The sequence below is a fragment of the Paenibacillus sp. 2TAB19 genome (genome assembly GCF_052115185.1).
In the GTDB taxonomy this organism is placed as follows: Bacteria; Bacillota; Bacilli; order Paenibacillales; family Paenibacillaceae; genus Pristimantibacillus.
Genome location: NZ_JBFRGE010000007.1, coordinates 57672 through 149004, shown reverse-complemented (window position 1 = coordinate 149004; position 91333 = coordinate 57672). Strand labels below are relative to the sequence as shown.

General features: G+C 50.9%; 71 protein-coding genes (1 of these 71 running past the window's edge). 17 read left to right on the top strand and 54 right to left on the bottom strand.

The annotated features are described in order from the left end of the window. Nucleotides 1-434: DoxX family protein (locus tag AB4Z33_RS05140; RefSeq protein WP_442048895.1), on the top strand; the 434-nt coding region annotated here is incomplete at its 5' end. Nucleotides 435-597: 163 nt separating this feature from the next. On the opposite strand, the gene AB4Z33_RS05135 is transcribed toward AB4Z33_RS05140, so the two are convergent. The 5 genes from AB4Z33_RS05135 to AB4Z33_RS05115 all read right to left on the bottom strand — a co-directional run bounded on the left by AB4Z33_RS05135 (nucleotide 598) and on the right by AB4Z33_RS05115 (nucleotide 4614). Then, nucleotides 598-1710 (bottom strand): PAS domain-containing sensor histidine kinase, encoded by a 1113-nt coding sequence (locus AB4Z33_RS05135; protein ID WP_442048894.1) that lies wholly within the window; start codon nucleotides 1708-1710, stop codon nucleotides 598-600. After that, on the bottom strand, nucleotides 1703-2356 hold the full coding sequence (locus tag AB4Z33_RS05130; protein WP_442048893.1) for a response regulator transcription factor: 654 nt from the start codon (nucleotides 2354-2356) through the stop codon (nucleotides 1703-1705). The genes AB4Z33_RS05135 and AB4Z33_RS05130 overlap by 8 nt, the downstream gene beginning before the upstream one ends. Nucleotides 2357-2369: 13 nt before the next feature. Further along, nucleotides 2370-2822, bottom strand: coding sequence for a GAF domain-containing protein (locus tag AB4Z33_RS05125; protein ID WP_442048892.1), 453 nt, complete (start codon nucleotides 2820-2822; stop codon nucleotides 2370-2372). A 95-nt stretch (nucleotides 2823-2917) separates the two neighbouring features. Continuing rightward, the gene (locus AB4Z33_RS05120) at nucleotides 2918-3829 is read right to left on the bottom strand and encodes an L-lactate dehydrogenase (RefSeq protein WP_442048891.1); all 912 of its coding nucleotides are present in this window, start codon (nucleotides 3827-3829) and stop codon (nucleotides 2918-2920) included. Beyond that, entirely contained in the window at nucleotides 3826-4614 is a 789-nt protein-coding gene (locus AB4Z33_RS05115; protein WP_442048890.1) for a formate/nitrite transporter family protein, read from the bottom strand. The genes AB4Z33_RS05120 and AB4Z33_RS05115 overlap by 4 nt, the downstream gene beginning before the upstream one ends. 201 nt (nucleotides 4615-4815) lie before the next feature. Here AB4Z33_RS05115 and AB4Z33_RS05110 point away from each other — a divergent pair, with 201 nt between their 5' ends. Continuing rightward, on the top strand, nucleotides 4816-5565 hold the full coding sequence (locus AB4Z33_RS05110; protein WP_442048889.1) for a Crp/Fnr family transcriptional regulator: 750 nt from the start codon (nucleotides 4816-4818) through the stop codon (nucleotides 5563-5565). A 554-nt stretch (nucleotides 5566-6119) separates the two neighbouring features. Here the strand turns inward: AB4Z33_RS05110 and AB4Z33_RS05105 are convergent. The 3 genes from AB4Z33_RS05105 to AB4Z33_RS05095 all read right to left on the bottom strand — a co-directional run bounded on the left by AB4Z33_RS05105 (nucleotide 6120) and on the right by AB4Z33_RS05095 (nucleotide 8913). Further along, the gene (locus tag AB4Z33_RS05105; protein ID WP_442048888.1) at nucleotides 6120-6962 is read right to left on the bottom strand and encodes an NAD-dependent epimerase/dehydratase family protein; all 843 of its coding nucleotides are present in this window, start codon (nucleotides 6960-6962) and stop codon (nucleotides 6120-6122) included. Between the two features lie 15 nt (nucleotides 6963-6977). Then, nucleotides 6978-7919, bottom strand: a complete 942-nt coding sequence (locus AB4Z33_RS05100) for an aldo/keto reductase family protein (RefSeq protein WP_442048887.1) — start codon at nucleotides 7917-7919, stop codon at nucleotides 6978-6980. Between the two features lie 226 nt (nucleotides 7920-8145). Beyond that, nucleotides 8146-8913: a sugar phosphate isomerase/epimerase family protein gene (locus tag AB4Z33_RS05095; protein ID WP_442048886.1), complete on the bottom strand. Its 768-nt coding sequence runs from the start codon at nucleotides 8911-8913 to the stop codon at nucleotides 8146-8148. Between the two features lie 94 nt (nucleotides 8914-9007). Here AB4Z33_RS05095 and AB4Z33_RS05090 point away from each other — a divergent pair, with 94 nt between their 5' ends. Continuing rightward, nucleotides 9008-9871 carry a helix-turn-helix domain-containing protein gene (locus tag AB4Z33_RS05090; protein WP_442048885.1) on the top strand — a complete coding sequence of 288 codons (864 nt, stop codon included), beginning with the start codon at nucleotides 9008-9010 and terminating at the stop codon, nucleotides 9869-9871. Here AB4Z33_RS05090 and cntE read toward each other — a convergent pair. From cntE to AB4Z33_RS04995, 19 genes are all read right to left on the bottom strand, one after another. Next, nucleotides 9838-11040, bottom strand: coding sequence for a staphylopine family metallophore export MFS transporter CntE (gene cntE / locus AB4Z33_RS05085; protein ID WP_442048884.1), 1203 nt, complete (start codon nucleotides 11038-11040; stop codon nucleotides 9838-9840). The two genes, AB4Z33_RS05090 and cntE, sit on opposite strands and share 34 nt — an antisense overlap. Nucleotides 11041-11053: 13 nt before the next feature. Further along, nucleotides 11054-11800: an ABC transporter ATP-binding protein gene (locus AB4Z33_RS05080; RefSeq protein WP_442048883.1), complete on the bottom strand. Its 747-nt coding sequence runs from the start codon at nucleotides 11798-11800 to the stop codon at nucleotides 11054-11056. Continuing rightward, nucleotides 11794-12606, bottom strand: a complete 813-nt coding sequence (gene cntD, locus AB4Z33_RS05075; RefSeq protein ID WP_442048882.1) for a staphylopine uptake ABC transporter ATP-binding protein CntD — start codon at nucleotides 12604-12606, stop codon at nucleotides 11794-11796. Before cntD ends, AB4Z33_RS05080 begins: the two co-directional genes overlap by 7 nt. Further along, nucleotides 12587-13474: a staphylopine uptake ABC transporter permease subunit CntC gene (gene cntC, locus AB4Z33_RS05070; RefSeq protein ID WP_442048881.1), complete on the bottom strand. Its 888-nt coding sequence runs from the start codon at nucleotides 13472-13474 to the stop codon at nucleotides 12587-12589. Before cntC ends, cntD begins: the two co-directional genes overlap by 20 nt. Further along, nucleotides 13474-14406, bottom strand: coding sequence for a nickel/cobalt ABC transporter permease (opp1B, locus tag AB4Z33_RS05065; protein ID WP_442048880.1), 933 nt, complete (start codon nucleotides 14404-14406; stop codon nucleotides 13474-13476). The genes cntC and opp1B overlap by 1 nt, the downstream gene beginning before the upstream one ends. Nucleotides 14407-14415: 9 nt before the next feature. Continuing rightward, nucleotides 14416-16035: a staphylopine-dependent metal ABC transporter substrate-binding lipoprotein gene (cntA, locus tag AB4Z33_RS05060; protein ID WP_442048879.1), complete on the bottom strand. Its 1620-nt coding sequence runs from the start codon at nucleotides 16033-16035 to the stop codon at nucleotides 14416-14418. A gap of 294 nt (nucleotides 16036-16329) precedes the next feature. Next, complete coding sequence (gene rpmG, locus AB4Z33_RS05055; protein ID WP_442048899.1) at nucleotides 16330-16479, bottom strand: 50S ribosomal protein L33; 150 nt, start codon at nucleotides 16477-16479, stop codon at nucleotides 16330-16332. 153 nt (nucleotides 16480-16632) lie between these two features. After that, a complete protein-coding gene (locus AB4Z33_RS05050) occupies nucleotides 16633-18642 on the bottom strand; it encodes a glutaminase domain-containing protein (RefSeq protein WP_442048878.1) in 2010 nt (669 codons plus the stop codon). A gap of 24 nt (nucleotides 18643-18666) precedes the next feature. Further along, entirely contained in the window at nucleotides 18667-20334 is a 1668-nt protein-coding gene (locus AB4Z33_RS05045; protein WP_442048877.1) for an extracellular solute-binding protein, read from the bottom strand. 54 nt (nucleotides 20335-20388) lie between these two features. Beyond that, complete coding sequence (locus AB4Z33_RS05040) at nucleotides 20389-21282, bottom strand: carbohydrate ABC transporter permease (protein WP_442048876.1); 894 nt, start codon at nucleotides 21280-21282, stop codon at nucleotides 20389-20391. A gap of 16 nt (nucleotides 21283-21298) precedes the next feature. After that, nucleotides 21299-22210: an ABC transporter permease gene (locus AB4Z33_RS05035; protein ID WP_442048875.1), complete on the bottom strand. Its 912-nt coding sequence runs from the start codon at nucleotides 22208-22210 to the stop codon at nucleotides 21299-21301. Further along, entirely contained in the window at nucleotides 22207-25296 is a 3090-nt protein-coding gene (locus AB4Z33_RS05030; protein WP_442048874.1) for an alpha-mannosidase, read from the bottom strand. The genes AB4Z33_RS05035 and AB4Z33_RS05030 overlap by 4 nt, the downstream gene beginning before the upstream one ends. 25 nt (nucleotides 25297-25321) lie before the next feature. Next, entirely contained in the window at nucleotides 25322-27514 is a 2193-nt protein-coding gene (locus AB4Z33_RS05025) for a hypothetical protein (protein WP_442048873.1), read from the bottom strand. A 452-nt stretch (nucleotides 27515-27966) separates the two neighbouring features. Next, entirely contained in the window at nucleotides 27967-29115 is a 1149-nt protein-coding gene (locus AB4Z33_RS05020; protein WP_442048872.1) for a GntR family transcriptional regulator, read from the bottom strand. Nucleotides 29116-29240: 125 nt separating this feature from the next. Then, nucleotides 29241-31304 (bottom strand): GxGYxYP domain-containing protein, encoded by a 2064-nt coding sequence (locus tag AB4Z33_RS05015; RefSeq protein ID WP_442048871.1) that lies wholly within the window; start codon nucleotides 31302-31304, stop codon nucleotides 29241-29243. 279 nt (nucleotides 31305-31583) lie between these two features. Beyond that, nucleotides 31584-33065, bottom strand: a complete 1482-nt coding sequence (locus AB4Z33_RS05010) for a sulfatase (RefSeq protein ID WP_442048870.1) — start codon at nucleotides 33063-33065, stop codon at nucleotides 31584-31586. A 7-nt stretch (nucleotides 33066-33072) separates the two neighbouring features. Continuing rightward, nucleotides 33073-33942 (bottom strand): carbohydrate ABC transporter permease, encoded by an 870-nt coding sequence (locus AB4Z33_RS05005; RefSeq protein WP_442048869.1) that lies wholly within the window; start codon nucleotides 33940-33942, stop codon nucleotides 33073-33075. A 6-nt stretch (nucleotides 33943-33948) separates the two neighbouring features. Beyond that, nucleotides 33949-34821, bottom strand: coding sequence for a carbohydrate ABC transporter permease (locus AB4Z33_RS05000; RefSeq protein WP_442048868.1), 873 nt, complete (start codon nucleotides 34819-34821; stop codon nucleotides 33949-33951). After that, a complete protein-coding gene (locus AB4Z33_RS04995; RefSeq protein WP_442048867.1) occupies nucleotides 34818-36119 on the bottom strand; it encodes an ABC transporter substrate-binding protein in 1302 nt (433 codons plus the stop codon). The genes AB4Z33_RS05000 and AB4Z33_RS04995 overlap by 4 nt, the downstream gene beginning before the upstream one ends. A gap of 210 nt (nucleotides 36120-36329) precedes the next feature. Here AB4Z33_RS04995 and AB4Z33_RS04990 point away from each other — a divergent pair, with 210 nt between their 5' ends. Further along, the gene (locus AB4Z33_RS04990; protein WP_442048866.1) at nucleotides 36330-37283 is read left to right on the top strand and encodes a helix-turn-helix domain-containing protein; all 954 of its coding nucleotides are present in this window, start codon (nucleotides 36330-36332) and stop codon (nucleotides 37281-37283) included. Between the two features lie 291 nt (nucleotides 37284-37574). Here the strand turns inward: AB4Z33_RS04990 and AB4Z33_RS04985 are convergent, their stop codons facing one another. The 6 genes from AB4Z33_RS04985 to AB4Z33_RS04960 all read right to left on the bottom strand — a co-directional run bounded on the left by AB4Z33_RS04985 (nucleotide 37575) and on the right by AB4Z33_RS04960 (nucleotide 43932). After that, nucleotides 37575-39080 carry a DHA2 family efflux MFS transporter permease subunit gene (locus AB4Z33_RS04985; RefSeq protein ID WP_442048865.1) on the bottom strand — a complete coding sequence of 502 codons (1506 nt, stop codon included), beginning with the start codon at nucleotides 39078-39080 and terminating at the stop codon, nucleotides 37575-37577. A gap of 100 nt (nucleotides 39081-39180) precedes the next feature. After that, complete coding sequence (locus AB4Z33_RS04980; RefSeq protein ID WP_442048864.1) at nucleotides 39181-40431, bottom strand: M20 metallopeptidase family protein; 1251 nt, start codon at nucleotides 40429-40431, stop codon at nucleotides 39181-39183. An 8-nt stretch (nucleotides 40432-40439) separates the two neighbouring features. After that, entirely contained in the window at nucleotides 40440-41768 is a 1329-nt protein-coding gene (locus AB4Z33_RS04975; protein WP_442048863.1) for an LLM class flavin-dependent oxidoreductase, read from the bottom strand. Continuing rightward, on the bottom strand, nucleotides 41768-42301 hold the full coding sequence (locus tag AB4Z33_RS04970; RefSeq protein WP_442048862.1) for a GNAT family N-acetyltransferase: 534 nt from the start codon (nucleotides 42299-42301) through the stop codon (nucleotides 41768-41770). Before AB4Z33_RS04970 ends, AB4Z33_RS04975 begins: the two co-directional genes overlap by 1 nt. Before the next feature lie 225 nt (nucleotides 42302-42526). Then, nucleotides 42527-42820 carry a hypothetical protein gene (locus AB4Z33_RS04965; protein ID WP_442048861.1) on the bottom strand — a complete coding sequence of 98 codons (294 nt, stop codon included), beginning with the start codon at nucleotides 42818-42820 and terminating at the stop codon, nucleotides 42527-42529. Between the two features lie 107 nt (nucleotides 42821-42927). After that, nucleotides 42928-43932: a glycosyltransferase gene (locus tag AB4Z33_RS04960; protein WP_442048860.1), complete on the bottom strand. Its 1005-nt coding sequence runs from the start codon at nucleotides 43930-43932 to the stop codon at nucleotides 42928-42930. 107 nt (nucleotides 43933-44039) lie between these two features. Between AB4Z33_RS04960 and AB4Z33_RS04955 the strand changes: the two genes are divergently transcribed. Then, a complete protein-coding gene (locus AB4Z33_RS04955) occupies nucleotides 44040-45302 on the top strand; it encodes a glycosyltransferase family 2 protein (RefSeq protein WP_442048859.1) in 1263 nt (420 codons plus the stop codon). Nucleotides 45303-45515: 213 nt separating this feature from the next. On the opposite strand, the gene AB4Z33_RS04950 is transcribed toward AB4Z33_RS04955, so the two are convergent. Next, nucleotides 45516-45698, bottom strand: coding sequence for a hypothetical protein (locus AB4Z33_RS04950; protein WP_442048858.1), 183 nt, complete (start codon nucleotides 45696-45698; stop codon nucleotides 45516-45518). 769 nt (nucleotides 45699-46467) lie between these two features. Between AB4Z33_RS04950 and AB4Z33_RS04945 the strand changes: the two genes are divergently transcribed. Next, complete coding sequence (locus tag AB4Z33_RS04945) at nucleotides 46468-48792, top strand: glycosyltransferase (protein WP_442048857.1); 2325 nt, start codon at nucleotides 46468-46470, stop codon at nucleotides 48790-48792. Beyond that, nucleotides 48783-49532, top strand: coding sequence for a sulfotransferase (locus AB4Z33_RS04940; protein WP_442048856.1), 750 nt, complete (start codon nucleotides 48783-48785; stop codon nucleotides 49530-49532). Before AB4Z33_RS04945 ends, AB4Z33_RS04940 begins: the two co-directional genes overlap by 10 nt. Nucleotides 49533-49587: 55 nt before the next feature. On the opposite strand, the gene AB4Z33_RS04935 is transcribed toward AB4Z33_RS04940, so the two are convergent. The 7 genes from AB4Z33_RS04935 to AB4Z33_RS04905 all read right to left on the bottom strand — a co-directional run bounded on the left by AB4Z33_RS04935 (nucleotide 49588) and on the right by AB4Z33_RS04905 (nucleotide 59160). Further along, complete coding sequence (locus AB4Z33_RS04935) at nucleotides 49588-50637, bottom strand: glycoside hydrolase family 88/105 protein (RefSeq protein ID WP_442048855.1); 1050 nt, start codon at nucleotides 50635-50637, stop codon at nucleotides 49588-49590. A 13-nt stretch (nucleotides 50638-50650) separates the two neighbouring features. Then, complete coding sequence (locus AB4Z33_RS04930) at nucleotides 50651-51943, bottom strand: ABC transporter substrate-binding protein (RefSeq protein WP_442048854.1); 1293 nt, start codon at nucleotides 51941-51943, stop codon at nucleotides 50651-50653. Beyond that, nucleotides 51940-53694, bottom strand: coding sequence for a histidine kinase (locus AB4Z33_RS04925; RefSeq protein ID WP_442048853.1), 1755 nt, complete (start codon nucleotides 53692-53694; stop codon nucleotides 51940-51942). The genes AB4Z33_RS04930 and AB4Z33_RS04925 overlap by 4 nt, the downstream gene beginning before the upstream one ends. Before the next feature lie 153 nt (nucleotides 53695-53847). Further along, complete coding sequence (locus AB4Z33_RS04920) at nucleotides 53848-55512, bottom strand: ABC transporter substrate-binding protein (RefSeq protein ID WP_442048852.1); 1665 nt, start codon at nucleotides 55510-55512, stop codon at nucleotides 53848-53850. 33 nt (nucleotides 55513-55545) lie between these two features. Continuing rightward, nucleotides 55546-56415 (bottom strand): carbohydrate ABC transporter permease, encoded by an 870-nt coding sequence (locus AB4Z33_RS04915; protein ID WP_442048851.1) that lies wholly within the window; start codon nucleotides 56413-56415, stop codon nucleotides 55546-55548. 13 nt (nucleotides 56416-56428) lie between these two features. Continuing rightward, nucleotides 56429-57391 carry an ABC transporter permease gene (locus AB4Z33_RS04910; protein ID WP_442048850.1) on the bottom strand — a complete coding sequence of 321 codons (963 nt, stop codon included), beginning with the start codon at nucleotides 57389-57391 and terminating at the stop codon, nucleotides 56429-56431. Between the two features lie 218 nt (nucleotides 57392-57609). Continuing rightward, entirely contained in the window at nucleotides 57610-59160 is a 1551-nt protein-coding gene (locus tag AB4Z33_RS04905) for a response regulator transcription factor (protein WP_442048849.1), read from the bottom strand. 114 nt (nucleotides 59161-59274) lie between these two features. On the opposite strand from AB4Z33_RS04905, the gene AB4Z33_RS04900 reads away from it, so the two are divergent. The 3 genes from AB4Z33_RS04900 to AB4Z33_RS04890 all read left to right on the top strand — a co-directional run bounded on the left by AB4Z33_RS04900 (nucleotide 59275) and on the right by AB4Z33_RS04890 (nucleotide 62646). After that, nucleotides 59275-59982, top strand: a complete 708-nt coding sequence (locus AB4Z33_RS04900) for a response regulator transcription factor (protein ID WP_442048848.1) — start codon at nucleotides 59275-59277, stop codon at nucleotides 59980-59982. Further along, the gene (locus AB4Z33_RS04895; protein ID WP_442048847.1) at nucleotides 59960-61432 is read left to right on the top strand and encodes an ATP-binding protein; all 1473 of its coding nucleotides are present in this window, start codon (nucleotides 59960-59962) and stop codon (nucleotides 61430-61432) included. The genes AB4Z33_RS04900 and AB4Z33_RS04895 overlap by 23 nt, the downstream gene beginning before the upstream one ends. Nucleotides 61433-61530: 98 nt before the next feature. Further along, on the top strand, nucleotides 61531-62646 hold the full coding sequence (locus AB4Z33_RS04890) for a TolB family protein (protein ID WP_442048846.1): 1116 nt from the start codon (nucleotides 61531-61533) through the stop codon (nucleotides 62644-62646). Nucleotides 62647-62717: 71 nt separating this feature from the next. Here AB4Z33_RS04890 and AB4Z33_RS04885 read toward each other — a convergent pair whose 3' ends face one another. Further along, nucleotides 62718-64733, bottom strand: a complete 2016-nt coding sequence (locus AB4Z33_RS04885; RefSeq protein WP_442048845.1) for a beta-galactosidase — start codon at nucleotides 64731-64733, stop codon at nucleotides 62718-62720. 189 nt (nucleotides 64734-64922) lie between these two features. Between AB4Z33_RS04885 and AB4Z33_RS04880 the strand changes: the two genes are divergently transcribed. Further along, the gene (locus AB4Z33_RS04880) at nucleotides 64923-65777 is read left to right on the top strand and encodes an AraC family transcriptional regulator (protein ID WP_442048844.1); all 855 of its coding nucleotides are present in this window, start codon (nucleotides 64923-64925) and stop codon (nucleotides 65775-65777) included. A 16-nt stretch (nucleotides 65778-65793) separates the two neighbouring features. Here AB4Z33_RS04880 and AB4Z33_RS04875 read toward each other — a convergent pair whose 3' ends face one another. Continuing rightward, on the bottom strand, nucleotides 65794-66789 hold the full coding sequence (locus tag AB4Z33_RS04875) for a formylglycine-generating enzyme family protein (RefSeq protein WP_442048843.1): 996 nt from the start codon (nucleotides 66787-66789) through the stop codon (nucleotides 65794-65796). A gap of 126 nt (nucleotides 66790-66915) precedes the next feature. On the opposite strand from AB4Z33_RS04875, the gene AB4Z33_RS04870 reads away from it, so the two are divergent. From AB4Z33_RS04870 to AB4Z33_RS04860, 3 genes are all read left to right on the top strand, one after another. Then, entirely contained in the window at nucleotides 66916-68112 is a 1197-nt protein-coding gene (locus tag AB4Z33_RS04870; RefSeq protein ID WP_442048842.1) for an ROK family protein, read from the top strand. A gap of 216 nt (nucleotides 68113-68328) precedes the next feature. After that, complete coding sequence (locus AB4Z33_RS04865) at nucleotides 68329-68955, top strand: chromate transporter (protein ID WP_442048841.1); 627 nt, start codon at nucleotides 68329-68331, stop codon at nucleotides 68953-68955. 10 nt (nucleotides 68956-68965) lie between these two features. After that, a complete protein-coding gene (locus AB4Z33_RS04860; RefSeq protein ID WP_442048840.1) occupies nucleotides 68966-69502 on the top strand; it encodes a chromate transporter in 537 nt (178 codons plus the stop codon). 101 nt (nucleotides 69503-69603) lie between these two features. Here AB4Z33_RS04860 and AB4Z33_RS04855 read toward each other — a convergent pair whose 3' ends face one another. The 5 genes from AB4Z33_RS04855 to AB4Z33_RS04835 all read right to left on the bottom strand — a co-directional run bounded on the left by AB4Z33_RS04855 (nucleotide 69604) and on the right by AB4Z33_RS04835 (nucleotide 76733). Next, the gene (locus AB4Z33_RS04855) at nucleotides 69604-71232 is read right to left on the bottom strand and encodes an extracellular solute-binding protein (protein ID WP_442048839.1); all 1629 of its coding nucleotides are present in this window, start codon (nucleotides 71230-71232) and stop codon (nucleotides 69604-69606) included. Nucleotides 71233-71301: 69 nt separating this feature from the next. Further along, the gene (locus AB4Z33_RS04850; protein ID WP_442048838.1) at nucleotides 71302-72198 is read right to left on the bottom strand and encodes a carbohydrate ABC transporter permease; all 897 of its coding nucleotides are present in this window, start codon (nucleotides 72196-72198) and stop codon (nucleotides 71302-71304) included. Nucleotides 72199-72223: 25 nt separating this feature from the next. Next, entirely contained in the window at nucleotides 72224-73162 is a 939-nt protein-coding gene (locus AB4Z33_RS04845) for an ABC transporter permease (RefSeq protein WP_442048837.1), read from the bottom strand. A 235-nt stretch (nucleotides 73163-73397) separates the two neighbouring features. Beyond that, nucleotides 73398-74789, bottom strand: coding sequence for a sulfatase family protein (locus tag AB4Z33_RS04840; protein ID WP_442048836.1), 1392 nt, complete (start codon nucleotides 74787-74789; stop codon nucleotides 73398-73400). Between the two features lie 48 nt (nucleotides 74790-74837). Beyond that, complete coding sequence (locus AB4Z33_RS04835) at nucleotides 74838-76733, bottom strand: beta-N-acetylhexosaminidase (RefSeq protein WP_442048835.1); 1896 nt, start codon at nucleotides 76731-76733, stop codon at nucleotides 74838-74840. Nucleotides 76734-77117: 384 nt separating this feature from the next. Here AB4Z33_RS04835 and AB4Z33_RS04830 point away from each other — a divergent pair, with 384 nt between their 5' ends. Then, nucleotides 77118-78545: a response regulator transcription factor gene (locus AB4Z33_RS04830; protein WP_442048834.1), complete on the top strand. Its 1428-nt coding sequence runs from the start codon at nucleotides 77118-77120 to the stop codon at nucleotides 78543-78545. Beyond that, the gene (locus AB4Z33_RS04825) at nucleotides 78542-80308 is read left to right on the top strand and encodes a sensor histidine kinase (protein WP_442048833.1); all 1767 of its coding nucleotides are present in this window, start codon (nucleotides 78542-78544) and stop codon (nucleotides 80306-80308) included. Before AB4Z33_RS04830 ends, AB4Z33_RS04825 begins: the two co-directional genes overlap by 4 nt. Before the next feature lie 14 nt (nucleotides 80309-80322). Here AB4Z33_RS04825 and AB4Z33_RS04820 read toward each other — a convergent pair whose 3' ends face one another. The 5 genes from AB4Z33_RS04820 to AB4Z33_RS04800 all read right to left on the bottom strand — a co-directional run bounded on the left by AB4Z33_RS04820 (nucleotide 80323) and on the right by AB4Z33_RS04800 (nucleotide 89217). Next, the gene (locus AB4Z33_RS04820; protein WP_442048898.1) at nucleotides 80323-81801 is read right to left on the bottom strand and encodes an arylsulfatase; all 1479 of its coding nucleotides are present in this window, start codon (nucleotides 81799-81801) and stop codon (nucleotides 80323-80325) included. A gap of 183 nt (nucleotides 81802-81984) precedes the next feature. Next, nucleotides 81985-83970: an alpha-L-rhamnosidase-related protein gene (locus AB4Z33_RS04815; protein WP_442048832.1), complete on the bottom strand. Its 1986-nt coding sequence runs from the start codon at nucleotides 83968-83970 to the stop codon at nucleotides 81985-81987. Between the two features lie 448 nt (nucleotides 83971-84418). Continuing rightward, nucleotides 84419-85573 (bottom strand): family 43 glycosylhydrolase, encoded by a 1155-nt coding sequence (locus AB4Z33_RS04810; protein ID WP_442048831.1) that lies wholly within the window; start codon nucleotides 85571-85573, stop codon nucleotides 84419-84421. 581 nt (nucleotides 85574-86154) lie between these two features. Beyond that, entirely contained in the window at nucleotides 86155-86811 is a 657-nt protein-coding gene (locus AB4Z33_RS04805) for an SDR family NAD(P)-dependent oxidoreductase (RefSeq protein WP_442048830.1), read from the bottom strand. A 147-nt stretch (nucleotides 86812-86958) separates the two neighbouring features. Beyond that, the gene (locus tag AB4Z33_RS04800) at nucleotides 86959-89217 is read right to left on the bottom strand and encodes a glycoside hydrolase family 2 TIM barrel-domain containing protein (protein ID WP_442048829.1); all 2259 of its coding nucleotides are present in this window, start codon (nucleotides 89215-89217) and stop codon (nucleotides 86959-86961) included. Between the two features lie 189 nt (nucleotides 89218-89406). Here AB4Z33_RS04800 and AB4Z33_RS04795 point away from each other — a divergent pair, with 189 nt between their 5' ends. Further along, entirely contained in the window at nucleotides 89407-90231 is an 825-nt protein-coding gene (locus tag AB4Z33_RS04795) for an AraC family transcriptional regulator (protein WP_442048828.1), read from the top strand. A 19-nt stretch (nucleotides 90232-90250) separates the two neighbouring features. Here the strand turns inward: AB4Z33_RS04795 and AB4Z33_RS04790 are convergent, their stop codons facing one another. Next, a protein-coding gene (locus tag AB4Z33_RS04790) for a glycosylhydrolase-like jelly roll fold domain-containing protein (protein WP_442048827.1) crosses the window boundary here: on the bottom strand, nucleotides 90251-91333 show its 3' end. The gene runs 1401 nt beyond the window's last position; 1083 of the gene's 2484 nt are visible here — the last part of the coding sequence; its start codon lies off the right edge, out of view; the stop codon is at nucleotides 90251-90253.

The following is a 91333-nucleotide window of genomic DNA, read 5'->3' as shown; positions in this document are numbered from 1 at the left end:
GGCACAAACTAACGGACGGATTCGATGCAACGGGGTTCCTGAATAAGGCGATCGAAACTCCGGTAATGGATAAGGCAACCGGCGAAGCGGTATATCCGACCTTTAACGCCTTTCTAGAAAACTTCGCGCTGCCGAACGTCAAGCTCATCAACGTAATGATCCCACTCGGCGAGTTTCTAGTAGGCCTCGGTCTTATACTCGGAGCACTGACCGCCGCCGCCGCTTTCTTCGGATTGCTGATGAACTTCATGTTCGTGTTCGCCGGCACCGTTAGCACGAACCCATGGCTGATGCTGCTAGGCATGCTGGTCGTCGTGGCAGGCATCAACGGCGGCCGTTACGGATTAGACCGCTACGTCCTTCCGTTGCTTAACAAAGCGTTCAACAACCTGTTCAAACGCAATCCGCAAAACCGCCCAACGGACATGAATTAATCATCTAGCTCCAAGCGTAAACGGCTATCGCCGTCCTCTGACGGCGTAAGCTAACGTTTCGCGGATGAAATATAAGCCTAGTATAAACGTACAATTTTATACTTTCTTATATTTTAAAAAAGGCCMAGATCATCCTATGCGGGATGATCCGGGCCTTCTCTATTCAAGATTTTTTGGGTATGATCAATAGGATTTTCGTCCCTTGGCCGGGTTGTGATTGAACGACTAATTGGCCGTCTATCGCGCGAGCACGCTCCTCCATACTGAACAGCCCCACTCCTTTGGTGCTGCTATCGCGTTGAAAGCCTTTGCCCTCATCCACGACGTTCACTTCGATCCGGTCAGGCAAATCCGATAACGTAATGCAGCATTCATCAACATCGGCGTACTTGCCGATATTCGTCAGCGCTTCTTGTATAATCCGATAAATCGTTGTTTCTTCCTGAGGTCCTAACCGCCTGCGCAAATGGATATCTAGCTTGACCCCAATGCCGTAATGATTCGTGAAATTGTCCGTATACGTACGAATAGCAGGCACTACGCCTAGATCATCTAGCACAGAAGGACGCAATTCCCAAGCAAGGCTGCGGACGTCTTCCATCAGATGGGATACGCTTGTACGAAGACGCTCCGCGTCGTCTAGCGAACCGTCTTGAATCAGCTTATCCATGCCGATCAGAAGCGAGAACAAGCTCTGTCCAATACCGTCATGCAGCTCGCGGGATAATCTTCTGCGTTCCTCTTCCTGAACGATCATAACCTGCTTCATCATCTGCTGAAGCTCCTCCTGCACGCGCTTCAGTTCGGTCACCTCGTTGCGAATGGCTAAATATTGATACGGCTTCCCTTTCGCGTTAAGGAAAGGAACGATCGTCGTATTCACCCAATAATAGCTGCCGTCTTTGGCCCGGTTCTTAATATCGCCGCGCCAGACGCTTCCGGAGGCAATCGATCTCCAAAGCTCGTTCATGAAAGTTTTGCCATGATAACCCGAATTGATGATCCGATGATCCTTGCCCATCAGTTCCTCGCGTTCATACTTTGATATTTCGCAAAACTTATCGTTTACGTATTGGATGATGCCTTTATGGTCGGTGACGGCTACGATGGACGATTCATTTAACGCAAGCTTGATATCTGCGAGGTGAAGCAGCGCATGCTTCAGCTCTATTCTAACGGCGGGATCCTCTATATGCTCATCCAGCTTGGCGATTAAAGCGGTGATGCGCTGTCCGATGACCTCTGGACGTTTCTCCTCCCAACCCGGATTATTCAAAGTGCAACAGCCCCTTTTTCATCGCATACCTGACCAAATCAGGCCTTGTCTTTAATCCAAGCTTATCCATCACATTCGCTTTGTGGGATTCGACAGTCTTTATGCTAATGACGAGCTGCTCGGCGACTTCTTTGTTGCTGTAGCCTTTGGCGACCAAAGATACAACTTCCTTCTCTCGGTCTGACAGCATATCCAATGCTCTTCCGTTGTCGCCAACTGCGGAACGCTCCAAATATTCACTCATTAATCGCTTGGTTGCTGTCGGATACAAATAGGCGTTGCCTTCGGCTACCGTTCGAATGGCGGTCAGCAGCTCTTCATGGGGAGCGCTCTTCAATATGTAGCCTGAGGCGCCGGCATGAATGCCTTGGAACAAGTACTCGTCATCGTCGTGCATCGTAAGGATGAGAACCGCTACAGCAGGAAGCAGCTGCTTAAGTTCCTTGGTCGCGGTTAAGCCGTCCTTGCCATGGGGCATGCTGAGATCCATTAACACAACATCAGGCTTCAACAGCAAGGCAAGCTTAATCGCTTCGTCACCTTCCGATGCCTCGCCGATAACCGTTATACGTTCTTTTTCGTTCAACAGCATTTTAAGCCCGGATCGTACCATCGCATGGTCGTCGACAATGCAAAGCTTAATCATAGTTCCCCTCCGATTATGTTTTGTATCTGGAGATCTCTACTAGATTCGAAAGCTCGATAGCACACTGCTCCAGATAGATAAGATTAGTATCCGTATAGCTGTGAGGATGACGTACGCCAACCATTAGAACGCCGGCAGCCCCGAATCCATCAGGAATCGGAATAGCTGCCGCCGTGTGAAGGCCCTCGGCCAGCATTAATGAACATTCGAAGCGAGGTTTGTTTGCTTCTTTCGATGCAATATCCTTGATCAAGCTTCGCCCTAATAGAAGGGCCATGCCTGGCAGCCCCTTGCCTCGCTTAACGATCATGTGCCGATAACGATGATTCATATTGCCGCTCGCATATTGCCAGCGGTACTTGCTGCCATCGTCGATCGGGAGAGCCAATGCCGTAAAGTCGCTTAATGAAGTAACTCGTATATAATGAACGGCACGGCTTATTGTGTCAGCTTCAAAATTTCTCATCGTTATTCACCCTTCATACGAATTGTAACATGATTTGATTAAGAAATAGCCCCTTATCCGAAACGCGAGATAAGGGGCTATTCGATTATTCTCGTTTATTTGACAGTTTCAATGAGCTCTTTCAAGTGATTGGCGGACCGGTGGAGAAGCGCCTTCTCTTCCTCGCTAATTCGGATATCCAACACTTCCCTAACCCCTTGCCGGTCTACGATGCATGGCACGCCCATGAACACATCGGACACGCCGTGGTAGTTGTCGAGCAGCGTAGATACATTAAGCACGGCGGATTCATCGCGAAGAATGGCGGTTACGATACGGTCCAGCGCAAGCGCGATCGCGTAATAGGTAGCCCCTTTGGCCTCGATGATCTGATAAGCCGCATCCCTCGTATTCGCGAAAATCTCGGACTTCGCAGTGTCACTAAGCGAGAAATTCGTTCCTGCCACATTAGCGAGGCTCCATACCGGCAGCTCGGTATCGCCGTGCTCGCCGATAATGTGCGCGTGTACGCTTCGCGGGTCGATGTGCAGCTGCTGCCCGATCAAATATCGGAAACGCGCGCTGTCGAGTAGCGTTCCCGAGCCGATAACCCGGTTGATCGGCCATCCCGACTTTTGCCACGTAAAGTAGCTCATAATATCGACCGGATTCGTTGCGATCAGCAAAATGCCGTCCGAGTTATATTTTAAAACCTCCGTTATAATGCTTTCGTAGATCGCCGCGTTGCGTTTCAACAGATCCGTCCGCGTCTCTCCGGGCCTTTGCGCCGCTCCAGCGGTAATAATGACGATATCCGCGTCCTTACAGTCTTCATAGCTTCCCGCCCATACTTTCGCTTGGCCGAGAAACGGCATCCCGTGGTTCATATCCAGCGCGTCTCCGACTGCTTTGTTCACGTTCGCATCGATAAGCACGAGTTCGTCCATTCGGCTTCTCAGCAGCAGCGTGTACGCGGTTGTGGAACCGACAGCACCTACGCCAATGACAACAACTTTGGATTTTTTCATTTTGATTGCTCCTCTTCGGTTGGTTTATTTACAAAATAGTACATCGCGCCCATCAACACCGAGCCGCCGAACAAATTGCCAAGCGTGACCGGAACGAGATTATGGATCATGCCGCCAAACGTGATGGTGTCCGGATAGTTGAGGACAAGCGCGATAGCAAACGTGCATAAATTGGCAATGCTGTGCTCGTATCCGGAAATGAAGAAACAGAAGACGAACAGCATCATCGCGAACAACTTGGGACCGTCTCCTCTTAACGACATCGGGATGAAGAACGCCAGACAGACGAGCCAGTTACACAATAAGCCGCGGAAAAAAAGCTCCATCGTCGGCGCATGCAGTTTCTTTTCCACCACGCTTAGCAGGAAGCCGTTAACCTCAGCGGATTGAAACAGTCCCGTTCCCCATATAAGCAGCGCAAACGCGCAAGCCCCGAGGACGTTCCCGATATAGCTTGCCGTCAGCAGTTTCCCCACATGGGCCCAGCTCATCTGACGGCGAAGCGCCGCGTAGGTATAGTAAAACGTGTTGCCGGTAAACAGATCGCCTCCGCCATAGGAAATCAGAATGATGGCGGCTCCGAAGGTCATCGCGGCCATCGGATACGTAAGCGGAGAATGTTCCGTATAAAAGAAGCTGCCTGTCTTGAAGGCCACAATTACGCCAAACCCGATAAACATGCTGGCAAGCATGGATCGCAGAAGATAGCGCAGTTTGCTTGAATGGAACAGTTTGTATTTCTTGAGCGCCAGCTGTTCGATGCGCCGTAATGGAATTTGCTCCATACACACCCACATCCTTTCCGCCGATTTCTTATGCCGAGCTTCTGCATCTATTAAAACACTCCCTGTACTCTGCACGCTGTGACGTTGATCACAAATAAATCAGGGATTTTCCCCCTCAAAGATAGGGAGATCCCCTGATGCTCACCTCACATCGCAATAGGTAAAATTAGGGTAGAAACAATCGGAGAGGGGATGGCTGGAATGGCCATTAACGCATATACGCAAAAAGAGACATCGAAAGGGAATGAATCGGAGAATCGGAGCAACGGGATTGACGCTTTCTTCTCGCCTGACAGCTTCAGCAAACTGAGCAGCATTATGAACAACAAAACTGTAATGTCGGGATCGTACTTGTTTTGGGAGGGGGAAGCGGCGGACCATCTTTATTATGTAAAAAAAGGACGCGTAAAGCTTACCAAAACGACGGACAGCGGCAACAAAATGACCTTGTATCTCCACCACGCGGGCGACCTGTTTGGGCAGATGGATCCTTTTCAAACGAATACTCAAACCTTTAATGCGGAAGTCATCGAAGATGCCGAGTTTGGCATTATTGAGCAGAAGGACCTCGAGCTGCTGCTATGGCAGCATAGGGATCTCGCTATCGCCTTCATGAAATGGATGGGCGTGATGCATCGCATGACGCAATCCAAGTTTCGCGATCTGATGCTCTACGGGAAGACCGGTGCCTTATGTTCGCTGTTAATCAGGCTCTGCAATTCTTATGGTGTCCAGCAAGGGAACATGATCCGCATCGATAAAAAAATGAACAATTCGGAAATGGCCGAAATGATTGGAGCCACGCGCGAAAGCGTGAATAGGCTTCTGAACGATATGCGCAAGGAGGATGTGATCAGCATCGAGCATGGAACGATATTCGTCAAAGATGTTGCTTATTTAAGACAAATATGCAAATGCGAGAACTGTCCGTTGGAGGTATGCAGGGTTTAACGCGAATTATGCTTTGGGTTTGCAGACTGTCGATTCATTCGGTTCTCGTCGAGGTGCAGCAGCCTTTTGCATGGATTTCATACAGTCAAAGAGCTAGGAACGAGGAGATATCGGAGTTTGATTGGATTTTGTGTAGTCAAATGGATTATCGTACTAGCCGACGGTCACAGAGCTTATTAGGTGCATTTCATCGAACTAATCTTAGTTGCCACACGGTTGCGAGCTCGATAGTTGCTTTTCATCGAACTAATTCGGCCGATTCACCACCCACTCACCAAACTAGCCCGTTTAGTTGCCTGATATCGAACTATACAGGCAGCTCGCTTGGTACAAGACTAATTAGTTGCCTAGAATGACACTATAGCGGATTAGCTGTCTTTGGAGCGTACCTCCTTATGCCGTGTAGGAGCTCACCCCCCTTTCCATTTATTTAAGCACCAAATCGCACCACAAGTTATCCACAAATCTTAGAGGTCCATAATTTCCTAAACAACAAGAAAGGAGCAGTCTGCCTTAGGCGACTGCTCCTTTCTTGTTAAACGATAAGCTCAGCTCTAAACATAATTGCGCCAAGCATGCTTCGGTTGCCAGTTCAACAGCCGCTTGGCTTTCTCGTTGCTCAGCAGCGACTCATGACCGTCCAGCGGTTTGCGGAAGTCCTTGACCTCCGGGAAACGCGCAGCCATCAGGTCGCGGCTCGAAACCGCCATGCTGGAGTCATCCGCCGCCACATTAAGCGCCACACTTCCGAGTCCTTCGGCTTCCACGGCCAGCCTGCAGGCTTCCGCCGCATCCCGTGTATCGATATAGCTCCACAAGATACGCTCGCGCTGCTCGGGATCATGGATAAAGGACGGAAACCGCTCATATGCCTCTGGCGCTATTACGTTGCCCAGTCGGAAAGACACCACCTGCATGCCCGTTCTGCGATGGATCATGTCGGCCGTTTGCTCATTAACGATTTTGGATAACCCGTAACTGTCCTGCGGAAGCTGAGGATGCTCCTCATCGACGGGGACATATAGCGGCCCAAGCCGCTCAAGGGCAAAGACGATTCCATAGGACGATTCGCTAGATGCAATGACGGCCTTGCGTATACCCAATCCCGCCGCAGCCTCAAGCACGTTATATGTGGACATCACATTATTGTGGAACGTTACCTCGTTAGGATGCGAGTAAGCGACGGGTATAGCCGCCAAATGCACGACGGCATCCGCCMCGGCCAATACTCCGTAAACTTCTCCAAGTTGGTTCAGATCGACGATGACGGTTCGGCAGAGCGACTCCGCCGGATGTTTGACATCCGCATTGACGACCTCATACCCCTGTTCTACAAAATGCTTGACCACCCATTTGCCCAGCATCCCGCTTCCGCCTGTTACTACTACTTTAGGCACTGCGCTTACTCCCTCCTACACGGCTATAATTTGTTCGATTCGCTCGAGCACGTCGGCGCTTAGCACGATACCGGCCGCTTTCGCGTTCTCTTCAACCTGCTCGGGACGGCTGGCGCCAACCAGCGCGCTCGACACATTCGGCTGCCGCAAAATCCATGCAAGCGCCAATTGACCGACTGTCAGCTCAAGCTCGGAAGCTACTTTGCCCAGCTCGATTACTTTGTTGATCTTCTCTTCGGTTACATTTTTGCGCATGCCATCGAGCTTCGCGGCACGGCTGTCTGCGGGCAGCTCGTTCACCGAGCTGTACTTGCCGGTCAACAACCCTTGAGCGAGCGGCGAGAATACGACTTGTCCGATGCCGCCTCGTTCGCCGTAAGGAATAACTTCCTTCTCGATATACCGATTGAACATATTATAGATCGGTTGGTTGACGACGATACGGTCCAACAAATAACGGTCCGCTATCGCATGCGCCTCCACCATTTGGGCGGTCGTCCATTCGCTGACGCCTACATATAGCACCTTGCCTTGACGAACTAGATCGTCGAGCGCACGGAGCGTCTCATAGAGCGGCGTGCTCGGATCATGGCGGTGGCAGTAATACAGATCCACATAGTCCGCACCAAGCCGCTTCAGGCTGGCATCGCATTGCTCCCTAACATGTTTGCGGGACAAGCCGCGGTCATTGGGTCCGTCGCCCATCTGGCCGAACACCTTTGTCGCAAGAACATAGGATTCGCGTGGAAAGGCACGCAGCGCCTCGCCCATCAGCTTCTCCGCCGCCCCTCTTTCGTATACGTTTGCCGTATCGAAAAAGTTAATGCCCAGACCATAGGCCGTTTGTATCGCTTTCATCGCATTTTCGCGTTCTACGTATCCTCCGTATGTCAACCAGCTTCCAAGACTAATTTCACTAACCTTCAATCCGCTGTTTCCCAACTGACGAAATTGCATCTCTAATCAGCTCCTAAAGAATAGTGTACAAACATTAAGAAGGCTTCTTAAGCCTGCCTCTCTATTCTAGAGAAGTTTGTATCGCGACGAAAGTAGTGAAATAAAGATCACTATATTATATCGGATATACCTACTATACCTAAGGTAACTACCCTTCGGATGCGTTAGAGAGCTCCAGCCTCCCCAATTCCCCGCCTTGCAACATCCGCCAGCTAGAAGCAAAAGGCTATTCCGTAAAGCAAGCTTTCATAAAAGCCAAAGCCGCCGGAAGCTCTTCCTCCGGATGATTCGTGTTGCATTCTGCGGAAATAAGGCCGGAGTAACCTGCCTTCTTCAGCGACTCTAGGAATGGTCCATACGGGTATTGCCCCGTACCCGGACTTAACCGCCCTGTATCCGCCAAATGAATATGGGCCAGCCAATCCTTATGCTCGACCAGCGTATCCAGCGGTTCGTTCTCCTCGTCCATATGGTAAAAATCGGCCAATACTTGTATCGATCTACGGTTGGCCTGCCGCGCGAAAACGACGGCCTCCGCAACGCTATTGACGAGATTCGTTTCTTTTCTGTTAAGCGGTTCAATCGCTACCGTAACGCCGGTCCCGTCGAATTCGTCGCCCATCCAGCCAAGCAACTGCGAGAACTGCTCTTCCGCGCGTCCCCTGTCCCAGCCGTCCGGCACATGCCTTGCGCGACCGCTCCCGAGTACGACGGTGCGTGCGCCGATTCGGTTCAATGCGGAAGCTGCCCTCGACACATAGCGGCGAATGCGTTCCGAATCGGTATCGGGACCAACAACGTGTAAGCCGTTCGGAAAAAAGACGTTAAAAGCAAGCGGCGGCAGCGGACTATCGATAAACTTCGGCAATACCTTTTCGAATTCCGATTGATTCTCGAGCATTAACGAGGTGAGCGTGCATTCGATGTAGTCAAATCCCAGCGAGCGAAGCGTCTCCGCCTCATCAATCCCTTTACACCATCCGAACGAATACATATTACCGCCCCTTTATTTGTTTCTTACTTCCATTATAAGATGGTGATAAGGAACCGGAATGCTTCATAGTAACCTGAACATGTCATTTCGTACGATGTCAAAACGTAAGGGAGCGTCGACCGTGAGCAGCTTGAACTTATTCGATGAGCTTTCAGAGCATGTCATGCTTCGCATCTATGCTAGCGGAGAAGCCATTCATCCTGATGGTTGGATAGAAAACAAACAGCATCCCGATTACGACCTATGGTTTATTCGCAAAGGGAACATTGAAATCCGGATTGACGAACAAGTCCACCTGGCATCGGAAGGAGATTTGATTCTTTTTAGTCCGAAGGTTGCCTATACGGCTACGAACCTAGGTGCCGAATGCAGCTTTATTTTCACGCACTTTCATTTTGGTCTGGGAAATCACCTTAGAATTCTAGACAATTATTCACTGGAAGGCATTATGGCAAGCTCGCTAGTACAGGAGGAAATGGGCTTGTACTTAGACACTTTCGACCAACATATGCACGGCATTCCGATGTCGGCGATCAGATTGAAAGGAGCGCTCACGATTCTAATTGCAAAGATCTTAGAATGTTATGGGCGCGGGGATTACCAAGGGGGATTCGCGAAACATGTCCCTGCTCGGAATCGAAATACGAATCTGCTGGCGCTGCAGCCTGTATTTGCGTTTATCCAAGATCGTCTGCATCAGCCGGTCCGCATTGGAGAGCTTGCCGAACTAGCGGGCATGTCCGAGAAGTATTTCATCCTTTATTTCAAACAGGCTTTGGGCATTACGCCGGGTTCGTATATTTACCAATTAAAAATGAATCGGGCCCGCGAGTTGTTGTACAGCAGAACGCATTCGATTCAGCAAATCGCAGGTTTGCTCGGTTACCCCGATCCATACAGCTTCTCGAAGGCATTCAAAAAATATTACAAAGTACCGCCCTCAAAGTTCGTGTGGTAATTTCGGAAAGCAATAACAACCGTTGCAGCAGCCAAGACTGCACAGACCATGTACATAAAGGAGTACGAGGATACATCCGCTACCGGCCCCATAATGATGCCGCCCAACGAGACTCCTAAATCGGTCATCGCGATAAATAATCCGATCAGCACGTTCCGGTTCGTCTGGGGCAATACAAAGGAGAGATAAGTCGTCAACGTCGGATAAAGCAGCGCTTGCCCGAGTCCCATCAGCAAAGCGCCAGCGTAGAACGGAAAGGCTCCCCACCATAAGGACGCGCTCACGCATAATGCCGCCGTGGCTATTAAGCACATCGTTCCCATGATGAACAGGGCATGCCACTTGCCGTCGGAAGGAATTCTCTTGCTTAACGCGTACCTGGCAAAGACGACGGCGCCTGCCTGAAGCATCAAATAGACGCCCGCATTGCCGCTTTTCAATTGCGCAGCGTACAGAGGCATAAAGGCTGTAATCGCGCCAAATACGATCGAAGCCGCTACCATCAATACGCTGCATCTGAACAAATCGCGATTTTTGACCAACTGGCTGAGCGAACCTAAAGCGCTCTTTCGATGCTCGATTCGATCCTCATACACAGCAGCCGCGACATTCGTGGATTGATCCAGCTTGACCGTATAACCGAACAAACCCGTGAAGACCGCTATCGCCACCATTGTTATGGAAAAGACATCCATGGTACCGGATTGCCAGATTCCAAGAGCCAACAGAGGCCCGATCATGCCCGGAATATACGTAAACAACGAATAGAAGGAAATGCCTTGGGAGCGCTCCTTCTCCGGCAAAGCGTCAATGATGCCGATTTGCAAAGCCATGGAAAAGAAAGCGGTGCATACGCCTTGCAACATGCGGGCGGCGAAATAACCCTCCAATCCGCTTACCGTATATAAGATCAAAGCGCAGCCATTTATAATAAGGATAAATCGCAGTACTTTAATCGGCCCGTACTTCTCGACAATAGCGCCTGCCCAAGGCCGGAAGCACATCGAGGCCAGCATGTAGGCTCCCATGATCAAGCCGATGGTCGTGCTGCTGGCCCCTGCCGATTCCCCGCGTAACGGGATGATGACATTCAATATGGAATTGGCGCTGAAATAAAGCAAAGCCAACAGATATAACCGCAGAAAAGGCCAGGACATTGCTCCGCTCACTTTATGTACTCCTTTAGAACGTTATGATGTTGCGCAGCAGCCTTCTCGCATAGGCAGACTGAACGTCCTTCAACTGCTTCGCAGGAATGATTTCTTCGATCTGCCCCTCGCGGAAAATAACGATCCTATCGCAAATATAAGCTGCCGCCTGAATATCATGCGTAATGAAAACATAGCTCATTTGGTAGACTTCCTTGAGCTCCTTCAACAATTCCAGAACCTGCATTTGAACGGAAACGTCGAGCGAGCTGATCGCTTCATCTAATAGAAGAAACGCGGGTTCCGTCGCGAGCGCTCTGGCAATGCAGACTCGCTGTGCCTCTCCGCCCGACAGCTCATGAGCGTATTTGCTTTTGTAAGAGGCGTTCAAGCCGACTGCTTGCAGCAAATGATCGACCTTGCCCTCACGATCCGCCTTTGTTCTTCTCAGAGCTTCCAACGGTTCCGCAATCGCTTGTTCCACCGTAAAGAAAGGATTTATGGAAGACGTATAATCCTGGAACACGGCACTCATGCTCCCTAATCTAACGTTTCGGTCCCCAACATTCCGTCCTTCGAATAGGATCGTTCCGCGATCCGGCCGTTCCATGCCCAATATCAAACGACCAAGCGTAGACTTCCCGCTCCCGCTTTCTCCGATAATGCCGAGGCATTCCCCTCTCTCGCATTCAAAGCTGACATCGCGCAAAATCTGCTGCTTTTGTTTAGCGAAGAATCCTCCCCTTCTGTACGCTTTATGAACCCCCGCAACCTTCAGCAATGGATCTCCTCCCTCGTCAAACTCTTAAAATGATTGCTTAACGCCGATCGGGTGGATACCAAATGACGGGTATAGAGATGCTGGGGATTACGAAAAACGCTAGCGATGCTTCCGCGCTCGACAATTTCCCCTTCCCTCATGACCAGCACGTCGTCGGCTATTTTCCGGACCACGGCTAAGTCATGCGAAATATAGATCATGGAGCAGTCCCTCTCCCTTAGCTTCAGCAGCTGCTCGACGACCTCGTACTGCGCGATCGTATCCAGCGCCGTCGTCGGTTCATCGGCGATAATCAGGTCGGGCTCCAGCACCAACGATAATGCGATCATGATCCGCTGAAGCATGCCGCCCGACAGCTGATGAGGGTATTTGTTCATGATCTCCAGCGGATTTTTGAGCAGGACGCTTTCCATCGCATGCTTCATCCGATGCACGGTTTCGGTGGTGCTCCAGTCGAAGTGCTGGCGCAGCGTTTCCTTTAAATGAACCCCGACGACGCAAGAGGGATCAAAWGCGGACATCCCGTTTTGGAGGATCATGCACAGCTGCTTGCCTCGTTTTCTTCGCATTTCTTTTTCGGAAAGCTCGTTTAGATTAACGCCTCGGAAAACAATGTCGCCGGATTGCCGCAGCCACGGTTTGTTTAATCTCATCACGGCTCTGCAGGTTACGGACTTCCCGCTTCCGCTCTCTCCCACGATCGCCAGCGTGCTGCCCCGCCCTAATTGAAAGGAGCTTTGCGGGATTACGACTTTCCCCGTGTTCATATCCTGTATCCTTAAGCCTCTAACCTCTAACAAAGCCATAAGCGGACTCCTTTGCCTCGGTTTCATGATGCTTGTTTTTCGATGTCCTTAACTTGGGATCAAGCGCCGCCTGAAGACCATCCGCCACAAAATTGAATGCCGACACCACGACGACAATGGCTAGTCCGGGCGCCAGCATAAGCTCGGGTCTCGTGAACATGACCTCCCTCGCCTCGTTCAGCATCATCCCCCATTCGGCATGCGGAGCTTGAATGCCCAATCCGAGGAAGGAGAGACCCGATATTTGCAAAACCATCGAACAAATCGAGCTGCTGGCAATGACCGCGATATCGGATAACGTCACGGGAACGATGTGCTTGTATATCGTTCGAAGAGGGCTCATGCCGGATGCCTTGGCGAACCTCACATAATCCGTCTCGGTATATTGCATGACGGACGTTCGAATGACCCTTGCGAACCAAGCCCATTTCATGACCGCGAAAGCGATCAATATATTTTCCAGACCGGCGCCCAAAATACCGACAACGGCCAACGTCATCACGTAGCCCGGAAACGAGAGCATCACATCGCAGATCCGCATGATAACGGCATCGGTAATTCCCTTCGCATATCCGGCGACAAAGCCGACTATAGATCCAACTCCCACCGAAAGCATCAACGCCGCAAGCACCCATAGCACGCTAGGCCGGATGCCGTAAATCAATCGGGATAAAATGCATCTCCCCAAATGATCGTTGCCTAGCAAATACGCCCATGACGAACCCGCGAACCGAAGCTTCATATTGACGGCATAGGGGTCATGCGGCGCTATGACCGGCGCGAACGCGCCAGCCTCCAAGACGATCGCAATGACGAACAAAGAGATTGCGGCGAGCTTATCCTTGCACAAACGTCGTAATACTCCCATCACATATCCCTTCTTAGCTTCGGATTCAGCGCGGCGCCCACGATATCGGATACCGTATTGAACAGCACGAATGCCACGGCCAATAGAAGCACATAGGCTTGGATAATCGGAAAATCTCTGCTTAGAATCGATTTGACGCTTAACCGTCCTAAGCCGGGCCACGCAAACACGTTTTCGATAACGACCGTGCTGCCGAGTACGATCGGGATCGCCATGCAAAATATCGAAATCGAAACCTGCAACGAATTTCTCAAAATATGCATCGTAATCTTTCTCTCCGATATGCCGCATGCTCTTCCATACAGCACATAATCTTCGTTCATATTGCTTATTACGGAGCTTCGGACGTTCCGGAAGTACATGCCGGCATAGCCGACCGTAATAACGGTCACCGGCAATATATAGCTCAGGTAAGAGTCCATCCCGCTTGTCGGCAACAGATCCAACCGGACGGAAAAATACCAGATCATCATCGCGGCCAGCCAATAAGACGGCATGGCGGTCAGAAGGAACGCCGTTCCTCTGACCGTTTTGTCTACAACCCCGCCTTCTCTCATCGCGCATATCACACCCAATAAAACGGACAAAGCAATGATCGCGATAGAGGATACCATCGTTAGCTTCAACGTATTAAGAAAGGCCGGGCCTATCAACGACCAGACGGGCTGCCCCGTTATGTACGAGCTTCCGAAATCCAATCGGAGACAGGATAGAAGCCAATCGAAATACCGAATCATAAACGGTCTGTCGAAGCCCAGCTCCTCGTTCGTCTGAGCAATCAATTCATCCGTTATCTGAGGGATTTCCTGCGCGTGCAAGACAACCTCGGCGGGATCCATGGGCGATAGATTGATTAATATAAACGTCAAAAAAGAGATAACGATAAGCAATGGAACGGCCATGAACAGCCTTCTAGCCAAATAGGTTCCCATCGAAGACTCTTATTCGAAATTCAGCCGTTCGAACGGCAGCTCGAATTGCGTCTGCTTGAAAGATATGCCGGTTACGTCCGCCCGCGCCACAACCGTAACGCTGCCGTTCGTAATCGGAATAAAGACGGCTTCATCATGGACGATCGTCAAGATGCGGGCGTATAACGCCTTCCGCTTGGCCTCGTCCGTCGTCGCCATCACTTCCTCGATGCTCCCGTAAAGTTCGTCCGCTCCGGCTATGCCGCTCGTCGTATGCAAGTAGGCGGAGCTGGAAGTAAATGCGGCGATCGTGCTTTGCGGATCATACGCTAGTCCCCATGTTTGATTGAACAACAGGTCATATTCTCCGGTTGATCTTCTGTTCGCGATCGACGTCGATTCCTCGCCGATAATGTCCAGCTGCATGCCGATTTCTTGCAATGAGCTTTGGATAAACTCGGCCTGCGTTTTTTGCGAGGGCGAATTCGAATCATAATACAATTGAAGCGTTAGAGTACGGCCTGCTTTCGTTCTTACTGCGGCATCGTTCTCGTGTTTCCAGCCCGCCTGCTCTAATAACTGTTTGGCATGATCCAAATCATAATCCCGCTTCTTCAGATCGACGTCCGCATAATTGACATTGGAAGAGAATAACGTATTCGCTGCTGCCTCCGTGCCGTTAAAAATGGCGTCGCTGATCGTTTCTCTATCGATCGCATGCCAAATCGCTTCGCGAACGGCCGTTTCGCTTACCGGACTGTCCGACTTGCTGCTATTCGCGACGATCATTTTCGTATTCATGGGATCGCTTCGAACGAGCTGATAGTCGCCGGACTCCACTAATCGGTTCATCGCTTCCACGTCGATGCTATCCGCGCCGCGATCATCCGTGAACACGAAGTTGACCTCCCCTTTCTGTAAGGCCAGCAACGTCGTTTCTCCTGCCGGCAGCACCTTCGAGGTCACTTTCTTAATCGCGGGCGCACCGTTCCAATAGCTCTCATTTGCTTCGAACGTCGCATATTCATCGACTTTATGATCGGCGAGCTTGTAAGGTCCGGTGCCGTGATAGCCGCTTACCCCCTCTTTGGTTCCCCCGTTAATGAAATCCTTCGGCGAGATGAATACGAATGGCCTCGTCATCGAGAGCTCCAATAAAGTCGGGTAGTAGGGCTCCGACAGCTCCAGCTCGGCGGTGTATTCGTCTACTGCCGTTACCTTCACTAATTTCGTCGATAGCTTGATCCAAGCGTGCTTCTCCGCATTGCTTTGCACGGCTTCGATGTTTTGTTTCACCGCTTCGGCGTTGAACGGCTCCCCGTCATGGAACTTCACGTCCTTCCTCAGGTGGAACGTGTACGTTTTGCCGTCATTCGAGATTTCCCAGGACTCGGCGAGCAAAGGCTTGATGCCTTCTACCGTGTTCTCGACCAGCGATTCATACACCATGCCTTGGGCCGGCATCGAGCCGGCGTACAAATGGGGATTCATGTCATTGATATCTTTGGACGATGCATAAACTAATTCAGTAGCTTCTTCTATATCTGCAGATCCGCCAGCCTCTTCCGTTTTGCTTTGGCTGCAGCCGGCTAGCAGAATGATGGAAACGATAAACAAAAGCATGAAACGAGTTTTATTTCTTTTTTTCACAATAAATCCTCCCGTGGTTCAATCATTAAAGCGTAATCATTACGATTATGGATCGAAAAAAAGAACGGCCTGCTGTTAGACTCACTGAGGTTGCGTTTGCCTGTATTTCATACAGTCTAATCGTCCAAAATCGTCAGCGAGTAACTTTTGAGTGGAAATTATACAGTCATAACCGGCATTTTAGCCCTAAGCAATCATTTTGCGTCCATTTGACTGCTTTAAATCCAATCAAACTCTGAAATTGTCTCAATCCTAGCCGTTAGATTGGATCAAATCCAATCTAATCAAATCCCGCTATCTCGTTTCCCGGTGCAATGTAATACGCTTTAACCTCGGACTGTATTTGCGAAGCTCAAGCCGGTGAGGCGTCGTTCTTTTATTTTTCGTCGTCGTGTAGTTTCTGTCTCCGGTTTCCGTGCAAGCAAGCGTAATCGTAACGCGCATGAGGTTCATTCCTTTCTTATTCGTAATTATTACGATTATAGTCGAACAGATTTTTCCATGTCAAGCGTTGCGAGAAAAATAATCGCAGCGAAAAGGCCTCGACCCGCGTTAAGCGGAATCGAGGCCTTTATCGTGTTCATATGATTCGGCGCTTTATAACGCCTTTAATAATGGCAGGAACAATCCGCCGACTACCGAACGGTTCTGGAAGCCAATCTGCTTGCCGCTGACCGTATCGTACCAATCGGTGAACGGAACCCGGCTTGGCGTTTCGTTCAAGAAATGCCACAGCGGTTCGACAAGCTGCTCGAACTGCTCTTTGGATGTCGCCATCGACGCGCTCCAAACCAGCCAATCCGCCTTCGTATAGGTGCTCCGGCTGTCGAGCGGCGTACCGAACTCGTTTTGCTTGGCGAGGTAATGCCGAATTTCGTCCTCAGCAACGCTAGTCGGGAACAGATGAAGGCCAAACAGGCGGTCCCACACCAGATTATACTTAAGGCTCCACGTATCCGGCGAGCTGTCGAAGGTCAGCTTGTAGTGATCGCCGGCGCTTGCCGTCTCCACCCATTTGTCGGCCATTTCCTGGGCCGTCGTAAGATAAGCCTCGCCTTCCGGGTCTCCCAGCATCGAGCAAAGAATCGAATAACCGCCGATGCCGATGATCGCTTTGATGGACAGGTTGGCGTTATGCGCCAAATGCCCGGCGAAGTCGTCCGTGCACAGCTGATTGGCCGGATCCATGCCATGCTCCTTCAGATATGCGGCCCAGCGGGTAAGCAATTCCCAATGCTCGCGCGCAAACTCCGCATTCCCCTCGTACAAGCATACGGCGGCAGCCATGATCAGCATATTGCCGCATTCCTCGATCGGCATCTGGTACTCCAGCTTGTTCTCCCCGTACACTTGACCGTTCGCCGCCGGGTAACAACCTACGTCATGCGGCGCAAAGTCGAACGTCCACTCTTCGCTGGCTGCATATTTGAAGATCGGCCGCATCATCCCTTTCACGAGCTCCGGATTGCCGTGCAGGAATAGCGGAATCGAAGGGTAGCTGACATCGACGGTGGCGATACAGCCGTTGCTGAAGTTTTCCTTGGAGAAAAACAGCAGCTCCCCTTGCTCGCCGGCAACCAGCTTATGGGCCGCGATGGCTTGGCGGTATGCGAGCGACAGCATATCCGCATATTTTTCCCCGCCCGCTTGGGTGCTCTCATGGATCAGCTTCCGGTTGAAGTCCGCGCAGCGGACGACGAGCTCGTCATATTGCTCCGCCGCCTGGTTCAGCATCTCTTCGTACGTCATCCCCGCTTTCCGCCAGTACGCATCGAGCGGTTTGCCGAAATATTCGATGGCATGAATATCGTCGTATGCCGCGATCGCATATCGCGATAGGGGCTGCTCGCCCGTTTCGCCGAAATCGAAGACGGCAGCCATTGCCACGGGATCATCCGCAGCCTCGCGCGGACAAGCTTCGTCGTCCTTCTCCGGCAATTGTCCGGAATCCGCAAACCTCATGCGCATCTTGGCGGAATGAATCGCCGTCTGCAAGCCTTCCGATTGCGGAACTGCCAAGTATACATATCCCCAGTCGATCCGCGTGTCGTCTCCGATTCGGCCCAGAATCGGCTGTTCTTCCGTGCCGATGCGCATTGCGGCGACTCGTTCGCCGGTCTCCGCACGCGACCAGGTGACGGCCTGATCCGTCGCGTGTACGCATAACTCCGCGGACAGATCGATATACAGCTGGACGCGATGCGCCTTCCCGTCGATAGAGCGAACGCGGAACGTCATGTAGGACACGGGTCTCGACAGCAGCTCCAGGTCGTCCTGCAGAAGCGGCGTCATAAAGGCCGCCTCCAGCTCGATTCCGTCCGCCTCGAACACATAGGTGCTTGTGAGCGGCTCGACTTTTACGCTTATTTGCTCCATCGCCGGCAGCTCATTGACGCGGGCAAGATCGGCGAGGTCAACCTTTCCCATGAACCTTCTCGGCTTGCCGTCGATTCGGATAATACCGGCCATGCTGTTGCGTTTGTTCGTCCAATGCGTCGTATGTTCGTCATACAAGCGATCCGCCGCCGACCAGACGCTAAAGTAAGGATCGACAGCGATAAGCGGGACGGATGGAGGTCTTAATGTTTGCGTTAATATTTGTGCCACTTTCCATTCTCCTCTCGGCCGAAATCAGTTCGGCAGCTGCATCGTTACGACTTCTTTGCCTTTTAATTGTTCGTTCGTATATTGCATCGCTTCCTCGTAGCCGGTTTTCTTCATCTGCTCGCGCAGCTCGTTTAATATTTTCAACGCCGCTTCATCCGACTTGGCATATACGGCCTCTTTCCAGGCATCGCCGGTTTTGTCCATCGACGGCTTCAGCGATTCCCACTTCTCGTGTTTAATAATGACATCGCCGGGATTATAGCCGGTTATCACTTTGATGCCGTTCGGGCGCAAAATTTTGCGGGCGTTATCCATCGTGTCCTTCCGCTCTTGATCCTGCCAGATGTCGCCGGCGCCCACGGAGTTGATTCGGTCCATTCCCGACATGGAGTTGAAACCGATCTCCAGCCCTTGGTTTTTGCGTTCGATCAGCTTGCCCGACGTATCGTTCGCGAACTTATCGAACCATTCCTTCTTCGGCGTCGGCTTGCCGTCTACCATATCCCAATGAACGCCTTCCACGCCGTAACGAGTGAGCATAAACCCTTCGTCCGATGCCAAATAATCCAGCAGACGGAGCGCGGCATCCACATCTTTGACCGCTTTCGTAATCGCCGTGACGTTGTTTCCTTGAATACCTAGATCAACGGGACGGTTCGACTCCGCGCCTGCCCACTCCAGCGKGCCTACCGGCACGAACTCGCTGCCCGGATTCGCTTTGGCATATTCCTTGGTAGCGTCAAGAATTGCCGGATAATGCGCGGCCAGTACGGCGACGCGTCCTTGCGATATTTTTTCCTTGGCAATAGGGTCGGTCTGCGTGAACGCCTCCGCATCCAGCAGTCCCTCGGACATCAGCTTGCGATAATATAAAGTGTATTCGTCATACCCTTCGGAGAAGAAAGCATTCTCAAGCGTGCCGTCTCCTTTGTCTACGTAACCGGCGCCGCCGTAAAACATCGTGTTGCCGATGCCTACCGCCCAGCCGTTGCTGAAGCCGCCCAGCGGGATGACCGGCTGACCGTTCGCTTCCAAATTCGAATCTTTGATTTTTTTCAGAAAGTTGTAGAAATCGTCTTTCGTCTTGACCGATTGCGGATCGACGCCGATCTGCGCCGCTATATCCTTCCGCACATAGAAGCCGTACAGCCAATCGATCCCGTCCGCGTCTGTAGCAGGCTGATTTTGAAGCAGCAAATATTTTTTGCCGTCATACGCGTCAATCGCCTTTTCGTAGAGAGCCGGGGGTACGTTTTCTTTCGCGATCGATTTCGCCAAGTTCGGGTATTTGTCGAGCTTATCCGAGAAGTCGACCAATTGGCCTTCGTTGGCTGCTTTGATGATGCCGTCGAGCTCTCCGCCCCATGCCGGACCCGTATAAATGTCCGGTAGATCCTGCGTGGCGAAGATCGCATTAACCTTTTCGGTTTCGCTTCCCGTCGTGTATTCCCATTCGACCGTAACGCCCGTTTTTTCCTTGATGACTTCTTCGACCGGCGTCATGTCGACTTCCGAACCCGTGGAGCCGTTCCAGTTATGAAGCACTCGCAGCGTCACTTCTTTGTTGCCGGAAGCGCCCCCCTCGCCGCCTTTATTTCCTGGCTCCTCATTGTTCGTGCATCCAGCCAAAGATCCGATCACGAGCGCAGCCGCAAGCAACACCGTTGCGCCTTTTCCGTACAGCTTCTTCATACAGAAACCTCCCTGAATATAGTCATTTGTATGATAAAGTCCTCGAGGGAACCCTTATCCTTTGACAGAGCCGATCATGACGCCTTTGACGAAAAAACGCTGAAGGAAGGGATATACGCACAAGATCGGAAAAACCGTAATGACAAGCAAAGCCATTCGCAGCGATTCAGGTGTCGAACCTTGCACGCCGGTATTAACCGTCTGCCCGCCCTGCTGCGCTGCCCGTTGCGCCGATGACGAGAACGCTTCCGCTTGCGTCAGCATTTCCTGGAGCATCGTTTGCACCGGGATCAAGTTTTTATTCGACACATAGTAGGCGCCCGAAAACCAGTCGTTCCAATGGGACACCCCGATAAACAAAGAGATTGTCGCAAGCACCGGACCGGACAGCGGCAAAATAATGCGGGCGAATATTTGGAAATCGCCATAACCGTCAATGCGGGCCGATTCCTCCAGCTCCTCGGGTATGCCTTGAAGGAAGGTGCGGAGAATGACGATGTGCATAAAGCTGAACAGCATCGGAATGACGTACACCCAGAAGGTGTTGATCAGATGAAGCTTCTGCAGCGTAATGAAAAACGGAATGAACCCCGCGCTGAAGATGGTCGGCAGAAAAATGTAGAAGGAAAAAAACGATCTGCCCGGCAACGCTTTTTTGGATAAGGCGTACGCCATCAGCGTGCTAAGTCCCACATGCAGGAAGGTGCCGATCAGCGTGCGCAGCAGGGTGATTTTGTACGCTTGCCAAATACGGGCATTCTCGAAAACTTCCGCATAATTGTCCAGCGTCCACTTGCGCGGGAGAAAGTACAAGGAGCCCATCATCGAATCTTTCCCGTCGTTCAACGAATACGCCAAAATATAAATAAACGGGTATACCATCGAAAATCCTATCAACGCAAGCACCACATAATTCAGTATCGTAAAAACGGAAAATCGGCGTTTCATCCAATCACTTCCTTTTTTAGAAAAGAGATACGTCGCTCACTTTACGGGCGATTCGGTTCACCGTCACAATGARAATCAAGCCAATCAAGCTTTGGAACAATCCGACCGCGGCCGCGTAACTCAATCGGCCTTCGCCAATGCCGGAAGTAATGACATGAACATCAAGCACGCTGCCGATGCTGGCCGTAGGCGGGCCGCTCAGAAGCAGCAATTGCTCGTATCCGGCGCTCATCAGGCTTCCGATCGACAGAATAAACAGAATGATGGCGATATTGCGAACGCCCGGCAGCGTCACATGCCAGATTTGGCGGAAGCGGTTAGCACCGTCGATTTTGGCCGCTTCGTACTGTTGCTGATCAATGCCCGCAATTGCGGCCATATAGATGATCGAATTCCATCCGATGTTCTTCCACACGTCCGAGCCGACGATTACTTGGTAGAACCAGTTCGGATTGTATAAGAACTGAATATGCTCGATGCCAAACAGGGACAGAAGCTCGTTAACGGGTCCTCCGTAAGGCGATAAAAGCCGCTGCATCAACGTAACCACCACTATCCAAGATACAAAATACGGTAGATACGAAAGCGTTTGCACGACTTTTTTGAATTTAAGCCTACGCACCTCGTTGAGCATAATGGCGAGCAGAATCGGCATCGGGAAGCCGATTGCCAGCTTCAGAAAGCTGATCAAGATGGTGTTGCGGATAATCTCCTCCGACTTGTAATAATCGAAAAACTGTTGAAAGTATTTCATCCCAGCCCAAGGACTGCCCGTAAATCCGCCCGAAAACGTGTAATCGCGGAAAGCCACTTGAATGCCGAATAGCGGAACGTAGGAAAAGATGAAAAACCAGATCAGCCCCGGCAGCAGGAACAGATAAAAAACTTTGTGCTTCCAAATTCGTTTCCAAAGAAAAGAAGCCGTCATACGCCTCCCCCTCGCTTAGCCGTCCCAGCTGGAACCGTTAATCTGAGCGTTATAATTTCAAACGGAGCAAACGTCAATCGAATCTCGTTCCCTTCGATCGGCATCGCTTCGAGCTTATTTTCCATCAGATCGGCCTGCCACGCTTCCCGTGCCTCGCATCCGAGGCGAAGCGCCGTATGAACGCGGGTGCCCGCCGTTTCGTAAAGCCGGACAATTAGATCGTCTCCGTCCTCGGCTTGTTTCACCGCTTCCACCATGACATTCGGATGATCGAGACTTAGGAAGGCGAACGTCTCCGCAAGCGCCTCCGCCGCGCTGCCTTCCGGAACGGCAACAACCTGCAGCGGAACATTAAGCTCGTAACCTCGCTTATACACCTCCGCCTGTATATGGTCGCCCGGATGCGGATACAGCGAATACGTAAACGTATGCTCTGCCCGGTCAGCCTCGGGATCCGGATAGGAGGGGCTGCGCAGCAAGTTCAAATCAAGCACGCCGCCTTCTGCCCTATGCCCGTATTTGCAATCATTCAGCAGCGCGACGCCGTAATCCGGCTCCGACAGATCAATCCAATGATGCGCGCAAATTTCGTCTTTTGCATAATCCCACATCGTGTTCCGATGCGTCGGCCGCTTCAAATAACCGAATTGAATGTCGCAACTGACGACATCCGTACGGATGTTCACCGGGAACGAAGTGCGCAGCATCTTGCCCGATTCCTGCCAATCGACATGGGTGACGAAATCGATTCTACGGGTGCCCTGAGTTAGCAATACCCGCTGCGTCAGGCGAGATTCTCCGATTCGGTAACGTTGGACAAGACCTGCCGTCGGTCCATCCATGAACGAAGCGGCATCCTCCAGTTGAAGCGTCTTGCCTCCCGTCATCCGGTAATCCTGACGGAAGTCCCATGCATCCCCATCGTCGCTAAATACGCGCAATTCGTTTGCTTTTCCGCCCGCCTGCACGATTTCGCGCCGATACTCTTTATCGTAAATGGATACGATTGAGCCATCCTGCGAGAAGGTCAGCAGGAGCAGTTCGTTTTCCAGACAATGTCCCTCCGTCGCCACGCAGGGCTCTTGAGCGGCCGTTGGTGATTCCGCAGCGGCGGCTGTTTCCGCCATGACCGCGGATGTGTCCTCAGGCTCCGCCAGCGCAAATCCCATCGGCGGTACGGACACGCGCATCCATCGTCCGTCTTCCTTCACCCACTCTTCCCGCCTCCAGGGCAAGGAATTAAATACGGCTAGCGGCTTGATTGCAGGCGACTGCGCCGGCGGCATCCGAAGGGCGATTGCACCGTATGCATCCGCAATCATCAAATCGACGCGTTCCTGCAGCAACGCATACCGTTCCAGTGATTCGTCGTATACCCGCTTGATCGAAGAGCCCGGCAATATATCATGGAACTGGTACAGCAGCACTTCCTTCCATATATCCTCGAGCGCCTCGGCCGGATATGGGTATTCGCAAAGCGTCCCGGCAAGCGAAGCCGCGAACTCCAGCTCCCTCAGCGCCTTCTCCAGCTTCCGGTTGTACCGTTTGTTCCGCGCTTGACTTGTCAGCGTGCCTTGATGCTTCTCGAGATACAGCTCGCCTCTCCAGGTTTGGTAGCGCTCAACGTTTTGCTCCAGCTTCTCGAAAAAGACCGAAGAAGGCGTCTGAACGACCGGACTTAATCCCAGCAAGTTCTTCTCGCGCGACAGACGCTCGAGATGCTCTTCGCCGGGGCCGCCTCCGCCGTCGCCGATTCCGAACAACATCAGGCAATGCTCCGACACGTTTTTGTCTAGATAGTCCGTCTCCGCTTTCACAATGGAACGCGGCGCGGCCGGGCTGTTGTAAGTATCTTCGGGCGGCATATGCATCAGCACTTGGGAACCGTCGATCCCTTCCCACATGAACGTATGGTGCGGATGCCGGTTATAGGAGCTCCATGACAGCTTCTGCGTCATCATGAAATCGACGCCCGCTTTTTTCAGCAATTGCGGTAAGCTGGCGGTATAACCGAACACGTCGGGCATCCACAACGATTTCATTTCCTGACCGAATTCCTGTTGGAAAAACCGTTTGCCGTACAGCAGCTGCCGAACAAGCGACTCGCCGCCCGGAACGTTCGTATCCGCTTCGACCCACATCGCGCCTTGCGGTTCCCAACGTCCTTCATTCACGCGCTGAACGATTTCCTCATAAAGCTTCGGATAATTACGCTTCATCCAATCGTATAGCTGCGGCTGGCTCGCTCCGAATACGTAGTCGGGATAACGCTCCAGCATCCGAAGCGCCGTCGAGAATGTTCTCGCCCCCTTGCGGATCGTCTCCCGGATCGGCCACAACCACGCCAGATCGATATGCGCGTGGCCAACGGCGTGTATCGTCAGCACGGGATCGCCTCCCCGCTTCGCCAGTTGCTCGCGAAGGATGCCGCTCGCGCGGGAAATCCGTTCATCCGTCAACTCGGTCATAAGCAGTGAAACCTCGTACAGAGCCTGCAGAATACGCTCCTTCCTCGCCGAACCGGCCGGCAGCCGCTCCGCCGTTTCCAGCAGCACTTCCCCGTCGTAATACAGTCCCCTGAGGTTTTCGCGGCATATGGCGATCACCGCCTCCTTAAGCGTGCCGCTGCGATACCGTCCGAACAAATCGTTGCAGCCCGCATCGCCCCATACTTCGATCGTTTCCGATCCTGTCGACGCTTCGCTCACATGGACGACCCGCTTGCCCGGCAGGCCAAGCGTATAATCGAACTCCGAATTGATATTGGTCAGTCCTTGTCTCGGCGAACCCTCTTCGTCGACCAGACAAAGCTCGCCGTTGACGTCAATCAGCAGCACAACCTTGGCCCCTTTGGCCGATTCGGGAACTTCGCCTGCGAAGCGAAACCATGCGCAATCCCACAAACCTCCCCATCGATCTCCCGGGAACAGCTCTATCCACCGACCAGACATACGTTCTTCATAAGGTACCGGCTCCGAGGTGACCCAAGCCGTGACGCACAGCTCTTCCAGCGGAGTATAGATCCGTTCCTTCCAGTCTTCCAGCATCGCTTTCAGCCGCTCCGGCTTTACCGTTTCGTATGGCATATCATGTCTCCTTTTCGGCTAATGTTCAGCTTTCCCAACTGACGTTCACCACGACGTCCGTATCGCTGCAATGCTCGTACCTTAGCAGCACCGTCGACGACGGCGCGTCCCATTCGAACGGAATGGGATCGTTGCTGCCTCCGCTGAGGCGCATTGCCGACAGAGGCTCCCGCGGGCTATAAAATCTTGCCGCCGCCATGATCCCCTCCGGACCTTTCGGCTGAAACGAGAATCCCGCTCCGCTCTGCTCTAGCGATTCGATACGCGAGGAAGCGGCTATGCACCCAACGCTGCCATCTGCCGGCCTTCCCCTCTCCAAGTCGAACAGGAAAGCTTGCTCTCCTGGCGCAATCCGCATCTCCTGCCGCACCGGCAGGAGCGGTTCGAACAAATCGACGACGGGGCCCGGAATCGCGACTAGCGAGTCCAAGGACGACTCGTCAATTGCTGCCGCAATAATGTATGGTCCGCGCCGCAGCGTGAAATCGTGTTTCGGCTGCCAGCGGCATGCCGGATCTCCAAGCGCTTCCATCGCCTCTCTTACGATTGCGCGCAAGGCATTCGCGCCTTCGACGGATGCGGCGCATTCATCCGGTGCGACCGGAAGATAGGCGACAACGCCTTTGCCGGAGCGGTAAAGCCCGCTTCCCGAATCAGCCTTTACATCAAGCTGCTCGAACAAATGCCCGCGGGGGGATGCGTAGCTGAGGCCGTCTTCGTTCCACCATGCGCGGATACCGTGATAAGGATCGGCGTCATCGCCGACATATACGAGTACGCCTCCGTTTCTGACCCAGCCGGCCAAGGCAAAATGGAGATCCGGATATTCCGGCTTCATAAATTCGTAGCTGAGCAATAACACTCGGTAGCCGTTCAAATACCGGGCGAACCTCCGCACGTTGTCGAGCTGGACCGGCCGAACCGGAATGCCGTGCTTGAGCAGGGGCAGCGCCAATCCGTAGAACGGGGAGAAGTCCAGCAGCTCCGTATCACCGTCCTTCTCGAACCCTTCCGGATCGGTGCCGTCATATTTGCCAGAACTGGCAGAAGACGCTTCATCCATCTTCATTCGCTGGAACATCGACGAATCGGCTATCAATACACCGATACGGGACTCTGTCTGCTCCGCCCCGTCCGGCGGCTGCTCCATATTGCCGAGCGTGTGCATGACTTGCAGCAGCAGCGTCGCATAATCCGGCGGTATCGTTGTTTTCCCGCTGCCGTCCTCCGAAGGATATTTCCCTTCAAAGATTCGCCTCGGCCACGGGGAAACCTCGTAGCGGGAAACCTCGGGATGCAGCAGCGAAGCGGTTACCGTCCGCTTATAATTTTGTTCGTAATCTTCCCAGGTGTGGTTCGGATTGTCTTCGATCGGATCATGCAGAAACCACATGCGCCTTCCGGTTCCCCTTACCAGCTCCTGCATAATTCCGTATTCCAGATAAGCGGTTTCAAAAGTCCGTTCTTTACGCACACCTTGATATACATTGGGCGTCCGCGCCGTTCCCGTCCAAATCTGGGCGATATAACCGTCTACGGAAGGCAGATCGATCAGTCCCGATTCCGGGCTGACGATTCTCCATTGCGTGTAGTTGATCAAGCTATGGGTCGGCACATAAAAGCGCAAGTCGCGGCCATATGCGGTGAGGGCGTAGTCCTTCATCTCCGTGCACAGCCGGTCCAGGCTGCGCGTATACAGATGCGCCTTCAGCTTCGAAGCTCTGAACTGCGCATCCGGAGACGAATGCGGAGCGGACCATGGCTCTCGGTAATAAAGCCTCCATTCCCGCTTGAACGCTTCGGAATAACCTCCGTCCACCCAAAATTCCGGCTCTTCCAGATGAATGGCCTCGACGCCAGCCTCTACCGCAATCCGTATTTGTTTAGCTAAAAAATTCGTATAAGCAAGCGTCGGCACCATGTAGGGAACATCTGGCGTGTCCCCGTGGATGATCCGCTCACCGTTCCGGTTGGTCTGAGCTTCGTCCCAATGGTCGCGCCCGTCGACAAGGCCGTTCAAGTAGTCCTGATACTCGCCCCATGCCACTCCYGTCATCAAATGGACGATATAACCCCGTTCCTTCCACTGGCGAATCCGCTCGGGCATCGTATCGTCGATTCCGTACACCATCACAAAATCCGTCTGCAAATCATAGGAAGCCCGATAAGGGGCCGATTCCTGAAATCCGGTTTTTTCTTCCCTTCGATCTCTGGTCATATGCAAGTCCTCCTTGCCTGATGGATGCATGCCGCATCGGATTTTCCAAAGACTGTATTTCTCCACCACAGTATAACTTCACATTTGTATATATTCAATATATTTTTGAATATTCTTTTTAGTACCTTTTGAAAGGACCTATTCGCCTTAGCGGCGATCCTATCGACATCAGATGGCTATAGGAGCATATTCCCTGTATTTACGCCGGTTTCAGTTACTTTTGAACCACAGAAAAAACAAAGAAAAATAGCGTTAACTCGATCATTTTGTCGAATAACGCTACAAATTTCACATATATATTCAATATATCAATTAAAGCTGCTTAATAGACTGCTAGACTCCTTCCTAAGACTCAATCAAAAGCTGTCATATAAAAAAAAGCTCGCCCCTTAGGCAGTGTGTTCCTGCCTTGAGACGAGCCTTCATTTGGTTTGGCTGCCATAGTCCGATGGTCACACAGGCTTAAATGGACCTGTCGAATGACGGACAATGAGTTCCGGTTTGATTAAAATTTTGCTATATTTACTTCGCGGCTCGTCGCCGGAGCGGATGCGTCCAAGCAGCAGCTCCGCCGCCTTATAGCCGATTTCGTGTTCGAATTGCTTGACATGCGTAAAGGCGGTGACCCCTTCCATTATGGCGGTGGAATCGTCAAACGTAATGATCGACAAATCCGCCGGCACGTTCAGGCCGGCTTGCTCGGCCATTTGGTAAATATGGGCCCCTAGTCTGCCGTTAAGCGTAATATAGGCGGTCGCCATCCGGTTTTTCACATATCTGAACAAAGGATGAGTCTGGACCTCGTCCTGCGTACTTAAGCTGAACTCGGTTATGATATGCGCGGGATTAATGAGCGCCCCTTTATTTTTGAGCGCGTTCATGTACCCGTCGATTCTTTCTTGCACCGTAACCGTCTGCAGGGGCGAGTCGGAGCAGATCGCGATTTGGCGATGGCCCTGCTCCCACAAATAATCTACGGCAAGCTGAGTGCCCATTCTGCCGTCCGACGCGATATAATCCGTCTCCACGCCGGGCAGGAACCGGTCGATCAGCACGAACGGAAAGCCGCTTAGCTTCATACTCAATATTTCTTCGTTATATTGCTCCTCGTCCACCGGGAATATGAGCAGCCCGTCGACGCCGAACTCCTTAAATAGTTTGATCGCCTGCTTCTCCTGCTCCAGCACGCCGTCCGACAGCTGGATCACGGACTGATACCCGCGCTCCCGCAGCCCTTTCTGGATGCCTTCGATCAAACGAATGGAAAAATAATCGTCAATCGACGGCATCACGAGCCCGATCAGCTTCCTCGCAGTTCCGCCTTCCCGCTCGTCAACACGCCGCTCCGGGAAGGATATCGGCTCGGACGAATCCAGCTTTACTTTGTTGACGAAGCTGCCTCTGCCCGGCACACGGGAAATCGAGCCTTCATTAACCAAGCCGGCTAAAGCATTCACAACCGTAATTTTGCTCACATTAAAAAGCTCCATTAGTTCCTTCTCCGTCGGAATGCGATCGCCGTGCTTGAGGCCCGAGGTATGGATCAGCTCTTTAATGTAATCCTGGACTTGCTGGTATAAAGGCAATCTTTCATTTTTCATTGGCTCACCAAAATTTCCCGTATATTTGTTATGTTATATATAATATATCCTTTCGTTTGCTATTTCAAGAAAAACGATGGAGAGGACGACCGGAATGTCCGGCGTCCTCTCTTGTTATGACAAGCTTACGGCTTAACGGGCAATCCGTAGGCGCTGCGAATCAACGAGAAATATTGATCGGCGCGAACAGCAGCGAATTCGGGTCCGAGCGATGCTTGCAGCTCGGCGATATCCGATGGAGTCAGGCTCCATGCAAGCAGCCCCAACGAAACGAACTTAGGAGATTTGCCGTCCCAACCGGCTTTGGCGTTGTCCAGAATCGTTTTTCCGTCCTGCGCCGTGCTGATGCCTTGAATCGTTGATACGGGAAGCTTGCCGCCGAGCAGCTCGACGCCATAATGGTCTTCCCAGCTCAGGAACATCCCAGCGGGGTTGTATTCCTTCATGTATGCCGCCGCGTGGGCATCGTCCAGCGGCACGTTTTGGCTGTCGATCCGATTCAGGACGTAAGGGATAGTCATTCCCGTTTTCTCCATATACGAATTCGACTGCTTCAAGAAAGCGGAGAACGATTGCGCCGGCCAAGCATTCGGGTAGAAATAGCCGGCACCGGACGGTCCCGCGATGATCTGATCATTTGCCGTTGCCGTTTCGTTGAAGTAGTTCAACATCGCCGGCGCCGCATCATAGAGCAGCGGGCTGGACGTCCAGTTGAGCGGCACTTTGCCGCGGCTCGGATCATCCCACAATATCCGCATGCGATGTTGGTTGTATTGGAAGTTGTCGCCTTCGCTAAACGTATAGGTTACGTAAATTTTATTTTCGAGCTTCGGCGTCTTTACTGCGGCAGGCTTCGGCTTATTCGCTTTCGTGCCCGAGAATACAGTCAAATTGCTGAACCAGTCCGCAGCCAGCACGTAAACGCCGTGGTTCGAAGTAATCTCGACGCCGCTGAACTCGCCGTCGACGTCGTTGCTGAACCAACCTAGATAAGGCGTGCCCGGCTTCACATCGGACAATATTTTTTCGAAGAGCTCCCGTTGCTCCGGAATATTGGAATCCAGCCAGAATACCATCGCTTTATTGGCTACCGCGTAATCGCGGAGATAGCCGTATGGCTCCTTCTGTTCGGAGGAAACGGGCTGAACGCTGCTGACGGACACCTTGTATTGGTTCCACATTTCGACCGAAGCGGTCAACTGCTTGGCGCCGGCCGGCGGCGTAAACTTGTAGATGAAATAGCGGCCGTTGTCGGCAAAGCGATGCCCGCCTTGCCCCTCGGACACCTGCGATCCGTCCCTGTCGTACAGGAACGCCTCTTCCTCCGCAGTACCCGCAGTGAATTGGGCGATCGTCTCTCCGTCCGCTTTCACCGTCACTTCGTGCACGGCAGCTCCCCAGCCGTCCTGCGTGAACGCATCGCCGAACCGGAGATACACATCCGAGTCGCCAAGACTGTCGCTCAGGTCAAAGTCGTACACTTTTTTGTTTGCTCCATCTCTTTCCTGCGTTGTATCCTGCCCAAGCAAGGTGAACAAATCTTCCTGATTGTCCGGCAGCCTGATCGAGGTTTGAGGGCTCAATCCCACGATCATTCGTTTGGTCGTTTGACTCCACAAGTTTTCGTACTGCCAGGTGTACGCATCCAGACGATCTTTGAATTTGCCTTGCAGATCGTCCAGAACCTTCAAGTTGTACGGCGCGGCCTGCAGCTTTTTCGCCAGATCCGGACTTGCGACAACCGCTCCCTTCAAGCCAGCCAGCGTCGTCGCCACGTTGACGGAATCCGGGATTTTCGGGTCATAGACGATAACTCCGTTTATTTCCTTGGCATACGTCCGTACGATTTGCCAATAGTCGTCCCTAACCTTATACTTCACGTCCAGATCATTCAGCCAAGTAAACTTGCCCTCTTCTTTGTTCTCCAGCAAATAAACGCGCGGCTCTACCCGATTAACGATGCCTTGCAAGGTTGCCAGCATCAGCTTAATATCGCCGGGAGCGTCGTAAATATCCGCTACATCAAGTTCTTTTACCTTCGAGAAGCTCGGAAGCGCTTGCTCAGTCGGCCAGGATATCGTGCTCTCCCGCGTCTTTTCTTTGTCGCCCGCAGCCGATGCAACTGCACCCATCGTCATCGATAGGGTACAAACGATCGCAAGCCCGATAACCGTACACTTTCGCAGCATTAGATACACCTCGGTTAAATGATTTTATGGAGAACGACGTTGGAATGCGACTTCCCTTCCCCTCCTTTTGCGGCAGAATCCGTTCCGTTCTCGCAAGTATATATTTAATATATTCATAATACCTTTGCAATCCATTCTACAAAACCTCTTATCGTATGACATCAATTTGAGACGATGGTTGCAGTTCGTATGGATGATGGCATGGTTATATTTTCCTGCAGCATGCAAAAAAAGAGAGGCAACGGATCTACCGTCCCTCTCCTGCCTGATATGAAGCTTTTAGTCGTCTTCCGCTTTGATCCCAAGGCGCTCGTATTGCTCGACCGGCGCTTCGTTCTCTTTCATGAGCTTCTTCAAATGAGCAACCATCCGTGCTTCGATCTCCGCATCTTCCAGCGGCTGGACTTGCTGCGGATCCTTCGCGACATCGTACAGCAGCGTGCCGTAGTCGTGCAGATTCCCGTAGGTTCGAGCCGGGATCTTAAGCGGTTTGACGCCTTTCGTGAAAGCAAAGGGTTCCGCCAGTTCCAACTGCTGCAGCTCGCTCGTATGGAACCGGCTGCGCATATGGGTCGGCATTAACGTATAGTCGTACAACGGTCCGTTTTCTTTGGCAGCCGCCGACCTCATATATACGTAGCGTCCGTCCGTCACGTTGACATGCCCGCCGTGAATGCCGAATAGCGCCGCCTCCCGAACCGGTTCGTCCCTCTCGATCGTACCTCGCAGCGGCTTGCCTTGCATATCCTTCGGCAGGTCTACTTGGAAGAAGTCGAGCAGCGTCGCCGGAAGATCGATCGTTTGCACCAAGCTAGCCCTTCGCTCGCCCTTCACCCCGCTTCGAGGATCCCAGATGAACATCGGCGTATGCGCCACTTCATTATAGAACGGCTGCACGCATTTCGCCCATTGATCATGCTCGCCAAGCAGGAATCCGTGGTCCGTGTTCACGATCAGCAGCGTATCCTCCCACAAATCGAGACGGTCCAACGTATCCAGCACTTTCCCCAAATAATGATCGCACATCGTTAACAAGGCGGCGTATTCGAGGCGCATATGCTCCACGTCCTCCGCCGACTCCGTGACCGGACCGTACACGGGCCAATCGGCAAGCCGTCCTTCGTACTCATGAGCGTAGAGCTTCTTGAATTCCTCCGGGCTGAAGAAAGGTTCATGCGGATCGAACGTCTCGATTTGGAGAAACCAATGGTCCTCCTTATGATTCAGCTCGATGAATTCCAAGCCCCCGGCGAACGTCTGCGCCTGGGGAAATTGATCGGTCTCCACGATATATTTGCGGTTAATCTGGTCATGACGGAACATTTTGCGAGCGATCGGGTGAAGCTTCTCCAGATTAAGGCCGTCCGGATGGCGAACCTGGCCCTTCCATGGGTCCCCTTCTTGACCGCGTATCAGCTCGAAAGACTGGTAACGCGGATGATACGTCCCGCCGCCGTCCTCCCAATAATGCTGATGGTCGGTAATCAAATGGGTATACACGCCCGCTTCTCCCAGCTTCTCGATGGCGGAATCGTCGAAGGGCTCCAGCGGCCCCCAGCTGCGATGCAGGAAGTTATGCCTTCCTGTATGCAGCTCCCTACGGGCCGGCATGCAGGGCATGCTCCCTACGTAGCTGTTGTCGAACACGACCGTTCGTTCGGCCAACCGTTTGAAGTTGGGCGTCCGAATCCAATCCGGTCCGCCGTAAGGGGATAACATATGCCGGTTCAACGTATCGAACATAACCATAATGGCTTTCATTAATTGCTCATCCTTTCACACTAGATGCCATAACGCTGCGAATGAACTGCTTTTGGAACACGAAGAACATGACGATGATCGGCAGCGATACGAGCAAGGAAGCCGCCATCAACAGATTGTATTGAACCCCGTGTTCGCCCCGGAACACTTGCAGGCCGAGCTGAAGCGTACGCATAGACTCGCTGTTCGTGTAAATTAACGGATGGAAGAAGTCATTCCAGACGCTGACGAATTTGAATATGCCGAGCGTCGCGACCAGCGGGCCGCTCTGCGGCAAGTAGATCGCAAAAAACAACCGAAGATAACCCGCCCCGTCGATATAAGCCGCCTCGTCGAGCGCCTTCGGGAACTGCAAGTAAAATTGGCGCGCCATAAAGATGCCGAACGCTCCCGCGAGCTCCGGCACGATCAAGGCGTAGTAGCTGTCCAGCCATCCGTTGCCTCCGGCGCCGAGCCAATCATTGCCCCCAAACAACGGGATCGACTTCATGATCAGAAACTGCGGAATAATGACGACCTGCGCCGGAACCATCATCCCGGCGAGCATCATCAGAAAGATCTGCACATTGCCCTTGAATGCAATGCGGGCGAATGTGAAGCCGGCGAGCGCGTTGATCAGCAGGCTTCCGGCCACGACGGCGATCGTGACGACTGCGGAATTTTTGAAATAAGTCGGCCAATCCCCCCTCTGCAGCGCCTTCGCGTAATTGTCCCAATGCCAAGCATCGGGAAGGAGATTCACCGCGCCAAGCGCAAACTCCGCATCGCCCTTCATCGAGGTGAAGAAAGCGATGAGCAGCGGCAGGACGGTGATCGCGGATATCAAGACGAGAACGGCGTACGCCGAGCTTTGTTCTATTTTAGTAAGTCTCATCATTCACCTCTATTCGGTCGACGCGTTGCGACTGCCCACGACGTATTGGATAACCGTCACGACGAACGTAGCGCCGAGAAGAAATACGGCCATTGCGGATGCGTAGCCCATTTTGTACTCCTGAAAGCTTGCCCCTACGATTTGAGTAACGACCGTCGTGCTGGAATTCGCGGGTCCGCCTCCCGTCAACACGAAGACAAGGTCGAACACCTGAAACGAACGAATCGTAGCCGTAATGAACAGGAATAGCGTCATCGGCTTCAGCAGCGGGACCGTAATATGCCAGAACTTGCGCAAGGCCGACGCCCCGTCCAGACTGGCCGCTTCGTACAGGCTTTCGGAAATGCTCTGGATGCCGGCGAGAAAAATAATCATGGCATAGCCGATTCCGACCCAAATGCCGATCAGAATGACGGAACCGAGCGAAGTGTTCGGATCCTGCAGCCAGTTCCGGCCTTCCAATCCGATCAGCTTCAGAAAACCGTTGATCGGGCCTTGGCGCGGATCGAGCAGCCATAGCCAAGTCATCGCTACCGCTACGGACGAGATGACTCCAGGCAAATACAGAAGCGCGCGAAATACGGCGAGTCCCCGAAGCTTCATGGCCAGCAGATTGGCTAGAACGAGACCGATGACCATGCTCGGAACGACCGTGCCGATCCAATACAGAGCCGTGTTTTTGATCGCCCGATGGAATATTTCATCTCCCCACAGACGTTCGAAGTTTTTGAAGCCGATCCATTCCGGAGCATTCAGCATCGTATAATTCGTGAAGCTTAAATAAAGCACCCATAGAATCGGCAGCAAAATAAATATCGCGAACAGGACGACGCTTGGCGTAATAAGCAGGTAAGGTATGAAACGGTTTAACCCCCTGTTCATTGTCCAGCGATCTCCTCCCTCGCTAGCTCCGCGTTCGCTTTCAGCGCTTCCTCCACAGGACGTATGCCGTTATACGATTCTTCCAGCGCGAGGCGCAAATATTTAACGTTGATCGCCCAATTGCCGGAAGCGCCGTACCCTCTGGCATCGTTCAATGCTTCAAATGCTGCCGCGTAAGCAGGTCCAAGCTTCGTGTAATCGCCCTTCAACGATTGAAGCGGCGGGATCGCGCCCGTCTTCGTCGTAAACTCCAGCACGTTCGCTCCCTCGAACCAGAATTGAATGAACTCCCAAGCCGCTTGCGGGTGCTTCGTCTTCTGAGCGGCCGTCAAGAACGTGCCGAGCATGAGAGCCGTCCGCTTCCCTTCCGGACCTTCCGGCGGCAGCGCCCATCCGATGTTCTCTTCCCCGACCGTCTTTCTCAGCTCCGCTGCGCCTTGCGCGGATGTGAACGATAATGCGGCTAGGCTGTTCTGGAACGGCGTACCGTTTAATTGCTGCTGACTGGACGGAATAATCGCCCCTGCCTTATACAAATCCACCATCTTCTGCACCAGCCCCACCGATGCCGGTGAATCGAAAGTCGGATTGCCTTCCGCATCATAGAAGTCTTCGCCGAGCAGAAGCAGCAGCGACAAGTAGGACTGCTCCCCGTTGCTCGTTTGAATATCGATGCCGCCGCGTACGGTTTGGCCGTTCTCCACGACTTTGAGCTTATCCGCGAATTCGAAAATCTCGTCGAACGTCTTCGGCGGACTCTCGGGATCGAGACCGGCTTCCTTGAAGAAATCTTTGCGCCAAACAAGCGKACGAATTTCCGGGAGAAGAAGACCGTATTGTCCGCCTTCGTATTGGCCTGCCTCAAGAATATCCGGGAAGAAATCGTTCTCGCCCGCCCACTGGGCTTCTTGAATATATGGCGTCAAGTTCAAGTATTTGCCTTGATTCACCGTCGAGATGAGTTGACCGAAGCCTAGCCCGTGAACGTCCGGCTGCAAGCCTCCCGAATAAGCGACGGTCAATTTCTGAAAGTAATCCGCCCAAGGAATGAACGTCGGTTCGACATGGATATCGGGATGGCCTTGCTCGAACTTCGCAATGAGCTCATTGACCGCTCCCGTCAAAATCTCGTCCGTACCCGGGTACCAAAACTTCAAAGTGACTTTCTCTTCTTTCGTCGTTGCACCGGAACCGGCGTTGTTCGCGCCGTTCTCCGTGTCGTCTGCTCCCGACGAGCATGCCGATAAAATGGATGTTGCCGTTAGCACTGTTGCAAGTGCGACCGTTATTTTTTTCACCTAGGCTTCCCCCTGCCAATAAAATGTTGAGACAAGCAGCTTGCCATCCGGTTAACCGGTCTGAAATACAAGTTGGTTATTCCTACTGGAATACTTGCCTTTATGCTTATCAATGTTTAGTATTATAGCATCGAGAGCTCGGCGCGTATTTATCAGAAATGAAGATAAATGTTTCAAAAATGCAGATTTTGAAATTCGGGGGTGGCGGACATGAACAACTTTATGGAATTCAGCAATCAAAGCTCGCTTGATCATGCCAACATCAACATTCGGTGGTTGAAAGAATGGAAGCTAACGGATGTCCATCACCGGCACCTGTTCATCTTTCCGTATACCGCCTTCTGGATCGTATTGTCCGGTACGGCGACGATCGAGCTGAATCACGCTCTCTATACGCTGAAGCCTGGCGATATCGTGTCGATTCCGTCTAAGTCGGCGCAATCGTGGAAGGAGGTTGGGCATGGGGAGCCGTTCTGCTACTTGTCTCTTGCGTGCGAGGCTACAATCGGGGTCATCGATCTCATCCGTTCCTATCGCTTCCCACACGTCGTGTCCGATATGCCGCAAGGAGAAATCTATCGGCTCGTCGCCGACTGGAGAAGCTTGGCGGAAGAATACAACGATTTCATTCAGCTGTTCGACGATAAAGACGTCAAGTCCATGGAGAAAGGGTTCGGCGAGCATTTTCCGATGTTCATGCTGAATACGGACCAGACGATCCGGCATTTGCGGATTCGGGCGAAGGGCACATTGTGGGTTCAACAGCTGTTCCAAACGCTGCGGCCACGGCTGCCGGATTCCCCCGTCGACTTCGATAACCGGGTGTTCGAGGTATGCGACTATGTGGAACAACGTCTGCACGAGCCGCCGACGCTCGACGAGATGGCCGCTTTCGTCTCGCTCAGCAAGGAGCAGCTTCGCACGCTTTTTCAAGCGACCTACGGCATCTCGCCCGTCAAATACGTCCGGCATGTCCGCCTGCAGCGAGCGCGGGACTTGCTTATGCTGACCTCCTATCCCGTGAAGGAGATCGCGAGAATGATCGGTTACCCGGATCAGCACCACTTCTCCAGGGCATTCCAACAGGACGAGAGGTTATCTCCCCAGGGGTACAGAAAGAGATTTCTTCAGAGGAGCAAAGGCGAGAAAACACAGTATGAATAAGCGGTTGTCTCAAAAAGCGCTCGCATAACAGCGTATCCCATTTTTCATACGAATTGACCTCAAGAAGGTCGATGGTGAACGTTGTATTGCGGAAGCTTACGGGCTATATGGGCTCTAAACGTTGGAAAATAGACATTTTGAAGTCGTTACGGACTGAGATAGCTTTAATCGCGTACCAAACCAGTAATTACTGTTGAAATTGGATTATTACGGCCCTTTCGGTCCATAATGATCTCAAAATGAATCGTATGCCATAGATAGAGACGTCTCTGTCCTCAATGGTTGTTCATTTCACTCTGCTCGTTCGTACTTAGAAGCTGGCGAAGAGTGGATTGTGGATACCGGCAGCCGTCTGCCAAGCAGCAGCCCAATCGGAATGCCGAGTGCGACGATAATGCTCGATACCAGAAACACATCATGAATACTGAGCATAAGCGCAAGGCGATAAGGGGCGGTTCCTTCGACCGAGCCTCCCAACGCCGCCTGATGAACCTCCATTCGCCAATAATACAGCGAGGTGCAGACGCCAAGCGCCATCGCGCTGAACACCTGCCTCAGCCAATTAAGCAATGCCGATGCATGTCCCAGCAATTCCGGAGGAACAGACGACATGCTTGCGTTGGTCGCCGGCGTCGAAGCGAGTCCGGTTCCGATATTGCGGACCCCCATCCAGAGCATAATGGCGATCAGACTTGTCTCCGGGCGCAATCCGCTGAAATAATAGGTGCTGACGAACAATATGAAACATCCGATCATAATGAGTTTCGCAGGACCTAGTTTTCCATACCATTTGCCCGCTGCGAAGGTGGCAGCGGTTAAGCAGCCGGCAGCAGGAAGGAAGAGAAGACCGACCTTGAATGGCGTCAGACCTTTCAGTTCGACCAGAAACAACGGCATGAAATAAACGACGGCATATAGTCCGAACGACAAAATCAACGATGCGGCAAGACTAAGCGCAAAACTAGCGTTGCGCAGCAGCCTAAGCTGCAGAAGAGGATGCTCGCTGCGCCGTGTCTGCCGAACGAAGCCAACGATACAGCAGGTACCGGCCAGCAACGTTGTCCAAGTGAGTACGCTGCTCCAGCCCCACTCGCTCATATTCCCGAACAGCAGCAGCAAAGCCAGACTTCCGCCGGAAGCAAGCAGCAAACCTCGCCAATCGAGCCTTGCAAGACCATTCGGCTGATCCTTCGGAATAACAGCTGCACCCGCGGCCCATGCAATGATCCCCACCGGCACGGTCACTAAAAAGATAAGATGCCAGTCGAAGCTTTGCAGCCAACCGCTCAATGTTGGGCCAATCGCCGTACCCAGCACAGTGGAGAACGACCATACGCTTAGAGCGAAGGTCTGCTTTTCTTTGCGGATTGTCCGATAAATCAGAGCCAGCGAAACCGGTTGAATGAGTCCGCAGAATAGCCCTTGTATAATACGAAACACGATCAGTGCTTGAATATTCCATGACAAGGCGCACAGCAGCGAGCTCACCGTAATTCCCCCGATCGCGAATAGGAACAACCGCTTGCAGCCAAAACGTTCCATCGCAAAACCGCTGATCGGAATCACGATGCCGCTGGCGAGCGTAAAGCCGGTTATCATCCACTGGACGGTGCGCAGCTCCGTGCCGAATATATGAATAAAGCCGGGAAGCGACACGTTAAGCGAGACCACATGATACATGCCAACGAAGGAACCTATGAATATCGCGGCGAGCACCGGCCAGAACGCCGGATACGGTGTTGGCTTCTCCTGTATGTACTTTTCCTTCTGGATACCAAGCAGTGCTCCCAACTTCATTCCTTCTCTCTATTTCATTCTTTACTGCGGCTCCGATTAAAAATAAAACACCGACGGCCGGCAAAGCTGCCGGACTGTTGGTGTTAATGAGCGGTACGGGCTAAGCCGTTTCTATTCCTGCAGCGAGCTGAACGAATAGTCTTACGCCGTGCACAAGCACTGCTTCGTCTAGATTGAACTTAGGGGTGTGCAGCCCCTCTCGGATACCAAGCTCCTCATTGCCGCACCCAAGCAGAATGAACGCCCCAGGCACACGGTCAAGATACCAGCCAAAATCCTCTCCAGCAAGACTTGGCGCGTGAAGCTGGATCACCTTCTCCTGCCCGAGCACAGCCGCTCCGGCGCGGACAACATCATACACGGCCTGCTCGTCATTAACGACGGCAATCCCCTCGCGAAAGACGATCTCAAAGGAGCCGCCGTATGAAAGAGAAGCCGCTTGGGCATGCCGTTCCAGCCCGCCCTTAATCGCGGCGACCGTCGTTTTGCCGAATGCTCGGAACGTACCTGTTATCACGCTCTGCTCCGCAATCGCGTTAATGACTGTTCCGGCGCGCAGCGTTCCGAAAGCAAGCACGGCCTGTTCCAACGGATCGATGTGATTCGCCATCATACTATTCACCGCGGCAATAAAGGCTGCCGTCATTTGAATCGCGTCAACGGCGAGATGAGGCGTGCTGTGATGCCCGTTCCTTCCATGAAACGTCACGTGAAAATGAGAAGAGGCCGCCATCGCGTAATGCGAATGGATGCCAAGCGTTCCCGCTTCAAGCTCCGGCCATACGTGAAGCGCGTAGCAGCGGTCAACCCCTTCCAGGATACCCGCTTCAAGCAAATCACGTCCGCCCGAGAGCAACCTTCCATCCAGCGGACTCGGAAGCGCGCCCTCTTCGGCCGGTTGAAAGACGAACCGGATTTCGCCTGCGAAGCTCTCCCTATACGCGGCCAGCGTCTTCGCGGCGCCAAGCAGCATCGCCGTATGAGCATCATGGCCGCAAGCGTGCATCACGCCATCGACAGACGATTTATAATCGAAATCATTCAGCTCCGAGATCGGAAGCGCATCCATGTCCGCACGCAGCACAATCGTTCGGCCGCCTTCCAGCCCGCCGCGAAGCACGCCGACAACCCCTTTGCCGAAATGGGGACCTACGTCTAAACGAACGTCGATCCCCCACTCCTCCAGCAATTGCGCCACGATGCCAGCTGTACGATCCGTGCTGTACAGCAGCTCGGGATGGCGATGCAAATCGCGCCGAACGGCGACAAGCTCGTCTTGCAACGTACCGGCGAAGGCAAGCATCTCGCTAAGTGCCTCTTCCCCGAGCCTTACGATACCCGTCTCCCTCATACGCAACGTCACACGTGCTCGGCCGATTTCGTATACCGGTTTGCCGGTATCGGCAGCCCTAGATTGCCGCGCAGCGTATCTTCCTCGTATTCGGTGCGGAACAAGCCGCGCTCCTGCAAGATCGGCACAACGTGCTCGATGAAATCTTCAAGTCCGTGCGGCACGGATGAGCCGACCATAAATCCGTCGGCGGCGCCGGCTTCGAACCATTGCTGTACCCGGTCTGCGACTTGCTCCGGCGTGCCGATGAAGACCGGGCGAGGCGTCGCTACTGACAGCGCTACCTGGCGAAGCGTCAAGCTGCGCTCTTTGGCAATCTGTTTGATTTTGTCCGTGGTGCTTTGGAAGCTGTTGCGGCCGAGCTCGCCAAGCTCCGGGAACGGCGCGTCCAGATCGTATTGGGAGAAGTCATGATGCTCGAAGTACCGTCCGAGATAGAGCAATGCGTTAGCCGGCGATACGAGATCGACGACTTCCTGATATTTGCGTTCCGCTTCCTCTTCCGTACTGCCTATAACCGGTCCGATGCCTGGGAACACCAGCACATTATCCGGGTTTCGCCCGAATGCTGCCGCCCGGCGCTTAACGTCTTCATAGAAAGCGACCGCTTCCTCTAAAGTCTCATGACCGGTGAAGATCGCATCTGCTTGCTTCGCGGCATAATCTTTGCCGACTTCGGAAGCGCCTGCTTGAAAGATAACCGGCTGCCCTTGCTTCGAGCGGGCGATGTTAAGCGGACCTTTGACCGAGAAAAACTCCCCTTCATGATTCAGCGCATGCATTTTGGCAGGATCGAAGAACACGCCTGCCTCTTTGTCGCGAACGAAGGCGTCATCCTCCCAGGAATCCCACAAACCGCGCGTTACTTCCACATATTCCGTCGCGATACGATACCGCCTGCTATGGTCGGGATGCTCCTTCTTACTGTAATTGAGCGCGGAGCCCTCGAGCGGCGAAGTCACGATATTCCATCCGGCCCGGCCCCCGCTGATCATGTCCAGCGATCCGAACTGGCGTGCAACGGTGAACGGCTCGCTGTACGAGGTGGACAACGTGCCAACCAGTCCGATCCGCTTGCTTACCGCCGCCAGTGCACTCAGAATGGTCAGTGGCTCGAACCGGTTCAGGAAATGCGGAATCGACTTCTCGTTAATATAAAGACCGTCGGCAATGAAGGCCAGATCGAACATGCCCGCCTCCGCCTTCTCGACCCATGATTTGTACAGCTCGAAATTAACGCTTGCATCGGACGGAATGTCCGGATGTCTCCATAACGAAGTGCTGCTGCCGACACCGTGAAGCATAGCGCCGAGCTTCAATTGTTTACGTTTAGCCATTACACATTACYTCCATTTGTTGTCGATGCTGTTGCTTCAACGCGATTATTGACGACCTTACGAAGCAAATGCATCGTCCCATCGCCGTTGCCCGAATCGAATGATCGAATGCTTTCATAACCTCTTCGCTCGTACATCGGCAGCAGCCACGGATGCTTCTCGGCTGTTCCGAGCGTCACTCCCGGGGCACCAAGCTTATCGCGAATAATCGAATCCTCCACCCAAGTAAGCAGCTTATCTCCGTACCGTTTGCCCTGCTCGCTGGGATGGACGGCGAACCATTTGATAAACGGCAAATCCGTTATCTCCTTTACCTCGCCGCCCTTGGATAACGTAACCGTTGCGACGATTATGCCGTCAGCCTCCAGCACATAACATTCATTTTGCGTGATGTTATCCCGTATTTGAGCCAGATCGGCGTTCGCCGCCGGCCATTGCAGCTTAAGCTCCCTAATAAGCGAATAGGCTTCATAGATGACTTCATGCAGACGCTGCGCATCCTCTACGCCGGCTTGCCTGAACAATTCACTCACAACATCACCCTCCACATTCCAATGTATATAATTCCTATAATATTAGTATGAAATAACATACTACTAATGTAGCATCTACTGCGCAATCGCACTAATAGACTTTTTCTATCGTTCAATTGAATATTCCTTTAGTGCGCGATTATAATAAAAAACTCCTCATACGGTAGACAGGTTTTCCTATTTCACCTGTCTGCCGTATGAGGAGCATTTGCCTTACCTTTGCCATTATTCAAAGAAACCAAAAAACGGAAAAATCCATAACACAGGAATTAAACCGATCCAGACCGCTGCCTTGAACTTGCGCTTATGATACAGAATCCAGCTCGCGACCGCCGTGCCGATATACGCGAGAGGGAACAGCCAAATGGCAACCATCGACACGGTCTGAAGGCCGCTTATATCTTCGATTTGATCGGCCATAAGCATCGTCATGAGCACATAAAACGCCCAAAACAAGGTACAAAGGGCAAATACGATTTGCAAAGCAAGCAAAAGCAAAGCCGTTGCGGTATTTTTCATAGGTAACACACCTCTTTATCAATTGTAAGGCTGATTCCTTCACTCTATTTTATCGGCAATCTTAGCGTAAAGTTTATTCATATAAGCGTCAATAAAAAAGATGTCTTCTATAAGGACTCAAGCAAGCTTTGCACGGCATCGCCGCGTCTTTCCCACGTATTCTCAAGGGCATACTTCATTCTAGAGGCCGTATCGCCAGGGTCTTTAAGCCGATAGGTTACAGCTTCTATGAACGCTCCATGAGAAGAGACGACATCGACTAGCGGAGCCATTCGCTCGCATTCGGGAAGCGYGGTTGACACGACCGGCTTGCCCGCGGCCAGATATTCGTACACTTTAACCGGATTAACGGATAAAGTGACCGGAGTAATTCGGAACGGCAGCACACATACACGGAAATCGCGAATAAACGAAGCCAGTTCATGATGCCTCTTGAGACCCAAAAATCGAAGATTGCTGTTGTTATTCGGTAATATAAATTTTTTCCCGAATTCCGGGCCGACAATTACGGTTTTGATTCCGCGTATGTGCGACAACCTCCGAATGATTGCCTCGTCTAACCATGGAGCCCATGCTCCGACGTATCCTACTTGATCTCCTTCTACTGGCTGAGCGCCTATCTTCGGGGTATAAGGCAGGTGGAGCTGCATCTGCGGGTCGTATGCGTTCCGAATGAGTGCGGTATTTTTCTTCGGGAACCATCTCCGTATTCGCTCATACAAACGTTCCGATGAGCAAACGACAGCCGTAGCACGGTTGATCATCGCAGCTTCATGCGTGAGCCACTCACCCAAATCGTCCGTGCAGTCGTAAATGATCCAGTCCGGCGTGTAATCCTGCCTAATAGCCGAGGACAAATTCGGAAGAATACACCACACTCCAATTGAACCTTGCCGGTGCTTGTACAATGAAGGCCATTCATTCCGCAGCCAATGTTCATGATGATGGACAACGAATAAATTAGGCTCAATTTCCACCACTACTGGGGAGGTTCTTGTCTTGTTGCAATAGTAAACGGTATGTCCCCGTTTGGCCAGCTGGCTCATTAAATGCTGCGGTCGCTGCTTCATCCAATTCCAATCCGCAGTAGGCGGATATATGATGATGCTCATATCGTCGAGTCCTTCCCAATAAAGTGATAACCATCTATGGGTAAACGTCATATCCTATATCAGACGCAGCATCGTGTTCCGTATTAAAGGAGGCCGTTCAACCCTCTATGCTTGTATTCGTTCTAGACTCGAAGAACATTGCGGCTGCCAAACAAACAGAACGCAGTCTGCAGTCGGTTATCCCTGATTGCTCATGCGTCCTTATCGAATTTGATTATGCCATTCAAATGAACCGTATCCTTGCTGAGTACGACGAGCCTTTTTTTGCTACGCTTTTTGCGGGGGAGCAGTTGGTGCCAGGCTTTGAAAACCAATTAGAGCACTGGATATCATGTATGTCCGATCGTGATGCCGGAATCGCAATTATCGATGACGCTCCGCCACGAGGTCCCTTATTTTGGCTAACGAAGGCTGTGAAATCCGGAATGTCTCCACTATTCAGGACTAGCGAGCTTCTTCCGTTTGAGAGATATGTGCTATTGGATAAGCAATATGAGCTAGAGGGAATGTGGGAATTCCAACTCCGCAAATCGAATAAATGGCTGCCGAGGCCCAAAAGCAACGAGCGCTGGCGAAAGCTCGAAAGCGAAGAGAACTTCATCCTTCCTATTCTACAAACGAAGCATTGCGAGGAACCGCCTGCGATTCTTCCCCTCATAACTGTCGTCATCTGCACGTTCAATAATGCCGATTACTTGCTGTGGGCGGTACGCACCGTTTGCAAGCAGACCTATCGAGCATGGGAAATCATGATTGTGGATGACGGTTCAACGGACGGGACTCATGAAAAATGGCTGGCTGGCCCGTTTGCATCGCATCCCAGAATACGTTTTACGAGAAACGAAACAAACAATGGAAAAGCATTCTGCTTGAATCAGGCTCTGCTTGCCGCTAATGGACAATGGCTGCTCGAGCTTGACTCGGATGATTGGCTTGATCCGACCTGCTTGCAAACGCTAGCCAATCAAAGCGACCTATCGCCTGATGCCGGAATGATCTATGCTGACCATATGAATTGGCAGGAACGGCGGGACAAAAGCTTAGTGCTAAACGCACCGCAATATGACCAAGGCCAAATGACGGTGGAAAAATTGCTTCGTGACGCTCTTCCTCTCGCGCCAAGAATGTACAGCATGAAAGCCTTAAGCGCTTTAGGAGGCTGGAGCGTTGCCGATCCCTTCCAAGGGCGGCTATACGAAGACTTTCAAATGCTTGCCCGCATTATGCTTTGCCTACCTGTATCCTACATTCCAAAGGTTCTATACCACCGTAGAATACGTTCATCAAGCATCACTCACCGTTATCCAGAAAGCTACAAAACCTGGACTCGCTGGATGCTGGATTTCATTCGTTCGGAACTAGGCCGATAGAATGCGGACAAACTCAACGTTTTGGACCAAAATAGTGGACTGTGTAATCGGAGTATTGTAACTAGGGTTGGTGACCTGCACTGTGAAAAAGCCATCGCCAACGCTTATGAGCGTACCTTGGACAAATTGGTTGGTCAAAAAGGCTTCAATGCTTCGCCCAATATAGCCTCTTAACATCTCTGTAAAAGTCATAAAACCGCTACCTCCATTTCGTTAATTTATTGCGGTAATACTGCTTATAGGAAGGAGTACTGTATCGCCTGTAGGCTCCAGGATATGCACGAAATCGACGCCAACCGCGACTACCGTTCCGGAGATATTGCCGGCGTTTGTCTCAATCGAAGCAACCACTCCGATTCTTGCTTCTAATATGGCGCGCGCTCTTTGAATTGGCACAACAAGGGCATTTAATTCCGTTGAAATCAGGTTTACCTGCCTTTCCAGCTGGCTTACCTGGCTCTGCAGTTGATTCGTTTCATTGGACAATCTTCTTATTATGGCGGTCAGTGTTCCGATTCGCCTGTTTATTCGCCCTACATACCTTACGAAACTTCTGCGCAAAGCAGTAAGCTTATTTAAAAGCGAAGATCTCCTCACTCGGGAGGTTTTCTTTTTTTCGCGCGGCTTTTTCCAGCGGCCCGTATAGCACGGAACTGCTCGAAGTCTTTTCTTGACAATATACATGCCACTAACACGCTCCTTAATGAGTTATGCTGTAAGTTTATGGATTTACAAAAACATGGGAACTTGTCTATGGCAAATTAAGCAAACAACCTATTCCTAATTAACGGCAGGGGACATATTATGGCTAAATGAGTTAGGCTTTGCGAGAAGCCGGTGCTTTTTCTTGAAAATAGTTAGAAGGAGGTCAAATCCTTTGACTGCCGGAACCATTGATTTTCGGTCCCATTATTTAAATCGCCAACAAATCTACAACGAATATATACATGGTCCGTTGTCTTCACAGTCTTTGGAATTGATGAACGTTTTAGCGGTGAAGTCTTACAAAGCGATCGTAGTTTATCCGGAGGCCGTTCTTTGGGAGCCGAATCAGCGCCCTCAGCATTTGCTGATAGAGTTGGCCAAGCGCGGATATCTTTGTTTTTTTTGCGAAGCCTCCTCCGGAACTTTCGGCTTACGGGAAGTAGAACCCAATCTGTTTGTCGTGCAAGGTGAAAAACATCTTCTGTCGGTGCTTAGAAGCCAATCCGTCATCGTTCTATGCAGTTGGCTGGTGCAGATGGCATGGGCGGATTTCTTGCCCCACAAAACGCTCTGGTACGATATATTAGACCAACTGGAGTTTTTCTCGTTGTACGACGATCAAATGGAACAAAAACATAATCAAATCGTGAAGCAGGCAGATATCGTCACATACTCCGCAACGGCTTTAAAGCGTTACGTTACTGACAGAAGCGATGCCGTATTATTGCCAAACGCCGCAAGAATCGAAGACTTTCTATCACCCGCCGTGTCCGTGCCGGAGGATCTTGCTCCCATAGTTGCCACCGGATCACCGATTATCGGCTATTTCGGAGCCGTAGAAGAATGGTTTGCGACGCATTTAGTGAAAGAGCTGGCGGCTAGAAGACCCGATTGGCAGTTTGTCATTTTGGGCCATATCGGTATCGATGAAACGAAGCTGCAAGCCCCTAACATTCATCTGCTTGGAATGAAACCCTACCGGCTGCTCGCTCAATACGGTCAGTTTTTTCGCGTCGCCATCATTCCTTTTCTAGTAAATGATTTAACGAATTCCGTCTCCCCGGTTAAATTTTATGAGTACGCCTCCCTTGGCCTGCCAATCGTATCAACCCCCATTTCCGAGATTCTGCCATACCAATCCGACTGGGTATTTGCTGCAAGAAATATCGCCGGCTTCGAGGCCGCGATCATGAAAGGGTTAAAACCAGAAGTTGCACGCCAGGCGAAGGAAGCTGGAAGGAGATTAGCCAGTCAGAATCAATGGGCTGCTCGTGCCGACCGCATTGAAGAGCTTTTGCTCAGCCGGCCTTCCGTTTGGCAAGCATTCGCAAACTATAATTCAACCGGGAAAATTGCCGTTATGGCAACAACCTTTTTGGACTTTGAAGGCGATAAATTTTACTCCGGCGGAGCGGAAAGATATCTGATCGATTTGTCTCGATTGTTCGAGCAAAAAGGGTATTCGTTAACGATCTATCAATATGGGAATGATCCGTGGATACGCAGGTTTCGGGGAATAGATATCGTCTCTTTGTCCAGAGGCGGGCAGCACGCCAAAGAATTAAGCATCGGCGTAGTGAAAATGTATAGCCGGTTATTTCATGAACAGACGGCTGAACGGTCTCTTTTGAACGTCTATTCCGCATTCTTCAATGCATGGCCATACGAAATAGGGCAATCAAGCATTGGCATTATTCATGGCGTTGCATGGGATAACCCCGCAAGTTGTTATGCGGACGGCTTCTCGTTCTGGGAAACGAACCGTCGGTTTATCGAGGGGGCAAAGCTTTGCGGCAGGCTGGTTTCGGTAGATAACAATTCGGCAAACTGGTTTCAAACCATAGACTATACCCTTCGCAACAAAATGAAAGTAATCGCGAATTATGTTGATCCGGCTGAGTTTTATCCCCATTCGGATTCTCAGAAGTCGGAGGATAGAATCGTTATTTTATACCCCCGCAGACTTTATCATGCCAGAGGACTTCAGCTTGTGTTGCAAGTTATCGACGAAATTCTAATCAAATACCCGCAAGTGGATTTTCATTTCTGCGGACAGGGCGAATCCGACGATATCCGCATGGTCAAGATGAAAATGAACCGTTGGCCGGGACGGATCAAACACTATACGCTTCCTTTCGATAAAATGTCCGAGGCTTACAACCAAGCGGATATTTCCTTAATCCCTACGCTGTACAGCGAAGGAACGAGCCTCTCCTGTCTGGAAGCCATGTCTTGCGGCAATGCCGTTATCGCAACCAGAGTCGGCGGGCTGTCCGATCTTGTCATTCACGATTATAACGGGTTATTGATCGAGCCCCATGCACATGCGCTAAAAGAAGCCATTGCGGACTTAATCGAAAATCCTTCCAAGCGGGCTTTATTCAAACAAAGAGCGCAGTCCGTTTCACAAAGCTTTTCCAAACAAAGCTGGGAACGTCAGTGGTCAAAATTAATCGATTCGCTGCTCCGCGACAAACAAAACCTTCGCGTCGCGAACGGGAAAAGCCTTTTGATCGAAATTTATTTGTCCAGCTACCCGCAATCCGACGGCATAGTCAAAACGATCATTCGGCTCTTGAGCGAAGGGAATCTCCTTTATATCAAATTGAAAGACGGATCGGCGGCAGTGCGCCGCTCCAGCTTTGGTCGATTGCAATGGATGAGCTGGGATGAAACGACTCATTCGGCTCCCGATATAGTCATTAGCGATAGATCTGCCCATGCGGAATTGCCGCTCGCCGTTCAAGCCTTGTTCAATGAAGAAGGGGAACTGGTATGGATGTAATTATATCCGCTTTGACGCAACGAACGGGGTCGACGCTGGTGCAACGCATTTTCAATTGTCGAAAGAATACCTTGATATGGGGCGAGCATGGGGGGATCGTATCGGAGTTTATAAGAATAGGGGATCTCGCCTCCTATTTTTCGAACGGCAGCAAAGACGAAAAACGCGATTTTTTCCAAAGCGGCAAAGATCCTAATTTATGGACAGCAAATATGACGCCTGATGAACCTTTCATTGAAGCTGCTGTCATTGAATCAATTAAAGTGCTGTTTGATCACATGTACATCCAACACCGAGATAAGCATGACCGAATCGGCTTTAAAGAAGTCAGATACGGGAAAAGCGAGCTTATGTTACTGCAAAAATGTTTTCCGGACAGTGCTATAATCCTTCTAGTTAGAAATCCCATTGATATTTGGCGAAGCGAGACGTCATATTGGGAAGACGATGCAGAGGCCTTCGGACAAATCTGGAACGAACGTGCCAAACAATACCAGGAGCTTGAGGAGGAGATGCCGGGTACCGTCCTGATTCGTTACGAGGACTTAGTCGGACGTAACGAAAAAACGCTGCAATTATTGTCGGAGCTTGCTCTTGTTTCCCTCGATGAGATTCATCGGGTGTTGTCCGTACAACTGAACAGTACGCGAAGCACCCGCCCGCAGGATGAGATCGATACCATTATACGGCTATGCAATGAGGGAATGGCCATCTTCAATTACGAACAAGAATCTTTCTGATGAACCTAAAATAAAAACCAGTTAGATCAACTGTTTTGATCTAACTGGTTTTTATTTATTCTATTTCATCCGCCGCATTATGTTTCTGATTCTCTACAGCCGAAGCCAAGAACGCTAGCGCCAACCCTTGCCCCCAACCCTGGGCCCATTTTCTGTCGATGCCGAGGTAGCCGGCGATGTCGTTCATGACCGCGGTGCCGCCAGATACGTTCAGCACGCGTCCGTTGTCCGCGATGTTGGCCAGAACGCCGTCAAGCGCCTTCTTCACATACTTCCCATGTAACGGATTGCCTTGCGTGACCATTGCCGCCGCGATACCCGCCGTAGCCGACACTTCGCCATAGGCTTCGGGGTAATCGAGCACCGTACCCCAGAGGCCGTCCTCCTTCTGCAGTTTCTTGATAGCGGCCAGTTGATCGCGCAATGAACTCCATATATGCATCATCGGAGGATACAAATATCCTTCCGGCAATATCCTTGCCGCGCGGGACATCGTATAGGCCGCCCAAGCGTTGGCGCGCGCCCAGTACATGCCGGACATATGATCCTTCTTGATATGGTTGTAGCCGTGGTACCACAGCCCGTCGTTCTCGTCCTGCAAATAGTTGATATGCCAGAAAAATTGATGCAAGGCGTCGTCGACGAGATGTTTTTTGTCGAACATAATGCCTGCGCGCAGCATGAAATACGCCGCCATAAACAGCGTGTCCGCCCAGCACTGTTCCGGAAAATCGTTTTTGGCCGATACGGTATGCTGAAGCACGCGGTCGCCGAAGCGCAGCGCTTTATTTTCCAGATAGTCAATTTTGCTGAAAATAAGCTTGGCATACTTCTCATCCTTCGTATGCTCGTACAACGTGAGCAGCATATGCCCCATCGCGCATGTGTTGACCGTCCATCCCGGAAGTCCAGCTTCGATATATTCATCCACCCAGGTTACCATCCGGTCCAAATAAGCTTGCTCGCCCGTTACCTCGAACGCCCGGCTGACGCCGTAATAGGCGACTCCGCCAGGCCAATCCCATGTCAGGTCCATACCGAACGTATACTCCGCCACGCGTCCGACGACTTGCTTCAACTCGCTTGCTTTTGCGTTAATTTTCATTTCTTTCATCTCCTCATTTTTTATTTCGCTCCAAGATAGCGTTCGCTTTCGTTCTAAATTCAGCGGCAGCCGCTTGCGGCGTTATTTTGTCGAACAGCAGCAAGTCATACAGATTGCGAAGCACCGCCGTCACTTCCCCCGTTCCGACCGGATCAGGCGGATCGATCGGGCTGCTATGCCGCTCCACCCATTCCACATATTCGAACACTTGCTGCTGCTCCGGTTCAAGGAAAGGCTTCAAATCGTCTTTCACCTTCGCGGACACCGGTACGCCACGTTCCGCCTTCATGATTTTATTGGCTTCCAGATCGTTGACGAAAAAGCTGATGAACTTAGCCGCCTCCTCCTTGTACTTCGAGTTTTTCGCCACGGAGAAAAACATGCCCGGCTTCAGGAACATGCCTTGATCTCTATTCGGACCGGGAATTGGCGCCAACTGCAGCGGTTTGCCGTATTTCTCGGCCGTTGTAATAAACTGATTGGAATAGCCCCAGCCGAGCAGCGCTCCTCCCGTATAGAACGGATCCGAATCCGATAACCGCACATCGGAATACCATATATCCGGCGAGAAAATGAGACGAGCCTTCGCCATTCTCTGCATGCGGCCGAAATAATCGATGAACAGCTCGTCATCCTCATACCCGAGCTTCGTGCCGTCGGCGGCAAACAGCGTGCGGCCGTTCTGTCTAAGATAGTAGGCAAAATACTGCTCAGGCGTAAGGTCTGTTCCGATATAAACGCCTTTGCCCTTCAATTGCTCACCCATCGCTTCAAAATCGGACCATGTCCAATTCTCGGTCGGCGGCGCAATGCCATGCTGCTTGAATACTTCCGGATCATAGACGCTGAACAGCGCGTTGACGCCCAAGTTAATGCCGAATAAATGATCCCCGATCTTGCCTCCGGACAAGTTATTATCGCTAATATGGGTTGCGTCGATCAACTTCTTGTCCATATATGGCGTTAAGTCCTCGAGTAAATCCAAGGTCGAATATTGCGCCAAATAGGAAACATCCATCTGAATGATGTCCGGCAGCGCGTTGCCGGCGGCATATGGCGCGAGCTTCTTCCAATATTCGTTAAAGCCTGTATATTCGAACTCAATATTCACATGCGGATTTTGCTTTTCGTACATTTCGATCGCCTGGATCGTCGCATTATTTCTAAAATCTCCCCCCCACCAGAACACCTGGAGCGTAATCGGCTCGTCGGATGAACGGACCGGATCAACCGTCTCCGCTCTGCCGCAGCCGAATAATAGCACAACTATCCCTAACAGCATCCCTATCCGTATAGTCGCTCTCATCCTGCTTGTACCTCCCGAGTAAGCGGCAGCATGACCAAAACTTTCGTGCCGCTCCCCACCTTGCTTTCTATTAGAATCCCATAGCTTTCTCCAAAGGCGAGCCTCATTCGATCTTGGATATTCGTCAGACCGATGCCTGAGCCTCTTGTTTCAACTTCTCCGCTAAGCACCTTGCGCAAATAATGCTCTTCCATGCCGGGCCCCTGGTCCTCGACGATTACAGCGAGCTGATCGCCTGTTTCCTGGGTATAAATACGAATGGTGCAAGGCTCGATCTGAGGTTCGAGTGCATACTGGATCGCATTTTCCAATAATGGCTGAAGCGTCAGCTTCGGTATCGGAACGTTCGCGTACCGCTCGTCTACTTCCATGTGGAAGTCGAGCCTGTGCTGGAAGCGATACTTCTGGATGGTAATATAATGCTGAACGATTTCCAGCTCTTCCGCGATCGTAATGACGTTGCGTTTCAGGCTGATCGACGAACGAAGCAAATAGCCTAGCGACACGACCATGCTCGATATTTGTCCTTGAGCGTTCTTCTTCGCCAGCCAATTGATCGAATCTAGCGAATTGTACAGAAAATGCGGATTGATCTGGGCTTGCAGCGCCTTAAACTCGGTTTCCTTAATAATGAGCTGATTCGCGTAATTTTCTTTGATTAACGTATTAATCCGGGCCATCATTAACCGGAATGTGCGCTGAAGCAGCCCGACCTCGTCCATTTGCTGAATCACGGCGCCGTGCAGACTGGCACCCATGTTTTCCAGGTCTCCGTACTGCACTTCTTTCATCTGGTTGATGAGCAAGCGAATCGGCTTCGTTAAGCTTCGGGCGAACAGCAGCCCGATTAAGATTACGATAATAACCGTAGCCGTAAACACAATAATCAACGTGTTTTTGAGCCACACGATTTTTTCGAAAATATGATTGTAGGGAACAACATTGTAATAGGTCCAGCCCGTATACGATGATTTTTTCTGAGATAAAAATACCGCTTCACCGTTCATATCCTTAATTTCATAACCGTCTGATTGATCTAAAGGCTGTGCGGCCTGAGCCATTTCGGGCGAAAGATTGCGGTACGGATAAACGACGCTTTGGCCGGACTTCATGATCACATCGCTGTTCTCTGAAGCAATTCCCGCGTAATCTTCAACGATCCGTTCGATATTAATGCGCAAAATGAGGAAACCAATCGGCTCGAGCGTCAAAGGCTCGTAAGATCGAACTTCCCTTACGAGAATCAGCATCGGGTCGGTATTGTCCGGATACAACCAGCGCGCGGCTCCTTTGCCTGCCGAAGCCATATCACGGATGCGCTTATACTTCTCGCCCACCAGCTCGACGGAACTGCCGTATTTGCTTACCCTCTCCTTCGTATCAACCAAGTGCACGGACTGCACGTACCGTTCGGATGTGCTTATATGCGCCCATAACCGATCAGTCATTCTCTTGCGGATGACATAACCGGTATATTCGGAGTCGTCCACAAGCAGCTCCTTCAAGCTTTGCTGTATGACCGTATCCGATAGGATGGTCAATGACATCGATTCCAGCTTCTTAAGCTCCATATCGATCGAAGAGGACGATAAGTTGAGCAGTCTATGCGATTTATCGTACAGCTGCTTATCGTAAATCGAATAAGCGTAATAGAGCGAGCTGAACGCCAGGGTAATGATGAGGATCATAATGAACGCAATGATAAAAAATATTTTCAGCTTTATGCTCATATTTCGATAGGCTTTGATCAAGCGAGTGCCTCCTTAGCATCATTCATACTTTAGGTATAACATATTCAGGAGCATACTGCGCACTCAATCTCTCATTCCGCATGATCGAAGCTGGAAGAAGAGACTGCTTGCCGAGGCTTTCGCCGCCCCGGTAAACAGTCTCTATACTGGCTATTATTTGTTCATATAACGTTCATAAGCTGCTTGATGAAGCTTAATCGCTTCGTCAATACCCATGCCTTTGATCGTTTCTACCATTTTGTCATACTCTGACACCGGCTTCGAGCCGTTTATGATTGCAGTCATCGTTTCGTTCAAGTACGTGTTAACTTGGCTCATGATGGAAGTCACTTGGCTTGCTTCGTCGATCGAAAGGCGAATCATAGGAAGCGCCAGCGCCGAGCTCTGTTTCATCCATTCCGTGTTCGCGTCTTTTTGACCTTGGTCAAACAGCAGCGCGTCCAAATATTTGCTGTCTTGGTTAATCGGACCGTCCATGATCGAGAGCGCGAATTTCGAAAGCGCTTGGTCATACGTCAAGCCGTCCGGATTTTTCGTAATCAGATCCGTAAACTTGTAAGTGTCGCCCTCTTTCGTGTAGCTCTCGCCTTCGATACCGAAGTTGAACAAATCGCTGCCTTCAGGGCTGTAGTTGTAGTCCATCCATTGAACGATATACTTCAGCTTATCTTTGTCCGCGCTGGAAGTAATCGCTTCGCCGTAAGTCAACACCTTATTTTCCATATTGAACGCCGCGTACGATTTGCCGTCCGGCGCAAGCGCCGAAGCTACGCCCGTCAAGTTGAAGTTCGGATCGGTGCCTCTCATCAAGTTAAAGTATTTGCCCATGCCGCTGAATACGCCGCCTTGATAAGATCCGGCTAAGTTATTCGTCACTTTGTAATCGAACGCTTTGCCGTCGTTCGTCATAATCTCAGGATCGACAAGTCCTTCTTGGTACCATTTCGCCATTTCCGTAAGGAAATCTTTATAACCAGGCAGGATCGGACCGAATGCTACTTTGCCGTCCTGGATTTGGAAGCCGCCGATAACGCCGAACGCAGGCGCGAAGTCATGCAGCTTCGTCAGGTTGCCAGGGCCCCAGTTGCCAGTGAACGGAAGCTCGTCGGCTTTGCCGTTGCCGTTCGGATCCTGCTCCTTGAACGCTTTCAATACCGTATGCCACTCGTCGATCGTTGTCGGCGATTTCAGGTTCAACTTATCAAGCCAGTCTTTCCGCATAATGAGGCCAGAAGTCGCATTCAGCTTCAAGGCATCCAATTTAAGCAACGGGAACATGTAAATCGTGCCGTCGTCGAGCGAAATTTGCTTCTTCACGTCCGGATCGGAATCGATAATTTTTTTCAGGTTCGGCGCATATTGATCAATCAGCTCGTTCAGGCGGATAATGCGGCCGTCATCGATCATTTTCTCAGGTCCGCCGACAGCATCTGCCCAGTTATAATAAATCACGTCCGGCAAATCTTTCGTAGCGATCAGAAGGTTGAACTGATCCTTTTGCTGTCCTAGCGGCGGATGCGTAAACTCGGCTTTGATCCCGGTCAGCTCTTCTTTCTTTTTATAGCTGGCCATTTCACCGAAATTTTGCAAAGAAGCCGTCAGCTTGCCGTCGTTAGCGCGCCAATAATCGATCGTGAACGATTCGTTCGTAATCGGAAGCGGAATTTCAGTAATCGCTTCTTCCTTAGGCGCCTCCGTACCCGCCGGCGTATTGCCGTTATTGCCTGTGTTTGATCCATTGTTGTTTCCCGAACATGCCGACAAGATGCTAAGCAGCACCATGGAGCTCACAAGAATTAACCCCGCTTTTTTCTTCACAGTGAATCGCCTCCAAGTAAAGTTTGAAATTATTTATTGTTTCACGGCACCGATTAAAGCGCCTTGAACAAAAAATCGTTGGATGAACGGGTAAACAATCATAATCGGCAGCGTCGAAATAATGATCGTCGCGTACTTGATGTTTTCCCCGATCGCAAAGCCTGTGTCCGCTCCCGCCCCCATCGCTTCCGTACTGCTGCTAATGAGAATATCGCGCATGACGATTTGGATCGGATACAGCTCTTGACTGCGCAGATAAAGCATCGGATTCACGTAATCGTTCCAATGATCAACCGCGTAATACAGCATCATAACCGCAAGAATCGATTTGGACAGCGGAAGCACGATGCGGAACAGAACAGTGATGTCATTGGCTCCGTCAAGCTTGGCCGATTCGATCAGGCTGATCGGAATCGACTCGAAGCTCGTCTTCATAATAAGGAAATAGAAGGTACTGATTGCGCCTGGGATAAGAAGCGCCCATCTCGTGTCGACAAGACCGAGATTTTGCACGAGCAGGAAAGTCGGAATCATGCCGCCGCCGAAAAACATCGTAAATGTAATCATCTTCATAAGCGTCTTTCTGCCCATTAGATCCATACGGGAAAGCCCGTAAGCGGCAAGCGAGGTCATAAACAAGTTAATTGTCGTTCCGACCACAACGTATATAAGCGTATTGAGATATCCGGTGTAGATCTTAGGATAATTGAACACGAATTTGTAAGCTTCAAGCTGGAAGCCTTGAGGCAGCAGCATGAGCGAACGCGACCGAAGCATTTGATCCGGATCGCTGACCGATGAGTTAAGCACGTACAGCATCGGGTAGAAGCACAGTGCTATGACGAAACATAGCAGCAGGATGTTGACGGTATCGAATACATATTCGCCTGTTGAGCGTTTCATAGGCTCCTCCTATTTACCAGAGACTTGTGGAATTCACCTTGCGGCTAATCGAGTTCGCTAGCAATAGCAGCGAGAAGTTAATGACACCGTTAATGAGTCCGATTGCTGTCGAGTATGTGTAATTGCCTTCCAGAATGCCTGACCGATAGACGAAGGTCGATATGACGTCGGATGTCTCATAGGTTGGCGCTGTTTGCATAAGCAATATTTTTTGGAAATCGGAATTCATCACTGCGCCTAGACGTAGAATCAGCATGACGACAATCGTTGGCAATATACCCGGAAGCGTAATATGCATTAATTGCTTCCAGCGCCCCGCACCATCCATCTTCGCCGCTTCGTACAGCTGCGGATCGATGCCGCTCAGCGCCGCCAGGAAGATAATCGACGCCCAGCCCGCACCTTGCCAGATGTTCGACAAAATGTACATCGGTCTGAACATATCCGCTTCCGCTAGGAACATGACCGGCTGAAGATCGAAGAAGCTTCTAATGACGTTGAACAAGCCGCCGTCAAGCGCTGAGAACGTTTTCAACATACCGACTACGACTACAACCGATATGAAGTGAGGCATATAGCTGACTGTTTGCACCGTGCTCTTGAACCACTTCAATCGAACCTCGTTCAGCAGCAGCGCCAATATAATCGGGGCAGGGAAGCCGAACACAATACTATAAAAGCTGAGAATAAGCGTATTTTTTATAATTCGCCAAAAGTAATAACTTTCGAAAAACATCGTAAAGTTGTCGAACCCGATCCATTTGCCTTCCATAATGCCCTTGATCGGACTGTAAGACTTTTGAAACGCCATCAGGAGGCCGTACATCGGTCCATAGCTGAAAATGAAGTAGTAAGCGACAACCGGAATTAACATGAGGTATACATATTTATTCCGTATGAGTTCCTTTTTGATGAAGGATAATGTGCTTGTCTTCGCCTTTGCGCTCTTGTCTGCCAGCTGTTGCTCCAGCTCCATCGGGTAACCCTCCATCCTTCGTGTTAATTAATTAATTAATGATTACGCTTACTACTATAACCGCTTCAACTGACGATGCCCATGTCCATTTCCGATGCCTTTTTGTTCAAAACCGTTGCTAAATTTCCGTTGAAAAAAATCCGACATTGGCTTAATCGGAAAAAAAACACCCTGCAATCCGTCTAAATACGGATGCAAGGTGCTTCTATGCGTATCGATTATAAAGGTGATTTCCGGTATTCGAATGGCGAAAAACCGGTATACTTCTTGAATATTTTGCTGAAATACGAATAATTTTCACCGAAGCCCGACGCTTCGGCCAACGATGCAATCGTCAAGTCGCCTCCGCGCTCGATATGCTCCAGCGCCTTCTCGATCCGGATGTTCATGACGTAATTCGTAAACTTTTCGCCGGTTTCCTTTTTGAACATTTTGCTGATGTAATCGGGATTCATATAAATTTCGGCAGCAATCGTCTGCAGCGTCAACGTTTCGTCGCTGTATCTCTCCTGCACGATCTGGATCACGCTTTGCACCATTTGAGACTGCTTGCGGCGGTTGCGCTCATAACGGTCCAGCGTAATTTTGCGGGCGATCGTCATGACAAACTGCTCGAACGACTGCAGCGTGCTGCCTGCGATTAAACCCGGCAGCTTGTCCAAATAACCTTTCATCTGTGCGGGAGAGCATATACGAATAATTTCCATGAAGATTTGGATGAGATACGATTTCGTTTCCTCGATCWCATATCGAAGCTCGGACAGCTCCCCGAACATTCGCTTCAGCTCAAGCTCGGCGTCCGCCCAGTGGCCCGCCTTGATCGGCATCGACAGCCGCTCCGGATCGTATTCGAAATCCCGCTTCTCCGCATCCTCCGGAACGGAAATATCGCGTTCCGTAATTAAGCTGCCTTCACCAAGGTAGAACCGGTGATTGAGACAAGCAAGCGTATGCGTGTACAACCGCCTCACATGCGCGAGCTCGCCGGGCTCGCTCAGCGCGGCCGTTAGATCCAAACGGTAATATTTCATAAAGGTGGAGCGGATCGCGTCGATTTTCTCGAACAATTGCTCCTCGCTAAGCTCGTCCTCCATCAGCAGCAGCACATGGCCTCCTACCGTCGAGCTTAAGACCGGATTTTGAAATACGTCCTCGGCAATGTTTTTGACCGCAAACAAATGCTCGTACTCGTACTCGCCTTCGATTTCCGCAAGCAGCAGCCGAACGCGCTGGGTTTGAAACTGAAGACCGAACAATCGGCCGAAATATTGCCATTCCATAACGCCGTACGTTTTGTTCGTGACGAGCTCCTTCAGAAATTGCTCCTTCGCATGAGGCAGCACGCGCTCGAGGCCGTACTTAATCGATTGCACGAAATGGTCGTTGTCATCCTTTTCCCGTCGCCGCTGCACGACTTCCTCGAGCGCTTCCATTAGCGCTTCCTCGCTGCACGGCTTCAGCAAATAATGATTGACACCGTGCTGCATGGCGGTCTTCGCATAATCGAATTCGGAGAAACCCGTTAGCAAAATAAACGATATATCCGGATTAAGCTCCCTTACCGCTGCTACGAGCTGCAAGCCGTCCATTCCCGGCATGCGAATGTCGCTAATAATAATATCCGGCGGGTCGCGCTTCACGAGCTCGAATGCCTCGACTCCATTTTGCGCCGTACCAATTAATTGCGTACCGCATGCTTCCCAATCTACGACCGAAGCAATACCGTCTAATATAATAAATTCGTCATCCACTAAGAGTACCTTATACATCGCTACACTCCACTTTTCCAGACATACACCATTTATACTAGAAATGAGTGATAGATTTCAAGTTTCAGGGATGATAGACTGTTTTGTAAATTGGGAGAATGGATCGGTGAATCAATGAACGAAAAAATTATGGTCATCGAAGACGAAAGAAACATTGCGGATGCCATCGCATACGCCCTAAGAAGAGAAGGATACACCGTCCAGGTAGTTGCTCATGGATCAGCAGCGATGGAAAGCGTATATGCGTTTCGTCCGGATGCCATCATTTTGGATGTGATGCTTCCCGGCATGGATGGCTATGACATTCTGAAGAAGCTGCAGGATAAAGGGCGCATCGGCGTGATCATGCTGACAGCCAAAGAGGATATCATCAACAAAATTTTGGGACTTGAGCTGGGAGCCGACGATTATATCACGAAGCCCTTCGATATGCGGGAGCTGCTTGCGCGTTTAAAGTCCTTGCTTAGAAGAATGCAGGCCGCAGGAGAGAAACAAGAGCTTGACGAAATCAGGCTGGGCGGAATCGTGCTGCATAGGAGCAAACGAGCGGCTTTGGCCGGCGACGAGAAGCTGGACTTGACACCGAAAGAATACGATCTGTTGGCACTGCTGATTGCCAGCCCCGACAGAGTTTATACGAGAGAGCAGCTTTTGGATTTGGTCTGGGGAATGGATTATATTGGCGGCACGCGCACCGTGGACATTCATGTGCAAAGGCTTAGAAAAAAGCTAGGATCCGATAATAACGATATCATACAGACCGTACACGGCATCGGTTATAAAGCGATGGGAGGATACCGTGAGAATCAGCATAAAAATTAAATTCAGTATTTTTTTGGCTATCCTATTGCTTCTTACGGTGTTCGTCCTAAGCTTGCTCGTGCTGGAAGGCATCAAAAAAAATCAGCAGGCGGAGATCGAGCAGTATTTTGCCCAGCAAGCGACAACCGCAAACGTCTATTTGATCCAGACCATTATGRCCGAGTCGATCAAAGTGCCTCAAACGTTTCTTGCGTCGAAAGGCAAGGATTTTGCAGAGCAATTAGAATTAATAAGCGGGCAATCGGTCGTGTTGTACGATCAGCAAGGAACCATTCTTAATAAAGACAGACCGAACGTTGCAACAGGCAGCATGAAGAAAACGTTAGCCTTTGCCCTGAACAATAAAACGGCCTATCTCACGGAAAAAGAATCGCTGTATTACATGACCCCGTTAAGCGCGGGCAATGAGCAGATCGGCGTTGTGCAGTTCAATTACTCCTTATCGAAGAACCTGGCTTTTTACACTCAGATCAAGCAGCTGTTTATTTATATCGGGACGGGCGTGTTTTTACTCAGCTTTATTTTGGCTTATATTTACTTTAATTCGTTTGCCGGCGGCATCATCAGACTTAACCGCACGGTGGATCGGATTCGGGACGGGCAGTTCACAGCAGACACGCTCTCGCGAAAGGATGAAATCGGTGAATTGAGCGAAGGCATCCGGGYCATGAGCGAGCAAATTATGCGAACCATCCGGGATAAGGACCAGGAACGGGAAAAATTAACGCTGGCGGTCCATAAATTATCTCTGCTCGATAAGCAGCAAAAGCAGTTTATCGGCAACGTTACCCACGAGTTCAAAACACCGTTAACGTCCATTAAAGCCTATCTCGATTTGCTTGACATGTACCCGGACGATGAGGAGCTGCTCAAAACAGCGAAAGCCAATATCACAAGCGAAACTCGGCGGCTCTATGAAATGGTCGAAAAGGTGTTGCAATTGGCATCGCTGGACAAATACGATTTCGAATTCATCAAGGAAAAGATCGATGTGCGGCAAGCGATCCAGCTCGTGCTGAACAGCCTGCAAGGGAAGCTGGATAAGTTCGGCATACGACTGGAGACGGAATTAACCGAAGCTTATGCGGAAGTCGACAAAGACTGCTTGACGATCGTTCTTGTCAATCTTATGGATAACGCCATTAAATATAACAAACCAAAGGGCCTTATTGGGGTAAGGAATGAATGGAAGGATGGTCAGGTTATCATTGAAATAGCCGATACAGGCATTGGCATCCCGGAAGACGTAGCGCACAAAATTTTCGAGCCATTCTACACCGTCGACAAAAACAGAGCCCAGGAACATGGCGGCGCCGGTCTTGGGCTTTCTCTAGCCACAAAGGTTGCGGAATCGCAAGGGGGCTCTATCGAGCTTGTGAGCACCGATTCGGCAGGAACCGTATTCAGAATCTCTTTCCCGGCTTATGGGCCATCGGAATTGGGTAACTAAAATTAACATATTCGATGCTTTTGTTTACATCTTGGAAACATTCGTTTGCAGGATTGCAACAATTTCTTGATATTGTAGGTATCGAGGAGGCGATCTTAATGAAGAAAACAAATAGGATCATAGTCGGTTTTGCTGCAACGTTGCTTATATACGTTACGGCCTGCAGTTCGGAAGAGGGTGTTAACAGGGTGGTCATTAAAAAGCCTGGGGAAACGATCACGGTTATTGATGATACCGGCAAGGAAGCAGGCGAGCCTACTGTTTCCGTCGACAAAATGAAACGATATGAAAAGATGGAAATAACGGACTGGTTGAACGAGGAAACCGTCATCGTATCGAAAGAAAACACGTCTCTAGATAAAATGAAGCTAGAGGAATTGTCGGATTCCTATCCTAGAAGCCTGTATACCTACAACCTAACTACCAAACAATACGAGCTGCTAAAAGAACAGGCTAATGCGTTTCTGGGAGTCGCGTCCTTATCTGCCGATAAAAGCCATTTGCTATATAGCGAATTCTCATTAGGAGATCCTGTCTATCACGTGATGGACCTGAATACGTTGGATTCATTCGGCATTATGGGAGATCCGATTGGCGGGGCTATGAGCGCCCATTGGTCGGATGATGCAACGATAATTGGCGCAGCTTACAGCGGAGGCGCCTACACAGCAAGTTCTACGGGGAGCATCGCTCCATTAGTCGGCTTAACGGAGGAAGCTTTGGTTATCGCCCAAAAAATGAAGGATAGGGTTTATTACACTACCAATTCCAATGAGTCCTTAATGGTGCTCGACCTGGGGACGAAAGTAAAGGCAAGCATGAATTTGGATCATGTTTACGGCGTATTCCCCTCGCCCGACGGGAATCAAATGCTGGTGTTGCAAGCAAACGGCTCCAAAAACGTGTTGATTCTTTGCGACGCAGACGGGGGCAATCAAAAAACGATTGCAGAAGGGACGGAGCTTAACGGGGTTTCATGGTCGCCCGATCAGCGGATGATTGCGTACAGCGAGAAGGCCGATGTAAACGGAGTAACCGTGAAGGGGCTATATATCCACGACCTGTTAACCGATAAGTCCACCCAGTTGGCCGTAGATATCGAAAATGCATCGACCTCTTGGAGTCCTTCCAGCAAAGCGCTCGTTTATGCCGAATGGAACGGCAGCCAATATAACAGCACGATCGTTCATTTAACGTATTCATTGCAAAAATAATCCATATGGAAGGTTAGCCAAAAAAAAAAGCATTTCCTCCTTACAAGGAAATGCTTTTTGACTGATTCTATTTAATTTTTGCTCTCCTCAATAATCACAAAACCCCAGCCGTCTAACTCGATTTGCTCGCCGGAAGTGATGTTCCGATCGGACAACAGCTCGATTCCGTTCCCATGAGGATAGGAGAAGGACTGCGGATCACTGGAATAGTTAAAATAATAACGGATGGTCCGCCCTGCTTCATTTACGCCACTCTTGACGATCAATGGAAAGCGAAGCTCTTGGTTCGGGCCATATAGGCCTGCAGCCTTGCAAGCTCGCTCTAACACTTTGCCCGCAACCTCCGGACTTGGCACATAACCGATATAGGTAGCAGTACCAAGGCCGTATTGGTTTTCCGTAATCGCAGCATATTTCCCCCAGTAAGGATGATCATACCAGGCGAGTACTTCAGCCGTTGTCGGAGTGAGGAGCTCCATCCACACATCAACCTTGCCCGACTCCTCATCAATACCAAATGGATTTCCCTTAAGCGAAACCTTATTCGGCTGTACGAACTGACTATATTGGATGCCGCATGCCTTTTCTATAATAGCTGGCTGAATGCTAGTCCGAACCTTAATATGTTCGTTAGCGAATCCGCTCTTAAACGTATACACAACATGGCCGCCGTTCTCCACGTATTGGTTTAGCTTATGGAGTAGTTCATCCGATGCCGCATAAAGCGCCGGTACGACAATGAGGTCATAATTCTCGAACAAGTCATAAGAGCTTGGATACAGCAGATCACAGCCAATATTCATCTCATACAACCGGTCATAGAGCAGACGAACCATTTCGTTATAGCCTACTTTGCCTCCTGGCAACTTGAACCATTCGAGCGCGGTTAACGCCTCATTACTGACAAGCATGGCTGCCCGGTTCGCCTTCTTCAAATGGATGAGATTAGCAGACAGCCGCTTGAAATCGCGACCAACCGTTATCGCTTCCTCATAGGTTGGATTCGTCCCCATATCATGGCTGAGCAGGCCCTTCCAATACGTTTCAGCGGAGTTATGGATTGAATGCCAGTGCCAATATGCGACCATATTAGCTCCGGAGGCCAGATGACTGAAGGCTTGAAGCCGAAGCTGGCCAGGATAAGGCGTCCAATTCGGAAACGCTTGGGCTTGCGTCTCAAGCACGTAGTAATTATTCCCCTTCAGTGAACGAGTAGAGTCGCCGCCGAACGAGATTTCCTTCCCTGTCAGCTCGTCCTGCGAGGGATGATAAATATCGACTCCCGCTATATCGAGCGCCTTTGCTGCTTCAAAGTGATCGACATCCTTCTGGACACCGAACGAATGGCCCCGCCAATCAAAATCGAAGTTATGCGTCACAAACTGATTAGGCTGCTTATACTCATTCACAATGGAAACTTGCCAAGCTAAAAAATCAGTAACCAACTGACGCTGGAATCGGGAGAATTCCGCGCCGAGACTGCCGTTGATCGTGCCGACAGTGGACGGGAAGTCCTCCCAGCTGTTGATTCGGTTACTCCAATAGTCGAAGCCGAATTCCTGATTAAGCCTCTCCACCGTCCCGAATTTTTCCTTCATATACTTAATGAACCGATGCTGCACATTAGGGCCGCTCGTATGGTAATGCTTGGTTTCGTTATCCACCTGATAACCAATAACAGCAGGGTGGCTGCATACTCGGCTTATCAACTTGCGGATAATTCTCTCCGAATAGAAGAGATAAGTCGGATTGATGATATCCATAATCTGTCTTGCTCCGTATCGGCCCGGCCCGCTCGGTGTCTCGGCCAGCACGTCCGGATGCTCCTTAACCATCCAAGTCGGCACGGCATACGTCGGCGTGCCGACGATCACATGAATACCCGCTTTATGCATAGCGTCAAGCACACGGTCAACACTCGTAAAGTCGAAGACCCCATTTTGCGGTTCATGAGTACTCCATGTCGATTCCGCAATGCGGACGACATTAATACCGGCGGCCTTCATCAATCGAATGTCTTCCTCAAGGCGCTCATAGGGCATATATTCGTCATAATAAGCGACGCCATAATATAGTTGTTGTTGCACCGTCCATCTCTCCTTTAAAAATCATCATGTTGATTTTCCTACCTTCATTTTAAAGGACGAGCGGACTTGAATAAATGACAAAAACATGCGACATGTATTAAAATATTGTCATTCGGATGTTAGAAACAGACTAAAAACATAGAGATCACATTCATTTAAATCAAAATATTGCGGCGTAAGGAGTTAGTCATGAACGAACACATCTTTCTGCCAAAGCCATTATTCCCTAGACATATATGCTTTCCGGATTATATCGGAGGTTTCAGCGAATTTCCCGATCATCTTGTCAATCGCGAGTTCCAAACGCAAGAATTCAATCTCCATCGCAATTATAATTTGCATGTCGTGCTGGATGGCAAAGGCTGCCTTGTCACGGAAGGCAAACGTTATGAATTAGGGAAAGGACAAGGTTTCTTATATGGACCAGGCATGAGACAAAAATATTACTCCGATGCAAGCGAGCCTTGGAACATTCGGTGGATTCATTTTTACGGGGAGCGGTTAGAGGAGCTGTTAGACAGCAGAGGGCTTGATGAGCCTTGGTTGTTTTCCTTATCCAACTTATCGTCCATCGAGAGCTTAATCGAGAAATTGCTGTCATTGGGCAGAACCTATCAGATTGATGATGAATATACCGTAGCTTCTACTTTGTATGAACTGTTAACAAGGCTGCAGACTACATCCGATCGGCTGAACGTGCCTATTAATTATGCTTCCGATAAAATCCGAGCTGTCGCGAATTACGTTCGATCCCATAGTCATGAGTCCTTCTCGATCGACAAAGCAGCTGCGCTCGCTGGATACAGCACGCATTACTTCAGTCGCAAATTCGGCCAGACGTTCGGAAAATCTTTTCCGGACTTTTTACTGGAAGCCCGTCTTATCCAAGCCAAACGCCTTCTCGCCTCAACCCAGCTGTCCGTAAAGCAGATCGCGCTAGAAACAGGCTTCTCGCAAGCCAGCTACTTTAGCGCATGCTTCCGGCAGCTTGAGGGGATGACGCCGTTACAGTTCCGAAGCCTCCATAGGATAGGTGAAGAATAATATTATGCGTACAATTCTAGTCGCAGACAACACGAAACCCCATATTTCCTGTTGAGCTGTCCGGTGTATTACTGCTTCTAGCTGCAAGCCGATAGCGATTGCAATAAGAACGATGGCACAAATACGAACCTCCCCGCACCGAACGATTTTCCGTTGGTACGTCAAACAGAGGATTTACATCCTTCGTTGTTGTATGATAATGCGGACTAAACCAATCCGCGCACCACTCCCATACATTGCCCGACATATTATAAAGGCCATATCCGTTCGGTTCATAGGCGTCCACGGGGGCAGTACCGACATAGCCGTCGCTTGCATTGTTTTTAACCGGGAATTTCCCCTGCCATATGTTGCACATATGCTTGCCATCCGGCTTTAGCAGATCGCCCCATGGATACGTCTTTCTGCTTAACCCGCCTCTGGCTGCATATTCCCATTCCGCTTCCGTCGGCAGACGCGTTCCCGACCATGCGCAATACTCCGCAGCGTCATGCCATGAAACATGAACAACCGGGTGGTTCATCCGATCTTCGATTGACGAATCGGGGCCTTCCGGCTTCTCCCAATACGCACCCTCCACGACAAGCCACCAGGGTACTTGCCGCGGCACGTTCACAACGTGCTGACGCGTTTTTTCCGACGCGAGCAAATGAAAGACATAGGACCAGCCGAATTTCTGAGCTTCCGTTACATAACCGGTTTCTCCAACGAATGCGCTGAATTGTTTGTTAGTAACCGCGTATGGCGAGATACGAAATGGATCGACGCGTACTTTCCGAATGGGTCCTTCCCCGTCTGCCGGAAATCCGTCCGCTGCATCCGTCCCCATAAAAAACTCCCCGCCCTCCAAGGAGATGAAGCTGTCATTAGGATGAGAGGAGACAATCGTCTCTTCGGGCTCATATTTCTTTGGAATGGCTGCCGTTTGCGAAGCTTGACCTCGGCTGACGGAACAACATGATTGTTTAGGCTCCAGTTTACTCGTCCCTTTCGCTATAAGTTGAGTGGTCATCTAATTAGCGTGCACGAACCTTCCAAAACAGTTTAGCACACTGAAATTCGTTGCTGATAGAAAAACAATTGCTAGTCGATTATAATAAAGGGATTCCCATGCTATTACTTGGAATGAGGTTAACGCATGAACGTATTCTCGCACCAAATCGCTTCTCCGAAGAAGCTCATCTATATGCATGTCGCCCAGCATGGCATGACTTCGAAGGCTGAGCTTATGCCCGTATCCGGCATGACAAGCAGCTCTTTGACCCGACTGCTGGACGAGATGCTCACTGATAAATTATTGCTGACTTTCCAGGGACAATCCAGCGGAGGCAGAAAACCGATTTTGTATGATATCAATCCGAATTACGGTTATTTCTTCGGTTTGGACATATCGCGCCGAACATCAACGCTTGGTTTCTTCGACGCCAAGATGAATGCCAAAGCTCTTATGCGATGGCGGATGGACGAGGCCATGTCCCCGCCTGAGCTAATTGATTATGTCGTCCGCAGCATCAAGTCCATGATGCAAGACCACCATATTGAACGAAATCAAGTGATCGGTATCGGCGTCGGAGCCGTTGGACCGCTTGAACGCAGCAAAGGAATTATTTCCAAGCCCTCCGATTTCCCGTCCCCAGGCTGGACCCATGTGCCGATCTGTAGCMTTCTGGAGGAGAAAACCGGTATTCCCGCCCGATTAGAGAACGGAGCGAACGCCGCCTTGATCGGCGAACATTGGTCGATGCGCAGCGAAAATCTGCAGCATATGCTTTACGTCCATGCCGGCGTCGGGCTGCGGTCCGCGATGATGTCGGACGGACATATCGTTCACGGCTCCGTCGATATGGAAGGGGCTGTAGGACAAATGGTCATTCAGATGGACGGCCCCCGCTTGCATGACCGCGGTAACTACGGCGCCTGGGAGGCATTCGCTTCCGTTCAAGCGCTCGTGAAACGTGCCCGTGCCGATGCGAAAACCGGACGTACGGATATCCCCGGGACAGCCCATATATCGCCGGAGCGAATTACATATGACATGCTGCTTCACGGCCTTCACGCAGGCAGCGCCTATGCGCAGGAAATTTTCACCCAGTCCGCCGTACATTTCGGAATCGGGCTTGCTAACTTGATTAATGTCCTTCATCCCGAGACCATTATTCTAGGGGGCACCCTGATTAACAGCAACGAATTGTTTTATCGGACTGCAGTAGATACAGCGCAGCGAAACACCTATTATTATCCCGACTACGTTCCGAGCTTTACGAAAGGAATCCTTCGCGAGGATGCCGTGGCGATAGGTTCGGCACTCCTGATTTGGAAAGACCTCGCTATGTAAACTAGCGTTTATCGGACAAGGCTAAAGCACCTCTTCGTGCTTTAGCCTTTTTCATGTTCCGGAACAACTTAATTCCAATTCAACAAAAACTAAACCGATTATCACCTGCTTATCTCTCCAATAAGATTTATTGATAAAGATATCCTCAATAGTTTATCCCATTTTGGAATAAAGATGATATAATAAAGAAAACACTAGCACGAAGAGGTGTCAGCTATGGAGATTCGCCCCACTAACGGTACATCGCGCTTATATGAATTATTTTGGGTTTTTCTCAAAATCGGTCCCGCTACATTCGGTGGAGGGTATGCCATGATTCCAATGATTGAAAAAGAACTGGTGGATAAGCGAAAATGGATAACCCGCCAAGAAATGAATGATTTAATGTCTTTGGCGAGCGCGGCGCCAGGTGGTGTCGGCGTGAACGCTTCTGCCTTTCTGGGTTATCGAATGGGCAAGGTACCTGGCGCAATCGCTGCGACCCTAGGCATTACGCTTCCCAGTTTTATTATCGTTTTTCTCCTTAGCGCCTTTTATGCAGCCTTCCAATCCGAGCCTAAGGTAGAGGCCGCTTTCAAGGGCATACATGGCGCAATCATCGGACTCATCGCCGTAGCAGCGTTCAAAATGGGAAAAACAGCATTGTTCGACCTGGGTACTATCCTCATTTCAGTCTGTTCGTTAGCACTGCTTTTGCTGACCGGGATAAGTCCAACGGCCATGATTCTGGTCGGATTGGTTGCAGGCATTGTCCTTATCCGCATGAAGAAGCTGCTCGGGCTGTCCGTTCAAACCGAGAAAACCCCCAGCGAGAATCCGGCCATGATTGAATATTATATTTAGGGGTGGTTCCATGCTATACTGGCAATTATTTCTCTCCTTTCTAAAGATCGGGCTCTTGTCCTTTGGCGGCGGCTATGCTGTCATTCCTACGATTCAATACGAAGTGGAGCGATACGGCTGGCTGACAGCCGAGCAATATCAGCGGAGCGTCTCGCTTGCAGGCATGTCGCCCGGACCTGTCGCAACCAACAGTGCAACGTTAATCGGTTACCAAGCGGGAGGCTTGCCGGGCTCCGTTATTGCTACGGCAGGAATGGTCCTGCCTTCTCTCGTCATCGTGAWCCTGATTGCTGCTTTTTTCTATAAAATGAATACCAATATATGGGTCAAATCCTCCTTTTACGGTCTGCGGCCCATTATTACGGGCTTGATCGTATACGCAGCGATTCATTTCGGATTCTCCGGACAATCCGAGGCCATCTACCATTGGACTACGTTCGCAACTCTATTGATAGGCGTCCTAACTTTTCTTGCCATTATCAAATATAAAGTCCATCCGATCAGCGTAATCGCGGGGGCGGCGGTCATCGGTATTGTCTTGTTCTGACAGCCGCAGCCGCAAAGCCGCAATCCGATCGTTGATCTTGGTAGACAACGCAACAGGCCATTCAGGACGGGGTCCCGTCGTGAATGGCCTGTGTGCCGGGCTTATTCGATACCTTGCTCTTTCGCCTTCGCGTTCACTTCTTCGATCATCTTGTCGAGGCCCTTGGACTTATAGCCGTCAACGATCTTCTGCCAGGATTGCTCCACGGGATCCTTCGACATCATCACTTTGAGCAAATCGTCGTGATCGAACACCGTAAAGCTGTCCTTGGTCGGAGTCGACATGTAAGTCAAGCGGATGTCGTACTCCGGCACTTTCGTGTTGTTCAGAATCCAGTCGATGTATTCCACGGCATCTTCTCTGAGGCCTTCATGGGCAATTGCCGGGTTGCTAACGTCATAGCGGTCCGATGTTTCGTATGCCACCAAGTCTCTCAGGAAACCGGTAGCCGGATACTTCTCGACATGAGGCGTCTTATCCAGCATAACCTTCTTGTCGCCTTCTACTTTGTAGTCCACGCCTTCTTTGCCATAAGTCAGGAGATCTTTGCCCTCCGGAGACAGCACGTAATCATACAGCGCCAAGATGCGGTCCAGCTTCTTCGGATCGATCTTTCCGCTGAAGTAGCTCTCGGACCAATACGTTTTGAAGATGGCGTGATTACGCTCTCCGTCAGGTCCTTGCAGCGGCTTCAATACTTTCACCGTTTCCGACATATCCTTATCCGGGTAGCCGGCAGCCCAACGTTTCGTATTGACGTTCAAATCCAGGTTGATAAATCCGCCGCCGGAAAGCATTGCCGCAGCTTTGCCCGAAGCAAATTTGTCATAGGCGATATCCGGACTTGTCAGCGCGATATCCGGATCAATCAGACCGGTATCATACATATTCTTCATGTTTTGAAGGGCAGGCAGAGCATTCTTGGAGAATACGGCCGGAATGAACTTGCCGTCTTCCTTGATCCATTTGAAATCCGCGCCGCTGCCGTCGCTCGTGGCAACCGGGTTGCCGTACAGCCAGAACAATCCGCCCAGCATCTTCACTTGTGCCGCTGTCAGACCTGTAATCTTCTTGCCTTCCGGATCGGCCTTCACGATCGCTTCAAGCATTGCATTGAACTCATCCCAAGTCTCCGGCTCCTTCGTAACGCCGGCCTCCTGCGCCAAATCCCAACGGTAGTAGACGACGCGGTCAAGCGCGCTCCAGTCCGTGCTCGGGAACATCCTTCTTGGAATCGTGTATTGTTTGCCATCGACGGCCAGCCCCGCAATGTCCGGAGCTTCAAAATATTTCGCTAGGTTTGGAAACTTCTCCAAGTCCGGCAGAGGGGCAACGACGCCTTGCTCGACCCACTTGCGTTGATATTGCGTGCCGATTGCGTCGATCGCGAATACGTCGGGCAGCTGTCCGGACGCGGCCCACATCTGAATTTTTTGGCCATAGTCATCCCAAGTCGTATTGACTGGCTTAATGGTCATATTGAATTTTTCCAAAATTTCCTGCACGATCGGGTCCTTCTCGATCTTGGTGGCTTCCGCTTCTACATCCCAGAAAGCAACGGAAATTTCCATCGGGTCCTTATACGGGTCGTCCTCGGCTCCCGCACTCGAATTCGTCGTTGCCGGGCTCTCGGACGGTTTCTCGTTCCCATTGCCGCCGCAAGCGGCAAGCAATCCCGCGATCATAGCCAAACAGGCCATGATGAAGCCAAAATTCTTAATTCCTTTCATTTTGAATCCTCCCTTTTTTGTCATTGTGAAGCTTTTGCTAGGATAGGACAAGCATCTATATGAATTTCCTTATCCTTTAATGGAGCCTACTAGTATCCCTTTGGCGAAGTGCTTCTGCAGGAAAGGATATACCATCAGGATAGGCACGCTGGAGATGACGACTGTCGCCATCTGCAAAGCAGGCGTGTACACCTTGCTGGAATTGCTGTCGGCCGCTTGCTGAGCAAGCGTATTAAGCAGCTGATTGCTCGTTATGAGCGTCTCCCGCAAGTAAATCTGGAGCGGCGTCTTCGCGGAGTCGCTGATAAAGATGAGCGCGTACCACCACTCGTTCCAACGCTCTACCGCGTAGAACAAGCCAAAGGTGGCGATGAACGGCGCGGAGATGGGAAGAATGATTTTGAGCAAAATGTACAGGTCGTTGGCTCCGTCCAGCTTCGCGGACTCTTCCAAGCTTTCCGGCAGCGTGCCGAAGTAGTTTTTCATAATAATCAAGTAGAACGTGTTCAACCCAGCGGGAATGATCATGACGAATATGCTGTTGACGAGCCCCAGCGATTTGATAATCAGATAAAACGGAATAAGCCCGCCGTTGAAAAACATCGTGAACAGGATGAGCGTCAGCATGGCGTTCCGCCCCGGCATCCCTTTCTTGGAGAGCGCGTAAGCGCCCGCAACCGATATCGTCATGCTGAACGCAACGCCAACGACGGTTACGATGAGCGTATTAACCGTAGAGCTCCAAAACTTCGCGTCGGACAGGATTACCTTATAAGCCGTTAAATCGAAGGACAAAGGCAGCAAGTACAGATTGAACTGGCTGATGACCTCGAATTTGGCAAACGAAATGATCAGGACGTTGTAGAACGGGAAAAACGTGACGAGAGACAATAGTCCGAGCACGATATACACGGCGATGTCGAACGCGCTCASTCTTGTTTTTTTGTTCGCGTGCATTTGCTTCATCAGTCGAATACCTCCAAGCTGTAATTTAATAGAGTCCTTCCTCGCCCATTCGCTTCACGATTGTGTTCGCCAAGACGAGAAGCACGAGGCTGATGACGGACTTGATCAGTCCGGCCGCCGTCATGTAACCGAAGTCTCCGCCTACCTGGAACGATGTGCGATAGATATACGTATCGATGACATCCGCCACCGCATAGACAGGTGAGCTGTACAGATTGAAGATTTGATCAAAGCTTGCTCCTTGCGTAAGAAGCTGCCCTACATGAAGAATAAGCAAAATCGCCACCGTGCTTTTAATGCCCGGCCATGCAATGTGGAGCAGTCTCTTGAACCGGTTGGCTCCGTCCATCTCGGCCGCTTCGTACAGCTCGGGATTAATGCCCGCCAGCGCTGCCAGGTAAATGATCGAATCCCAGCCGACTTCCCGCCACATATGGGTGAGATAAAGCAGAGGCCGGAAGGACTCGCTGTCCGTTAACGGCGCGATAGACTCGAATCCGAGGGACATGATGATCTGGTTCACGACGCCGTCTCGGCTGAGGATCATCGTAATGATGCCTGCAAGCACGACCCATGAGATGAAGTGGGGGAACGTAAGGACCGTCTGGAAAAACCGTTTGGCCGTTTTCCTCGAAAATTCGTTTAATAGAATGGCTAGGAAGATCGGCATCGGAAAATTGATCAGCAGCTTCATCAAGCTGATGATGATYGTGTTTTTGAATGCCGTTTGGAAATCCGCGTCGGACCATATCTTTTGGAAATGCTCGAATCCGATCCAGGGACTGCCTAGAATGCCGCCGCTGTAGTCGAACGTCTTAAAAGCCAGCGTCACGCCGTACATCGGCGCGTAGGCGAACATCGCATACCATATAAGAACCGGCAGAACCATCAGATAAAAGTATTTGTGCTGAAGCATCGTTTTCCAAAGCTTCTTCGTTGTTCCAACGCTCGCCTCGCTGCGCATCAACAGTCACTCCTTGCTTTTCTAGTATTGTGAATCCGGCGATCATTGTCTGCTTTTTCAGTATAGAAGGGACGGCGAAAGCGGAGTATGGACATAATCAGCCTTCTATGTGGACTCCGTAATGAAAGTGCTTTCAATCATTTTCAATCGCAAAATCCGACATAGTCGCCATACAAATGTACATAGCGCAAGAATAAAAGAAGGCCGGCGCATCATGCGCCGGCCTTCTGCTCCGCTATAGGTCCTTCTTGCTCCTGTATTCCTCGGCGTGCAGCGGCCCGCCTTCCTTCATGACCGTCCATAACGGATCGGTATCGTTGTCCATCGTCGCCATCATGCCGTCATGCCATTCGTTAAGCAGGTAGACCGCTTCCTTGCACACGTCCCGCCGTTCCTCTGCCAGATTGCTCTGCTCGTAAGGATCGTCCTTCAGATTGAACAGCATTTCCTTCGGAAAACCATGATAGCCGTCGTGATAAGAGCGAATATAAAGCCAATCCCCGAACCGGACGCTCCGCTGGCAGACATGGGCGCATTGCGTCAATACGAGGTAGTCCCTTCCTCGGTCCGATGCCCCGGATATGCCGTCCGCATAACTGATGCCGTCCCAGCGCTCCGGATGTTTCGCGCCGATCAGATCGGCCAGAGTGGGAGCAAGATCCAGATGGTAATGCAGTCCCTCGTTCCTCGTACCTTGCGCGCCGCCCGGCCAGCGGAAGATCATCGGGATGTGGCATGTCCCTTGGTCTGCCGTGCCGTGTTCGGAATAGATGCCAAGCTCCCCCATATTCTCCCCATGGTCCGCGCTAACGAGTATGGCTGTCTCCTCCAAGACCCCGAGCTGCTCAAGCAGCGACAGCACATGTCCGATATGATCGTCCATGTAACGGATCGCGCAGTCGTAATTATCGATAATCTGTCGTATATCTTCATAGGATCCGATTTGGCGGCCGTGCCGGCTCCACTTGCCGTAATGCGACTTCGCGAGCGCGTTCATATCCGCAATGCTGTGCTGCCCCTCCTTATGAAGATGGGATCGGAACACTTCTTCCGTCAGCCATTCCGGCAACGGTTCATCCGCGAACGGATGACCGTACTGATCCGGCACCCGGTAAGGCGTGTGGGGGTCCCAGAAGTTCAGATGCAGGAACCATTGATCCGATCGTCCGTTGTCCTCTAACCACTTCAGCGCGGTTGGGAGTAATTGATGCGCCGATTCCAATCCGTTCTCCCCGATATTATGAACCTCATGGAAGCCGGCGTTGAAGGTCCATGCGGAATGCCGGTCGGCGAACGTGCTGATCGTCGCCGTCTTGTAGCCCGCTTCCCGCAATACGAAGGGGAGGCTCTCCCGTTTGAGCCGATCCTCGAAGCCCCGGGCCGCCCCGTCCCGCCGCATATCCGCCGCGGTGCCGCCATGGCCGGCTACGCCTGTATGGATTCCGAATCTACCCGACATAAGAGCCGTCCGGGAAGGCATGCACGGCGCGTCGGAGCAATAATAGTTGGTGAAGACGGTGCCCTCTTCCGCTATGCGGTCAATGTTGGGCGACGTGGCGCGATGATAACCGTAGCAGCCCAGATGATCGGGACGAAGCGAATCGAGGTCCAAATAAAGTATTCTCATGTTGTTTCCATCTCCTTTTCGCTGATAACAGTCTATATGGCTTTCGGTCTATATGCCCGCAAGAACCGACGGCGTGGCAATCGCATGCCACAAGGCAACGCTTATGACTTTCTGCTCGCTTTCTTCCCTCGCGTCGAACGTCAGAATCGGCTCTTCCAACTCCTCCAAATGCGAAATTTCGCCTCGCGCGTACCCGCTAATGCGATCAATCGCGGTATGGATCCGCTGCAAGAGTCCACCCATGCGCAGATCGAACACATCCAGGCCGAAAATTTTGTTCTCCTTCATCCACTGCTTCTTATAGGCGTTCATGAAACGCTCGGCTCTTGCCGTTATTTCCGGCAGCAATGACTCCGCGTATTTCCCTAGCTTCTCTTTGTCGCCGGCGAGGTACGTCTCTCTTAGCTCGACGCCGATAGACGACTTCAGCTCAAGCAGTCTGCACAGCGCGGCCTGCGTTACGAAGAGGTCGTTCCATTGCGGATTGCGCGCCGCCGCAATTTCCAATAACGCTGCGCTTCTGCCATAATGCTCCCTGTAAGCTTGCGGCTGAACATGCTTATCGAATAACCCGTATAACACATCCTGATACAACAAATATTTGCTTGGATTGACCTGATTGCCCATGCTTAGACCCGGCGAAGGATTATCGGGAACCAGGTTGGCGAGATCCAAGGACATGAAATCTCCGTAATCGCCGCCCGCGCATGTCTCAAAGCGCTCCCGCACCACGGCTTCGTCTCCCGTGTTCTTATAGCAAAGCTCCGCCCACAGCTGCAAGGTCGGGAGAACAGCATAGAGCGAGCATTCCGCTCCATTGTCTCCCCATGCCGTCACGAGCGTCTCGCGTATCCCGCTTGCGACGCAGCTCTCATGCGCCATCATTCCGATATGACGGCTGAACGCGTTGTTCGGGGTGAATCCCGTCCACTTCCAGGCCCCGCCGGCGAATACAATGTTATTGCTCAGTTGTTTATGCTTCCTCATCATGCCGTCGTATTTCGCACGATCCTCCGTATAATAATCCCAGTAAACCAGCCTCAGATCCTCCGGTATGAGGGAGGCGATATCCGCCCTGATCGGACTTTCGGGATCGTAATATTCGCCGCCGCTCGCAAGCCTGAAGAACATGTCGCTCCACATCATCGGCTTGTATCCGTACGACCTAGCAATGTCCATCACTTTGGCAAAATGCTTCATCATCAGCGTGGAACGGTCATGATAACCGTGCTTGTCCAAATATTTGCCCAGCCCCATCATATGCGCTTCGTCCATCCCTATGTTGATGCTTCGGCTGCTCAGGTTGTCCGACATGGTCCGGAACATCTCTTCGATCAGCTTGTAGGTTCCCGGCTCGTCGATCAGCAATATATCGTTGCAATCTACCAGTTCGGCATGGGCACCCCACTTCAGCGCAGGTCCAAGATGCGCAAGCGTCTGAATGCAAGGAACCAGCTCGATGCCGAAAAGCGCCGCGTAACGGTCCATGCTTTTCCATTGCTCCGCCGTGTAGCGCCCTCTCATATAGCCGAAGTACGGATAGGCTTTCATCTCGTAGGTATCTTCCGTATATAGCTGAACCGTCGTATAGCCCATAAGCGCCAGTCGCCTTATCATTGTTTTGAACGCGTCCATATGCAGGACGGCGTTGCGGGAGCAATCGATCATAACGCCCAAACTGTCGTACCATGGCGTCTCCTGCACGCTGAACGGTTTGCCTTTTCTAAGACCCTCCACGGCCAGTCCGAACGCTCGAACAAACTGCGAGCCTCCGCCGCAAGCGACAACTACCGTTTGACCGTCGTACTGAACGGCGATGCCGCCGCTCCCCTGTTTGAATTGCACGGAGATGCCCTCCGCCGATAACGCAACGCGCAAGCCGCTTGCCGCTTCGGATATGGCTTGTCGTTGATCCTCCGTTAAACCCTTTATCTGAATGTCCATCCAAGCACTCTCCACTCTTTCATTGTCGTACGAGGAACGCCAAGCTAGACGCTTGGCTTCCTCTTATCGATTCGTTTGCCTGGCATGCGCCTTGGGAACGCTTACAGGAAATGCTCTTATAACCAGATCGTATGAGATCAAGGCGCATAGTCCGTTTTTTACCCGCTTGACCATCTTCCAATAAGCTCTTCCATCATGTATTCAGCCATATTATAATGAACAGTCAGGATTGCAGAGTATAGATAAAACCGTTATTTTCATTGTTTATTTTTATTAAAGTKCTTCTTTCCTTTGAAATCATAGTTTTATGCATATTTATCTTGTTTTTTTCTATACGAATCCGCGAGGATGCTCGGTTACGATTGCTGTAAAGGAGGCGTTACTGTGTACAAAGCAGTCATCGTCGATGATGAACGTTGGATTGTTGAAGGCATTAAGGCCGGCGTACGCTGGGAGAATTACGGCTTTCAGGTCGCGGGAGCGGCGGAGAACGGGCAAGAAGGGTTAGAGCTAATCGAGAAGTTGCGGCCGGACTTCGTGCTCACCGACATTAAGATGCCCCTCGTTAACGGCCTTGAGCTCATCAAGCGGGGCAAGGAAATTTCCCCGCACACGATCTTCGCCGTTCTGAGCGGGCACGCGGAATTCGCTTACGCCCAGAAGGCATTGAATTACGGCACCTTCGGCTATTGCCTGAAGCCGTTCGAGATCGAGGAAATCGAGAGCATGCTTGGCAAAATCGCGCAATCGCTGAAGGATCGGGCCCAGCTCGAGCCGGAGAACGACGCCCAAGAACTATACGAAATATTATGCTCCGGAAACGAGCAGTTGTTGGCGGAGAAGCTGCTATCTGCCGGCATGCCGGTCAGCGCGGGCATGCCGGTGACGCCGATCGTCGTACAGGGATATGCACCCGCGCCATACCGGGGAGACATGCAGCATATCCGCTTCCGCATGAACAGCAGGCGCGTAGGCCTCCTCGTCTACAGCCATAGGGTCGAGAAATTTCTAAGTCCGCCCGACTTGTCCGGCAACGCCGTGGATTACAGTGTCGGCATTGGCCCCTCTTCCGCCAGTCTAGCCGATCTGGAAGCAGCGCTGGAGGCAGCGTCCGTGGCGGCATATGGCTCCTTCTCGACTGGAAAAGGCGGCATTTATCGCCCGGTCGTTCCTTCGGAATCGACCATTGACGATCTGCTGGCGGAATTGACTGGCGCTCTCGCGCTGAAGGACCGTATGCGGTTCGTGTCGGTCATGGAGTCTTGCAGACCGTTGTTCTACCGCTATGCGTTAACGATCAAAGACGCTTACCTGATCTTCAATACCGTCATGTATTTATTCACGAGGGAAGGCGTAAAGGAGCATACCCGGTTTCTGGAAGGCTATGACCAGCTATACTACGACTACGGACATTCCGACGTTATGATCGACTACCTGGTCAAGCATACGCTGAATCATCTGTCTGACGAGTTGTCCTCCCGGCTGGCCGGAGTGACGCACAATCGCATCAAGGAAATCCTTACGTACATCCATCATCACTTTAATCAAGAAATATCGATCCAAAGCTTATCGGAGAAGTTTTACCTAAGCCCCACTTACTTGTCTCAGCTCTTCAAGAAAGAAGTAGGGGAAAACTTCGTGGAATACTTGTCCCATCAGCGAATTCAATACGCATGCAGGCTGCTGGCCGAGACGGATATGACCGTGAGCCAGATCGGCGAAAAATGCGGCTTCAACGACTACTTCTACTTTACCCGCATCTTCAAGCGGCTGAACGGCATGACGCCTACGCAGTACAGGGAGGCGCAATGAGGGCATTCAGCAAACTTTCCATCCGAACGCAGGTGCTGGCGATCGGCGCCGTCCTCCTTGCCGTTATCCCGCTGGTCAGCATCATGGCGTTCCGGCAATCCAGCGTAGTCATCGTAAAGCAGAATACGCAATACAATATGGAGCTCGTGTCCAATCTGAAGCAGCGGGTATCCGACAACTACGCCAAGATTTCGGGCATTATGGTCAATCTCGGTTATGATACGACGGTTCAGGATTTTCTGGCCGAAAATGATAATCTGCTAACGTACGAGCTTTCGAAAAAAGTACAAAGCCTAATGGGAGTCATCAAAAGCACCAACCCCGATATTGTAGACATTATTATCGTGAACGCTTCCGGCAAGCACACTTCGCTGAACGGCAAAATCGGCTTGGCTCGGGAGATGATGGACAAGCTGATCGATTACGAAGGGAACGTGCATTACGGCGGCTTCAAAAAGGCGGACCCCCTGCTCGCCAGAGACACGTTCCTCTTCGGCATGAATCTGTTCGCATCGCGCGACACGTACCGGTACGGAGAAAAAATCGGATTAATTACGGTCGTCCTAGACGCCAAATCCATTCAAGCGGAGATCGAAAAGTTTCCTAGGCTGTCGGGCACGAGCTTCTACCTCAGAACGAACGGGAATCTGGTGTACGCGAACGCTGACGGATTGGAGCTGAATCTGGACGCAGAACGTCTGACACTCTATTCCGGTTATGGCGAAAGCGCTGTCAACGAGAAGATCGGCGGGAAATCATACGCGATCCAATCCTTCGACTTGCCGGAGATCGAAGGCAACATCGTCTCGGCGGTGCCTATCGGCAATCTCATTAAGGAGCTGAAAGGGCTTAAGCAAACAAGCTACGTGATGTTGTTCGTTACGCTCCTTCTCGTTACGATACCGTATTCCGTGCTCATGATGAATATATTAAAGCCCCTCGGAAAGCTGATCGCATTCATGAAGCGGCTGAAGAGCGGCAATCTGGACGTGCTGCATACGAAGGTCGAGCTGGAGGGCTACGCGGAGATCGAAGTTATATCGACCCAGTTCAACACGATGTTGAACCGGATCAACGATCTGACACGGCAGTTGCTGGAGACGACTGGCGAGCTCTACCAAGCCGATATCGAGCGGCAACGCGCGGAGATGTCGTTCCTGCAGAGTCAGATCAACCCGCATTTTCTCAGCAATACGCTAGATGCAATCAAAGGCATCGCCATTGTAAAAGGAAATCAAGACATCTATGAAATGACCGCTGCCTTAAGCAGGATGCTGCGATACAGCATAAAGGGATCGAACGAAGTAAGGCTGGAGGAAGAGCTGAAGGTCGTCGGTTCCTATATTACGATTCATCAAGGCAGGTTCCCGGGAAGGATACAGTTCGAGCAATATACCTCGGAAGACCTGCATGACGTCCTTATCCCGAAAATGATCGTTCAACCCATTGTCGAGAATGCGCTGACCCACGGCCTCGAGCCGCATGCGAGCGGCGGCAAGGTCGTCATACAAGCAGAGCTCCGGGAAGATCGGCATATGGAAATTATCGTGACGGACAACGGCGTAGGCATCGAGCCGGAACGATTGGCACAGCTGAGGAGCACCCTTCGCTCCAGGGACCGCACAGCCTATCAACATATCGGCATGAAAAATGTGAATGACCGGATTCGCCTCCATTACGGCGAGGGGTACGGCATCGAGGTGGGCAGCCAGCTCGGAAGCGGCACCGTCGTAAGAGTACGTCTGCCGCTTCCGCCGGCATAAGCTTTCGGATCCTATTAGGGTGAAATATGACTAAGAACTGTTTGAGGCTTTCGTCCGACGATGATATTACCGTCTTGCACGTATCCTTCCTCTCGTCCGTCCAGCTCGCGGACGAGGCGTTCGCGCCACAACCGCATGCTGTCGGCATACGATTCCTCTTCCGCCTTGTTCGTCAGCTCTTGCGGGTCAAGGAGCAGGTCGAACAGCTGCTCTTCTCCCGTTTGCGTAAACCAGATATACTTCTGACGGCCATCGGTCATATATTGATGCGATTGTTCGCCGTATGCATGCTCCCCGTGAATATAGGTCCGCCAACTGCCATCTTGAGAGAGTTCCCGCGCGCGCAGCAAGCTTCGGCCGTCCACAACCGCGGGAATGTTCACGCCCGCGCAGTCAAGCAGCGTCGGCATGATGTCCCGCAGTTCCGCGACAGCGTCGACGGTTGCTCCTTGAGGGGCATCTAGCATTCCGCCTGGATCGGCTATGATCAGCGGTACTTTCGCGCTGCCTTCGTAAGGGAGCGCCTTGCGGAACAGGTGATGATCGCCGAGCAGCTCCCCGTGGTCGGAGGTGAAGACGATAATCGTACGGTCCAGTACCCCGTATTCCTCCATGGCGTTCATAAGCCTCCCCAGTTGGTCGTCGATATGGGTGATGAGCGCATAGTAGGCAGCCATCGCGCGCCTTAGGCGTCTTCTCGGAACGACGCCCGATCGGGTCACCGGGTCGAGACCGCCGCGAGCCGGATCGTCCTTAACCGCCCATTCGCCGACGACCGGATCCGGAAAGTCCGCCCCGTCATAACGGTCCCAATACGCCTGAGGCGGATCGAACGGCGGATGAGGCCGAACGAACGAGCTCCAAAGGAAGAAGGGCTTTCGCGGGTCGCGGCGGCGCAAGAAATCGATCGATTGCGTCACGACCCAATTCGTCGGATGGAGCGCCTCCGGCAGATGCCAGGGCCGGGCCATGGTCGAGGCATTGCAGTCGAGACCGAGATCGATGAGATCGGCACCGGCCCCCGCGCGTTCGCGAAGCCACGGCAAATAATCGTCGCAGCTGTCATGCGACTCCGCCACCGTGTTCGTATGCTTGAAACGGTWATGATGCAAATAGCCGTCGTGCAGCACAACGTTATGGAAGCCGCATAAGCTGCGAGCCGGATCGACATGCATTTTGCCCACGCACTGCGTATGATAGCCTGCCTTCGCCAACTCGCCAGGAAGTGTGTGCTCGTAATTCCAAGGAATATTCTCCTCGTAACCGACGCGGCCGTGCGAACGTGGGCTCATGCCGGTAAACAGCGCCGCCCGCGCAGGTACGCAAGTCGGCGTCGAAGAATACGCATTGCTGAACAGCATGCCCCTGCGCGCCAGTTGATCCAGATTCGGCGTCTCGACGACCTTGTGGCCAAGGATGCTCAGACAATCTCCTCTCATTTGATCCACGGTAATCAGCAGCAAATTCGGCCTCGAATCGTTCATTTTCGTCATCAATCCTTTCCCAGTCTCCACTCAGCTTATTACATTACTTCCATTATCCGAATTGCCTGTCCGCGTCTCAATTGCCAAATGATTCATTTTATATACCATTTGTATCGAATCATTCACGACGGAAAGCCAAGATACGAAATAATCGCACGACAGGCTGCCGATTTAATCGGCAGCCTGCAGAGGTCATTGCACCGCTGTCTTCAGCGCAAGTATGAAAGGAATATCTTTCGAGAGCGGATACTCCTTCCCATTGATACGTACCGTTCCTCCTGCTTGATCCGTCACTACCTGCAACGATTGCTGAGTCATTTCCACTGATACCGTTCCCCCGTTCACATGGACCGTTCCTTTCATCCATTGCAATCCGCCGAGCTGCGGTTCCACGACAAATGTATCGTATCCTGCCGAGGTGGAGTACACGCCCAGATAATACCTCCCGAGCAAATAGATCGGACTCGCGCCCCAAGCATGGCATAAGCTTTTGCCGTAGCGGTCGCTGTACATGCCGTATCGCTCAAGGTCGGTTACTTTGGGATCGTACTCCTCCCAGAATGTTGTCGCCCCCAATTGCAGCATGCCGCCCCAATAACTCTCTATTTGATCGGTGACAGCATCTAATCTGCCGATATTGCACATAACCTCCAGCTCGTAAAACTTAAAGTAAGGCGTGTTGATCTGAGGTACTTCATCGTTGAGGAGCACGTTCGCGATAATGCTCTCCCGCTGCAAAGTATCCACATATCCCCATAGCAGCGCGAAAATATTGGCATGACGGGTAATATTGCGTTTGCCTGATTCGAAGCTATCTATATATGCTCCTCTTTCTTCGTCCCAGAATGAGGCTTTAATCTGTTCCTTTAACTGCTCATAATGTTTCAAATACCGTTCATCGCTTTGGCCAAGCAGCTCACCGCATGCCCATGTCGCCTTCAGGCTTTCCGCAAAAAGCATTTGTTCGGCGCTCACGGCACCGGTCTTGTCGATCTCCGCCCAGTCGATGAACACCCAATCTCCCTCTCTGCCTCGAATAAATCCGTCGTCATCCGCAAGCGAGATACAATAATCCATCATTGATTTCATCCGTGGATAGATAAAGGTTATAAAGTCTATATCCTTCGTCGCTTGATAATAAGCGTCAATACTCATGATCCAGTAGAAGGAGTAGTCGAGAATCGTGTTGATATGCTTAACGATAGGGTCCTTCCCGCGCAAGGCGATAATCGTCCGCTTCGTAATATCCGCATCGAAATAAAGGTAGTTGTTGATCAAGTAGCTCTGGTAAGCGTCACCCGACCATACCCAGCGATCTCTTTTGATCCCGTCCAAGAAGAACTCCCGGCTGTTCAAGTGAAACGTATATTCGGCCGTATCCCAAATCCGATTGATCATCTCATTGGAACAGGTGAAGCTTCCTCTACGATTAAATGGCAAATATTCATACATGGCAGTCAGACTGAATTGCTCTATCTCCGCCCCTTGGATGAACAAATACCGGAATGCCCGAGGAGGACAACGATGTGCTTCGCTGCCAGCCGGAACCGTATCAATCAGAATACTATGCTCCGTATCCAAAGCCTCTTCAATCGATTCACCGTAAAATAACAGCATATCGTTAGGGGCCTGTATATGCTCGAACGATAAGACTGCAAAGGTTTCTTGCCCGAAGTCGTACAGAATGCCGTCCTCTCTTGTTTCTATCGATAGAGGCTTCAATTCCGTATACTGAAACGCAAAAATAGCAGGATCGTCCTCTTTGCTCGGATACAGATCATTGCAGCCTGCCGGCAGCCAGTCAAAGCTGAAATCATTTGCCTCCCATGACGAGTCGCTGACACTCCGTTCACCATCTACATAGACGCAAGGCAGCCCGTCCGTGCGGGCAATGCTAATCTCTATCTGATGTTTGCCGGGCGATAGAATAATCGGTTGCCGGAAGGCGGACTTTCGCCCATCGACCATAACATGTCCGATGCCATGGGCATAAACCGTCATTTCTTCCGGAGTGTCGCAATACACCTCTTTGCGGAAGCGCACATTGTGATAGCAGTCATACAGACGCCAAAAAGCCGGCCAGTAATGAAGGCGTTCTTCCCGTCTAGTGTTCAGCAGCAAATGATGGTATATCTCAAAATCGCCTGGATACCATATCCACGTTGGCTTTTTGTCCAAGTCATTCTCATCCTTTCACAGCTCGAATAGAGCCATTATATCAATTACTTCGTTTTCGTCCCCCCAGTAATTAAGACATTTCACCCCCGCGATAACGCCAAATAACGGCTTGTCCTAGTGTTATGAAACACGTACACCCTCATCGTCCATCCTTGTCACTTTTGAGTGGAATTCGTCCAACCAAACAGGCTCTAGTAGACGGAACAAGTAGCTTTAAGTGGAAAACATACAGTCTAATTCTACCAATTTGGTCATTTTCGAGTCATGTTGTTCATTTGCCTGTATGAACTCCAACCAAACTGCTTATTTGACGTCTTTCATCCCATTTGCCTGTATAAAATCCAATCGCTCTTGAGGTTGAGTCGCTATAAGGCGACAAATAGACCGAAAGACAGAAATGGCGATGCAGGGTTAACCTTCCTAGCACCGCCATTTATTTTTGCCTTTTTTATTGAATCGTTACAACGGCTTTCGCGATGTATCCCGCTGTGTCCAATTTCCATCCCGGAGTAGCAAAAAACGGCGTGCCGTCAGGCTTCCATAATAACCGTTGTACGCGGGCATGCCGATTCGGATCATAGAGCGGTTCTCCGTCAATATCTTTATAGGGACGCGCATGATAGATCAGCAAATCGCAAGCATTATCCTCCGACACCGTGAAGCTGTTGTGCCCCGGACCATACTCGGAAGCAGCTGCATCGCTTACGAATACGGGCTCCTTCGATTTCGTCCACGATGCTGGATTCAACAGGTCGCTCGTATCGTCCACCGTTAACAATCCCATACAGTACCGGTCATCCGTAGCGCTGGCAGAATAGGCCATAAACAACCTGCCGTTCCGCTTCAGCACGGCTGGCCCCTCGTTCACGCGATGCCCCTGAATCTCCCAGTCATATTCCGGAGACGAAAGCATGACCGGTTCGGTGCAGATGGACCACGGCGTATCCATCCTCGCAATGTAGAGACAGGACACATCGATAATTTGAGCCCAGGCCAGATACCTTTGTCCAAGATGTTCAAAGGTCGTCGCGTCAAGGGAGAAGCTCTCGACCGGGAGCTTGATCTTTCCTTTCTCCGTCCAAGTACCGGTTAATGGATTCTCATCCTCGCATTCCAGTACGTAAGGGCGAATAGCCCACTTCTCCTCAGCCGATCCTGCCGCAAAATGGATATACCATTTGCCGTCGATTCGATGAAGCTCCGGCGCCCAAATATGGTTGCCCATATCTCCCGTTTCATGCTTCGTCCAAATCACTGTTTCCTCCGCGCTAGACCAGCCGGCGACGGTACGGGAACGCCGCAGGACCAACCGATCGTACTCGGGCACGGATCCGGTAAAATAATAGTATCCGTCCGTATGTTTATACACATAAGGATCGGCACGATTCGGTACTAGAGGGTTCGGATAGTTATCCCCCCTGATCGTCCCTTCAACCGTAAAGCTTCCCGGCTTCTCCAAAAGCGACAAATCGACCGTATCCCATTCTACTGGAAACTTCTCCTGTAAGCCGCCTTCCAGTTCCGCAACGACATGCTGCGGCAGATTTAACGAATCTCCGACCTCCAGCTTGATCGAACATTCTTTAATGCTTGTTATCTTCACGTTATTTGCCTACTCCTTCGCTCTTCATTTTCTTACAAAACCTTTATCGTCATAACGATGTCTTTATGGGCGGATGCCAACTCTTCTTCCGCCGTCATATTCAGAATTAAAGTGCCATCATAGGCAACATGTGCCGTTCTGACCATGGTGTGGCGGCATGGATCATGAAGACCGCCTGCTCCGATGCCACTATGGGGATCCGGTTCCGGTCTTGCGTGATAAATATTAATCGGATTTCCATACTCGTCTATAGCAAATGAGTTATGACCGGGGCCTCAATAAGGTTTGATCCCTTCGACATTCACAACATCCTCTGAGCTTAGGGCTGCATAGGTCGGGTAAAAAAGCACACTACCCTATTTTCCAATTTTATTGAGTAATCGTAAATGATGCATGATAGGTATTCACTGATCTATTGTCCATTCTTTGGGGCGGCCTCCTCCTCTTATGGCGCTGCCTCCTTCCAATCGAAGAATGACTTGTCCGATGGGAAGCTGTCTTAATCGAGAAAAGGCCGATGAATCACTTCTCGATTCATCGGCCTTGCTAATTTCCCGCCTATCACGCTTGCAGAATAGCAATCATTCCTTAAATAAATATTCCCTCTGTTCTTTTTTACTATATAACTCCCAATACACATCGGCTATCCGGTCCGGATCGTAATACGTCCCTTTTTTGACATGATCCGCGATTAAAACCTGACCTACATAAATGCCATGAGGAGACAAGGTCTCGGCCATTGAAGTTCCAAGCGAACGGATCGCAGCTTTGCCAATCGATAATGATGTATAAAGTGGATTAGGATTGAGCGCAATACCCCCGCCTGTGAAAAAAAGCGCTCCTTGTTTACGTTCGATCATATCGGGAATTACTTGTTGAGCGCTGGTCAACGCACCAACAGTGTTCACCTTGAAATCTTCAATTAGCAGCTGTTCGGTTAACGAAAGAGAATCTCCTGGCACGATGTGTGCCGCATTATATACCAAAACATCAGTGGCTCCGAATTTGTTTTTTATCTGTTTAAAAGCTTCTTTTATTGAATTCGGATCTGATGCATCTGCAGTAATTCCATACGATTCTATAGGTATCTGTCGAAGCTCCTCCAAGATACGTTCCCGCGACGGCTCGGTTCTTGATATGAGAATCACACGGAAACCATTACTGCCAAACTTTTTGGCAATACCGGCGCTTATTCCCGGTCCAGAACCGACGATAACTAACAAAGGCTTATGACTCATCCATACCACGCCTTTCCTTAACCTATTCGTTTAATTACATAAATTGTTATTTCTATATTTCTAATAGTATAGAAATAATATAAGTTCGTCAACACGAAAAAGACGATCGATCTTCACAGATCAATCGTCTTTTTATCGTGTGTTTCCTTAATTGATAACAATAACAAGCTCCGCGGGATACATCCCCTCGGCGACGGCCGACAGCACAACGCGTCCTCGCTCTCCGGTGAATCGGATGACCGTGCTGACGCAGCCTCGGTACATATGCATCCAATTTCGGTCATAGGGCTCGCTGGAACAAAGATCGCCATTATCTACAGCTATAATCTCCGCCGGCCCGGTAACATGGAACGTTACCTTCGCGCTTTCGCGGAATACGGGGATTCCTTCCTTATCGAATGCTCGGACGGTGAATAACTTCTGATAACCTTCCTCGGCTGCCAGTCTGATATCTTCCCCATCAAAGCTCAGTCTAGAAGCTGGCTCCGCCGTTCTGAGCGTATACTTACAGACCTCTTGCTTGCCTATGAACCCCTTTACCGTTACGATTCCAGGCAGATAAGGCAGATAGCCAGTGATCATTCGGTTCGGATAAGAGGACGGCTGCTTCACATAAAGCTGCTTGCCGTTCAATTCCAAAGTAATTTCTTCGCAATTGGTCGCGACCATATACGGAATAACCGTCTTATTGAATTGCGGGAAGTTCCAATGACTTGCGTATCTTGGCGCGTCCCAATGCTCCTTGACCCCTTCGTCCTGTAAGGAATAGTCCATCACGGCCAAATAGACCATCGGCTTCTCCGACCAATAACTCTCATACAAATAGGAGAGCGGCTTACGCTCGTTGTTGGTATAGAACAAGGAGCCCGCCCAGCCTTTGGCAGGATACCCCATCGATTCTCCCAAATAATCGATACCGGTCCACAACATGCCGCCGATGACGTAATCATGTTTCTCCACATCAATCCATGGCACATCCTCGCTGAAATTTTGCATTTGATCAGGATAGCCTCTGAAGTACTGGTACGTCTCCGTTCCCAATATCAATTTGTCCGGAATAGCCTCGTGGATGGCAGGATACCATTGCTCCTGATAGTTACAGCTGATGACATCCACARTCTCGCCGATTCTTCGGATGCGTTCAACCCTTTCGGCTTGGTCATAGATTTCCGTATCGCTATCCGTATCCACAAACTGTTGAATACCTTCCACCTTCGCAAGATCAACATTGTTTTCGTATTTAAAATGGGGGTTCATGGCATAAGTGACCGGTCTCGTATCGTCGAGCGTAAGCAGGTGGTCCTTCAACATTTGAAGGATCTTCAGCATGGATGATTGCCCTTGATGCTCGACCTCGTTCCCAACCCCCCATATAAAAATACTCGGATGATTCCGATCCCGTCGGACCATGTTTTCCAAGTCGCGCTGCCACTCCGTCTCGAAATATCTTCGGTACGAGCCGCCGGTCCACTTATCGAATGGCTCCTCGTAGACTAGCAATCCCAGCTCGTCGCATAGATCAAGCAGCTCCGATGCCGGCATATGGTGGGCGGTGCGAATGGCATTGCAGCCCATTGCTTTGAATTCTAGCAGCCTATCCTTCCATATTTCAGGAGTGGCGGCTACGCCAACGCAGCCTGCATCTTGGTGAACGCAAAAACCTTTTATTTTAATAGCATGACCATTGATCAGCATGCCTTTACCTACAACCATTTCGATCGTTCTGACGCCAATTCGCAGTTCATAAATGTCGGCGATTTGGTCGTTGTCCATAAGCGTTAATTCCACACGGTACAGATTCGGTTGATCCGGACCCCACAGCTTGACCTGCGGGATTTCGATATGGATCGTTCCGCTGTCGGACTCGCCGATCACCTGTGTGGTTCCATTCGTGACACGTGCTTTGACCAAGGAAGCAACGCCCGTCTCGATCGTCAGCATGCCCGTATTACCGATAACCGCTGTTTTCACGAATATATTTTCCGGCTCAAGATGGTTTTCCCTTAATTCAAGCAGCTTGACGGTCCGATAAATCCCCGCTCCCGAATACCATCTGTCGGCCGGGAAAGCCGTGTTATCGACCTTGACTAGGATCAGGTTATTCCCTTCCTGAATACAACTCGTAATATCGAGCGTAAACCTCGAATAGCCGTATTTTTGACCGCCGGCCTCATTGCCGTTCACCCATACCGTGCTGTTCTCATACACGCCGTCGAATTGCAGCTTATAGACAAAGCCTTTCTTTATCTCTTTGATGGCCAACTGCTTTCTATACCAGCCAATCCCCCATCTATCCCTGAATCCCTGATCTTTCGCTTGCTTCATGTTTGGATTGATCGGAGCAGTGATCGCCCAATCATGCGGCAAATGTACAGGCTCGAAGTTGCGATCCTCGGGTTCTTTCAAAGTAAATTCCCAGCCATTCATTATCTTTGTTTMGACACGACACATAACAGTAACATCCTTTCGCTGCATGGATTTGAATTCCCTTGCGTCTTCCTAACCTTTGTTATATTTTTATTGTAAGACTCCGTAAAATAGCTAACAATCTAATGATTTTAAGAATAATAGCAATATATTAAGGTGAGGGATTAGATGACGAAAAGATACATTCCCGTCATTACGGAATCGGACAGGGAGCTTCCTTATTATCTTGTTCAGGTAGGACAAGATTGGAATCAAGAGCATGTCGTCCGTCCGAATGGCTACTTATATCAGTGGATTCAAAGCGTAGAAGGCGAAGGCGAGCTGCGTGTGGATGGAAAAACGTTTCGTGTAAAAGAAGGGATGGGCATACTTCTATTCAAAGGTGTCGCCCATGAATATTACGCCGTTAGCCCTTCCTGGATCGTGGATTGGATCGTCTTCGATGGCCATCAAGTCGATGCGTTCTTGAAGCGAACGGCTGGAATCGTATCATCCGGCGTCTTGTTCGTATCGAGACCAGAAATATTCGCGGCCAAAACGCAAGCTATACTGGACATCGAACAAGCGGACATCCCCTTGAAGAGCGTCCAATGCTCCAGCATCATTTACGCGCTGATGACGGATCTCTTGCAATATACGTCTACGCAACCGGACAATAGCGCTACGAATCTGAATAGTAGGCTGAGGCCGCTCTTCCAATATATCGATAAGAACATTGCCCAGCCTTTAACTTTGGAGGACTTAGCCGCAATCACGGAATATACGCCTCAGCACCTTTGCACGGTTTTTAAGAAAACGACAGGCATCCGGATTTTCCAGTACATTAACTCTGTCCGAATTAAGAAAAGCAAGGAGATGCTGCTGCAGCATCCCCACATGCAAGTGAAGGAAATTGCATCACTGGCGGGATTTGATGACGTCAACTACTTCTGTTCGGTCTTCAAGAAGCATGAGCAATTAAGTCCCAGCCAGTTCAGAAAAATTCATTACTGAGGCTATATAAACAATTTCGTTACTTCCTTACACCGTTAAGCTGTACCGGTCCAATCAGCCCGGAAGCATACGACTTACCGTCGTAAAGGTTGGCTAAGCTATTCGTTACCGTTACCTTAAGCACATTCGTCCCTGGCCTTAAAAAGTCTCCAATGTCGAATAGATAAGGACTCCACATGCGCACTCCCGCTTCCCGGCCGTTGACCCACAGCCGTGCCAGTTCAGGAGCCTCGCCAAGATCAAGCTTAACCTCGGCCCATGCAGACGGATCGCTTAGCTCAAAGCTTTTCTCATACGTAACCGTACCGGAATAGTGCTTCAGTCCATCCCATTCCGTCCAGGAGGAAAGAGCCGGTAGTTCCACATTCCTCACTTGGCCCCCAACGACACGCCAATGGGTAGACAAATCGGTAATTGCAATAGCCTCACCTGGTTCACAGTTCATTCCGCCCTGCTCCATATTCGGATCTACGGCGATAATCACACATTCCCGGCGCTCGACTCTTACATGCAGCCTCTGGCCTTCCGCTRCCTGTTCGATTCTTGCCTGCCTAACTTCTCCGGTCCAAGGCAACCAATATTCCGTATAACCGGAGCGGTTCATCGCAAGCGTTCCCTCGTAACCGGCTTCGCCTTCATTCACGATAACGTAGAACAGGATGCCATTCTTCGTTATCCGGCTGATTCGGATGTAATCCGCTGCAGGCTCAAGCTGAGCATCTTTGCCGAGCGTGCGTGCCAGCAGCTCCGGTATTTGTTCCTCTCGGCCAACCCGAACCTGACCGATGTCAGTCGATGTTTGAACGTCATCGGCAAGCTCGATGACCAATCCGCCCTGTTCCGCAAAGGTTCGCAGCATCCGCCAACTGTCCGGCATCAGCCGCTTGCCATCCTCTATTAGAACCGCCTTGTAGCGGTAGCCGGCAATCGACAATACCCCATCCGTACATTCGGTAGAACGGCTTAGCAGACTTTCTTCCAAATAGTTAAACTCGATCTGCCCTTCGTACAGCGGCTTGACGATTCTCCATGGCAATTCGGCATCCCCGGCGATAACCGCCGTTTCCGCGCCGTTTCGGCCGTCGGTCATCAGCCAGCTCAT

Excerpts from the sequence above, each read along its gene's own strand:
- AB4Z33_RS04825 (WP_442048833.1), top strand. The coding sequence starts at position 78,542 with ATGAGGGCATTCAGCAAACTTTCCATCCGAACGCAGGTGCTGGCGATC.
- AB4Z33_RS04985 (WP_442048865.1), bottom strand. The coding sequence starts at position 39,080 with ATGAAGTTGGGAGCACTGCTTGGTATCCAGAAGGAAAAGTACATACAG.
- AB4Z33_RS05015 (WP_442048871.1), bottom strand. The coding sequence starts at position 31,304 with ATGCTGCGAAAGTGTACGGTTATCGGGCTTGCGATCGTTTGTACCCTA.
- AB4Z33_RS05115 (WP_442048890.1), bottom strand. The coding sequence starts at position 4,614 with ATGGAGCAAATTCCATTACGGCGCATCGAACAGCTGGCGCTCAAGAAA.
- AB4Z33_RS04795 (WP_442048828.1), top strand. The coding sequence starts at position 89,407 with ATGACGAAAAGATACATTCCCGTCATTACGGAATCGGACAGGGAGCTT.
- AB4Z33_RS04965 (WP_442048861.1), bottom strand. The coding sequence starts at position 42,820 with ATGAAAAATACCGCAACGGCTTTGCTTTTGCTTGCTTTGCAAATCGTA.
- AB4Z33_RS04915 (WP_442048851.1), bottom strand. The coding sequence starts at position 56,415 with ATGAAACGCTCAACAGGCGAATATGTATTCGATACCGTCAACATCCTG.
- AB4Z33_RS05040 (WP_442048876.1), bottom strand. The coding sequence starts at position 21,282 with ATGAAACGCCGATTTTCCGTTTTTACGATACTGAATTATGTGGTGCTT.
- AB4Z33_RS04990 (WP_442048866.1), top strand. The coding sequence starts at position 36,330 with ATGAACAACTTTATGGAATTCAGCAATCAAAGCTCGCTTGATCATGCC.
- AB4Z33_RS05010 (WP_442048870.1), bottom strand. The coding sequence starts at position 33,065 with ATGAAAGCCATTATGGTTATGTTCGATACGTTGAACCGGCATATGTTA.
- rpmG (WP_442048899.1), bottom strand. The coding sequence starts at position 16,479 with ATGCGCGTTACGATTACGCTTGCTTGCACGGAAACCGGAGACAGAAAC.
- AB4Z33_RS04910 (WP_442048850.1), bottom strand. The coding sequence starts at position 57,391 with ATGGAGCTGGAGCAACAGCTGGCAGACAAGAGCGCAAAGGCGAAGACA.
- AB4Z33_RS04840 (WP_442048836.1), bottom strand. The coding sequence starts at position 74,789 with ATGAGAATACTTTATTTGGACCTCGATTCGCTTCGTCCCGATCATCTG.
- AB4Z33_RS04805 (WP_442048830.1), bottom strand. The coding sequence starts at position 86,811 with ATGAGTCATAAGCCTTTGTTAGTTATCGTCGGTTCTGGACCGGGAATA.
- cntC (WP_442048881.1), bottom strand. The coding sequence starts at position 13,474 with ATGGGAGTATTACGACGTTTGTGCAAGGATAAGCTCGCCGCAATCTCT.
- opp1B (WP_442048880.1), bottom strand. The coding sequence starts at position 14,406 with ATGGGAACCTATTTGGCTAGAAGGCTGTTCATGGCCGTTCCATTGCTT.
- AB4Z33_RS05090 (WP_442048885.1), top strand. The coding sequence starts at position 9,008 with ATGTCAAAACGTAAGGGAGCGTCGACCGTGAGCAGCTTGAACTTATTC.
- AB4Z33_RS05125 (WP_442048892.1), bottom strand. The coding sequence starts at position 2,822 with ATGAGAAATTTTGAAGCTGACACAATAAGCCGTGCCGTTCATTATATA.
- AB4Z33_RS05100 (WP_442048887.1), bottom strand. The coding sequence starts at position 7,919 with ATGCAATTTCGTCAGTTGGGAAACAGCGGATTGAAGGTTAGTGAAATT.
- AB4Z33_RS04880 (WP_442048844.1), top strand. The coding sequence starts at position 64,923 with ATGAACGAACACATCTTTCTGCCAAAGCCATTATTCCCTAGACATATA.
- AB4Z33_RS04975 (WP_442048863.1), bottom strand. The coding sequence starts at position 41,768 with ATGGCTAAACGTAAACAATTGAAGCTCGGCGCTATGCTTCACGGTGTC.
- AB4Z33_RS04835 (WP_442048835.1), bottom strand. The coding sequence starts at position 76,733 with ATGGACATTCAGATAAAGGGTTTAACGGAGGATCAACGACAAGCCATA.
- AB4Z33_RS04865 (WP_442048841.1), top strand. The coding sequence starts at position 68,329 with ATGGAGATTCGCCCCACTAACGGTACATCGCGCTTATATGAATTATTT.
- AB4Z33_RS05000 (WP_442048868.1), bottom strand. The coding sequence starts at position 34,821 with ATGAACAGGGGGTTAAACCGTTTCATACCTTACCTGCTTATTACGCCA.
- AB4Z33_RS04955 (WP_442048859.1), top strand. The coding sequence starts at position 44,040 with ATGCTTGTATTCGTTCTAGACTCGAAGAACATTGCGGCTGCCAAACAA.
- AB4Z33_RS04890 (WP_442048846.1), top strand. The coding sequence starts at position 61,531 with ATGAAGAAAACAAATAGGATCATAGTCGGTTTTGCTGCAACGTTGCTT.
- AB4Z33_RS05005 (WP_442048869.1), bottom strand. The coding sequence starts at position 33,942 with ATGATGAGACTTACTAAAATAGAACAAAGCTCGGCGTACGCCGTTCTC.
- AB4Z33_RS04980 (WP_442048864.1), bottom strand. The coding sequence starts at position 40,431 with ATGAGGGAGACGGGTATCGTAAGGCTCGGGGAAGAGGCACTTAGCGAG.
- AB4Z33_RS05130 (WP_442048893.1), bottom strand. The coding sequence starts at position 2,356 with ATGATTAAGCTTTGCATTGTCGACGACCATGCGATGGTACGATCCGGG.
- AB4Z33_RS05030 (WP_442048874.1), bottom strand. The coding sequence starts at position 25,296 with ATGCCATACGAAACGGTAAAGCCGGAGCGGCTGAAAGCGATGCTGGAA.
- AB4Z33_RS05095 (WP_442048886.1), bottom strand. The coding sequence starts at position 8,913 with ATGTATTCGTTCGGATGGTGTAAAGGGATTGATGAGGCGGAGACGCTT.
- AB4Z33_RS04900 (WP_442048848.1), top strand. The coding sequence starts at position 59,275 with ATGAACGAAAAAATTATGGTCATCGAAGACGAAAGAAACATTGCGGAT.
- AB4Z33_RS04940 (WP_442048856.1), top strand. The coding sequence starts at position 48,783 with ATGGATGTAATTATATCCGCTTTGACGCAACGAACGGGGTCGACGCTG.
- AB4Z33_RS05020 (WP_442048872.1), bottom strand. The coding sequence starts at position 29,115 with ATGAAAAATGAAAGATTGCCTTTATACCAGCAAGTCCAGGATTACATT.
- AB4Z33_RS04930 (WP_442048854.1), bottom strand. The coding sequence starts at position 51,943 with ATGAGAGCGACTATACGGATAGGGATGCTGTTAGGGATAGTTGTGCTA.
- AB4Z33_RS05110 (WP_442048889.1), top strand. The coding sequence starts at position 4,816 with ATGGCCATTAACGCATATACGCAAAAAGAGACATCGAAAGGGAATGAA.
- AB4Z33_RS04855 (WP_442048839.1), bottom strand. The coding sequence starts at position 71,232 with ATGAAAGGAATTAAGAATTTTGGCTTCATCATGGCCTGTTTGGCTATG.
- AB4Z33_RS05120 (WP_442048891.1), bottom strand. The coding sequence starts at position 3,829 with ATGAAAAAATCCAAAGTTGTTGTCATTGGCGTAGGTGCTGTCGGTTCC.
- AB4Z33_RS04875 (WP_442048843.1), bottom strand. The coding sequence starts at position 66,789 with ATGACCACTCAACTTATAGCGAAAGGGACGAGTAAACTGGAGCCTAAA.
- AB4Z33_RS04935 (WP_442048855.1), bottom strand. The coding sequence starts at position 50,637 with ATGAAAATTAACGCAAAAGCAAGCGAGTTGAAGCAAGTCGTCGGACGC.